102 protein-coding genes, 2 tRNA genes and 1 pseudogene (2 of these 105 cut by a window edge) are annotated in these 115343 nt (G+C 30.6%); 70 read left to right on the top strand and 35 right to left on the bottom strand.

What is annotated here, in order from left to right; translation table 11 throughout:
• Together Q0714_RS06610 and Q0714_RS06605 are read left to right on the top strand one after the other, a co-directional pair.
• Window positions 1–31 carry the 3' portion of a prephenate dehydrogenase gene (locus Q0714_RS06610; RefSeq protein WP_298263663.1) on the top strand. Its footprint begins 827 nt before the window's first position, so 31 of the gene's 858 nt are visible here — the last part of the coding sequence; the start codon falls outside the window, past its left edge; the stop codon is at window positions 29–31.
• A 17-nt stretch (window positions 32–48) separates the two neighbouring features.
• The gene (locus Q0714_RS06605; protein ID WP_298263662.1) at window positions 49–1125 is read left to right on the top strand and encodes a bifunctional 3-deoxy-7-phosphoheptulonate synthase/chorismate mutase type II; all 1077 of its coding nucleotides are present in this window, start codon (window positions 49–51) and stop codon (window positions 1123–1125) included.
• A 41-nt stretch (window positions 1126–1166) separates the two neighbouring features.
• Here Q0714_RS06605 and Q0714_RS06600 read toward each other — a convergent pair whose 3' ends face one another.
• Window positions 1167–1622 carry a hypothetical protein gene (locus Q0714_RS06600; RefSeq protein WP_298263660.1) on the bottom strand — a complete coding sequence of 152 codons (456 nt, stop codon included), beginning with the start codon at window positions 1620–1622 and terminating at the stop codon, window positions 1167–1169.
• A gap of 106 nt (window positions 1623–1728) precedes the next feature.
• Between Q0714_RS06600 and Q0714_RS06595 the strand changes: the two genes are divergently transcribed.
• On the top strand, window positions 1729–2706 hold the full coding sequence (locus tag Q0714_RS06595) for a polyprenyl synthetase family protein (protein ID WP_298263658.1): 978 nt from the start codon (window positions 1729–1731) through the stop codon (window positions 2704–2706).
• 5 nt (window positions 2707–2711) lie between these two features.
• On the opposite strand, the gene Q0714_RS06590 is transcribed toward Q0714_RS06595, so the two are convergent.
• Window positions 2712–4223, bottom strand: a complete 1512-nt coding sequence (locus Q0714_RS06590) for a GH3 auxin-responsive promoter family protein (RefSeq protein WP_298263656.1) — start codon at window positions 4221–4223, stop codon at window positions 2712–2714.
• 45 nt (window positions 4224–4268) lie between these two features.
• Here Q0714_RS06590 and Q0714_RS06585 point away from each other — a divergent pair, with 45 nt between their 5' ends.
• Window positions 4269–5066 (top strand): DUF2797 domain-containing protein, encoded by a 798-nt coding sequence (locus Q0714_RS06585; RefSeq protein ID WP_298263654.1) that lies wholly within the window; start codon window positions 4269–4271, stop codon window positions 5064–5066.
• On the opposite strand, the gene Q0714_RS06580 is transcribed toward Q0714_RS06585, so the two are convergent.
• Window positions 5067–5420 (bottom strand): hypothetical protein, encoded by a 354-nt coding sequence (locus Q0714_RS06580; RefSeq protein ID WP_298263653.1) that lies wholly within the window; start codon window positions 5418–5420, stop codon window positions 5067–5069. It abuts the gene before it with no gap.
• A 146-nt stretch (window positions 5421–5566) separates the two neighbouring features.
• Window positions 5567–6259 carry a queuosine precursor transporter gene (locus tag Q0714_RS06575; RefSeq protein WP_298263652.1) on the bottom strand — a complete coding sequence of 231 codons (693 nt, stop codon included), beginning with the start codon at window positions 6257–6259 and terminating at the stop codon, window positions 5567–5569.
• 71 nt (window positions 6260–6330) lie between these two features.
• Between Q0714_RS06575 and fabD the strand changes: the two genes are divergently transcribed.
• Complete coding sequence (fabD, locus tag Q0714_RS06570) at window positions 6331–7212, top strand: ACP S-malonyltransferase (RefSeq protein WP_298263651.1); 882 nt, start codon at window positions 6331–6333, stop codon at window positions 7210–7212.
• Between the two features lie 79 nt (window positions 7213–7291).
• Here fabD and galE read toward each other — a convergent pair whose 3' ends face one another.
• From galE to Q0714_RS06525, 9 genes are all read right to left on the bottom strand, one after another.
• Window positions 7292–8299, bottom strand: a complete 1008-nt coding sequence (gene galE / locus Q0714_RS06565) for a UDP-glucose 4-epimerase GalE (protein WP_298263649.1) — start codon at window positions 8297–8299, stop codon at window positions 7292–7294.
• Window positions 8296–9609 carry a UDP-glucose/GDP-mannose dehydrogenase family protein gene (locus Q0714_RS06560; RefSeq protein ID WP_298263648.1) on the bottom strand — a complete coding sequence of 438 codons (1314 nt, stop codon included), beginning with the start codon at window positions 9607–9609 and terminating at the stop codon, window positions 8296–8298. The genes galE and Q0714_RS06560 overlap by 4 nt, the downstream gene beginning before the upstream one ends.
• Window positions 9609–10742, bottom strand: a complete 1134-nt coding sequence (locus Q0714_RS06555; RefSeq protein ID WP_298263647.1) for a DegT/DnrJ/EryC1/StrS aminotransferase family protein — start codon at window positions 10740–10742, stop codon at window positions 9609–9611. Before Q0714_RS06555 ends, Q0714_RS06560 begins: the two co-directional genes overlap by 1 nt.
• An 82-nt stretch (window positions 10743–10824) precedes the next feature.
• Window positions 10825–11712 carry a cysteine synthase CysM gene (gene cysM, locus Q0714_RS06550; RefSeq protein WP_298263646.1) on the bottom strand — a complete coding sequence of 296 codons (888 nt, stop codon included), beginning with the start codon at window positions 11710–11712 and terminating at the stop codon, window positions 10825–10827.
• Window positions 11712–12500 carry a serine O-acetyltransferase EpsC gene (gene epsC, locus Q0714_RS06545; RefSeq protein WP_298263644.1) on the bottom strand — a complete coding sequence of 263 codons (789 nt, stop codon included), beginning with the start codon at window positions 12498–12500 and terminating at the stop codon, window positions 11712–11714. Before epsC ends, cysM begins: the two co-directional genes overlap by 1 nt.
• A gap of 193 nt (window positions 12501–12693) precedes the next feature.
• Window positions 12694–13809, bottom strand: coding sequence for a 3-isopropylmalate dehydrogenase (gene leuB / locus Q0714_RS06540; protein ID WP_298263642.1), 1116 nt, complete (start codon window positions 13807–13809; stop codon window positions 12694–12696).
• Window positions 13806–14399 carry a 3-isopropylmalate dehydratase small subunit gene (gene leuD, locus Q0714_RS06535; protein WP_298263641.1) on the bottom strand — a complete coding sequence of 198 codons (594 nt, stop codon included), beginning with the start codon at window positions 14397–14399 and terminating at the stop codon, window positions 13806–13808. The genes leuB and leuD overlap by 4 nt, the downstream gene beginning before the upstream one ends.
• 1 nt (window position 14400) lies before the next feature.
• Window positions 14401–15780, bottom strand: coding sequence for a 3-isopropylmalate dehydratase large subunit (leuC, locus tag Q0714_RS06530; protein WP_298263640.1), 1380 nt, complete (start codon window positions 15778–15780; stop codon window positions 14401–14403).
• A gap of 16 nt (window positions 15781–15796) precedes the next feature.
• A complete protein-coding gene (locus tag Q0714_RS06525; RefSeq protein WP_298263639.1) occupies window positions 15797–16972 on the bottom strand; it encodes a 2-isopropylmalate synthase in 1176 nt (391 codons plus the stop codon).
• 151 nt (window positions 16973–17123) lie between these two features.
• Between Q0714_RS06525 and Q0714_RS06520 the strand changes: the two genes are divergently transcribed.
• The 15 genes from Q0714_RS06520 (at window position 17124) to argH (ending at window position 35137) form a co-directional block, all read left to right on the top strand.
• Window positions 17124–18668, top strand: coding sequence for a hypothetical protein (locus tag Q0714_RS06520; protein WP_298263638.1), 1545 nt, complete (start codon window positions 17124–17126; stop codon window positions 18666–18668).
• 533 nt (window positions 18669–19201) lie between these two features.
• Window positions 19202–20884 (top strand): dihydroxy-acid dehydratase, encoded by a 1683-nt coding sequence (gene ilvD, locus Q0714_RS06515; RefSeq protein WP_298263637.1) that lies wholly within the window; start codon window positions 19202–19204, stop codon window positions 20882–20884.
• A gap of 4 nt (window positions 20885–20888) precedes the next feature.
• Window positions 20889–22622, top strand: coding sequence for a biosynthetic-type acetolactate synthase large subunit (gene ilvB, locus Q0714_RS06510; RefSeq protein ID WP_298263636.1), 1734 nt, complete (start codon window positions 20889–20891; stop codon window positions 22620–22622).
• A 2-nt stretch (window positions 22623–22624) separates the two neighbouring features.
• Window positions 22625–23146: an acetolactate synthase small subunit gene (ilvN, locus tag Q0714_RS06505; RefSeq protein ID WP_298263634.1), complete on the top strand. Its 522-nt coding sequence runs from the start codon at window positions 22625–22627 to the stop codon at window positions 23144–23146.
• A 21-nt stretch (window positions 23147–23167) separates the two neighbouring features.
• Window positions 23168–24640: a ketol-acid reductoisomerase gene (gene ilvC / locus Q0714_RS06500; RefSeq protein ID WP_298263633.1), complete on the top strand. Its 1473-nt coding sequence runs from the start codon at window positions 23168–23170 to the stop codon at window positions 24638–24640.
• A 22-nt stretch (window positions 24641–24662) separates the two neighbouring features.
• Window positions 24663–25925, top strand: a complete 1263-nt coding sequence (gene ilvA, locus Q0714_RS06495) for a threonine ammonia-lyase IlvA (RefSeq protein WP_298263632.1) — start codon at window positions 24663–24665, stop codon at window positions 25923–25925.
• 422 nt (window positions 25926–26347) lie between these two features.
• Window positions 26348–26965, top strand: a complete 618-nt coding sequence (locus Q0714_RS06490; RefSeq protein ID WP_298263630.1) for a GNAT family N-acetyltransferase — start codon at window positions 26348–26350, stop codon at window positions 26963–26965.
• A 1-nt stretch (window position 26966) separates the two neighbouring features.
• The gene (gene argG, locus Q0714_RS06485; protein ID WP_298263628.1) at window positions 26967–28154 is read left to right on the top strand and encodes an argininosuccinate synthase; all 1188 of its coding nucleotides are present in this window, start codon (window positions 26967–26969) and stop codon (window positions 28152–28154) included.
• Entirely contained in the window at window positions 28151–29128 is a 978-nt protein-coding gene (argC, locus tag Q0714_RS06480) for an N-acetyl-gamma-glutamyl-phosphate reductase (RefSeq protein WP_298263627.1), read from the top strand. The genes argG and argC overlap by 4 nt, the downstream gene beginning before the upstream one ends.
• Before the next feature lie 10 nt (window positions 29129–29138).
• Window positions 29139–29927, top strand: a complete 789-nt coding sequence (gene proC / locus Q0714_RS06475; protein ID WP_298263626.1) for a pyrroline-5-carboxylate reductase — start codon at window positions 29139–29141, stop codon at window positions 29925–29927.
• A 10-nt stretch (window positions 29928–29937) separates the two neighbouring features.
• Window positions 29938–31068 carry an aminotransferase class III-fold pyridoxal phosphate-dependent enzyme gene (locus tag Q0714_RS06470; protein ID WP_298263625.1) on the top strand — a complete coding sequence of 377 codons (1131 nt, stop codon included), beginning with the start codon at window positions 29938–29940 and terminating at the stop codon, window positions 31066–31068.
• Complete coding sequence (locus Q0714_RS06465; RefSeq protein ID WP_298263624.1) at window positions 31061–32002, top strand: N-acetylornithine carbamoyltransferase; 942 nt, start codon at window positions 31061–31063, stop codon at window positions 32000–32002. The genes Q0714_RS06470 and Q0714_RS06465 overlap by 8 nt, the downstream gene beginning before the upstream one ends.
• Window position 32003: 1 nt before the next feature.
• On the top strand, window positions 32004–32789 hold the full coding sequence (gene argB, locus Q0714_RS06460) for an acetylglutamate kinase (protein WP_298263623.1): 786 nt from the start codon (window positions 32004–32006) through the stop codon (window positions 32787–32789).
• The gene (locus Q0714_RS06455) at window positions 32789–33847 is read left to right on the top strand and encodes a M20 family metallo-hydrolase (protein ID WP_298263622.1); all 1059 of its coding nucleotides are present in this window, start codon (window positions 32789–32791) and stop codon (window positions 33845–33847) included. The genes argB and Q0714_RS06455 overlap by 1 nt, the downstream gene beginning before the upstream one ends.
• 12 nt (window positions 33848–33859) lie before the next feature.
• Window positions 33860–35137 carry an argininosuccinate lyase gene (argH, locus tag Q0714_RS06450; RefSeq protein ID WP_298263620.1) on the top strand — a complete coding sequence of 426 codons (1278 nt, stop codon included), beginning with the start codon at window positions 33860–33862 and terminating at the stop codon, window positions 35135–35137.
• Here the strand turns inward: argH and Q0714_RS06445 are convergent.
• Genes Q0714_RS06445 through Q0714_RS06435 form a run of 3 tightly spaced genes read right to left on the bottom strand, consistent with a single transcriptional unit; the run spans window position 35134 to window position 37200 of the window.
• Window positions 35134–35820, bottom strand: coding sequence for an RluA family pseudouridine synthase (locus Q0714_RS06445; protein ID WP_298263619.1), 687 nt, complete (start codon window positions 35818–35820; stop codon window positions 35134–35136). The two genes, argH and Q0714_RS06445, sit on opposite strands and share 4 nt — an antisense overlap.
• 1 nt (window position 35821) lies before the next feature.
• Window positions 35822–36433, bottom strand: coding sequence for a ribosome biogenesis GTP-binding protein YihA/YsxC (gene yihA / locus Q0714_RS06440; RefSeq protein WP_298263618.1), 612 nt, complete (start codon window positions 36431–36433; stop codon window positions 35822–35824).
• Between the two features lie 2 nt (window positions 36434–36435).
• Window positions 36436–37200 carry an alpha/beta hydrolase gene (locus Q0714_RS06435; RefSeq protein ID WP_298263617.1) on the bottom strand — a complete coding sequence of 255 codons (765 nt, stop codon included), beginning with the start codon at window positions 37198–37200 and terminating at the stop codon, window positions 36436–36438.
• Between the two features lie 208 nt (window positions 37201–37408).
• Here Q0714_RS06435 and Q0714_RS06430 point away from each other — a divergent pair, with 208 nt between their 5' ends.
• From Q0714_RS06430 to Q0714_RS06355, 16 genes are all read left to right on the top strand, one after another.
• Window positions 37409–37882, top strand: coding sequence for a division/cell wall cluster transcriptional repressor MraZ (locus Q0714_RS06430; RefSeq protein WP_298263616.1), 474 nt, complete (start codon window positions 37409–37411; stop codon window positions 37880–37882).
• A complete protein-coding gene (gene rsmH / locus Q0714_RS06425; RefSeq protein WP_298263614.1) occupies window positions 37869–38765 on the top strand; it encodes a 16S rRNA (cytosine(1402)-N(4))-methyltransferase RsmH in 897 nt (298 codons plus the stop codon). Before Q0714_RS06430 ends, rsmH begins: the two co-directional genes overlap by 14 nt.
• Entirely contained in the window at window positions 38765–39091 is a 327-nt protein-coding gene (locus Q0714_RS06420) for an FtsL-like putative cell division protein (protein WP_298263613.1), read from the top strand. Before rsmH ends, Q0714_RS06420 begins: the two co-directional genes overlap by 1 nt.
• A gap of 8 nt (window positions 39092–39099) precedes the next feature.
• Window positions 39100–41091: a penicillin-binding protein gene (locus tag Q0714_RS06415; protein WP_298263612.1), complete on the top strand. Its 1992-nt coding sequence runs from the start codon at window positions 39100–39102 to the stop codon at window positions 41089–41091.
• Window positions 41092–42555, top strand: coding sequence for a UDP-N-acetylmuramoyl-L-alanyl-D-glutamate--2,6-diaminopimelate ligase (locus Q0714_RS06410; RefSeq protein WP_298263611.1), 1464 nt, complete (start codon window positions 41092–41094; stop codon window positions 42553–42555).
• A gap of 4 nt (window positions 42556–42559) precedes the next feature.
• On the top strand, window positions 42560–43786 hold the full coding sequence (gene mraY / locus Q0714_RS06405) for a phospho-N-acetylmuramoyl-pentapeptide-transferase (protein ID WP_298263609.1): 1227 nt from the start codon (window positions 42560–42562) through the stop codon (window positions 43784–43786).
• Complete coding sequence (murD, locus tag Q0714_RS06400) at window positions 43787–45118, top strand: UDP-N-acetylmuramoyl-L-alanine--D-glutamate ligase (RefSeq protein WP_298263608.1); 1332 nt, start codon at window positions 43787–43789, stop codon at window positions 45116–45118.
• Window positions 45119–46309: an FtsW/RodA/SpoVE family cell cycle protein gene (locus Q0714_RS06395; protein WP_298263607.1), complete on the top strand. Its 1191-nt coding sequence runs from the start codon at window positions 45119–45121 to the stop codon at window positions 46307–46309.
• Window positions 46293–47381, top strand: a complete 1089-nt coding sequence (gene murG / locus Q0714_RS06390; RefSeq protein WP_298263606.1) for an undecaprenyldiphospho-muramoylpentapeptide beta-N-acetylglucosaminyltransferase — start codon at window positions 46293–46295, stop codon at window positions 47379–47381. The genes Q0714_RS06395 and murG overlap by 17 nt, the downstream gene beginning before the upstream one ends.
• Before the next feature lie 9 nt (window positions 47382–47390).
• On the top strand, window positions 47391–48737 hold the full coding sequence (gene murC, locus Q0714_RS06385) for a UDP-N-acetylmuramate--L-alanine ligase (protein WP_298263605.1): 1347 nt from the start codon (window positions 47391–47393) through the stop codon (window positions 48735–48737).
• On the top strand, window positions 48727–49449 hold the full coding sequence (locus tag Q0714_RS06380) for a cell division protein FtsQ (protein ID WP_298263604.1): 723 nt from the start codon (window positions 48727–48729) through the stop codon (window positions 49447–49449). The genes murC and Q0714_RS06380 overlap by 11 nt, the downstream gene beginning before the upstream one ends.
• A 3-nt stretch (window positions 49450–49452) precedes the next feature.
• Window positions 49453–50775 carry a cell division protein FtsA gene (ftsA, locus tag Q0714_RS06375; RefSeq protein WP_298263602.1) on the top strand — a complete coding sequence of 441 codons (1323 nt, stop codon included), beginning with the start codon at window positions 49453–49455 and terminating at the stop codon, window positions 50773–50775.
• Between the two features lie 45 nt (window positions 50776–50820).
• The gene (gene ftsZ / locus Q0714_RS06370) at window positions 50821–52758 is read left to right on the top strand and encodes a cell division protein FtsZ (RefSeq protein ID WP_298263601.1); all 1938 of its coding nucleotides are present in this window, start codon (window positions 50821–50823) and stop codon (window positions 52756–52758) included.
• A 123-nt stretch (window positions 52759–52881) separates the two neighbouring features.
• A complete protein-coding gene (locus tag Q0714_RS06365) occupies window positions 52882–53331 on the top strand; it encodes a GatB/YqeY domain-containing protein (RefSeq protein ID WP_298263599.1) in 450 nt (149 codons plus the stop codon).
• Window positions 53332–53337: 6 nt separating this feature from the next.
• Window positions 53338–53411 (top strand) — tRNA-Arg (locus Q0714_RS06360).
• Window positions 53412–53548: 137 nt separating this feature from the next.
• A complete protein-coding gene (locus Q0714_RS06355; protein ID WP_298263597.1) occupies window positions 53549–53986 on the top strand; it encodes a CBS domain-containing protein in 438 nt (145 codons plus the stop codon).
• Here the strand turns inward: Q0714_RS06355 and rpe are convergent.
• Window positions 53983–54645, bottom strand: a complete 663-nt coding sequence (gene rpe / locus Q0714_RS06350; protein WP_298263596.1) for a ribulose-phosphate 3-epimerase — start codon at window positions 54643–54645, stop codon at window positions 53983–53985. The genes Q0714_RS06355 and rpe overlap by 4 nt on opposite strands.
• Window positions 54646–54721: 76 nt before the next feature.
• Window positions 54722–55585 (bottom strand): sigma-70 family RNA polymerase sigma factor, encoded by an 864-nt coding sequence (locus Q0714_RS06345; protein ID WP_115877674.1) that lies wholly within the window; start codon window positions 55583–55585, stop codon window positions 54722–54724.
• A 296-nt stretch (window positions 55586–55881) separates the two neighbouring features.
• Here Q0714_RS06345 and Q0714_RS06340 point away from each other — a divergent pair.
• From Q0714_RS06340 to Q0714_RS06330, 3 genes and pseudogenes are all read left to right on the top strand, one after another.
• Window positions 55882–56301, top strand: a pseudogene (locus Q0714_RS06340) (RNA polymerase sigma factor); the annotation flags it as partial.
• The gene (locus Q0714_RS06335) at window positions 56301–56486 is read left to right on the top strand and encodes a hypothetical protein (protein ID WP_298263594.1); all 186 of its coding nucleotides are present in this window, start codon (window positions 56301–56303) and stop codon (window positions 56484–56486) included. The pseudogene Q0714_RS06340 and the gene Q0714_RS06335, both read left to right, overlap by 1 nt.
• Before the next feature lie 41 nt (window positions 56487–56527).
• Window positions 56528–57355, top strand: coding sequence for a mechanosensitive ion channel domain-containing protein (locus Q0714_RS06330; protein ID WP_298263592.1), 828 nt, complete (start codon window positions 56528–56530; stop codon window positions 57353–57355).
• Between the two features lie 293 nt (window positions 57356–57648).
• On the opposite strand, the gene Q0714_RS06325 is transcribed toward Q0714_RS06330, so the two are convergent.
• Window positions 57649–58095, bottom strand: coding sequence for an exosortase F system-associated protein (locus tag Q0714_RS06325; protein ID WP_298263590.1), 447 nt, complete (start codon window positions 58093–58095; stop codon window positions 57649–57651).
• The gene (gene xrtF / locus Q0714_RS06320) at window positions 58092–58628 is read right to left on the bottom strand and encodes an exosortase family protein XrtF (RefSeq protein ID WP_298263589.1); all 537 of its coding nucleotides are present in this window, start codon (window positions 58626–58628) and stop codon (window positions 58092–58094) included. Before xrtF ends, Q0714_RS06325 begins: the two co-directional genes overlap by 4 nt.
• 39 nt (window positions 58629–58667) lie before the next feature.
• Between xrtF and Q0714_RS06315 the strand changes: the two genes are divergently transcribed.
• The 7 genes from Q0714_RS06315 to rodA all read left to right on the top strand — a co-directional run bounded on the left by Q0714_RS06315 (window position 58668) and on the right by rodA (window position 66369).
• Window positions 58668–59120 carry a GAF domain-containing protein gene (locus tag Q0714_RS06315; protein WP_298263587.1) on the top strand — a complete coding sequence of 151 codons (453 nt, stop codon included), beginning with the start codon at window positions 58668–58670 and terminating at the stop codon, window positions 59118–59120.
• A gap of 166 nt (window positions 59121–59286) precedes the next feature.
• The gene (gene purH, locus Q0714_RS06310; protein ID WP_298263586.1) at window positions 59287–60813 is read left to right on the top strand and encodes a bifunctional phosphoribosylaminoimidazolecarboxamide formyltransferase/IMP cyclohydrolase; all 1527 of its coding nucleotides are present in this window, start codon (window positions 59287–59289) and stop codon (window positions 60811–60813) included.
• A gap of 54 nt (window positions 60814–60867) precedes the next feature.
• Entirely contained in the window at window positions 60868–61896 is a 1029-nt protein-coding gene (locus Q0714_RS06305; RefSeq protein WP_298263585.1) for a rod shape-determining protein, read from the top strand.
• 22 nt (window positions 61897–61918) lie between these two features.
• Entirely contained in the window at window positions 61919–62749 is an 831-nt protein-coding gene (gene mreC, locus Q0714_RS06300) for a rod shape-determining protein MreC (protein WP_298263583.1), read from the top strand.
• Window positions 62742–63248 carry a rod shape-determining protein MreD gene (gene mreD, locus Q0714_RS06295; RefSeq protein ID WP_298263582.1) on the top strand — a complete coding sequence of 169 codons (507 nt, stop codon included), beginning with the start codon at window positions 62742–62744 and terminating at the stop codon, window positions 63246–63248. Before mreC ends, mreD begins: the two co-directional genes overlap by 8 nt.
• The gene (gene mrdA, locus Q0714_RS06290; protein ID WP_298263580.1) at window positions 63249–65099 is read left to right on the top strand and encodes a penicillin-binding protein 2; all 1851 of its coding nucleotides are present in this window, start codon (window positions 63249–63251) and stop codon (window positions 65097–65099) included.
• Window positions 65089–66369 (top strand): rod shape-determining protein RodA, encoded by a 1281-nt coding sequence (gene rodA / locus Q0714_RS06285; protein WP_298263579.1) that lies wholly within the window; start codon window positions 65089–65091, stop codon window positions 66367–66369. The genes mrdA and rodA overlap by 11 nt, the downstream gene beginning before the upstream one ends.
• A gap of 96 nt (window positions 66370–66465) precedes the next feature.
• Here the strand turns inward: rodA and rpsT are convergent, their stop codons facing one another.
• The 3 genes from rpsT to proS all read right to left on the bottom strand — a co-directional run bounded on the left by rpsT (window position 66466) and on the right by proS (window position 68376).
• A complete protein-coding gene (gene rpsT, locus Q0714_RS06280; protein ID WP_298263578.1) occupies window positions 66466–66717 on the bottom strand; it encodes a 30S ribosomal protein S20 in 252 nt (83 codons plus the stop codon).
• A 24-nt stretch (window positions 66718–66741) separates the two neighbouring features.
• Window positions 66742–66813 (bottom strand) — tRNA-Glu (locus Q0714_RS06275).
• A gap of 87 nt (window positions 66814–66900) precedes the next feature.
• Window positions 66901–68376: a proline--tRNA ligase gene (gene proS, locus Q0714_RS06270; RefSeq protein WP_298263577.1), complete on the bottom strand. Its 1476-nt coding sequence runs from the start codon at window positions 68374–68376 to the stop codon at window positions 66901–66903.
• 105 nt (window positions 68377–68481) lie between these two features.
• Here proS and Q0714_RS06265 point away from each other — a divergent pair, with 105 nt between their 5' ends.
• From Q0714_RS06265 to Q0714_RS06245, 5 genes are all read left to right on the top strand, one after another.
• A complete protein-coding gene (locus Q0714_RS06265; protein ID WP_298263575.1) occupies window positions 68482–69624 on the top strand; it encodes a hypothetical protein in 1143 nt (380 codons plus the stop codon).
• Window positions 69625–69653: 29 nt separating this feature from the next.
• Window positions 69654–70997, top strand: coding sequence for an OmpP1/FadL family transporter (locus Q0714_RS06260; protein ID WP_298263574.1), 1344 nt, complete (start codon window positions 69654–69656; stop codon window positions 70995–70997).
• Window positions 70998–71101: 104 nt separating this feature from the next.
• Window positions 71102–72001 (top strand): NifU family protein, encoded by a 900-nt coding sequence (locus tag Q0714_RS06255; RefSeq protein WP_298263572.1) that lies wholly within the window; start codon window positions 71102–71104, stop codon window positions 71999–72001.
• 8 nt (window positions 72002–72009) lie between these two features.
• The gene (gene ubiE / locus Q0714_RS06250) at window positions 72010–72738 is read left to right on the top strand and encodes a bifunctional demethylmenaquinone methyltransferase/2-methoxy-6-polyprenyl-1,4-benzoquinol methylase UbiE (RefSeq protein ID WP_298263571.1); all 729 of its coding nucleotides are present in this window, start codon (window positions 72010–72012) and stop codon (window positions 72736–72738) included.
• A gap of 3 nt (window positions 72739–72741) precedes the next feature.
• The gene (locus Q0714_RS06245; protein WP_298263569.1) at window positions 72742–73440 is read left to right on the top strand and encodes a porin family protein; all 699 of its coding nucleotides are present in this window, start codon (window positions 72742–72744) and stop codon (window positions 73438–73440) included.
• On the opposite strand, the gene Q0714_RS06240 is transcribed toward Q0714_RS06245, so the two are convergent.
• Entirely contained in the window at window positions 73437–74165 is a 729-nt protein-coding gene (locus tag Q0714_RS06240) for an RNA methyltransferase (RefSeq protein ID WP_298263567.1), read from the bottom strand. The two genes, Q0714_RS06245 and Q0714_RS06240, sit on opposite strands and share 4 nt — an antisense overlap.
• Before the next feature lie 175 nt (window positions 74166–74340).
• On the opposite strand from Q0714_RS06240, the gene Q0714_RS06235 reads away from it, so the two are divergent.
• The 6 genes from Q0714_RS06235 to Q0714_RS06210 all read left to right on the top strand — a co-directional run bounded on the left by Q0714_RS06235 (window position 74341) and on the right by Q0714_RS06210 (window position 82220).
• Entirely contained in the window at window positions 74341–76713 is a 2373-nt protein-coding gene (locus Q0714_RS06235; protein ID WP_298263566.1) for a BamA/TamA family outer membrane protein, read from the top strand.
• Window positions 76714–76827: 114 nt separating this feature from the next.
• Complete coding sequence (gene fbaA / locus Q0714_RS06230) at window positions 76828–77895, top strand: class II fructose-bisphosphate aldolase (protein ID WP_298263564.1); 1068 nt, start codon at window positions 76828–76830, stop codon at window positions 77893–77895.
• Window positions 77896–78001: 106 nt separating this feature from the next.
• Window positions 78002–78862, top strand: coding sequence for an acetyl-CoA carboxylase, carboxyltransferase subunit beta (accD, locus tag Q0714_RS06225; RefSeq protein ID WP_298263563.1), 861 nt, complete (start codon window positions 78002–78004; stop codon window positions 78860–78862).
• A 186-nt stretch (window positions 78863–79048) separates the two neighbouring features.
• A complete protein-coding gene (gene rpsO, locus Q0714_RS06220; protein ID WP_298263562.1) occupies window positions 79049–79318 on the top strand; it encodes a 30S ribosomal protein S15 in 270 nt (89 codons plus the stop codon).
• Between the two features lie 135 nt (window positions 79319–79453).
• Complete coding sequence (locus Q0714_RS06215) at window positions 79454–81613, top strand: polyribonucleotide nucleotidyltransferase (protein ID WP_298263561.1); 2160 nt, start codon at window positions 79454–79456, stop codon at window positions 81611–81613.
• Window positions 81614–81815: 202 nt separating this feature from the next.
• Complete coding sequence (locus tag Q0714_RS06210) at window positions 81816–82220, top strand: heavy metal-binding domain-containing protein (protein ID WP_298263559.1); 405 nt, start codon at window positions 81816–81818, stop codon at window positions 82218–82220.
• 73 nt (window positions 82221–82293) lie between these two features.
• Here Q0714_RS06210 and groL read toward each other — a convergent pair whose 3' ends face one another.
• The 7 genes from groL to miaB all read right to left on the bottom strand — a co-directional run bounded on the left by groL (window position 82294) and on the right by miaB (window position 88757).
• Window positions 82294–83931: a chaperonin GroEL gene (gene groL / locus Q0714_RS06205; protein ID WP_298263558.1), complete on the bottom strand. Its 1638-nt coding sequence runs from the start codon at window positions 83929–83931 to the stop codon at window positions 82294–82296.
• A 26-nt stretch (window positions 83932–83957) separates the two neighbouring features.
• Window positions 83958–84236, bottom strand: a complete 279-nt coding sequence (gene groES, locus Q0714_RS06200; protein WP_298263557.1) for a co-chaperone GroES — start codon at window positions 84234–84236, stop codon at window positions 83958–83960.
• 160 nt (window positions 84237–84396) lie between these two features.
• The gene (gene secG, locus Q0714_RS06195) at window positions 84397–84738 is read right to left on the bottom strand and encodes a preprotein translocase subunit SecG (RefSeq protein ID WP_298263555.1); all 342 of its coding nucleotides are present in this window, start codon (window positions 84736–84738) and stop codon (window positions 84397–84399) included.
• Window positions 84735–85520, bottom strand: coding sequence for a tetratricopeptide repeat protein (locus Q0714_RS06190; RefSeq protein WP_298263554.1), 786 nt, complete (start codon window positions 85518–85520; stop codon window positions 84735–84737). Before Q0714_RS06190 ends, secG begins: the two co-directional genes overlap by 4 nt.
• Before the next feature lies 1 nt (window position 85521).
• Window positions 85522–86028 carry an LptE family protein gene (locus Q0714_RS06185; protein ID WP_298263553.1) on the bottom strand — a complete coding sequence of 169 codons (507 nt, stop codon included), beginning with the start codon at window positions 86026–86028 and terminating at the stop codon, window positions 85522–85524.
• A 51-nt stretch (window positions 86029–86079) separates the two neighbouring features.
• Window positions 86080–87321, bottom strand: coding sequence for a sigma-54-dependent Fis family transcriptional regulator (locus Q0714_RS06180; RefSeq protein ID WP_298263552.1), 1242 nt, complete (start codon window positions 87319–87321; stop codon window positions 86080–86082).
• A gap of 2 nt (window positions 87322–87323) precedes the next feature.
• The gene (gene miaB, locus Q0714_RS06175; RefSeq protein WP_298263550.1) at window positions 87324–88757 is read right to left on the bottom strand and encodes a tRNA (N6-isopentenyl adenosine(37)-C2)-methylthiotransferase MiaB; all 1434 of its coding nucleotides are present in this window, start codon (window positions 88755–88757) and stop codon (window positions 87324–87326) included.
• Between the two features lie 233 nt (window positions 88758–88990).
• Between miaB and Q0714_RS06170 the strand changes: the two genes are divergently transcribed.
• The 8 genes from Q0714_RS06170 (at window position 88991) to Q0714_RS06135 (ending at window position 99840) form a co-directional block, all read left to right on the top strand.
• Window positions 88991–90238 (top strand): hypothetical protein, encoded by a 1248-nt coding sequence (locus tag Q0714_RS06170; protein ID WP_298263549.1) that lies wholly within the window; start codon window positions 88991–88993, stop codon window positions 90236–90238.
• Between the two features lie 153 nt (window positions 90239–90391).
• Window positions 90392–92875: a type I DNA topoisomerase gene (gene topA / locus Q0714_RS06165; RefSeq protein ID WP_298263548.1), complete on the top strand. Its 2484-nt coding sequence runs from the start codon at window positions 90392–90394 to the stop codon at window positions 92873–92875.
• A gap of 53 nt (window positions 92876–92928) precedes the next feature.
• Window positions 92929–94092, top strand: coding sequence for a formimidoylglutamase (locus tag Q0714_RS06160; RefSeq protein WP_298263547.1), 1164 nt, complete (start codon window positions 92929–92931; stop codon window positions 94090–94092).
• An 84-nt stretch (window positions 94093–94176) separates the two neighbouring features.
• Window positions 94177–95532, top strand: coding sequence for a gliding motility lipoprotein GldK (gene gldK, locus Q0714_RS06155; RefSeq protein ID WP_298263546.1), 1356 nt, complete (start codon window positions 94177–94179; stop codon window positions 95530–95532).
• Between the two features lie 38 nt (window positions 95533–95570).
• Complete coding sequence (gldL, locus tag Q0714_RS06150; RefSeq protein WP_298263544.1) at window positions 95571–96218, top strand: gliding motility protein GldL; 648 nt, start codon at window positions 95571–95573, stop codon at window positions 96216–96218.
• Between the two features lie 44 nt (window positions 96219–96262).
• Window positions 96263–97804 carry a gliding motility protein GldM gene (gene gldM / locus Q0714_RS06145; RefSeq protein ID WP_298263543.1) on the top strand — a complete coding sequence of 514 codons (1542 nt, stop codon included), beginning with the start codon at window positions 96263–96265 and terminating at the stop codon, window positions 97802–97804.
• A gap of 17 nt (window positions 97805–97821) precedes the next feature.
• A complete protein-coding gene (gene gldN, locus Q0714_RS06140) occupies window positions 97822–98721 on the top strand; it encodes a gliding motility protein GldN (protein ID WP_298263786.1) in 900 nt (299 codons plus the stop codon).
• Between the two features lie 78 nt (window positions 98722–98799).
• Window positions 98800–99840: an FAD-binding oxidoreductase gene (locus Q0714_RS06135; RefSeq protein ID WP_298263541.1), complete on the top strand. Its 1041-nt coding sequence runs from the start codon at window positions 98800–98802 to the stop codon at window positions 99838–99840.
• On the opposite strand, the gene Q0714_RS06130 is transcribed toward Q0714_RS06135, so the two are convergent.
• On the bottom strand, window positions 99827–100225 hold the full coding sequence (locus tag Q0714_RS06130) for a DUF983 domain-containing protein (RefSeq protein WP_298263539.1): 399 nt from the start codon (window positions 100223–100225) through the stop codon (window positions 99827–99829). The genes Q0714_RS06135 and Q0714_RS06130 overlap by 14 nt on opposite strands.
• A gap of 66 nt (window positions 100226–100291) precedes the next feature.
• Here Q0714_RS06130 and Q0714_RS06125 point away from each other — a divergent pair, with 66 nt between their 5' ends.
• The 3 genes from Q0714_RS06125 (at window position 100292) to Q0714_RS06115 (ending at window position 104141) form a co-directional block, all read left to right on the top strand.
• Window positions 100292–102211 carry an ABC-F family ATP-binding cassette domain-containing protein gene (locus Q0714_RS06125; RefSeq protein ID WP_298263538.1) on the top strand — a complete coding sequence of 640 codons (1920 nt, stop codon included), beginning with the start codon at window positions 100292–100294 and terminating at the stop codon, window positions 102209–102211.
• Window positions 102202–103134, top strand: a complete 933-nt coding sequence (locus Q0714_RS06120; RefSeq protein WP_298263536.1) for a 1-aminocyclopropane-1-carboxylate deaminase/D-cysteine desulfhydrase — start codon at window positions 102202–102204, stop codon at window positions 103132–103134. Before Q0714_RS06125 ends, Q0714_RS06120 begins: the two co-directional genes overlap by 10 nt.
• Before the next feature lie 74 nt (window positions 103135–103208).
• A complete protein-coding gene (locus Q0714_RS06115) occupies window positions 103209–104141 on the top strand; it encodes a glucosaminidase domain-containing protein (RefSeq protein ID WP_367181321.1) in 933 nt (310 codons plus the stop codon).
• A 92-nt stretch (window positions 104142–104233) separates the two neighbouring features.
• Here the strand turns inward: Q0714_RS06115 and Q0714_RS06105 are convergent, their stop codons facing one another.
• Window positions 104234–104713, bottom strand: coding sequence for a hypothetical protein (locus Q0714_RS06105; RefSeq protein WP_298263534.1), 480 nt, complete (start codon window positions 104711–104713; stop codon window positions 104234–104236).
• A 157-nt stretch (window positions 104714–104870) separates the two neighbouring features.
• Here Q0714_RS06105 and Q0714_RS06100 point away from each other — a divergent pair, with 157 nt between their 5' ends.
• A complete protein-coding gene (locus tag Q0714_RS06100) occupies window positions 104871–106805 on the top strand; it encodes a YgiQ family radical SAM protein (protein WP_298263533.1) in 1935 nt (644 codons plus the stop codon).
• A gap of 24 nt (window positions 106806–106829) precedes the next feature.
• On the top strand, window positions 106830–108428 hold the full coding sequence (locus Q0714_RS06095; protein WP_298263531.1) for a mechanosensitive ion channel family protein: 1599 nt from the start codon (window positions 106830–106832) through the stop codon (window positions 108426–108428).
• Window positions 108429–108465: 37 nt separating this feature from the next.
• On the opposite strand, the gene Q0714_RS06090 is transcribed toward Q0714_RS06095, so the two are convergent.
• On the bottom strand, window positions 108466–109446 hold the full coding sequence (locus tag Q0714_RS06090) for a type IX secretion system membrane protein PorP/SprF (protein WP_298263529.1): 981 nt from the start codon (window positions 109444–109446) through the stop codon (window positions 108466–108468).
• Between the two features lie 12 nt (window positions 109447–109458).
• On the bottom strand, window positions 109459–115343 hold the 3' portion of the coding sequence (locus tag Q0714_RS06085; RefSeq protein ID WP_298263527.1) for a gliding motility-associated C-terminal domain-containing protein. Its footprint extends 1243 nt past the window's final position; only the last 5885 of its 7128 coding nucleotides appear in the window; the start codon falls outside the window, past its right edge; the stop codon is at window positions 109459–109461.

Below are 115343 nucleotides of genomic sequence, written 5' to 3'. Positions count from 1 at the left end.
AATTTTAAACGGAATAAAACAACCTAACTAATTAAGAAATTAAACATCATGGAAATAAAAAAAGAAAATAGAAGGTGGTTAGACGCTATGAACCTAGCGCATCCAATTGTAATAGCTGGGCCTTGTAGTGCTGAAACTGAAGAACAAGTACTAAAAACAGCTCATTTATTAAAAGATACTGATACAAATGTATTTAGAGCAGGAATATGGAAACCTAGAACTCGTCCAGGTGGTTTTGAAGGTGTAGGAGAAAAGGGATTGCCTTGGCTTCAAAAGGTAAAAGAAGAAACAGGAATGTTGGTAACTACTGAAGTAGGAAATACTGACCATGTTGAAAAGGCGCTAAAACATGATATAGATATTTTATGGATTGGAGCTAGAACCACGGTAAACCCTTTTGCAGTTCAAGAAATAGCTGATTCATTAAAAGGAGTTGATAAACCAGTTCTAGTTAAAAATCCTGTGAACCCAGACCTTCCACTATGGCTTGGAGGTGTTGAACGTTTACAGTCTGCTGGAATTTCTCAATTAGGAGTTATTCATAGAGGTTTTTCAGCATACAACACAATGCATTACAGAAATAAACCAAAATGGCATATAGCTATTGAATTGAAAAAAGAATTTCCAGACTTGCCATTAATTTTAGACCCTTCTCATATTTGTGGTAGAAGAGATACTATTTTAGATGTTTCTCAAACGGCATTAGATTTAAATTATGATGGATTTATGATTGAAACTCATATTGATCCTGATAATGCTTGGAGTGATGCAAAACAACAAATTACACCAGCACAATTAAATCAAATTACCCAAGATTTAAGAATTCGACAAAAGAATAGTACTGCAGAAGAATTCCAAAGAAAATTGAACATGCATCGTAAAGAATTAGACTTAATTGATAGCAATATTATTGATATTTTAAGTGATAGAATGGGGATTGCAAAGGCTATTGGAAAGCTAAAACATGATGAAAATGTAGCCATTTTACAAAGTGGACGATGGGCTGATATTTTAAATAAAATGGTTGAAGATGGTCAGTCTAAAGGTTTAAGTAAAGAATTTATTGAAGAAATTTTTAAAGCAATCCATGTGGAGTCTATAAATATTCAGCACAATGTAAAATAAATGTATCATAAAAAAAGGGAAGCATTAGCTTCCCTTTTTTATTACTCTTTAATTCTTTTAAAAATATAGCGCGTAATATAAATACCTTGTCCATCACCTTTTCCACCATCACTTTCAACGCCACTTACAACAAAAGCCAATTCCCAACCATTGTTAACCATAGTGTTAATTTTAGAACTAATTATAGCATCGTTGGAAGCAATATTTTTAAAGTTGATACCAGCAACACTAAAAAAGTTTAATAATTTAGTTTCTTCAAAATTGTCAATTTTAGCTTTTGAACGTTTAGCTTTGTTTTGTTTATTGTTTTCAGTTGTTCTTTCAGATGTTAAATCTTGGTAGTTCTGCTCTTCTTCAGAAGAAATAATTCTAGATCTACCTAAACCCATTGGAACAATAGACTCCACACTAGTAATTACTTTATACTCTAAATTTTGAGCTTTTAAATCAATAAAAGATACCAATAGCAAAAATGTTGCAAGTAAAATTTTTTTCATATGTATTAAATTATTTTTTAAAACTTCAAATGTATTAACTATAAATATGAATACGAAAAAAATAATTTAGATACATACAAAATATTCTGTTATTTTTGTGAAGCTTATGAAACCAGTAGAAATAATCAAACAGCCAATACTTAAAGAAATGGAACTTTTTGAAAGCAAGTTCAAAGAGTCCATGGCTACAAAAGTTCCATTATTAAATAGAATCACACAGTACATAGTTCGCAGAAAGGGAAAACAAATGAGGCCGATGTTTGTTTTTTTGGTTGCAAAAATGGTTTCAGGAGGTAAATTTGAAGAAAGAACCTATAGAGGAGCCTCTATTATTGAGTTAATACACACGGCAACTTTAGTTCACGATGATATTGTTGATGATAGTAATAGAAGAAGAGGTTTTTTCTCTATAAATGCGTTGTGGAAAAATAAAATAGCGGTATTGGTTGGTGATTTTTTATTATCCAAAGGGTTGTTACTTTCTATAGATAATGAAGATTTTGATATATTAAAGCTGATTTCTGTTGCAGTTCGTGAAATGAGTGAAGGAGAGCTGCTTCAAATTGAAAAAGCACGAAGATTAGATATTACAGAGGAGGTATATTTTGAAATTATTCGTCAGAAAACAGCAACATTAATAGCGGCTTGTTGTGGTATTGGAGCAGCTTCTGTTGGAAGTTCTAGTGAAGAAATTGAAAAAATGCGTTTGTTCGGAGAGTTAATAGGAATTGCTTTTCAAATTAAAGATGACTTGTTTGATTATACAGATGCTAAAATTGGAAAACCAACAGGGATAGATATTAAAGAACAGAAAATGACATTACCACTTATTTATGCTTTAAATAATTGTACAGAAACAGAGCGTAAATGGTTAATAAACTCTGTAAAAAAATACAATAAAAATAAAAAGAGAGTTAAAGAAGTTATAACATTTGTGAAAGAAAAAGGAGGTATTGAATATACTACTTCCAAAATGAAAGATTATCAAAATAGAGCCTTGACTATTTTGAATTCTTATCCTGATTCTCCTTACAAAGATTCTTTATTAACGATGGTTAGTTATGTAATTGAACGTAAGATTTAGCGGATTTAGGTTAGGCTTAAAAGTTCTTCTAAATGTTTTCTAGAATTAGAAAGTCGTGGAATTTTATGTTGCCCACCAAGTTTTCCTTTTTGTTTTAACCAATCATAAAATAAGCCCTCTCTTGCAATATTTATTTTGGGCATGGCTAGTGTCATATTATTATAACGTTTAGCCTCATAATCTGAGTTGATCGATTTTAGAGCATTGTCCAATAGTTCTTTAAAATAATTAATACATTCAGGATGTTTTCTAAATTCAATTAACCACTCATGTCCACCACTATCTTTTTCCTTCATAAAAACTGGAGCAACCGTATATTCTGAAACTTCAGCACCTGTTTTTAAACATGCTTGTTTTAATGCGCTTTCAACATTTTCAATAATTAATTCTTCACCAAAAACATTGATAAAGTGTTTAGTTCTCCCAGTAATTCGAATTCTATACGGGTTTAGTGAAGTAAATTTAACAGTGTCACCAATTAAATAACGCCATAAACCACCGTTGGTTGTAATTACCATAGCGTAATTTTTATGGAGTTTTACTTTAGAAAGTGGAATGGCAATTGAATTTTCTCCATCAAACTTATCCATAGGGATAAACTCATAAAAAATGCCATAGTCTAACATTAAAAGTAAATCGTATGAGTTATTTACATCTTGAATTGCAAAAAAACCTTCTGAAGCGTTGTAGGTTTCATAATATTTAAAATCCTTTTTAGGAATTAATTTTTTAAATTGTTCACGGTATGGGTTAAAGTTAACGCCTCCATGAAAATATACTTCTAAATTAGGCCATACTTCTAAAATATTAGTTTTTCCTGTTCGCTCTAATACATTATTTAATAGTACTAACATCCAAGAAGGGACACCAACTAAACTGGTGATATCTTCATCTATAGTTTCATCAACGATGGCTTTCATTTTAGTTTCCCATTCAGCCATTAGTGCAGTTTCCTGCTTTGGAGCACTGCTAAAATCTGCCCAAAAAGGCATATTTTCAATAATAATTGCTGATAAATCTCCGAAGTAGGAATTATTATCTTCATAAACGGCACTGCTGCCGCCTAATCTTAATCCTTTTCCAGTAAAAAGTTCAGCTTCAGGGTTGTTATTGAAAAATAAACAAAGCATGTCTTTTCCAGCTTTAAAATGACAATCTTCTAAAGCTTCCTCGCTAACAGGTATAAATTTGCTTTTTGCGTTGGTAGTACCACTAGATTTTGCAAACCATTTTATAGGTGTAGGCCAAAAAATATTTTGTTCTCCTTTTCTAGCTCTTTCAATTAAAGGCTCAATGGTTTCATATTGCTGAATTGGTACTTTTTGAGCAAATTCATTATAATTATTAATAGTTGAAAACTCGTATTTTAATCCAACCTCAGTGTCTTTTGCTTTTTGGAGTAATTTAAATAACAATTCATCTTGAACATAGATGGGATATTTTAAAAATAATTCCATTTGATGTTTTCGTTTTTTTAAAAACCATGAAATTATTGAATTAACTATTGGAAAAGGCATCTTTTATTAAGTATATTTAGCGTGTTAAATTTAATAAAAACTTTTATGCAATATCAAGTAGTATTAAAAAAAATGATAACAGAATTAGATGAGGAGGTTCAGTATTATTTAGATACAGAAAATAATTTTTTAAATTTAAATCAATTATTAGATAAAGAGCTGGAAATTAGTTTTGAAGGCTATCAATGTTTATGTTGCGGAAAAGAAAAAAAAATTTTTAGACAAGGTTTTTGTTATGAATGTTTTTATGAAAGTGCTCAGGTAGGTGATTGGATTATGAAGCCCGAATTAAGTACAGCACATAAAGGAATTGAAGATAGAGATTTAGCATATGAAAAAAAAGTTCAATTACAGCCACATGTAGTGTATCTAGCATTGTCTAGTAATGTAAAAGTTGGTGTCACACGAAAAACGCAAGTTCCAACACGTTGGATAGATCAAGGAGCTTCAAAAGCTATAGAAATTGTTGAAGTTCCAAACAGGTATCTAGCTGGGATAACCGAAGTTGCTTTAAAAGACTATGTTTCTGATAAAACCAGTTGGCAAAAAATGCTAAAAAATGAAATTGTTGATGCAGATTTGATAGAGGAACGTGAAAAATTAAAGACGTTTATTCCAGAAGAAGCTAAAAACTATTTTTTAGAAAATAATGGAAAAATAACAGAAATAACCTATCCGGTTTTAACTTTCCCCAAAAAAATCAAATCGTTTAATCTAGAAAAATCACATGTGTATTCAGGAAAGCTAAAAGGAATCAAAGGTCAGTATTTAATTTTTGAAGATGGTACGGTTTTTAATGTTAGAAATAGTGAGGGCTATAAAGTTTTTATCACTATTAAATAGCTAATCTCTTGTATCTTCCCAAACTAAAGTTTTTTGTATTTCAGTAGTAAATGAAGGGCAATTTCCATCTCCATTTCCTGAAATACCACCATCTGGAGCACATACAATTTCGCAATTGCTATTGTACAAATAGTTATATTGATCACAGCAATTACTTGTGATGTAATAATACGTTTTATCATCAACTTTCCACTTCCATATTTGCGTGGTAGGGTTGTTAACTTCATTAGCTAGTATTGAAACAATTTTAGTCTTAATACAATAAGGTAAATCCATTTCAATATCTGATGATCTGCAATTACTTAAAAATAATACTACACAAATTATGGCGGTTTGTATAAACTTATTTTTCATCCATTTTTTAAATTTAGGAGTAAATGTTTCTTTTTAGGGATGGTTGTTACCATTTACTTTATGTTTCATTTACACTTTTAGATCAATTTTATTTAAAATTGTTACCCTTTGTGAAATAAAATTCAAAAAGTATGCCAATTTTTTGTTTAATCTATTAGTTTAATTTCTTCGCCACTAGCTAATTTAAACCTCTTTTTAAATAAATAAACAATCAAATATAAAATTGGAGTATCTAATAAAGCAATAATAATTTTAAAAAGAAATCCACTAATTAAAAGAGTAGGGAATAAACTCCAAGGTAAAACTTTAAAAATACATAATAAAGAAACTACCGTAAATGTATCTATAAATTGAGAAGAAAAAGTCGAAAAGTTATTGCGTAACCATAAATGTTTACCTTTTGTTTTCCTTTTCCAAAAATGAAAAATCCTAATATCAATAAATTGAGCAAATAAGTAGGCTAACATTGATGCTAGTACAGCAATGGGTGATAAACCAAAAACTTTGGTGAAAGTTTCATTGTTTATTGGTGAGTTTTCAATAGCAGGTGTATAATTGGCAATAAGTATTATACTCATAGAAAACAAAGAAGCAAAAATACCAGCAATTACAATTTGATTGGCCTTTTTTTTACCATATATTTCAGAAATAATATCAGTAATTAAAAAAGTGATTGGATAAGGTAAAATACCCACAGAAAGTTCAAACCTAAACCATCCAAAAGGATTCCAATAAAAGAATTTTTGAAAAATTAAATTAGAAGCAACCAATGCCGCAATAAACATGGAGCCTAAAATTAAATAAATTGTAAAAGCTTCAGATTTTAGTTTTTGATTCATTTGTAGTGAGTTGTGACGAATATAGTAAAATATTGTTATTTTTGTGCTTTCAAATACATAAAGAACACAAAATGAAAGCATATATTTTTCCAGGTCAAGGAGCGCAATTTACAGGAATGGGGTTAGATTTATATGAAAATTCCCTTTTAGCTCAAGGTCTTTTCGAACAAGCTAATCAAATTTTAGGTTTTCCTATTACAGATATTATGTTTGAAGGAACTGCCGAACAATTAAAAGAAACAAAGGTAACTCAACCAGCTATTTTTTTACATTCAGTAATATTAGCCAAAACATTAGGAGCTAATTTTAAACCAGAAATGGTAGCAGGACATTCCTTAGGAGAATTTTCAGCATTGGTAGCTAATGGTGTACTATCTTTTGAAGATGGATTAAAGTTAGTTTCAAAAAGAGCCATGGCTATGCAAAAAGCTTGTGAAGCTCAAGAATCAACAATGGCTGCAGTTTTAGGGTTAGAAGATGTTGTAGTAGAAGAAATTTGTGAAAACATTGATGGGGTTGTGGTGGCTGCTAATTATAACTGCCCAGGTCAATTAGTGATTTCTGGTGAAACTTCAGCAATAGATAAAGCTTGTGAGGTATTAAAAGGAAAAGGTGCAAAAAGAGCATTAAAACTGCCAGTTGGAGGAGCTTTTCATTCACCTTTAATGGAGCCAGCACGTGAGGAGTTGGCAGCAGCAATTAACAATACAACTTTTAATGAACCAATATGTCCAGTGTACCAAAATGTTGTAGCTAAAGCTGTTGATAATGCTGATGAAATTAAAGAAAATTTAATAGCTCAATTAACTGCTCCAGTTAGATGGACACAAACAATTCAACAAATGATTGCTGATGGAGGAACCGAATTTATTGAAGTGGGGCCTGGTAAAGTTTTACAGGGGTTGATGAGAAAAATTGATAGAAATGTTGCTACAAGTGGAGTCGTAGTTTAATTTCAATTATACAATAAAAAGCACGTTTGTTTATGTATAAACGAACATGCTTTTTTTTATTGACTTATATTTTTTATTCTTATAAAGTTTCTTGCCATTTCCAAGCAGAAAGTAATGCGTCTTCGATATTTAATTGAGCTTTCCAACCTAATTCATCATTAGCAAAAGTTGTGTTGGCATATGCAGCGGTGATATCACCTTCTCTTCGTTCAACCAATTTATAATTCACTTTTTGACCTGTAACTTTTTCAAAAGCCTGAATGACTTCTAAAACAGAATTTCCTTTGCCAGTTCCTAAATTAAAAACTTCGAATTGTTTTTTATGATGGTTATTTAGAAGCCTTTTTAAAGCAATTATATGTGCTTTTGCTAAGTCAACTACATGAATATAATCTCTGACAGCTGTTCCGTCTGAAGTTGGGTAATCACTACCAAAAATAGACAATTCTTTGCGTATGCCAGCTGCGGTTTGAACCACAAAAGGAATTAAGTTTTGAGGAACACCAATAGGGAGTTCTCCTATTTTTGCAGATTCATGGGCACCAATAGGATTAAAATAACGGAGTGCTATGGCTTTAATCTCCGAGATTTTAGTAGTGTCTTTTATAATTTCTTCACCTATTTGCTTTGTATTTCCATAAGGAGATTCAGCAGGTTTTATAGGCGCATTTTCAGTAATAGGTAGTTCATCAGCTTGGCCGTAAACGGTACACGAAGAACTGAAAATAAAATTATCTACATTGTTAGCTTTCATTTCTTGTAGTAAATACACTAAAGAGCCTATATTATTCTCGTAATATTCCAACGGTTTTTCAACACTTTCTCCAACAGCTTTTGAAGCAGCAAAATGTATAACACCATCAACTTTATTAGTTGCAAAGAAGTTTTTTACTGCTGGTTTATTTTTTAAATCTATATTAAAGTATTTAGGTTTAATTTTAGTAATTGAGGTGATTTTATCTAATACTTCAATATTTGAATTAGATAAGTTATCTATAATTAAAACCTCGAAACCTTCATTTTGTAGTTCAACTACGGTATGAGATCCAATATATCCAAGACCTCCAGTTACAAGTATATTTTTCATTTGGTTACAATTTTTCGGCCAACAGATTCGTAGTGAAAGCCATTTATTTTCATTACTTCCATATCAAAAATATTCCTTCCATCAAAAATGACCGGTTGTTTCATTAATTTTTTCATTTTATCAAAATCAGGAGAATAAAATTCTCTCCATTCAGTGTTAATTAACAAGCAATCTACATCTTTTAAAACATCGTAAGCATTGTTGCAAAATGTTATTTTATCGCCATAAATACGTTTCATATTTGGCATAGCTTCTGGATCGTATGCTGTAATTTCAATTCCTTCTAATAATAATTCATTAATCACATCAATAGCAGGTGCTTCTCTAATGTCATCTGTATTTGGTTTAAAAGCCAAGCCCCAGATTCCAACTTTTTTAGATGAAATATGATTGTTAAAGTATTTTTTAAATTTAGGAATCAAAGATTTTTTTTGAGATTGATTGACATTTAAAACGGATTTCAGAATTTGAAAATTATACCCAGCAGTATCACTTGAATGTACTAAAGCATTTACATCTTTAGGAAAACAAGATCCTCCAAAACCTATACCTGGAAATAAAAATTTATTTCCAATACGAGAATCTGATCCAATACCTTTTCTAACATCATCAACATTTGCTCCAATAATTTCACACAAATTAGCAACTTCATTCATAAAAGTGATTTTGGTTGCTAAAAAAGTATTGGCAGCGTATTTTGTTAGTTCAGCAGATTTTTCATCCATCACAATAACAGGACGTTTAAGGGTAATAAAAGGACTGTATAATTTATTAAGGATATCGATTGCTTTCTTACTTTTAGTTCCTATAATAATCCGTTCTGGAGTCATAAAATCTTGAACCGCAAAACCTTCACGCAAAAATTCAGGATTTGAAATAACATCAAATGCTACGGAAGTTTTACGTTTAATTATGTTTTTTACAATTTCAGAAGTTCCAACAGGAACGGTGCTTTTATTTATAATTATTTTATAATCTGTAATTAAATCACCTAATTCATGCGCTACTGATTCAACATATTTTAAATCTGCTGAACCGTCTTCATCTTGTGGAGTAGGCAATGCTAAAAAAATGATTTGTGACTTGTTTAAAGCAGTTTTTAAATGCGTAGTAAAATGCAATCTATTAGCTTTGATATTTTTAAGAAAAAGCTCTTCTAAATTAGGTTCAAAAATAGGAACTTTTCCATTTTTCATTTGTGCAACTTTAGCTTCATCTATGTCAACACAAATTACATTATTCCCAACTTCAGCTAAGCATGTTCCTGTTACTAAACCTACATATCCGGTTCCTATTACTGCGATATTCATTATTTATTGATAAAATTTATGATTGTTTGTGTAATAAACTCAATTTGATTGTTTGAAAGTTCTGTATGCATTGGTAATGATAAAACTGTTTCAACAAGTTGGTTGGTTACTTTAAAATCATTTTCTTGATATCTTTTATCAGTATACGCTTTTTGGCTATGTAAAGGTACTGGATAATAAATAGCATTTGGAATCCCTTTTTCTAATAAGTGTTTGTGTAAATCATTTCTGTCCACATTTTTAACTTGTAACGTATATTGGTGAAATACATGGCAATCACAGTTTTCACAAATGGAAGGCGTAATGATATTTTCTTCATTAGAAAATGCAGCATTATATTTTATAGCTGCATTTAAGCGTACTGCGTTGTATTCATCTAAATGTTGAAGTTTGATACGAAGTATGGCTGCTTGAATACTATCTAATCTTGAATTTACTCCCACAACATCATGGTAATATCGTTCATACATACCATGGTTTACCATACCTCTTAATGTATGGGCTAATTCATCATCGTTGGTAAAAATAGCTCCACCATCTCCATAACACCCTAAATTTTTTGAAGGGAAAAAAGAAGTGGTTCCGACATTTCCAATAGTTCCAACTTTTTGTTTGCTACCATCTTTATAGGTGTAATTTGCTCCTATTGCTTGAGCGGTGTCTTCAATAACATACAAATTATGCTCTTTTGCAATTTCTAAAATAGCTTCCATGTTGGCTGCTTTACCAAAAAGATGAACTGGAACAATTGCCTTAGTTTTTGGTGTAATAGCTTTTTTTATGGCCTCAATTGAGATGTTAAAATTTATAGGATCAACATCTACTAATACGGGTGTTAGATGTAGTAAAGCAATGACTTCAACAGTAGCAGCAAAAGTAAAATCGGCCGTTATAACTTCATCTCCGGGTTGTAAGCCTAAACCCATCATTGCTACTTGTAAAGCATCTGTACCATTGGCACAAGGAATTACGTGTTTAACACCTAAATAGTCTTCTAATTCTTTTTGAAAGTTATGGACTTCAGGTCCATTAATATAAGCTGTTGATTTTACAACTTCTAGTATTTTTGAATCAATTTGATTTTGAATTTTATTGTATTGCCCTTTAAGGTCAACCATTTGAATTTTTTCCATGGTAAGTAATTAAGTATTGAAACAAAAGTACAATAAAAGCATTTCCAATCCAATGATAAATAAAGATATATGCTACAACGTTTTATTCAAATAAATCAGAAGATAAATAGCGGTCTCCACGGTCGCAAATTACAGAAACAATAAGCCCTTTTTCTATTGTTTCAGCAACTTTTAAAGCTGTTGCTACTGAACCGCCACTACTCATTCCTGCAAAAACACCTTCTTCTTTGGCTAAAAGTTTTGTTATTTTACGAGCTTCTTTTTCACTAACATCATAAATTGCATCAACCTTTTTTGGATTGAAGATTTTAGGTAAAAACTCGGGCGACCATTTTCTAATACCTGGAATTTTAGAGTTATCTGTTGGTTGTGCCCCGATAATTTGAATATTTTTATTTTTCTCTTTTAAAAAAGAAGAAGTTCCCATGATGGTTCCTGTGGTTCCCATGGCAGATACAAAGTGCGTAATTTTTCCATTAGTATCATTCCAAATTTCTGGTCCAGTAGTTTTATAATGTGCCATCCAATTGTCATCATTAGCAAATTGATTAAGCATAATATATCCTTTTTCTTGAACCATTTTATCAGCATAAGCTCTTGAGCCTTCAATTCCAATATCTGAAGGTGTTAACGTTACTTTTGCACCATAAGCTCTCATAGTTTGCACGCGTTCTTTGGTTGAATTTTCTGGCATAACAAGTTCTATTTGAATATTAAATTGTTTGGCTATCATTGCTAATGCGATTCCAGTATTTCCACTAGTAGCTTCAATTAAATAATCACCTTCTTTTATCTCTTTTCTTTTAAAGGCCTCATTTATCATGTTAAAAGCAGGTCTGTCTTTTACACTTCCCCCAGGATTATTTCCTTCTAATTTTAAATATAAAGATACACCTGGTTTGGTTAAAATTCGGTTAGCTTTTATGAGGGGAGTATTTCCAATAAAATCAATTAAAGTATTATTTAACATTATTTTTTGGTTTTTAATTTTGTTTCTGGATTATGATATACTAATGAGTTTTTAGGTATTGAAGTTGTAATCCATACATTTCCTCCAATTATTGAATTTTCACCAATAATGGTTTCTCCACCTAATATAGTAGCATTTGCATATATGGTAACATTATTTTCTACTGTTGGATGTCTTTTTTTTCCTTCTAAATCTTTAGAAACTTGTAGGGCTCCTAAAGTAACTCCTTGATATATTTTTACATAGTTTTTTATAATACAAGTTTCTCCAATAACGGTACCAGTTGCGTGGTCGATGAAAAAATGCTTCCCAATGGTAGCTCCTGGGTGAATATCTGTTCCTGTTTTGCTATGCGCATATTCACTCATTAATCTTGGAATTAAAGGGATTTTCAATAAATAAAGTTCATGACTGAAACGATAAATTGCAATTGCAAAAAAACCAGGGTAAGCTAAGTAAACCTCTTCTATATTGTTAGAAGCAGGATCGTTATTTACCAACTCTTGAGCATCTAAATTGAGGTCTTCTAAAATATCGGGTAATTTGGATAAGAATTTATCCCAAATTAAATTTCCAGAGCATTCTTTAGTTTTACAGGCAAGCTTATAAATTTCATCAAAATCAACTTTTAGTTGTTCTATGTTTTTTGCTACACAAGCATTGGCATCAAATAAGGTGTAAAATAAATTAGTAGTAAAAATTTCAGTTTTATATTTTAGAGTAAAATCTAAATGTGGTTTATTTTTACTAGAGGTAATTTTATGAATTATACTTTCTTTAGCGGTCATAACTTAGAAGCTTTTGTAGTTGGTCATTGTTTAATTTAATTAATTACCAACGTGTATTAAATATATTCTTCAATTTAAAAATGAAAACGGGTTATTTTTAAAAGTTTAGATTAAAATCTAAGATGTAAAATTACAAAAAAATACCTCCTGAATTTTAAGAAAATTAGGAGGTATTTTAATGGTTATAGTTGGTTTAAATAATGGTTGATTGCCCTAAATCTATATTGTTTTTATTGTAAAAAGTATTTTCATCATCTAATATAAAATCTCTTAAAAAGTTTCCAACATTGGTAGTTGAAAAGTGATTGGTTGAATTTAAATCTGGTGTAGAAATATTTAATTCTATAGATTTTTCTACTGCAGATCTTACATTTTCAGCTTCATCATACAATTCAAAATGATCTAATAACATAGCTGCTGATAATACGGCAGCTAATGGATTGGCAATGTTTTTTCCTTTAGCTTGTGGATAAGAACCATGAATAGGTTCAAACATGGCAGCATGCTTGCCAATAGAAGCCGATGCTAATAAACCTATGGATCCAGAAATAACACTTGCTTCATCAGATAAAATATCACCAAACATATTTTCAGTTAAAATAACATCAAATTGAGTTGGATTTAAGATGATTTGCATGGCAGCATTGTCTACAAATAAGAACTCTAATTTTACATCTGAATATTCTTTGGAGATTTCAGTGACTCTTTTCCTCCATAACCTTGAAGATTCTAATACATTTGCTTTGTCTACCAATGTTAGTTTTTTTCTTCTAACTTGAGCTGCTTTAAACGCTAAATGGGAAATTCTATCAATTTCTTCAGCAGTGTAGGTACATAAATCTGAAGCAATAGTACCATCTTCACTTAATTTTTTTTCTCCAAAATAAATACCGCTTGTAAGTTCACGATAAATAACAAAGTCTGTACCTTTTATAACCTCTTCTTTTAGGTTAGATTTATGAATTAAAGAATCATAGGTGTTTAAAGGTCTTATATTTGCAAAAAGACCTAAACTTTTTCTTAGTTTTAACAAGCCTTGTTCTGGGCGTACTTTAGCGCTTGGATTGTTATCATATTTTGGATCTCCAATAGCACCAAACAAAATTGCATTAGAATCTGCACAAATTTTTAAAGTTTCATCAGGTAACGGGTTTCCAGTTTCGTCGATTGCTATTGCTCCAACGACAGCTTTTTCATACTCAAAAGTATGGTTGTATTTATCAGCAATTGCATTTAATACTTTTATTGCTTGTTGTGTAACTTCAGGACCAATTCCATCACCTGAAAGTACCGCTATTTTTAATTTCATATAGTTGTTCTTTTTGCCTCGTAGGCTTCAATTTTGTCTTTTATGCTTACTAAATAATCAATATCATCATATCCGTTTTGCAAGCATAATTTTTTATAAGGATTGATGTCAAATTTTTCAAAATATTCTGTTTCTTCGACAGAAATAAGTTGATTTTCTAAATCAACTAAAATTAATGTTTTTGGATCATTTTTCACAGTTTTAAGCAATTTTTGTAAAAACTTTTCAGATACTTGTACTGGTAATATTCCATTATTAAGAGCATTTCCTTTAAAAATATCAGCAAAAAAACTAGAAACTACAATTTTAAAACCGTAGTCATGTATAGCCCAAGCTGCATGTTCTCTACTTGATCCACAACCAAAATTACTACCTGCAATTAAAATTTTTCCAAAATAGGCATCATTGTTTAAAATAAAATCATCATTAACTGAGCCGTCTTTATGAAAACGCCAGTCTCTAAAAAGATTTTTTCCAAATCCATCTCTATTAGTTGCTTTTAAAAAACGAGCTGGAATTATTTGATCTGTATCTATATTTTCAACAGACAATGGTACTGCTGTTGATATAATTTTATTAAATTTTGACATGCTAATTAGTTTTTGAAATATCAACAATTCTACCTTCCACCGCAACTGAAGCGGCAACTAATGGGCTTGCTAATAAAGTTCTTGATCCTTGTCCTTGGCGTCCTTCAAAGTTTCTATTTGAAGTTGAAACACAATATTCTCCTTCAGGAATTTTATCATCATTCATAGCTAAACAAGCTGAACAACCCGGCTGTCGTAATTCAAAACCAGCGTTTTCAAAAATATCTTGTAATCCTTCTTCTTTAATTTGTTTTGCAACAAGTTGTGAGCCTGGAACAATTAAGGCTTGTACGTTTTTTGCTTTTTGTTTGCCTTTTATATAGTTGGCGGCAACTCTAAAATCTTCAATTCTAGAATTGGTACAACTACCAATAAATACATAATTAATAGGTTTGTTAATTAGAGAATCTCCTTTTTCAAAGCCCATATATAACAACGATTTTTCAAAGGAATCATTTTTAGTTGAAGGAATAGTTTCGGTTATTTTAATTCCCATTCCAGGATTAGTCCCATAGGTAATCATTGGAGCTATATCTTCAGCATCAAAAGAGTATTCGGCATCAAAAACAGCATTTTTATCAGTTTTTAAACTTTCCCAGTATTGAATTTTGTTTTTAAGTTCTTCATCTTTTGGAGAAAATTTACGTCCTATAATATACTTGTAAGTAGTTTCGTCAGGAGCAATCATACCTCCACGAGCCCCCATTTCAATACTCATATTACAGACAGTCATTCTACCTTCCATAGTCATATTTTCAAATACATCGCCTGCGTATTCTATAAAATAACCTGTGCCTGAGTTGGTTCCTAATTTTGCAATAATATATAAAATAACATCTTTTGGTAATACTCCATTAGCTAAGCTTCCATTAACAGAAATACGCATGGTTTTAGGTTTTTCTGTAATTACACATTGGCTTGCAAAAACCTGTGCTACTTGACTTGTTCCTATCCCAAAAGCAATGGTGCCAAAAGCTCCATGGGTTGAGGTATGACTATCGCCACAAACCATTGTCATTCCAGGTTGAGTAATTCCTAATTCAGGAGCAATTACATGTACGATGCCATTATATTTATGACCCAAACCATAAAGTTCGATATTATTTTTTTTACAATTTTCAGACAATTGTTCTAATTGATTTTTAGATAGCAAATCTTTTACTGGTAAATGTTGATCTTTGGTTGGTGTATTATGATCTGCTGTAGCAACAATTTGTTTTGGTCTAAAAAGTGAAATATTTCTATTCTCTAATTCTTTAAATGCTTGAGGACTTGTTACCTCATGTATTAAGTGTTTATCTATATATAATACCTGAGGTCCGTTTTCAATAGTGGTTACAATGTGTTGATCCCAAACTTTGTCAAAAAGTGTTTTACCCATACTTTATTAGTTCAATTTAAATGTGGATACTTGTTTGTGAAATGTGGTTTAACTCCATTAAATGATGAATATCTTCATCATTAACTTCTTTATGGTGATCTGCAAATTTTAAAAATTGTGGATACACGTCATCTAGTTCAATTTTAGTTAAGTTATAACCTACATTTTTAGCGCGGTATGCTAATGCCGCTCTTCCACTTCTGGCTGTTAAAACTATAGAAGATTCAGTAACTCCAACATCAGCTGGGTCAATTATTTCATACGTTTCACGATTTTTAATTACACCATCTTGATGTATTCCAGAGCTGTGTGCAAAAGCATTTTCTCCAACAATAGCTTTATTTGGTTGAACAATCATTCCCATGCTATCTTGAACAAGTTTACTGGTATTGTACAGCAATTTGGTATTTATACTAGTATCTAAATTTAAGTATGGATGTTGTTTTAAAATCATTACAACTTCTTCTAAAGAAGTATTTCCAGCACGTTCTCCAATTCCATTAATAGTACATTCAATTTGCCTAGCTCCATTTTGTACACCAGCAATGGCGTTAGCTGTTGCCAAACCTAAATCGTTATGACAATGGCATGAAAGAATTACTTTGTCAATTCCTTTAACATTTTCTTTCAAGTATTTAATTTTAGCACCATATTCATCAGGTAAACAATAGCCTGTTGTATCAGGAATATTTAAAACAGTGGCACCAGCTTTAATTACTTGTTCTAAAACACGAGCTAAATACTCATTATCGGTTCTCCCAGCATCTTCAGCATAAAATTCAACATCTTCTACAAATTTTTTTGCATAGGCAACAGCTTCATAAGCACGTTCTATTATTTTTTCTTGTGTTGAATTGAATTTATGAATTATATGAGAATCAGAAGTTCCAATACCTGTATGAATTCTAGGTCTTCTGGCTAGTTTGAGCGCATCAGCAGCTACTTCAATATCTTTTTTGTTAGCACGTGTGAGGCCGCAAACAGTTGCATTTTTTATTAATTTTGAAATTTCTTCTACTGAATTAAAATCACCAGGACTTGAAATTGGAAACCCAGCTTCAATTACATCAACACCTAAAAGATCAAGTCTTTCCGCAATCACTAATTTTTGTTCAGTATTTAACTTACAACCAGGCACTTGTTCGCCATCTCTTAAGGTTGTATCAAAAATTTGAACCTTGTTTTTACTCATTTCTGATTTTTTTTTATCACATTTGGTACGTCAAAAATAGGAGTATATGCTGTTAGTAAATTTTTATTAAATTATGAGTTTACTATATTCAAACAAAAAATGAATTTTATAAATACTTAAAATTCAATAAGATAAAAATAAATTAGTTACAATGGCTATTGAGCAAAAAGATGCACTTTTTTCGTTGGTTAAGTCGCTTTCAAAATCTGAAAAAAGACAGTTTAAACTTTATGTGGGAAGATTAGGAGGGAATTCTGAAGCCAATTTTATGTCTTTATTTAATTTGTTAGATAAGGTTTTAACTTATGATGATGAATTAATTTTAAAAAAAACAAATATTAAAAAACAGCAAATTTCCAATACTAAAGCTCATTTGTATAAACAAATTTTAGTTAGCTTACGTTTTAACCCTGTACATCAAAATGTAAGATCTCAAATTAGAGAACAATTTGATTTTGCTGCGATATTATATAATAAAGGATTGTATAAGCAGAGTTTGAAAATTTTAGATAAAGCTAAGGAATTGGCTTTAAGTAATGATGAAAATAATTTAGCATATGAAATTGTGGAGTTTGAAAAGGTAATTGAGTCTCAATACATCACTAGAAGTATGAATAACAGAGCCGATGAACTTTCTGAACAAGCAAAAAGTCTTAGTTTAAAGAATGTTAGGTTAAGTAAACTTTCAAATTTATCACTTCAATTATACAGCTTATTGCTAAAAGAAGGGTATGTTAAAAGTGATGAAGATTCTACAGCAGTACATGCTTATTTTGAAAAAAGATTGCCAAAATTTAAACTTTCAGATTTAGGTTTTAAAGAAAAATTGTTTTTATATAAAGCTTATTTATGGCACAGTTTTATATTGCAAGACTTTTTGTTAAGCTATAAATACTCTCAAAAATGGGTTGATTTATTTATGGAGAAACCAGAAATGAAAATTCAAAATCCAGTTTTTTATTTAAAGGGAGTTAATTATTTATTAGAATCACTGTATTTAATAAAACACAGAACAAAATTTAATGAAGTACTTCAAAATTTAAATTACGATATTGAAAATCAGCTTATTTCATTAAATGAAAACACACAAACATTGGCTTTTTTGTACTTCAATCAAAATAAACTTAACTTATATTTTTTAGAAGGAAAATTTTCAGAAGGTTTAAGTTTCGTTTCAAACTTATTGGATAGCATTTCAGATTTTGAAACTAAAATTGATGCGCATCATATTATGGTATTTTATTATAAAATAGCGTGTATGTATTTTGGCGCAGGTAAAAATGAAGAGTGCATTTATTATTTAGAAAAAATTATAAATAACAGAGATTTGAAAATGCGAGAAGATTTATTATGTTTTTCTAGAGTATTAAATTTAGTAGCACATTACGATGCTGGAATGGATTACAATATTGAAAAGCTAATTGTATCAACCTATAAGTTTTTAATAAAAATGAATGATTTACACGAAGTACAACACAAAATGATATCGTTTTTAAAAAATTTAAGCAATACATATCCTCAAGATTTAAAAAAGGCATTTATAAATTTGCATAGTGAATTAAAGATGTTTGAAGAGCATCCTTATGAAAAAAGAGCTTTTTTATATTTAGACATATTGTCTTGGTTAGAGAGTAAAATTCAGCATAAAACCGTTGAAGAAATTATTCAAGAAAAAGCCCAAAAGCTATTGAAGTAAGAATTTATAAGAGAAAATATTTTTTTTATAAAATAAAAATTACATATTTGCATCAATAAAATGAAACAAGTCATTATCAATATCATTTCTATCTCAATTTCTGTGATTATTCCACAGAAACGTTAGGATTGTTATTGTAGTTAATAAAATTATAAAACCTTCCTAACTTTTTAGGAAGGTTTTTTTTTAAGTTTAGTTTATGAATAAAAAAGGAACAAGCATTATTATTTTAATTCAAGTCATTATTATTTGTTTAATAAGTTGATGCATGTTGTTAATAAATAAAATTAAAACCTGTATCACTAAACGATACAGGTTTTTTTATTCTATAATCATTGTAAAATAAATTACGTTAACTATCAGTAAAACAATAGGGTATGTGTAATTATGAGTAAATGACTATTGTAAATTTTTTAAAAGAAAAATGAATATAAAAATTACCTAAATTAAATTTGCTGCTTATTACAGAATAGATAGTAAAAATTAGGTTGTTTTTAGAATAATTTAATAAAATATAAAAAAGAATAAAATTAATGCAATTAAATAAGTACAGTAAAAGAGTTACACAAGATCCTACACAGCCAGCAGCACAAGCTATGCTGTATGGTGTTGGTTTGACTGATGCAGATATGAAAAAGCCTCAAATTGGAATTGCAAGTACTGGATATGATGGAAATCCTTGCAATATGCATTTGAATGGTTTGGCTAGTAAAATTAAGGAAGAGGTTAATAAAAATAATGAAGTTGGTCTAGTTTTTAATACGATAGGAGTAAGTGATGGAATTTCTATGGGTACCTCTGGAATGAATTATTCATTACCATCAAGAGATATTATAGCCGACTCTATAGAAGTAGTCATGAATGCACAAAGCTATGATGGTTTGGTAACTGTAGTAGGCTGTGATAAAAATATGCCAGGAGCTATTATGGCAATGCTTCGTTTAAACAGGCCATCATTAATGGTTTATGGTGGCACCATAGCTTCTGGAAATTATAAAGGAAAAAAGTTAAATATAGTTTCGGCATTTGAAGCTTTGGGTCAAAAAATAGCGGGAAATATTTCAGAAGAAGAATATAAAGAAATAATTAAAAATGCCATACCAGGGGCAGGAGCCTGTGGTGGAATGTATACAGCAAATACCATGGCTTCATCTATTGAGGCCTTAGGGTTTGCATTACCTTACAACTCATCAATTCCTGCTGAAAATCCCTATAAAGAAAATGAAAGTGCTCGTATAGCTACTGCCATTAAAAATTTATTAGAAAAAGATATCAAACCACTAGATATTATCACTAAAAAATCTTTAGAAAATGCTGTAGCGCTAGTAAATGCTTTAGGTGGATCAACCAATGCAGTACTACATTATTTAGCGATAGCTCATGCTGCTGGAATTGAGTTTACTTTAGAAGATTTTCAAAGAGTGAGTGATAGAACTCCTTTAATTGCTGACCTAAAACCTAGTGGAGAATATTTAATGGAAGATGTGCATGGGGTTGGCGGAACTCCAGCAGTTATGAAATATTTATTGGATCAAGGTTATTTGCATGGAGACTGTCTAACTGTTACAGGAAAAACTTTGGCCGAAAACTTAGCAGATGTTGAACCACTATCTTTTGAAGAAGATCAACAAGTAATTCATTCAACAGAAAATGCTCTTAAACCTTCAGGAAATTTGCAAATTTTATTTGGAAATCTAGCAATTGAAGGTGCCGTTGCAAAAATTAGCGGTAAAGAAGGTAATTTATTTGAAGGAAAAGCAGTTGTTTTTGATAGTGAGGATGAGGCTAATACTGGAATAGGGGCTGGAAAAGTTTCAAAAGGAGATGTTGTTGTAATTAGGTATGTAGGACCAAAAGGTGGACCTGGAATGCCTGAGATGTTAAAACCTACTTCTATGATTATGGGAGCAGGATTAGGTAAGTCTGTTGCCTTAATTACAGATGGACGATTTTCAGGAGGGACTCATGGGTTTGTAGTAGGGCATATTACTCCTGAAGCACAATCTGGTGGGAATATTGCATTGATTAAAGATGGAGATGTTATTGTAATTGATGCAACAAGTAAAACAATAAACGTAAAATTAACTGAAGCAGAATTAATAGAAAGAAAAGCTAATTGGAATGCTCCAGAATTAAAACATAAAAAAGGAATACTATATAAATATGCTAAAACCGTTTCTTCAGCTTCAGAAGGTTGTGTAACGGATAAATTTTAAACCTATGGAAACATTAAAAAAAGAAGTTCAAGAACAAAAAACTTCAAAATCAAAAAAAGTTACAGGAGCTGAAGCTGTTATTAAATGTTTGTTGGAAGAAGGAGTAGATTTAGTTTACGGTTATCCAGGAGGGGCAATTATGCCTGTTTATGATGAATTGTATAAATATCAAGATAAACTTCATCATGTATTAACTCGTCATGAACAAGGTGCAACGCATGCGGCACAAGGATTTGCTCGTGTTACAGGTAAACCAGGAATTGTGTTTGCAACCTCTGGACCTGGTGCAACTAATTTAGTAACTGGAATAGCAGATGCTCAAATAGACTCTACACCTATGGTTTGTATTACAGGACAGGTAGCTTCACATTTATTAGGTTCCGATGCTTTTCAAGAAACAGATATTGTAGGAATATCCACTCCAGTTACTAAATGGAATTACCAAATTACTAAAGCTAGTGAAATTCCTGAAATTATAGCAAAAGCATTTTACATAGCAAAATCAGGTAGACCAGGTCCAGTTTTAGTTGATATTACGAAAGATGCACAATTTGGAGAATTGGAATTTTCATATAAAAAATGTGAAAAAATAAGAAGTTACAAGGCCGTTCCATCTATGGAACTACCTAAAGTAAAAGAAGCTGCAGCATTAATTAATGCTGCAAAAAAACCATTTATAGTTTGGGGGCAAGGAGTTATTATTGGTGAAGCGGAACAAGAATTTAAAAATTTTATAGAAAAAACAGGAATCCCTTCAGCTTCTACAGTGTTAGGTCTTTCAGCTTTAGAAACAAAACATCCATTAAATGTTGGAATGGTTGGAATGCATGGAAATTATGCACCAAATGTGTTAACTAACGAATGTGATGTATTAATTGCTATTGGAATGCGTTTTGATGATCGTGTTACAGGTAATTTAAATACTTATGCAAAACAAGCAAAAGTGATACACTTTGAAATTGATCCAGCCGAAGTAGATAAAAATGTGAAAACAGATGTGGCTGTTTTAGGGAATGTGAAAGAGACTCTGTCTAAAATTATGGAATATGTAAATAGCTCTAGCCATACGGAGTGGCTTGGAGAATTTCATAAATTGTATCAAAAGGAATGCGAAGTAGTCATAAATGATCAGTTAACTCCAACTAAAGTAGGGTTAACTATGGGAGAAGTTTTAGGACAAATTAATAAAGAAACCAATGGTGATGCTGTCATTGTTTCTGATGTTGGACAACATCAAATGTTTGCTTGTCGTTATGCCGATTTTATTAAAACAAGAAGTAATGTAACTTCTGGAGGATTGGGAACTATGGGATTTGCATTACCAGCTGCAATTGGCGCAAAAATGGGTGTGCCAAATAGAGAAGTAATAGCAATAATTGGAGATGGAGGTTACCAAATGACCATTCAAGAATTAGGTACAATTCTTCAAACAGAAGCAGCAGTTAAAATAGTAGTTTTAAATAATAGTTTTTTAGGAATGGTTCGTCAATGGCAAGAGTTGTTTTTTGACAAACGTTACGCATCAACAGTAATGAAAAATCCAGACTTCGTGAAAATTGCTGAAGGTTACGGTATTGAAGCCAATAGAGTTTCTGATCGAAAAGAGTTGGCGGGAGCAATTGAAACCATGATTGCCTCAAAAAGCTCTTATTTTTTAGAAGTAGTAATTGAAAAGGAAGATAATGTTTTTCCAATGATACCAACAGGAGCAAGTGTTTCAGATATAAGATTAAGTTAATTATGGAAGAAAATCAAAAATTTACAGTTTCGGTATATACTGAAAACAATATAGGAATATTAAATAGGCTTTCGGCCATCTTTTTAAAACGTCATATCAATATTGAAAGTATGACAGTTTCAAGGTCAGAAATTGACCATGTACACAGATTTACGTTTGTTGTTATTGTTACAAAAGCACAAATAAGTAAAGTGGTTGGTCAGCTTGAAAAACAAATAGAAGTAATTAGGGCTTTTTATCATACAGAAGATGAAATTATTTATCATGAAATCGCCTTATTTAAAATTTCATCAGAACATTTATATAACGAAAAAATTCAAGATAAATTAAAATTTAGAAGAGCGCATATCATAGCAATTACAGAGCGTTATTTTGTAATTGAAGCCTCAGGGTTAAAAGAAGATATTGACAATATGTACGAAAAGCTACGACCTTTTGGCTTGTTACAATTTGTACGCTCGGGTCGAATAGCAATTACACGACCTAAAATGGCAATTTCAGAATTATTACAAGAAATTAATTAAAAGAATAAACAAAAATAAAAAATGGTAAATTATTTTAATACACTTTCATTAAGAGATAAATTAGATCAATTAGGAAGATGTAGATTTATGGAATCATCTGAGTTTAGTGAAGGTGTTACCGCTTTAAAAGGAAAAAAAATAGTAATTGTGGGATGCGGAGCACAAGGTTTAAACCAAGGTCTAAACATGAGAGATTCAGGTTTAGATATTTCATATGCACTACGATCGCAAGCAATTTCTGAAAAACGTCCTTCCTACCAAAATGCAACGCAAAATAACTTTAAGGTAGGAACGTATGAAGAGCTAATTCCAGCAGCAGATTTAGTATTGAATTTAACACCTGATAAACAACATACAAACGTTGTAAATACAGTAATGCCTTTAATGAAAAAAGGAGCTACTTTATCTTACTCGCACGGATTTAATATTGTTGAAGAAGGAATGCAAATTCGCAATGATATTACTGTAATTATGGTTGCTCCAAAATGCCCTGGCTCAGAAGTTAGAGAAGAGTATAAAAGAGGCTTTGGAGTACCAACGCTGATTGCTGTTCACCCTGAAAATGACCCTGAAGGGAAAGGTTGGGATTATGCAAAAGCTTATGCGGTAGCAACTGGAGGAGATAGAGCAGGTGTATTGGAATCTTCATTTGTGGCTGAGGTAAAATCAGATTTAATGGGAGAACAAACCATTTTATGTGGATTATTACAAACAGGTTCAATTCTTTGTTTTGATAAAATGTTGGATGAAGGTGTTGATGCGGGGTATGCTTCAAAATTAATTCAGTATGGTTGGGAAACAATTACTGAGGCTTTAAAACATGGTGGAATTACGAATATGATGGATAGATTGTCTAATCCAGCTAAAATTGCTGCGTTTAAAGTTTCAGAAGAGTTAAAAGAGATCATGCGTCCATTATTTCAAAAACATATGGATGATATTATGAGCGGTTACTTTTCAAAAACAATGATGGAAGACTGGGCAAATGATGATGTAAATTTACTGAAATGGAGAGCTGAAACAGGAGAAACTGCTTTTGAAAAAACGGTGGCTTCTGAAGTTGAAATTTCAGAGCAAGAATATTTTGATAATGGAGTTCTTATGGTTGCTATGGTTAAAGCAGGGGTAGAATTAGCTTTTGAATCAATGACTGAATCAGGAATTATTGAAGAATCTGCTTATTATGAATCGTTGCATGAAACACCATTAATTGCAAATACAATTGCTCGTAAAAAATTGTTTGAAATGAATAGAGTTATTTCAGATACAGCGGAATACGGATGTTATTTATTTGACCACGCTTGTAAGCCTTTAATTGCAGATTATGTTAAAAAGGTATCAAGTAATTTAATTGGAAAACCTTTTAACGAAGGTTCAAATGGTGTAGATAATAAAGAGTTAATTGAAGTGAATGATGCTATTAGAAATCACCCTGTAGAAGAAATAGGAGAGTATCTAAGAGCTTCTATGACTGCAATGACCAAAATTGTTTAATTCTTTAAAGATAAAGCTATTAATGAATACCTCTATAAAAAATAGCATTTCATTAGAAAAAATATACAAAGCACAACAAAATATCAAAGGAGTGGTTCAACATACTCCTTTGGTATTTATGAAAAATTTTTCTGAGCGTTACCAAGCCAATATTTATTTTAAAAGAGAAGACTTGCAAGTTGTACGTTCTTATAAAATTAGAGGTGCATATAATAAAATTCAAGGTTTATCTGAAAAAGAATTAAAAAATGGTATTGTATGCGCAAGTGCGGGAAACCATGCACAAGGAGTAGCATATGCTTGTCAAAAATTACAAGTTCACGGAACTATATTTATGCCAGTTACAACTCCTCATCAAAAAATTGATCAAGTAAAAATGTTTGGAGAATCTTTTGTAGATGTTCGTTTGTATGGTGATAGTTTTGATGATAGTCAAAAAGCAGCTTCGGAATTTTGTAAACAAAATTCGAGTACTTTTGTGCATCCTTTTGATGATTTAGATGTGATTGCAGGACAAGGGACAGTTGGATTAGAAATTTTAAATGATAGTAAAAATCCGATAGATTATGTGTTTATGCCTGTTGGAGGTGGTGGTTTAGCCTCAGGAGTATCTAATGTTTTTAAAGCATTAAGCCCATCTACTCAATTAATTGGAGTAGAACCAAAAGGAGCACCTTCATTAACAACATCAATCAAAAATGGAGTAAATACAACATTAGATGAAATTGATAAGTTTGTTGATGGGGCTGCCGTAAAAAGAATGGGAGACTTCACCTTTGGATTTTGTAAAGAACTGCTTACAGATACCTATACAATTTGTGAAGGACTTATTTGTTCTACCATATTAAAAGTGTACAATGAAAATGCTTTGGTGGTTGAACCTGCTGGAGCACTTTCCATAGCTGCTCTGGAAAACTATAAAGAACAAATTAAAGGGAAAACTGTAGTTTGTGTTGTTAGTGGAGGTAATAACGATATTACCAGAATGGAAGAAATGAAAGAACGAGCTTTATTTTATGAAGGATTAAAGCATTACTTTATTATAAAGTTTCCTCAAAGAGCAGGAGCTTTAAAAGAGTTTGTTGTGGAAGTTTTAGGTCCAAATGATGATATTGCCTATTTTGAATATACCAAAAAACATAATAGAGATAAAGGACCTGCAGTTGTTGGAATTGAATTGGATAAAAAAGAAGACTTTGAGCCTTTGGTAGCAAGAATGAGACAAAAAGGTTTTTTAGGAGAGTACTTAAATGAAAAGCCAGAACTTTTTCAATTTTTAATTTAATAAATAAAAACACTATTGAATTTTATTTTGTTAAAAATCGATAGTGTTTTAACGCTTTTTGTTAAAAATATAACAAAAAGCAATTTTGTAAGATATTTTTATGTAATATTGCCCCAATGAAAATGAACAATATAAATATAACTGTTACAATTCCCCGACGCTTACCGGGAATGTATCGCTGTGCGCGCTAATTCACTTCAATTAGATTATCAGTTTATTATTTTTCATTTATCACTATCATTTTGCAAACCACAATATACATACAAACAAACTTAAATCTGACAATAATTATTTTAGATATTATTGTTGTACGCTTTAGTTTAAGTCGCCGCCCCTTGTGGGCATAATTTCTTTTGAAAACGATGCGCTCGTTTTCCTTTTTTAAAGCATCAATAGTTAATTTTAATTTAAAATAGTAAACAATGAAAGTTGTTATAGCTGATCATTCGCATAGTAAATATGCTGAAATTATTTGTGAAACCATCAAAGAATCTGCCAAGGTTAGAGGTACTGGTATTGCAGAAAGAACACCCGAATATATTATCAAAAAGATAAATAATGGCAATGCAGTTATTGCAATTCATAATAATGAATTTGCAGGGTTTTGTTATATAGAAGTATGGGGTGATAACGAGTTTGTAGTAAACTCAGGTTTAATTGTACATCCAAATTTTAGAAATCAAGGTTTAGCCAAAAAAATAAAAACTAAAATTTTAGAATATTCTAAAGAAAAATTTCCTAAAGCAAAAATATTTGGAATAACCACAGGTTTAGCTGTAATGAAAATTAATTATGAGTTAGGTTATCAGCCTGTAACTTTTTCAGAACTCACTTCTGATGAAGCTTTTTGGAATGGTTGTAAAACTTGTAATAATTATGATGTTTTAATGCGAACTAATAAAAAAATGTGCTTGTGTACAGGAATGTTGTACGATCCAAATCATGAAAAAAATATCAAACATCACGAGTACAATTCTAAAGTATTAAACAGGTTAAAAAAAATTAAGCAATCATTATTGCTGAAAAAAAACAAGAAATAATATGGAAAAAGTAGTTGTAGCATACAGTGGAGGTTTAGACACTTCTTATTGCGTAAAATATTTACAACATGAACTAAATTTAGAAGTTCATAGCGTTTTAGTGAATACAGGAGGTTTTTCAGAAAACGAACTTAAGTTGGTTGAACAGAAAGCATATGATATGGGAGTAGCCTCTCATACTAATACCAATATTTTAGAAACTTACTATCAAAAAGCTATCAAGTATATGATTTTTGGTAATGTATTGAAAAACAACACCTATCCTTTATCAGTAAGTGCTGAAAGAGTTTTTCAAGCTATTGAAGTTGTAGAGTATGCTAAAAAAGTGGGGGCAAAATACATAGCGCATGGAAGTACTGGTGCTGGAAATGATCAGGTGCGTTTTGATATGATTTTTCAAACATTGGCTCCAGAAATTGAGATCATCACTCCAATTAGAGATTTAAAACTTTCAAGACAAGAAGAAATAGCGTACTTAAAAAAGCATGGAGTGGATTACCCTTGGTCTAAAGCAAAATATTCTATAAATAAAGGAATTTGGGGAACAAGTATTGGTGGTGTTGAAACCTTAACGTCTCATCAAGGTTTACCAGAAGAAGCGTATCCAAGTCAATTAGAAAAATCGAGTCCAACTAATATTAAACTACATTTTAAAAAAGGAGAATTAGTAGGGTTAAATGACGAACTAGATTCACCAGTGAACACCATTTTAAAATTAGAAGAAATTGCTTCAAAATATGCTATAGGAAGAGATATTCATGTGGGAGATACCATTGTAGGGATTAAAGGAAGAGTTGGCTTTGAAGCTGCAGCAGCAGTTGTAACAATTAAAGCACATCATTTATTAGAAAAGCATGTATTATCTAAATGGCAGCAAAATTTAAAGGAACAATTAGGAAGTTGGTATGGAATGTTGTTGCATGATGGACAGTATTTTGAGCCGGTGATGAGAAATATTGAAGCCTTTTTAGAAGATGCTCAAAAAACAGTAACAGGAGAAGTGTTTATCACGTTAAAACCCTATCATTTTAGTCTAAATGGTATTGAATCTAAACATGATTTAATGAAATCTAAATTTGGAGAATATGGTGAAACAAACAAAGCTTGGACCGCTGAAGAAGCCAAAGGTTTTATTAAAATATTAGGGACTTCAAATAAAATATATCACAGCGTAAATTCAGAATTATGATTAAAGTAGGAATTGTTGGAGGAGCAGGTTATACTGCAGGAGAATTAATTAGGTTGTTGGTAAATCACTCACAAGTTGAATTAGATTTTGTATTTAGTACTTCAAATGCAGGGAATTATATTTATGAAGTTCATCAAGATTTGTTAGGGGCTTTAGAATTAAAATTTACCCATAAAATTAATCCAGATGTTGATGTGCTGTTTTTGTGTTTGGGACATGGAAATTCAACCACTTTTTTAGAAAAAAATTCATTTTCTAAAAAGACTAAAATAATAGACTTAAGCAACGATTTTAGATTGAAAGAGGATTCCGCTTTTAAAGGATATAAATTTGTGTACGGATTACCTGAACTTCAAAAAAAAGTAATTCAAAAATCCAACTATATTGCAAATCCAGGTTGTTTTGCAACCGCAATTCAATTGGCTTTGCTACCTTTAGCGAAAGCTTCAAAAATAAATAGCTCAGTTCATATCAATGCAACAACTGGTTCAACTGGTGCTGGTGTTTCTCCAAGTAAAACAACACATTTTAGCTGGAGAGATAATAATTTCTCTGTTTATAAAGCATTTACACATCAACATTTAGGAGAAATTAATGAAACATTAAATTTGTTACAAAATAATTTTTCAGAAGACCTATTTTTTATTCCAAATAGAGGAAATTTTAGCAGAGGAATTTTTGCATCTGTTTATTTAACTTTTGAAGAAAGTATTGAACAGGCTTATGAATTATTTGAAACCTATTATAAAAATGAAGTTTTTACACATGTTTCAAAGCTTCCAATTCATTTAAAGCAAGTGGTCAATACCAATAATTGTTTTTTGCATTTAGAAAAACATGGAAATCAACTATTAATAACTTCTGTTATTGATAATTTATTAAAAGGAGCTTCGGGACAGGCAATTCAAAATATGAATTTAATGTTTGGCTTTCTAGAAGAGGAAGGGCTACAATTAAAGGCAACTTCATTTTAAATTAATATTTATGAAAATAGCTATTATAGGAGCAGGTAATTTAGGAATGTCAATTGCAAAAGGAATGCTAAATAGTGATTTAAAACTGGATTCTTTGTATTTGACAAAAAGAACTATTTCAGATTTAACAAATTGTAATTTTGGAACTAAGGTTAAAATTACTGCTAATAACAACAAGGCCATTCAAAATTCTGAAATTATAATTGTAGCGGTTCAACCAAAACAATTGAAACAAGTTTTGAGTGAGATAAAATGTGATTTACAATCAAAACACACTATTATTTCGGTTGTTACAGGTAGAAAAATTGAAGAAATTGAAAGCGTTTTAGGCAAAGAAATAGCTATTATTAGAAGTATGCCTAATACGGCAATTTCGGTTTCAGAATCTATGACATGTTTGTGCGCTAACCAAAAAGGTGAAGAAAAATTAACCAGTGCAACTACTATTTTTAATTCACTTGGTACTACCTTACAAATTGATGAAAAATTAATGCAAGCGGCCACTGTTATATGTGCAAGTGGTATTGCTTTTTGGATGCGTTTAATTAGAGCTACCACTCAAGGAGCAATACAGCTGGGTTTTGATGCAAAAGAAGCTCAAGAACTAGCCATGCAAACTTGCTTAGGAGCTTCAAGTTTATTGGTAAAATCTGGAAATCATCCAGAACAGGAAATAGATAAAGTTACTACACCAAGTGGCTGTACCATTGAAGGCTTAAATGAAATGGAGCATCAAGGTTTAAGCTCGTCTTTAATAAAAGGTTTAGTAACTTCTTTTGAAAAAATTAATCAAATTTAAACAATTTAAAATGAATTTATTTGAAGTATATCCATTATACAATGTTACTCCAATAAAAGCGAAAGGAGCAGTTGTTTGGGATGAAAATAATACACAATATTTAGATTTATATGGCGGACATGGAGTGATATCAATTGGTCATTCTCATCCAAATTATGTTGAAAAAATAACAACGCAACTGAATAATATTGGATTTTATTCCAATTCAATTCAAAATCCATTACAGGTAGAATTAGCTAAAAAGTTAGGTGTAATTTCTGGCTGTGAAAATTATAATTTGTTTTTGTGTAACTCAGGAGCTGAAGCTAATGAAAATGCTTTAAAAATGGCTTCTTTTATAACCAAAAAAAGCAGAATTATTTCCTTTAAAAATTCATTTCATGGAAGAACGTCGGCTGCGGTAGCTGTTACAGATAATTCAGCTATAAACGCACCAATAAATTTACAACAAAAAGTTACGTTTTTACCATTAAATGATGTTGAATTAGTTATTCATGAAATAGGTAAGAATGATGTGGCTGCTGTAATTATTGAAGGAATTCAAGGGGTTGGAGGTTTGGATGAAGGAACTACAGATTTTTTTCAGGAAGTTGAAAAAATATGTAATAAAAATGATGTAGTATTAATTCTAGATGAAGTACAGTCTGGCTATGGTAGAAGTGGAAAATTTTTCGCCTTTCAACATCATAAAATTAAGCCAGACATAATTACTATAGCCAAAGGCATGGGAAATGGCTTTCCAATAGGAGGGGTGTTAATTGCTGATAAATATAAAGCAACTTACGGAATGTTAGGAACTACTTTTGGAGGAAATCACTTGGCTTGTGCAGCTGGAATTTCAGTAGTAGATACTATAAAAAATGAACATTTAATGGAAAATGTAAATGAGATTTATAATTATTTTTTAGAACAAATCACTAAAATTCCTCAAGTTAAAAAAGTGAAAGGAAAGGGCTTAATGTTAGGTCTAGAATTTGATTTTGAAGTAGGCGAACTAAGAAAGCAATTAATTTTTAATAAACACATTTTTACCGGAGGTTCTAATAATAAAAAACTATTGAGAATTTTACCGCCATTATCTATTACTAAAACTCAAATTAATCAATTTATTAACGCCTTAAAAGAGTTGTTAAATGAATAATTTCACACATATAAGCGATATTGAAGACCTTCAAGTCGCCGTCAAAGAAGCTATTGATTTGAAACAGGATGAGTTGAAATTTAAGTCTCTTGGAAAAGGAAAAACAATTTGTTTGTTGTTTTTTAACAATAGTTTAAGAACACGCTTAAGTACTCAAAAAGCTGCTCAAAATTTAGGGTTAAATGTAATTGTTATGAATTTTGGAAGTGAAGGATGGCAATTAGAGTTTGAGGATGGAGTAGTGATGAATCAAGATAAATCTGAACATGTTAAAGAAGCTGCCAAAGTAATAGCTCAATATTGCAACATAATAGCTATTAGATCTTTTGCAAGCTTAATTAATAAAGAAAAGGATAAAGCTGAGCAGGTAATAAATAGTTTTAAAAAATACGCAGGAATTCCAGTGGTAAATATGGAAAGTGCTATAGGTCACCCTTTACAAGCATTGGCAGATGCCATTACAATGGAAGAATTTAAAACCAAACATAAACCAAAAGTGGTTCTTTCTTGGGCTCCGCATCCAAAGGCTTTACCACATGCTGTTGCAAATTCATTTATAGAGATGATGCAGTTAAAAGAAGCTGATTTTGTAATTACACACCCCATAGGGTATGAGTTAGATTCAGAAATTACAAAAAACTCTAAAATAGAATACAACCAAGAAAAAGCGTTTGAGAAAGCAGATTTTGTTTATGTAAAAAACTGGAGTTCATTTAAAAATTATGGTAAAGTTGATAATATAGATGCTAGTTGGATGATTACTTCTGAAAAAATGAAGTTAACTAACAACGCAAAATTTATGCATTGTTTACCAGTTAGAAGAAATGTGATTGTTGCAGATGAGGTAATTGATTCTAAAAACTCAATTGTAATTCAGCAAGCTAACAATAGAACTTATGCAGCGCAAATTGTGTTAAAGAAAATTTTAGAATAAAATGGAAAAACAAAAGTTACAAATTGTAAAAATTGGAGGGAATGTTATTAATGATGAACATGCTTTAAACTCTTTTTTAAAAAACTTTTCAACATTGAAAGAGCCTAAAATATTAGTCCATGGAGGTGGTAAAAGAGCTTCTGAAATTTCATCTGCAATGGGGCTAGTTTCAAAAATGGTGAATGGTAGAAGGGTTACTAACGCAGAAACTTTAGAAGTTGTAACAATGGTTTATGCAGGGTTATTAAATAAAAATATTACTGCAAAACTACAACAATTTAATTGTAATGCTATGGGTTTAACTGGGGCTGACGCTAATGTCATTATTGCTCATAAACGAGATATAAATGATGTTGATTATGGTTTTGTTGGAGATATTGATAAAATAAATCCAGAAATGATATCGCTATTGTTAGAAAATAAGATTACACCAGTTTTTTGTGCAATTACCCATAATAAAAAAGGTCAATTATTAAATACAAATGCAGATACCATAGCCGCTGAAATAGCAATTGGTATGAGTAAGTTATTTGAAACAGAAATAAATTATGTTTTTGAGTTGCAAGGTGTTTTAAAAAACATAGAAGATGAAAATTCAATAATTGAAAAAATAAATTTAAAAAAATATAAACAGTTAGTAGATGAAGGTATTATAGCAAATGGAATGTTGCCAAAGCTGCAAAATTGTTTTAATGCGTTAGAAAATGGAGTAGGAAAAGTAAAAATAGGAGACGCTTCATTAATAAATTCTACTACAACTAAATATACCACTTTAAGTTTAAAATAATGATACAACAACTAACAGATGGAGCAATAGAGTTGCTTCAAAAATTAATTTCTACCCAATCTTTTTCAGGTGAAGAAAATGAAACTGCATTATTAATTATGCAATATTTTTCGAATCATAATATTAAATTTGAAAGTGATAAACATAATGTTTGGGCAAAAAATAAATACTTTGATTTTTCTAAAAAAACCATTTTATTAAACTCACATCATGATACGGTAAAGCCTAATAAAGGTTATACTCGTAATCCTTTAAAAGCCGAAATAATAGATGGAAAATTATATGGTTTAGGAAGTAATGATGCTGGTGGTTGTTTAGTTTCATTGTTAGCTACGTTTACTTATTTTTATAATAAAACAGATTTGAAATATAATTTAGTGATAGTTGCATCTGCTGAAGAAGAAAATTCTGGACCAAATGGTTTAAATAGCATGCTTAGCATTATACCAGAAATTGACTTTGCAATTGTTGGAGAGCCAACTTTAATGAATTTGGCAATTGCAGAAAAAGGATTGATGGTTTTAAATTGCGAAGCAAAAGGAACGGCAGGCCATGCGGCTCATGGTATTGGTGATAATGCTATTTACAATGCTATAAATGATATTCATTGGTTTCAAAACTATGAATTTCCAAAAGAATCTGAAACTTTAGGTAAGGTTAAAATGACAGTTACTCAAATTGAAGCTGGTCATCAGCATAATGTAATCCCTGCAAGTTGTAAATATGTGGTGGATGTACGTGTAACAGATGTATATTCAAATCAGGAAGTATTTGATATCATTCAATCAAATGTAGCTTCAGAAGTTTGTCCTAGATCACTACGCTTAAATTCATCATCCATTCCTAAAAATCACCCTATTGTAAAAGCGGGGATTAAGCTTGGAAGACAAACTTATGGTTCACCAACATTGTCAGATCAAGCTGTGTTGAGTTGCCCTTCTTTAAAATTAGGGCCAGGGCAAAGTTTACGATCTCATACAGCAGATGAATTTATATACATAAATGAAATTGTTGAAGGGTTACAATTGTATATTAAAATATTAGAAGAAATAATTTAAAAAATATTAAGGATGAAACTTTGGGACAAAGGATTTTCTACAGATAAAAAAATAGATTTGTTTACTGTGGGTAACGATAGAGAATTAGATTTAATTTTAGCAAAATATGATGTAATAGGAAATTTGGCACATGCTAAAATGTTACATAAAATAGGGTTGCTATCTACTACCGAAATTAATGGTTTAGAAATAGCTCTAAATTCAATTTTAAAAACAATTGAAGAAGGTAATTTTATTATAGAAGAATCTTTTGAAGATGTACATTCTAAAATTGAGTTTTTATTAACTGAAAAATTAGGTGATACTGGGAAAAAAATTCATACCGCACGTTCAAGAAACGATCAAGTTTTAGTAGATGTGCATTTGTATTTAAAAGATGCTTTAACAGAAATAAATACAGAAGTTGATGAATTATTTAATTTGCTAATAGCTTTAGCAAAACAGTATGAAAATGTATTATTGCCAGGTTATACACATTTGCAAGTAGCTATGCCGTCTTCATTTGGAATGTGGTTTTCAGCGTATGCAGAAACATTGATAGATGATATTTATTTTCTAAAAGCAGCGTATAAAGTTGCTGATCAAAATCCGTTAGGCTCAGCAGCTGGTTATGGAAGTTCTTTCCCAATTGATAGAGATGAAACTACCAAATTATTGAATTTTAATACTTTAAAATTTAATTCAGTTGCTGCTCAAATGGGAAGAGGTAAATTAGAAAAATCAGTTTCCTTTGCATTAAGTTCTGTAGCGAGTACTTTGGCAAAAATGAGTATGGATATTTGCTTATATATGAGTCAAAATTTCAATTTTATTTCTTTTCCTGATGAATTAACAACAGGCTCTAGTATTATGCCTCATAAAAAAAATCCAGATGTTTTTGAATTGATTAGAGGAAAATGTAATAAGCTTCAAGCATTGCCTTATGAGTTTACGTTAATTACTAATAATTTGCCAAGCGGTTATCATAGAGACTTACAATTGTTGAAAGAAGGGTTGATACCTTCATTTTCAACCTTAAAATCTTGTTTGGAAATGTTAACCTATTCTTTGCAAAATATTGTGGTAAATACCACAATTGTTGATGATGAGAAATACTTGTATTTGTTTAGTGTTGAAGAGGTGAACAAATTGGTTCAAAATGGAGCCCCATTTAGAGATGCTTATAAAATTGTAGGAAAGAATATTAATGAAGGTAATTTTTATCCAGATAAAACAGTAAATCATACTCATAAAGGTAGTATTGGTAATTTATGTTTAGATGAAATTGTGGCTAAGAAAAATAAAGTTTAATTACAAGCGTCCCAAATTACATCTTTTGGAGTGGGGGCAACAATAGAAATATTTTCTTTTGATACAGGATGAATAAATTCAATTTTACGAGCATGTAAATGAATACTTGCATCTTTATTGCTTCTGTTAAAACCATATTTTAAATCACCTTTAATAGGACTTCCTATAGAGGCTAATTGACAGCGAATTTGATGATGTCTGCCTGTTTCTAAATCAACTTCTAGTAAGTGATAATTAGTAAGTGATTTTAATACCTTGTAATGAAGAATTGCTTTTTTACTTCCCTCTATTTCAGATGAATAAGAGGTTGATTTGTTGTTTTTGGGATTCTTTTTTAAGTAGCTTGTTAAAGAGTCTTTAGAATTTTTTGGTTTGTTTTTTACAACTGCCCAATAGGTTTTATGCACCTCTTTATTACGTAGCATTTTATTAAAACGTTCTAAAGCTTTTGAAGTTCTGGCAAAAACTACAACGCCAGTTGTGGGTCTGTCTAACCTGTGTACAACTCCTAAAAAGACATTTCCTGGTTTGTTGTAATTTTTTTTAATGTACTCTTTAATAATATCGCTTAAAGGTTGGTCTCCAGTTTTATCTCCTTGTACAATATCACCAGATTGTTTGTTTACAATAATTAAGTGGTTGTCCTCAAAAAGAATCTGTAAATTTTTTATGGTTGAACCCATTTTATAAACCTTCTTCTAATCCTTGATTAATATTATCAATAAAGTTAAGTAGTTCATCTTTTCCGTTTGATGAAGTTGCCGAAGTAACAAAATATTGAGGCATTTCTTCCCAAATGGTCGTGGTCATTTTTTTTGTATAAACTTGAATATTTCTATTCAATTCAGAAAGTTTAAGTTTGTCAGATTTTGTGAAAATGATACAAAAAGGAATTTCATTTTCGCCTAAAAACTCCATAAATTCCAAATCAATTTTTTGAGGCTCATGTCTGCAATCTACTAAAACAAATGTGCAGATAAGTTGTTCTCTTTGTAAAAAGTAATTTTTTATAAAACTTTGAAAGTTTTTTTTAATGCTTTTAGAAACTTTGGCATAACCATAGCCAGGCAAATCAACTAAAAACCAATTGTTGTTAATTTTAAAGTGATTGATTAATTGAGTTTTCCCGGGTCTTCCAGATGTTTTTGCTAGTTTATTTTGACCTGTTAGCATATTTATAAGCGATGATTTTCCTACGTTAGATCTTCCAATAAAAGCGTATTCTGGCAGTCTTTCTTTAGGGCATTTTGCAACATCACTATTGCTAATTACAAAATTAGCGGATTTAATTTTCATTGCTAAAGGTTTCTATCATTTAACCAATTTTCAAGAATTCTATTAAATTCTTCAGGATGTTCCATCATTGGTGCATGACCACATTTATCTATCCAAAATAGATTGGCGTCGGGTAATAATTTTTCAAAATCCTTTGCAACTTCAGGGGGAGTAACACTGTCATTTTTACCCCAAATTATACAAGTAGGAATATTCATTTTTGGAAGGTCTTTAGCCATATTATGTCTAATAGCACTTTTAGCAATAGCTAAAGTTCTTATAACCTTACTTCTATCGTTTACAGATTCAAAAATTTCATCTACAACTTCTTTGGTTGCAACTTTAGGGTCGTAAAATACTTCTTCGGTTTTTACTTTAATATATTCGTAATTGCCTCTCTTAGGGTAAGTATCTCCCATAGATTTCTCATATAATCCTGAGCTTCCTGTTAAAACGAGAGCCTTTACATTGTCAATATTTAATTTGGTAAAGTATAATGCAATATGACCGCCAAGAGAATTTCCAATTAAAATTGCTTCATCCAAATTTTTAAATTTCATAAAATCTTTTAAAAATTTAGATAAGTTTTTAACATTGGTTTTTAAAAGTGGTAATGTATAAATTGGTAATTCAGGGATGATTACTCGATATCCTTTTTTTGAAAAATAATTTAGCACTCCACTAAAATTACTCAAACCTCCCATAAGGCCATGAAGAATAATAAGGGGCTGTCCTTCCCCAGCTTCTACATAACTATATTTACCTTCTTTGATAAGATTTTTGCTCATTAAATTTTAAGTTTTAAGCTATGACAAAGGTAGCTTTTTTTTCGAAAATACACTTTTTTTAAATAAAGGAGTGAATAAAATATTAATTGACTGTATTTCAAAAAACTAAGTAAATATCTGTTAGATATGTTAAAAGTTATCAACAAAGTGGGTAAAAGTGGAAAAATGTGGGAAAAAATTTATATTTTTGAATTATATCTCAAACAAAATGGTGAATCTAATTGGAACATATGAAGCTAAGGCGGATGCTAAGGGAAGGTTATTGCTTTCTGTTGCATTAAAGAAGCAGTTGGCTCCAATTTTACAAGAGGGTTTTGTTTTGAAACGTTCAGTTTTTCAGCCTTGTTTGGAAATGTATCCTATGTCTGAGTGGAACTTGATGATGGCGAAAGTTAATAAGCTAAATAGGTTTGTAAAAAAGAATAATGATTTTATTAGAAGGTTTACTGCAGGTGTAAAAGTTGTTGAGTTGGATAGCTTAGGAAGACTTTTAATACCAAAAGATTTACAAGCTTTTGCTGGAATTGAAAAAAATGTGGTGTTGGCTTCATCTGTTAATATAATTGAAATTTGGGATAAAGAACACTATGAAAAAGCTATTGATGATGCAACAGTTGATTTTGCAGATTTAGCAGAAGAAGTTATGGGAAATGTAATAGATAGCGAAGATGAAGTATCATAATCCAGTTTTATTAAAAGAAAGCGTAGATGGTTTAAATATTAAGCCTAATGGGATATATGTAGATGTTACATTTGGTGGAGGAGGTCATTCAAAAGAGATTTTGAGTAGGTTAAGTGAGCGGGGTAAATTATTTGCTTTTGATCAAGATGAAGATGCGCAGCAAAATAGTATTAAGGATGATAGATTTACACTAATTCCTCAAAATTTTAGGTTTATAAAAAGGTATTTGAGGTTTTATGGAATAAAGAAAGTAGATGGAATTTTAGCTGATTTAGGAGTGTCTTCACATCAATTTGATGAAGCTCAAAGAGGTTTTTCTACGCGTTTTGATGCAGATTTGGATATGCGAATGAATCAAGGAGATGGTATTTCGGCATTTGAAGTTGTAAATAATTATGAGGAAGAAAAATTAAGTAATGTGCTTTTTCAATACGGAGAGTTACGAAATGCAAAAGCCATTGCTAAAAAAATTATTGAGGCACGTTCTGAAAAAAAGATTAAAACAAGTTTTGAGTTGAAAGAAGTTTTGAGTGAGTTTGTTCCCAAAAAAGTTGAACACAAGATTTTTGCTCAAATATTTCAAGGAATTAGAATCGAAGTAAATCAGGAAATAGAAGTTTTAAAAGAATTTTTAATGCAAGTGCCTGAATTGTTGAATGAAAATGGGCGTTTAAGTGTAATCTCATATCATTCATTGGAAGATAGATTGGTAAAGCGATTTATTAGAAATGGAATATTTGAAGGTGAGCCAGAAAAAGATTTTTTTGGAAATGTAAAAGTGCCATTAAAAAAAGTTGGTAAAATGATGGTTCCAACTCAGGCTGAAATTAAAGAAAATAATAGAGCTCGTAGTGCTAAATTAAGAATTGCAACACTTTTTTAATGTCGATAGTAAAAAATAAAATATACGGTTTGTTAAAAGGAAACTTCTTAATAAGTAAAGATTCCTTAAAAAATTGGCGATTTATTTTGTTTTTAGTTGGTTTAATGATGCTAATGATTGCAAGTGCACATAGTTCTGATAAAAAGGTAATGGAAATTGCTGAACTCAATAAAAAAATAAAAGAATTAAGAGCAGAATTTGTTGATACTCGTTCAATTTCAATGAAACTGAAGTTAGAATCGGCAATTAGAAATAAAGTATTGGATCAAGGTTTAAAACCAAGTGAAAATCCACCGCAAGTTATTAAGGTTGTTTCAAAAAAATAAAGTTAACATTGGCAGTTACCAAAAAAGGCATATTAAACAAATTATACATTGTATTTGTATTTGTTACTATTTTACTGGTAGCTGTTGTGGTGCGTTTAACAAACATACAATTTGCAGATGGAGATAAGTACAGGAGTTTATCTGAACAATTAACATTAAGAAACGATACAATTTTTGCCAATAGAGGAAATGTTTTTTCTGCAGATGGAAGTTTGTTGGCTACATCAATGCCGCAATATGAAATAAGAATGGATGCTTTTACAGTTAAGAGTGAAGATTTTGAAAAAAATATTAGAGCATTATCTGTGGAGCTATCTAAAATGTTGGGAGGAACAGCATCAAAATGGGAGACCCAAATTAGAAAGGCTAGAAAAAATAAAAATAGATACTTATTTATTGCTCGTAAATTAGGTTATACGGATTATATGAAGATTAAAAGTTTTCCAATTTTTAATTTAGGAATGTATAAAGGAGGTTTTATTGCTGAGCAATCTACAGTAAGGGCGCATCCATTAGGAAAAGTAGCAGAAAGAACCATAGGATACGATGATTATAGAGGGGGTCCAGGAATTGAAGGTGCATTTAGACGCTATTTAAAAGGAAGACATGGATGGAGAATGAAGCAAAAAATTGCTAAAGGACAATGGAAACCTATTAATGATAATAATGAAAAAGAACCAGTAGATGGTAAAGATATAGTAACTACCATAGATGTAAACATACAAGATATCGCTCATCACTCTTTATTGAAACAATTGGAGTATTACAGTGCAGATCACGGTTGTGTGGTAGTTATGGAAACTAAAACTGGGGAAATAAAAGCAATTTCAAATTTAGGAAGAAATTCAGAAGGGAAATACTATGAAAGATTAAATTATGCAGTTGGAGAATCTCATGAGCCTGGTTCAGCTTTTAAATTAATGGCAATGGTTGTTGCCTTAGAATCTGGTAAGATTGATACAAGTACAGTGGTTGATACAGGGAATGGAAGATATAAAATGTATGGAAGGTATATCAATGATTCTAAAAGAGGGGGGTATGGAAAAATATCTGCCGCTAGAGCTTTAGAAGTTTCTTCAAACATTGCCTTTGCAAGACTGATAGAGGAAAATTTTGGGAAGAAACCAGATGAATTCATCGATGCTTTAAAAGAGATAAATGTTGATAAGCGTTTAGGATTGCCGTTAGAAGGAGAAGGAGTTCCATTAATTCCTAGTCCTGGGCATAAGTTATGGAGTAAAAATGCTTTGCCGTCAATTGCGTACGGTTATAATTTAAAATTAACACCATTACAAACATTAACTTTTTACAATGCAATTGCAAATAATGGTGAGATGGTGAAGCCAAAATTTGTGAAAGAAATTCGTTCTTGGGATCAACATGTGGAGTCTTTCGGGAAAGAAATCATTAATCCAGCAGTATGCTCAAAAGAAACTGTTAAAAAAATTCAAGAAGTACTGAAAAATGTTGTGGAAAAAGGAACAGGTAGAAAACTATATGCTGAAAATTTTTCTATGGCAGGTAAAACAGGAACTGCAAGAACGGAATATGGAAATTATCAAGAGTGGGTAAAAGATAAAAAATACGTGTCTTCTTTTGCAGGATATTTTCCTGCTGAAGATCCCAAATATTCTTGCATTGTGGTAATTCATAAACCAAAAGTTCAAACTGGGTATTATGGAGCAGATGTGTCAGGACCTGTATTTAAAGATATCGCACAAAAAATTTATACATCAAACTATATTATTAATGAAGTTGATAAGAGAATGCCAAATTTTAAAAGTGTTCAAAATAGCTTTAACACCTATTATACTATTTCAAACAAGGAATATAATTCGATCCCAAATGTCAAAGGAATGGCGGGTATGGACGCCATTTCTTTGCTTGAAAATTTAGGATTGAAAGTTAACTTTTATGGAACAGGTAAAGTTGTTGAACAATCTATAAATGAAGGAGAAAAAATAATTAAAGGTGCAACCATTAAAATAAAATTAACTTAATTGAAGCTAATTAAAGACATATTATATAAAGTTACTATCACTGCTATACATGGAGCTACAAATAAAAACGTGGTAAGTATAGATTTTGATTCTAGAAAAGTAAAGCAAGGGAGTTTATTTGTTGCTCAAAAAGGGTTGGTTTTTGACGGTCATAAATTTATTGGTCAGGCAATAGAATCTGGAGCAATAGCAATTGTATGCCAACAATTACCAACTACGTTAGTTGAAGGAGTTACTTATGTGGAAGTTGAAGATTCAGATAGTGCTTTGGCTGTGATAGCTTCAAATTTTTATGAAAACCCTTCGGCAAAATTAAAACTCATTGGAATCACTGGAACTAATGGGAAAACTACAATAGCAACTTTACTGTACAAGTTATTTCAAAAAGCTGGTTTTAAGGCAGGTTTATTATCTACAGTTAAAATTTTAATTGATCAAAAAGAACATCAAGCAACTCATACAACTCCTAATTCGTTACTTATTAACAACTATTTAAATGAAATGGTTAATGCAGGTGTAGAGTATTGCTTTATGGAAGTTAGTTCTCATGGTATTCATCAAAAAAGAACCAAAGGTTTGCATTTTGAAGGGGGGGTATTTACCAACTTAACGCACGATCATTTAGATTATCATAAAACGTTTAAAGAATATAGAGATGTAAAAAAATCATTTTTTGATTCTTTACCAAAATCAGCTTTCGCACTTGTGAATAGCGATGATAAAAATGGACTGTTGATGCTTCAAAATACCAATGCTGAAAAATATACGTATGCCTTAAAAACTATGGCAGATTTTAAAGCTAAAATATTAGAAAATCAATTTACAGGTCTATTGCTAAATATAGATGGAGATGAAGTGTGGACAAGGCTAATTGGAAGTTTTAATGCCTACAATTTATTGGCAGTTTATGGAGTGGCAAAACTGTTAAAACTCCATAAAACAGAAGTGCTTACTTATTTAAGCGAATTAGAAAGTGTAACTGGGCGTTTTCAATATTTTATTTCCAAAGAGGGCATAACTGCAGTAGTTGATTATGCGCATACACCAGATGCTTTAAAAAATGTTCTAGAAACAATAAATGATATAAGAACAGGGAACGAACAAGTGATTACCGTTGTGGGATGCGGTGGAGACCGAGATAAAGCTAAACGCCCTATTATGGGGCGTCTAGCATCTCAATTAAGTACGCAGGTAATTTTTACATCAGACAATCCGAGGACAGAAAATCCGCAAATTATTATAAATGAAATTGAAACAGGTGTAGAACCTCAAAACTATAAAAAAACCATTTCAATTTTAGATAGAGAGCAGGCAATTAAAACGGCAACAAAATTAGCAAAAAGTGGAGACATCATTTTAATTGCTGGTAAAGGGCACGAAACGTATCAGGAAATTAATGGAGTTCGATCTCATTTTGACGATTTTGAGAAAATATCACAAATATTAAATGCCATAGAAAGTTAAAGAGATGTTATATTATTTATTCGATTATTTAGAAAAACATTACGATCTAGCTGGGGCAGGTTTGTTTCAGTACATTTCCTTTCGTTCAGCAATGGCATTTATAGCTTCATTACTGTTTTCAACAATTTATGGAAAACAAATTATTAATTACTTACAACGTAAACAAGTTGGAGAGTCTGTTCGTGATTTAGGGTTAGAAGGTCAAGTTGAAAAAGCAGGAACCCCAACAATGGGAGGTGTAATTATAATTTTAGCCACCTTAATTCCGGTAGTTCTTTTTGCGCAAATTGATAATGTTTATATAGTTATATTATTAGTGACAACTTTATGGATGGGTACTATTGGTTTTATTGATGACTATATTAAAATATTTAAAAAAGACAAAGCAGGTTTAAAGGGGAGATTTAAGGTTTTGGGGCAAGTTACCTTAGGAATATTTGTAGGAGCAATGCTTTATTTTCATCCTAGTGTAACTATGAAAGAGCAGCTTCCAAATAAATTTCAATACACCACTGAAGAAGGAACACCAGTTTTATTTGCAAATGCAAAAAAATCAACCAAAACTACCATTCCTTTTTTAAAAGACAATGAATTGGATTATGCAGCAGCATTAGATGTGTTTGGTGAAGGATTAAGAGATTATGCATGGTTAATTTTTATCCCTATTGTAATTTTTATCATAACAGCGGTTTCAAATGGAGCAAACTTAACAGATGGGATTGATGGTTTAGCGGCGGGATCCTCAGCAATAATTGTGTTAACCTTGGGTATTTTTGCTTGGGTATCTGGTAACATCATATTTGCAGATTATTTAGATGTTATGTATATCCCAAACTCTGGAGAAATGACCATTTTTATAGCTGCATTTGTGGGAGGTTTGGTAGGGTTTTTATGGTATAATACTTATCCAGCCCAAGTTTTTATGGGAGATACAGGAAGTTTAACCATTGGAGGAATTATTGCTGTTTTAGCAATAGCAGTAAGAAAAGAGTTATTAATTCCAATTTTAGCAGGCATATTTTTGGTTGAAAATTTATCCGTAATTCTTCAAGTAAGTTTCTTTAAATATACTAAAAAGAAATATGGAGAAGGAAGAAGAATTTTTAAAATGTCTCCATTACACCATCACTATCAAAAATCAGGATATCACGAAAGTAAAATTGTGACTCGTTTTTGGATTGTTGGAATTATGTTAGCGGTATTAACAATAGTAACATTAAAGTTGCGATAAATGAAATTAGTTGTACTTGGTGCTGGAGAAAGTGGAATAGGCGCAGCTATACTTGGGAAAAAAAAAGGCTTTGAAGTTTTTGTTTCTGATAAAGGAACAATAACTCAAAAGTATAAACAAGTTCTTTTAAATAATGAAATTCCTTTTGAAGAAGGAAACCATTCAGAAGATAAAATTTTTGAAGCTGATATAGTAATGAAAAGCCCTGGAATTCCAGATAAGGTTGCTATAATTCAAGAATTAATTGAAAGAAAAATTCCTGTGATTTCAGAAATTGAATTTGCTTCAAAATATACCAATGGAATTATTGTGGGTATCACTGGTTCAAACGGTAAAACTACCACAACCATGTTGGTAAACCATATTTTGAAAAAAGCAAAAATAAATGTAGGGATGGGAGGAAATATTGGAGAAAGTTTTGCTGCTCAAGTTGCTGAAAATGAATATGATGTTCATGTGTTGGAATTAAGTAGTTTTCAATTAGATGGCATTGTGAATTTTACACCTCATATAGCAATCATTACAAACATAACTCCTGATCATTTAGACAGGTATAATTATAAGTTTGAAAACTATGTGAACTCTAAATTTAGGATTACTGAAAATCAAACAGCACAAGATTTTTTGATTTTTGATGCAGATGATGAAGTAATACTAAACTGGATAAAGAATAATAAAGTAAAAGCTACTTTACTACCTTTTTCATTAAAAAAAGAATTAGAACAAGGAGCTTATTTAAAAGATGATAATATAATATTAAAATACATAAAAGAAGAAAAGATAATGAGTATATCAACCTTAGCATTAAAAGGAAAACACAACACAAAAAATGCAATGGCAGCGGCCATGACAGCTTCATTATTAAAGGTGAGAAAAAACACTATTAGAGAAAGTTTAGAAGATTTTGAAGGTGCTGAACATAGATTAGAATCTGTACTTAAAATTAATGGTGTTCAGTATGTTAATGATTCGAAAGCTACCAATGTGAATGCAACATTTTATGCTTTGGATAGTATGAAAACGCCTACAGTTTGGATAGTAGGAGGAGTTGATAAGGGAAATGATTATTTAGAACTCATGCCATTGGTAAGAGAAAAAGTAAAAGCTATTATTTGTTTAGGGATAGACAATCAAAAAATTGTACACACATTTAATAACGTAGTTGATTTAATAGTTGAAACAGCAGGTGCTGAAGAAGCGGTAAAAGTAGCTTATAAAATTGCAGAAAAAGGAGATACTGTTTTATTATCTCCTGCCTGCGCTAGTTTTGATTTGTTTGAAAGTTATGAAGATAGAGGGAATAAATTTAAACAAGCAGTTAGAGAATTGTAAATGAAAAACATTCTTAAAAATATTGAAGGTGATCGCGCTATTTGGGCATTGGTAGCAATTTTGGCATTATTGTCATTTTTACCAGTGTATAGTGCAAGTACCAATTTGGTTTATGTGGCCAATAATGGAACAACTACCTTTCATTTATTTAAGCATGCATTTTTACTTTCTTGTGGGTTTTTAATAATTTATGGTGTGCATAAAATCCCTTATCGTTATTTTAGTGGGGGTTCAGTTTTAATGCTTCCATTGGTTGTGGCATTACTTATTTTCACACTTACAAAAGGAACTACAATTGGAGGAGCTAATGCAAGTAGGTGGATTCAAATTCCAATAATTGGTGTAGGTTTCCAAACTTCAACATTAGCGGGATTAGTTTTAATGGTTTATGTTGCAAGATACTTAGCTAGAAACAAAGAAAAGGTAATCACTTTTAAAGAAAGTTTTATACAGTTGTGGTTGCCTATAGCAATTACATTAGTGTTCATTTTGCCTGCAAATTTTTCAACTACAGCAATTATTTTTTCAATGATATTAGTAGTAACCTTTATAGGAGGTTACCCAATTAAATATTTAGCATCTGTTGTGGGGATAGGTGTATTGGTGTTAACTCTATTTGTGCTTACTGCAAAAGCATTTCCAAATGCCATGCCAAATAGAGTTGATACTTGGATTAGCAGGATTGAAAATTTTTCCAATAAAAATGTTGAAGAAGGTTATCAAGTTGAAAAAGCTAAAATAGCAATAGCAAGTGGTGGGATAAAAGGAAGAGGTCCAGGAAAGAGTGTTCAAAAAAACTTTTTACCACAATCATCGTCAGATTTTATTTTTGCCATCATTGTAGAGGAGTTTGGTTTGGCTGGAGCATTAACGGTGATTCTGCTGTATTTTTCCCTATTAATTAGGTTTTTAGTGGCCGCTAAAAAAGCGAATACCATATTTGCAACGCTGTTAATTATTGGTGTTGGTTTACCAATAATTTTTCAGGCAATTATCAATATGGCAGTTGCAGTTAATTTATTTCCAGTTACAGGACAAACCTTGCCTTTAATTAGTAGTGGAGGAACTTCTATTTGGATGACATGTTTTGCAATAGGAATTATTTTAAGCGTTACAGCTGATAAAGAAAAAGAGAAGAGTATAGAAAGTGAAGAAAACCCTTTAGATATTTTACATGAAACAATCGGTTAATATCATACTAAGTGGAGGAGGTACAGGTGGACATATTTATCCAGCTGTTTCCATAGCAAATGAGCTAAGGAATACATATCCTGAAGCCAATTTTTTATTTGTTGGCGCTAAAAATAGAATGGAAATGGAAAAAGTTCCACAAGCAGGCTATGAAATAAAAGGGTTGTGGATTTCTGGGATCCAAAGAAGTTTATCACTTAAAAATTTAATGTTTCCATTTAAATTACTTAGTAGTTTGTGGAATGCGTATAAAATTATTAAAAAATTTAAGCCTTCTATTGTTATTGGTACAGGTGGTTTTGCGAGCGGACCAACATTGTATGTGGCTAATTTAATTGGGGTTAAAACATTAATACAAGAGCAAAACTCATATCCAGGAATTACCAATAAGTTGCTGAGTAAAAAAGTAGATAAAATTTGTGTTGCTTACGATGGTTTAAATAGGTTTTTTAATACAGATAAAATTATAAAAACAGGAAACCCTGTACGTCAGGATTTATTAAATATTGATGAAAAAAGAACGGAAGCTATTAACTATTTTAAATTAAATACTAAGAAAAAAACATTAGTTGTTTTAGGTGGTAGTTTAGGAGCTAGAGCGGTTAATAATTTAATTGAAAAGCATGTGAATTGGTTGGTGGCAAATAATGTACAGGTTATTTGGCAAACAGGGAAATTGTATTACGATGAATTTAAAAAGTATGATGATTTAGAAGGAGTTCAAGTACATGCTTTTTTAAATAAAATGGATTTAACCTATGCAGCGGCTGATATTTTAATTAGTAGAGCTGGAGCAGGTTCAATATCAGAATTATGTATTGTTGGAAAACCAGTGATTTTTATCCCTTCGCCTAACGTAGCTGAAGATCATCAAACTAAAAATGCCTTAGCTGTGGTTGATAAAAATGCAGCTTTACTGCTGAAAGAATCTGAAGCTGATTTTTTTCAAACAATGTTTAAAGAATTATTAAACGATACTGATTTACAGCAAAAATTAGGTCAAAATATTAAAAAATTAGCATTGCCAAATGCAACCAAAGATATTGTTAAAGAAATAGAAAAATTAATATAGTTAGTTCAGTTGAATTTAGAAAATATACATAACGTTTATTTTATTGGTATTGGAGGTATCGGTATGAGTGCTATTGCAAGGTATTTTTCTTGCAACGGAAAAATGGTTGCTGGATACGATAAAACTTCTACAGCTATTACCGATTCTTTAAAAGATTTGGGTATTCAAATTCATTTTGAAGATGCTGTAACAGCAATTCCAACCGAATTTAAGAGTTTGCAACATACTTGTGTGGTATATACCCCAGCGGTGCCTAAAAATCATAAAGAATTAACATATTTTATTGAAAACAATTATACCGTTTTAAAACGTTCAGAAATATTAGGTGAAATCACTAAAAATTCGTTTTGTTTAGCTGTGGCTGGTACCCACGGTAAAACAACAACTTCAACCATATTAGGACATGTTTTAAAAGAAGCCAAGGTTAATTCAACTTCATTTTTAGGAGGTATTTCTGAAAATTACAATTCAAATTTAATATTAGGGGGAAATGAAGTTTCAGTAGTCGAAGCAGATGAATTTGATAGGTCTTTTTTAAAGTTATCTCCAAATATTGCTTGTATCACATCAATGGATGCCGATCATTTAGATATTTATGGAGAGCCTATTGCGTTAGAAAAATCATTTGAAGAATTCGCAGCAAAAGTTACCGATACTTTATTGGTTAAAAAAGGGTTGTCAATTGCTGGAAAAACATTTGGAATAGAAGAAGAGGCAGACTACAATGCGCAAAATATAAGAATAGAAAATGGGTCTTATATTTTTGATGTTAAAACTCCTAATGAGTTGATAAAAAACCTACAAATAAATTTACCAGGAAAACATAATGTGCTAAATGCGGTGGCAGCTTTGGCAATGGCAAATAGTTATGGAATAGCTTTACCTGTCATTGCTGAAGCTTTACTTAGTTTTAAAGGGATAAAAAGACGTTTTTCTTATAAAATAAAAACAGAAAATTTAGTTTTAATCGATGATTATGCACATCATCCAACTGAAATAAATGCGGTAATTGATTCAGTTAAAGAGATGTATCCACTTAAAAAAGTTTTAGGAATTTTTCAACCTCATTTATATAGTAGAACAAGAGATTTTATTGATGATTTTGCCTTAAGTTTGTCGCGGTTTGACGCAGTTATCTTATTGGATATTTATCCAGCTAGAGAATTGTCAATTTTAGGGGTAACTTCAGAATGGTTGTTGAATAAAATATCATTAAAGGAAAAACAAATTTCATCAAAAGAAGATTTAGTGAGTAACGTATTAAATTCAAAAGCAGAAGTTATAGTTATGTTAGGTGCTGGAGACATTGGTGAATTAGTAGACACAGTAAAAAATAAATTAAAAATTGAAAATTAACTGGGATTACATAAAAGGATTTTTACTGCTCTTTTTAGTGGTGTTTTTGTACAGCTTTTCAAGCCAAAAAAACAGCATTAAAAAGGTTCAAGATATTGTGGTGGAGTTTGAAGAAGGAGATAATCTTTTTATGAATCATCAAATGGTTAATAAATTGTTAATACAAAATAGTACAACAATTAAAAATCAAGCAAAATCTGTTATAGATTTACACAAATTAGAGACAAATGTGCTATTGCATCCCATGGTTGAAGAAGCTGCTGTTTTTTTAACCATAAATGGAGTGCTTAAAACAAAAATTAAACAGCGAACTCCAATAGCAAGAATTGTAACAGAAACAGGTAGTTATTATATTGATAAACAGTCCAAAAAAATGCCTTTATCAACAAACCATTCTGCTAGAGTTTTGTTAGTTTCTGGAGATATTGTAGAACAGGATGTTCATGAAATTTATGATTTAGTGACAGCTATTTTGAAAGACGAATTTTTGAAAAAACAAATTATCGGTATTCAAAAAATGAAGAATCAAGAATATGTTTTGATAACTAGGATTGGAGATCAAGAAATATTTATTGGAAAAGCTAAAAATTTGAAGCAAAAATTTAAAAATTTAAATTCATTTTATAGCAAAGCGATGACCGATAAAACAATTGATAGTTATAGTGCAATTAATTTAAAATACAACAACCAAGTTGTGTGTACAAAAAAATAAAATATGGAACACAATGATATTTCAGTAGGTTTAGATATAGGAACAACTAAAATTGTTGCTATGATTGGACGTAGAAATGAATATGGGAAAATAGAGTTGTTAGGTACAGGAAAAGCTAAAAGCTTAGGTGTGCACCGAGGTGTTGTAAATAACATAACACAAACAATTCAGTCAATTCAAATGGCTGTAGATGAAGCTATTGCAGTTTCTGGAATTAAAATAACAGAGGCTGTGGTTGGCATTGCTGGTCAGCATATTAGAAGCCTGCAACATAGCGATTATATTACTCGTCCAAACTCTGAAGAGGTTATTGATGATGAAGATTTAGAAAAATTAGAGAAACAAGTACATAAACTGGTAATGTTGCCTGGTGAAGAAATTATACATGTATTACCACAAGAGTTTAAAGTAGATGGGCAAGCTGAAATTACACAACCAGTTGGGATGTATGGAGGAAGATTGGAAGCTAACTTTCATGTAGTTGTTGGTCAGGTTTCATCAATAAGAAATGTAGGACGTTGTATTAAAAGTGCCGGACTTAATTTGGCTGGAATTACTTTAGAACCATTGGCTTCTGCAGAAGCGGTATTAAGTAATGAAGAAAAGGAAGCAGGTGTAGCATTAATCGATATAGGAGGAGGAACTACAGATTTGGCAATTTTTAAGAATGGAATTATCCGTCATACTGCTGTTATTCCTTTTGGTGGAAATGTAATTACCGAAGATATTAAAGAAGGTTGTTCAATTATTGAAAAGCAGGCGGAGTTATTAAAAACGAAGTTTGGATCAGCATGGCCAGGTGAAAATAAGGACAATGAAATAGTTTCTATTCCAGGATTAAGAGGAAGAGATCCAAAAGAGATTACTTTAAAAAACCTCTCTAAAATTATTCATGCTCGTGTGGTTGAAATTATTGAACAAGTATTTTTAGAAATTAAAAATTACGGACATGAAGAGCCTAAGAAAAAATTAATTGCAGGGATAGTATTAACAGGAGGTGGAGCTCAATTAAAGCATTTAAAACAGTTAGTGGAATACATTACTGGAATGGATACTAGAATTGGTTACCCTAATGAAAATTTAGCTGGTGATTCAGATGAAAGTATTTCGAGTCCGCAATATGCTACAGCAGTTGGTTTATTAATGAACGGCTTAAAAAAGTTAGATAAAGAAAAAGCAAAAGTAGCACAGCAAAATATTTCAAAAGAAGTTGAAAGTAAAGATTTAGAAGAAGAAATAATACAACAAGAACCAAAAGAACCTAAAAAATCAATTTTTGAAAAATGGGGAGATAAGTTCCGAGATTTTTTAGATAATGCAGAATAAATTTATAGAAATAGAGAAAGAATATAATACCAATAAATACATACTATGAGCAATTCAGATTTCAACAACATTTCATTCGATTTACCTAAAAATCAGTCTAACGTTATAAAAGTCATTGGAGTAGGTGGAGGAGGTAGCAATGCAGTAAATCACATGTACTCTCAAGGAATTAACGGAGTTGATTTTGTAGTTTGTAATACCGATGCTCAGGCATTACAAAACAGTCCAATCCCAACAAAAATTCAATTAGGAGTTTCCCTTACGGAAGGGTTAGGTGCAGGTGCAAATCCTGATGTTGGTGAACAAGCAGCTATGGAAAGCATCCAAGAGCTTAAAGATATGCTCTCAACCAATTCTAAAATGGTATTTATCACTGTTGGTATGGGTGGTGGTACTGGAACTGGAGCGGCGCCTATTATTGCAAAAGTTGCTCGTGAGTTGGATTTATTAACTATTGGTATAGTAACTATTCCTTTTACATTTGAAGGGAAAATGCGTAATGATCAAGCTCAAAAAGGGATTGAAAAATTACGTGAGTATGTAGATTCATTGGTTGTTATAAATAATAATAAATTAAGAGAGGTTTATGGAAACCTAGGGTTTAAAGCTGGTTTTTCTAAAGCAGATGAAGTTTTATCTACAGCTGCACGTGGTATAGCTGAAGTAATAACACATCACTATACACAAAATATTGATTTAAAAGATGCGAAGACAGTACTCTCAAATAGTGGTACAGCAATTATGGGTTCTGCAACTGCTTCTGGAAACAATCGTTCAGAAATTGCAATATCTAAAGCGCTAGATTCGCCATTATTAAATGATAATAAAATTACTGGTGCCAAAAATGTATTATTGTTAATTGTTTCGGGAGCTGAGGAGATTACGATAGATGAAATAGGAGAAATTAACGATTATATCCAGTCTCAAGCTAAATCTAATGTAAACATTATTATGGGAGTTGGTGAAGATGAATCGTTAGGTGATGCCATCGCTGTAACTATAGTAGCAACGGGTTTTAATAAAGATCAACAACATGAAATTTCAAATACTGAAGCTAAAAAAATTATTCATACATTAGATGATGACCAAGAAGCTTCTTTTGATTTTTCTGAAAAAAGAATTCAAAATCCATCTATAAAAAATACGTCTAAACCAATTGTTGAGGATACACCAAAAGATGAAAAAATAGTTTACGATTTAGGTGAAGAAATTGAGGAAGAAGAGAAGGAAATTCGGTTAATACCAACATCAGACTTTATTAAAAACTTAGACGTTACTTATGATGAAATTTCTTCAAATACTGTTGAAGATGATTTTGTAATTACTTCTGTAAAAAGTGAAGAACCAGAAAAGCCTGTTGTTAATAAAGTAGAAGAGCAACAAATAACCTTTACATTCGATTTGCCAATTCCAGAAGCTAAAGCTAAAATTAAGCCAGAGCAAAAAGAGATTTCTGAGACTAAGAAAATTGATATTAACAATATTGATGTAGTAGAACACAAAGTAGTTGAGCCGATTAAAAAAGTTGAAGAAGATGTGTATTTTTCTTTAGAAGATTATACTGAACTTGAAGAAAACCTATCAAAAGCAAAAAAAAGTAAAATAACAAATATTGCAATTGATGATGTAGATGAAGAGTTAAATATATCTTTAAAATCTGAAACAAAAATTGATATTAACAACCATGAGGTTGTAGATTATACCGAAGTTTCGCCATTAGATTTGACCATTTCTGAACTGCAAAAAAGAGCAGCAGAACGTAGAGAAAAAATGAAAAATTTTAATTATAAGTTTATCAATAAAGTGACTAAAAATATTGATGAAATTGAAAAAGAACCTGCTTATAAAAGAATGGGAGTTGAGTTAAATGAAACAACGCATTCTTCTGAAATTAATCAATCTAGAACAACACTTGAGATTGATGAAAATGACGGAATTCAATTAAGATCTAACAATTCATTTTTACATGATAATGTAGACTAAATATATTGCCCAAAGACAGGAACCCTTAGATTGTATTTTCTAAGTTTTGGGTCCGGAAATCTTTAAATATTTAAAGATTTTCGGATTCTTTTTTTTTATCTTCGCAAAACAAAATAGTTAGTTATGAGTTTACAAGAAATGATAATGGTAAAATTAAAGGAAGCAATGAAAACTAAAAATACTGTTGCTTTGGAATCTTTAAGAGCTATTAAATCAGAAATATTATTGGCACAAACCAAAAGCGGTGCTTCCGAAAGTTTAAATGAAGAAGAAGAAATTAAATTGTTACAACGTTTGGTAAAACAGCGTAAAGATAGTGCAGCAGTTTATGAGGAGCAAGGAAGAGAGGATTTGGCTGCTCCAGAATTAGCACAAATTGAAATAATTTCTCAGTTTTTGCCTGAGCAAATGAATGAAGAAGATTTAAAAAACATTATTGCAGGTATTATAGAGAAAGTAGGAGCAACTTCTATGAAAGATATGGGAAAAGTTATGGGAATGGCCTCAAAAGAATTGGCAGGTAAAGCTGATGGTAAAGCTATTTCAACAGCTGTAAAACAATTATTGGCATAATACAATGGCCTCGTGGCGCAACTGAATAGCGCACTGGATTTCGGCTCCAGCGGTTGCAGGTTTGAATCCTGCCGGGGTCACTTTTTTACAAGATGAGTTAAAGCAAGCTTAAATTTTAGGCTTGTTTTTTAGTTAAAAATAGGGGCAACTGATTTTAATCATACAAAAAACAATTACATTTTTAGAACTTTATAATATAAATTAAAGAATGTAAATTATGAAACGTCTTGAACCTGTATCGAAAATAATGACGAAAAAGCTGGTAACATTGACAATCAATGACGATTTATATACAGCTGAAAAATTATTTAGAAAACACCATATTAGACATATTCCAATTGTTAATGGAGAACATATTATTGGAATGCTAAGTTTAACAGATTTAGAACGAATAAGTTTTTTAGACTCTTATGATAGATTACATGAAGAAAATGTTGATAATGTGATTTATCAAATGTTGAGTATTGAACAATTAATGGTTAAAAATCCAATTAAAGTAAATTCAAATATTACCATAAAATCTGTTGCCGAAATATTGTCTAAAAATGAATTTCATGCACTTCCAGTAGTAGAGAATGACATTTTAGTTGGAATAGTTACCACAACAGATTTATTACTTTATTTATTAAAACAATATGAGTTAGAGTCAGTTTAAACTTCTGAAACCAATCCTTTTAAATTTGCAATTGTTTTGGATGGGTTTTCGCTTTTAAACACAAAACTACCTGCCACAAAAGCATCGGTACCAGCTTCTAAAAGTTGTTCTATATTTTGGTCGGTTACTCCACCGTCAACTTCAATTAGTGCTTTAGAATCACTAAATTCAATTAAAGCTCTAAGTTGCTGTACTTTTTTATAGGTATTTTCAATAAAACTTTGTCCTCCAAAACCTGGATTAACACTCATAATTAATACCAAATCTAAATCGGCAATAATATCTTCCAAAACAGCTATTGGAGTATGCGGATTTAAAGAAACTCCTGCTTTCATGCCTTGTGCTTTTATGGCCTGAACCGTTCTGTGTAAATGATTACAAGCTTCATAATGAACGGTTAAAATATCTGCCCCCACTTTTTTAAAGTCTTCAATATACCTATCAGGATCAACAATCATCAAGTGTACATCCATTGTTTTTTTGGCATGTTTTTTTATAGCACTAATTACTGGCATCCCAAAAGAAATATTTGGAACAAACATACCATCCATTACGTCAATATGAAACCAGTCAGCTTTGCTGTTATTAATCATTTCAATATCGCGTTGTAAATTAGCAAAATCTGCAGCTAACATAGAAGGAGCAATAAATTTTTTCATTATAATAGTGTTGTTTTTTTGCAAAAGTATTATTTATAAAAGAAAAACGCTCGAAATTCCGAGCGTTTTTTTGTTGTTATCCTAAATAAGTTTTTAAGATTTTACTTCTTGAAGTATGTTTTAATCGTCTGATTGCTTTTTCTTTGATTTGACGAACGCGTTCACGAGTTAAGTCAAAAGTTTCTCCAATTTCTTCTAAAGTCATTGGGTGAGCATCACCTAAACCAAAGTATAATTGCACTACATCTGCTTCTCTTGGCGTTAAAGTTTCCAAAGCACGTTCAATTTCAACTTTTAAAGATTCATGTAAAAGTGATTTGTCTGGATTTGGAGACTCACCTGTATTTAATACATCGTATAAGTTGGAATCTTCACCTTCAATCAAAGGAGCATCCATAGATACGTGACGACCAGAATTTTTCATAGATTCTTTAACGTCATTTACAGTCATGTCTAATTTTTTTGCAATTTCTTCAGCTGATGGAGGTCTTTCATTTTCTTGTTCTAAAAACGCATACATTTTATTTATTTTGTTAATAGAACCAATTTTATTTAAAGGCAAACGTACAATACGAGATTGTTCTGCTAAAGCTTGTAGTATAGATTGACGAATCCACCAAACAGCGTAAGATATAAATTTAAAACCACGAGTTTCATCAAACCTTTTAGCTGCTTTAATTAATCCTAAGTTTCCTTCATTAATTAAATCAGGTAAGGTTAATCCTTGGTTTTGATATTGTTTTGCTACAGAAACAACGAAACGTAAATTTGCTTTTGTTAAACGTTCTAAAGCTACTTGATCACCGGCTTTAATTCTTTGTGCTAATTCTACTTCCATTTCGGCAGTAATTAAATCTACCTTTCCAATTTCCTGTAAATATTTGTCTAATGATGCGGTTTCTCTATTAGTAACCTGTTTTGTAATTTTAAGCTGTCTCATTTAAAAGCTAATATTTTTTTTAGTTATTAAGGGTTGTACTATATATACGTAGTATTTTTGATTATGTTACAAAATATATTTAAAAATTATAAATGTGACTTATTAGTATTTTTAGTGTCTAATATTTTAGATAACCCAATGAATTGTTTTTGAAGCCAGAGGATGATATAGCGCTGTTGAGAGATAAAGAATTGATTAAAAGGATTGTAGAGTTAAATGACACTCACTTTTTTACTGTTTTATATGATCGTTATGCATTTAAAATTTATAATAAATGTTAAGGGTTTGTAAAATCAAAAGAAGAAGCGCAAGACTTAACACATGATATCTTTATTAAATTATTTTTAAAATTAAGAACCTTTAAAGGCAACTCAAAATTTTCAACTTGGTTATACTCGTTTACGTATAATTTTTGTGTGAATTATGTGACGCGAAATATTCATAAAAAAAAATTAAAAGACGAAGAAATAGAATTATCAGCAACAAATGAAGAAGATTCAAGTGAAGAGGTTTTGTTTGAAATGAAAGCCGATAAATTAGCGAAAGCACTTGATTTAATTGAACCTAATGATAAAATGATTTTACTAATGAAATATCAAGATGATTTTTCTATTAAAGAAATTGAACAGGCTTTAGAAATTGGTAAAAGTGCAGTAAAAATGCGTTTAAAAAGAGCAAGAGAAAAAGTAATAAAAGTTTATAAAGACCTTAACTAATGGAAAATCCATTTAAGCAAATATTAAACAGTCAAGAAGTTCCAAAAATTCTTAAAGAAAGAGTAATTAATGATATTTCATTAATTAAACTTTCAATTGATATGGCTGATTTATTTATGGTAAAATACCCAAATACAGTTGAAGGTTTTTTAGCTACTAAAAAAAATATAACTAAGAAAAAATAATTTAATTACGGATAAAATAAACTAACCCAAAATAAAATAAGATGAAATTAATTAGTCAATTAAGCAGTTTTAAATTAACATTTTTAGAAGATATATGGAATCAAATTTTAGAGTTAATGCCAAAATTACTTTTAGGTTTAGGTTTTATAATTATAGCTTGGATAGTTATTAAAATAATAAACTTCATTTTAAAAAAGCTGCTAAAACTTTCTAAAATAGATGCTATTACAACGAAGTTAAATGAAGCAAAATTGTTTGGAAAAAGTGATTATAAGGTTGTTCCTTCTGAGATTATTTTAAAATTTGTAAAATATATAATGATTTTAATTTTTGTAGTCATTGCTTCTGAAATGTTAGGTTTAACAATCGTATCAGAGGGAATTGGGAAGTTTATAGCTTATTTACCAATATTAATTAGTGCTTTATTAATTTTTGTGATTGGTGTTTATATAGGCTCAATAATAAAAAACACCATTATAAATACATTTAAATCTTTAGAATTTTCAGGAGCAAATTTGGTAAGCAATATTGTCTTTTATGCAATTGTTATTGTTATTTCAATTACATCACTTAATCAAGCAGGTGTAAATACAGATATTATTACCAATAATCTAACATTAATTTTAGGAGCTATTCTAATTTTATTTACAATAGCCTTTGGTTTGGGATCTAGAGATGTTGTTTTAAGATTGCTTTTTGGTTTTTATTCACGTAAAAATTTTGAAATAGGTCAGCGCGTAAAAATGAAAAAAGTAGAAGGTGTAATTAAACAAATCGACAATCTTTGTATTACAATTGATACCAATGAAGGCATAGTTGTGATACCAATTAAAAAATTTGTTGATAGTGAGGTTCAAATAATAACATAAAATTATTGTTTTTGGTTTTTAAAAAGGGAAAGTTGTTTAAAGAAAAAGAAAAGCTTTGTATTAGTTACTTTTAAAGAACGATTAACAATAATTAAGTGATAGATATGAAGGGGGCTATGTTCATTTTTATCACAAAAGAAATCCAACTATTAAAAAAATAATTGGATTTCATAAAAACAATTATTAGAAATCTTTGGGGTTAGTATTTACTAATAATTGATAGTAACAGAATGAACAAAATGATTGGTAAGTTCTGTTGTTTAAAAAGGAAGCCTATATTCAAATAAATTTATTTATTTGAAGGGCTTCTTTTTATTTTTAATGTGTTCATAATAAAAAGCAGGTAGCAAAATAAATAAAAAAAGCGGGTGTATCAAAAATCTTCTAACATAAAAAAGGAAGATATAATTCTCTGTGAAATTAAATTTTAAAACTAAAAATAGGATAAAGGTTAAAATAAGAAAGGCTACTAAATAAAATTTGATTGAAAAAATTAGGTTTTTTAAATTTTTAAAAACTAAGTAAATAATTATTAAAGACAATAATGTATTTAAAAAATACCTTAAAAAAATATTGAATAAATATTTTGAAATATGTAATGAAGGAATACTTTTATGCAAATAATCATTTTTAAAATAAGTTATAAGCGGATCATAGAAGCAGGGTTCAACAATTACTCTTACACCTATCAACATGAAAGTTAAAACAACAATTAATAAAATACGAACTTCTTTTTTCATTTTTTTAATTTAGAAAAATACCGAACCCAAACAAACCACAGTAAAAATGTAACTCCATATATAATTGAAGGAAAAACTACATCATGTAGTAATTTTTCATATTCTGGGTATTTGTATAAAGCAATACTAATAATTGTCACTCTAATTATATTAGTTCCATAAATTATTAAACTCCCAAAAAGTACATATAATGCTGTTACTTTAAAAGTATTTGCAAAAGCAATTATGAAAGCAATAAATAAAATAATAATGCTTATGGAGTTGCATCCTTCAATAATACGAGCAATATAAGTATCATTGATAAATAGTTTCATTGAAACCTCTTCGGAATGTTGTTCAACTTTGGCATTGTAACCTAAAAAATTAAGTAGTTTACTTGTTTGAATAGCAACAGTTTTAGTAATTGGTGCACAAGCAAATATTTCTATTTTATTTTGTGTACTATTTAAATACCAAGAGTATATTAAAAATAATATCAAATAGGTGCCAAAAAATTTAATTAAAAAGAACACAACGGTTTTATTGTTTTGCACAAAAAAAGAGTTTTAATTTGTATAAAATTACAAATTAAAATGAATTTATCTCAATTAAAAAAATCGGTAACAGGCATTATTGAAAATAATACTTCAATTTCTTATAAATTACAAAGTATTTGTGATTTGTTAAAACAAGAAATTGAGTATTATGATTGGGTGGGCTTTTATTTTAAGAATGGAGATAAACAAGAACTAAAACTCGCAGAGTTTTCTGGAGAGCCTACGGAACATATTATTATTCCTTTTGGAAAAGGTATTTGTGGTCAAGTAGCCGTTAGCAATAAAAATTTTATAGTTCAAGATGTAACTTCTCAAGATAATTATATTTCTTGTGGTTGGAAAGTAAAAAGCGAGATTGTAATCCCAATTTTTGTGAATGGCGAAAATATTGGGCAAATTGATATAGATTCTCACACTGTAAATCCTTTTACTAGTGATGATGAGAACTTGTTGGAATTTGTATGTAAAAACGTAGCTAAAATTTTATAAAAAACTTCTCAAAACTATTTTTTGAAGTTTAAAGCATCAAAAAGAGATGTTTAAATTAACTTTAAGAATTAAAACTTAATGTTAAAAATAATTAAAATTAACCCATTATTTGTATTGTTTAAACAGCTGATAATTATTAGCTTTGCGGAAAATAACAACACAGCAAATGAACACTACTAAAAAAGCAAAATCAGCACTTATTTCGGTTTTTCATAAAGATGGATTAGCACCAATTGTTCAAAAATTAGATGAATTAGGGGTTAAAATTTATTCAACAGGTGGAACTGAAAGTTTTATTAAAGAATTAGGAATTAATGTAATACCAGTTGAAGATTTAACCTCATATCCTTCCATTTTAGGAGGTAGGGTTAAAACATTGCACCCAAAAGTTTTTGGAGGAATCTTGGCAAGAAGAGAAAACGAAAATGATTTATCTCAACTAACAGAATATGAAATTCCTGAATTAGATATTGTAATTGTTGATTTATATCCATTTGAAAAAACCGTTGCAAGTGGAGCTTCAGAACAAGATATAATAGAAAAAATTGATATTGGGGGAATTTCATTAATACGTGCAGCAGCTAAAAATTTTAAAGATGTAATTTGTGTTTCTTCAATGAAACAATACAATGAATTTTTACAAATTATGGATGATAGCAAAGGAGAAACAACTTTAGAGCAACGCAAACGTTTTGCTGCTAAATCTTTTGCTGTTTCAAGTCATTATGATACAGCAATTTTTAACTATCTTAACAAAAATGAAGTTGTTTTTAGAGAAAGTTTTGATGAAGTTTCAACATTGCGATATGGAGAAAACCCACACCAAAAAGGTTACTTTTTTGGTAATCTAGATGAATTATTTGAAAAATTACACGGAAAAGAGCTTTCATATAATAATTTATTAGATGTTGATGCTGCTGTAAATTTAATGGAAGAATTTAAAAATGATGCTCCTACTTTTGCAATTTTAAAACATAACAATGCCTGTGGTTTAGCGCAACGAGTATCTTTGAAAGAAGCATATTTAGATGCTTTAGCCGGAGATCCAACATCAGCTTTTGGAGGAGTTTTAATTTCTAACAAAGAAATTGATCAAGAAACGGCTGAAGAAATTCATAAATTATTTTGTGAAGTAGTCATTGCTCCAAGTTATACTTCAGAAGCTTTAGAGTTGTTAAAAGGGAAAAAAAATAGAATTATTTTAATTCAAAAAAACATTAAATTACCTCAAACTCAATATAGAACTGCACTAAACGGTGTTTTATGTCAAGATAAAGACAACAAAACAGATGATGGCAGCGTTATTAAAACTGCAACTTTAAAAGAACCTTCAGCAAGAGAGTTAGATGATTTATTTTTTGCTTCAAAAATTTGTAAACACACCAAATCAAATACAATAGTATTGGTAAAAAACAAACAACTTTGTGCGAGTGGTACAGGGCAAACTAGTAGAGTAGATGCATTAAACCAAGCTATTGCTAAAGCAACTCATTTTAATTTTGATTTAAAAGAAGCGGTAATGGCGAGTGATGCCTTTTTCCCTTTTCCTGATTGTGTAGAAATTGCAAATAAAGCAGGAATTAATGCTGTAATTCAACCAGGAGGCTCGATTAAAGATCAATTATCAGTTGATTATTGCAATGAACATAAAATGTCTATGATATTTACAGGAACTCGTCATTTTAAACACTAATTTTAGTAACTTTGTAAGGTTTCCATTTAAAAATTAAAAAATACAAGAAAAAATATGGGTTTTTTCGATTTTATGACCGAAGACATTGCCATTGATTTAGGTACTGCTAATACACTAATTATTCATGATGGCAAAGTGGTGGTTGATGCACCATCAATTGTAGCTAGAGATAGAAATTCAGGTAAAATTATTGCAACTGGAAAAAAAGCCAGTTTAATGCAAGGAAAAACTCACGAAAACATAAAAACCATTCGTCCATTAAAAGATGGTGTAATTGCAGATTTTGAAGCTTCGGAACAAATGATAAAAGAATTTATCAAGAATATTCCAAGTATAAAAAAGAGATTTTTTACACCTTCATTAAGGATGGTTATTTGTATTCCGTCAGGAATTACAGAGGTTGAAAAACGAGCTGTAATTGATTCTGCAGAACACATGAATGCAAAAGAAATTTACTTAATACATGAGCCTATGGCTGCTGCCATAGGTATTGGTATTGATATAATGCAACCAAAAGGAAACATGATTATTGATATAGGTGGAGGTACTACTGAAATTGCTGTAATAGCATTGGGTGGTATTGTTTGTGATAAATCGGTAAAAGTTGCAGGAGATGTTTTTACGTCAGATATTTCGTATTATATGAGAACACAACATAATTTATATGTTGGGGAACGTACTGCCGAAAAAATTAAAATACAGATTGGTGCAGCTACAGAAGATTTAGAAACCCCTCCTGAAGATATGTTAGTACAAGGTAGAGATTTATTGAGCGGTAAGCCTAAACAAGTTCAAGTGTCTTTTAGAGAAATATCAAAAGCATTAGATAAATCAATTTTAAGAATTGAAGATGCTGTAATGGAAACGCTTTCTAAAACACCTCCTGAATTGGCGGCAGACATATACAATACTGGAATTTATTTAGCTGGTGGAGGGTCTATGCTTAGAGGCTTGGATAAACGTTTGTCAAGGAAAACAGATTTGCCTGTTTATGTTGCTGAAGACCCTTTAAGAGCTGTAGTTAGAGGTACAGGCATTGCTTTAAAAGACCTTGAAAAATACAAAAATGTATTAATGAAATAATAGAAAACTCTTTAAATAATAAATGCAGCAAATAATTTACTTTATTAGAAAATTTAGATACTTTCTGCTGTTTATAATATTAGAGATTTTTGCTTTTTATTTTACAATTCAACATCACACTTATCATAAAAGTAAATTTGTAAATTCTGCTAATTTTATAACAGGTGGTATTTATAATAAAGTGAACTCTATTAATGAGTTTTTTCACTTGAAACATGAGAATCAACTTTTAATTGAAGAAAATACACGTTTAAAAAATTTATTAGAAAGAAAACTCAATTCACCAAACGATAAAATTTTTTTAATTGAAGATTCTACCAAATATTTCCAAAAATATAATTACATCCTAGGAAAGGTTATCAATAATAATTTTACTAAAAGAGACAATTATTTAACTTTAGATAAAGGAATTAAAAATGGCTTAAAAAACGACTTGGGTGTTGTTAATTCAAAAGGAGTAATAGGAGTTATAAAAAATGTATCTACTAATTATGCAACTGTACTATCAATTTTAAATAGCAATTCAAAAATTAATGTACGGTTAAAAAATAGCAATCATTTTGGTACATTGGTATGGAATGGCAAAGATTCTCAAATTTTACAAATAATTGATATACCAAGACAAGCGATACTTAAAAAAGGTGATACGATTATAACAGGAGGTAAATCTGCAATATTTCCTGAAGGAATTCTAGTAGGTGTAATTAAAGACTTTCATTTTGATAATAACCAATATCAACAAATTAATGTAAGTTTATTTAATGATATGACTTCATTAGGTTATATTCAAATAGTTAAAAACCTTCAAAAAGAAGAGCAATATCAACTTGAACAAACAACCATAAATGAATAAATTGATTTTGATAAATATTGTTCGGTTTATAAGCTTAGTTTTATTACAGGTTTTAGTATTAAATCAAATTAACTTTTTTGGGCATTTAAACCCTTTGGTGTATATAGTTTGGGTATTTTTATTTCCTATTAGAAAAAATAAAGCAACATTTTTAATACTTAGTTTTTTATTGGGTATTTCAATTGATTTTTTTTCAAACTCAGGAGGAATAAACGCTGCAGCAACTTTATTTATAGCATATTTTAGATTACCAATATTAAAACTTATATTAAGAAAATCGGATTTTGATTTTCTGTTATTTAATATAAGAGGAATTACATTTAGTAAAGCTTTCTTCTTTATCTTTATTTTAACTTTCATACATCACTTTATAGTATTTACATTAGAATATTTTAGTTTTAATGAATTTTCAGCTGTTTTTTATAACACAATTTTAACAAGTATCATTACAATTATTTTAAGTATTTTGGGTATTATACTATTCACAAAAAAGAAATAAATGAAACGCAAAGGGTTGTTGATTTTTTTAATTCTATTTATAGGGGTAATTTTTATATTTAGATTATTTTATTTACAAATATTAAGTTCAGAATATAGTATTCCTACATTAAACAATTCTGCTGTAAAAGTAACTTATGATTATCCTGAAAGAGGTTATATTTATGATAGAAATGGTGTGTTATTAGTTGCAAATCAGCTATCTTATGATATTATGATCATCCCCAGAGAGGTAAAACCATTGGATACCTTAGAGTTTTGTAATTTGCTTAAAATTTCAAAAGAGGATTTTATCAATAAATTTAATAGAGCAAAACGCTATTCAACAAGAATTCCCTCAACCTTTTTAGCACAACTATCTAAAACAGATTATGCATATTTACAAGAAAAGATGTATAAATTTAAAGGGTTTTATATTCAAAAAAGATTGTTGAGAGAATACCCTATAAGTTCTGCACCTAATGTTTTAGGTTATATTAGTGAAGTTAATGAAGGAATGATTAAAGAGAATCCCTACTATCAATTAGGTGAATTGATTGGTACTGCAGGAGTAGAAAAAACTTATGAAGAAACGTTAAGAGGTACAAAAGGGGTTAAATTTATTCAAAGAGATAGGTTTAATAAAGAAATTGGTCCTTATAAAAATGGAATCTATGATACACTTCCAATTCATGGGAAAGATATTACATTAACTATAGATACTAAACTCCAACAATATGGCGAAGCTTTAATGGTTAATAAAAGAGGAGGCATTGTAGTAATTGAACCTTCAAGTGGAGAAATTTTGGCATTGGTTTCTGCACCAACATATGATCCAAATTTGATGGTAGGGCGAGAACGTTCTAAAAATTTCACTAAATTCTATTTAGACACTATTAGTAATCCATTGCTTGATAGAGGTTTAAAGGGAGAATACCCTCCTGGATCTCCGTTTAAAGTAATAACAGCACTTACAGCCTTACAAGAAAATGTAGTTACACCATCAACCGTAATTCGTTGTGTCAATAACCAATATCATTACGGAAATAGAACAATGGCTTGCCATTGCAATACCTATGGAAGTCCCGTAGCTCTTAATAAAGCTATTTATAGATCTTGCAACAGTTATTTTGCAAATGCTTATAGAAAAATTATAGAAAAATACCCAACTTCCTATGAAGGAATGAATGTTTGGAGTAAACATGTAAAAAGTTTTGGGCTTGGAAATTATTTAAATAATGACCTTTCAGTTGGTCAAAAAGGATTAGTTCCTGATGGCGATTTTTATAATAAATGGTACCCTAATACACGTTGGACAGCAACTTATAGTATTTCAAATTCAATAGGGCAAGGAGAAGTGTTAACTACTCCAATTCAATTAGCAAATATGACAGCTACTGTTGCTAATAGAGGATTTTATTATACACCACATATTGTAAAAAAAATTGAAAATGAAAAATTAAATAAAAATTTTACAGTACCAAAATATACAACAATAAATAAAAAACATTTTGAACCTGTGATAGAAGGTTTATTCAATGTATTTGAAAATCCTAGAGGCACAGCCAGTTGGTCTAAGGTAAAAGGAATAGAAATTTGTGGTAAAACTGGAACAGCGGAAAACCCACATGGACAAGATCATTCAATTTTTATTGCATTTGCCCCTAAAGATAATCCTAAAATAGCTATTGCAGTTTTTGTAGAAAATGGATACTGGGGTTCACGATGGGCAGGTCCTATTGCAAGTTTAATGATAGAAAAATATTTAACAGGAGAAACAATTAGACCTTGGAAAGAAAAACAAATGTTTAATGGAAGTTTGCAAGAAGAATATGAAAAGCAATTAATAGAAACTACAAAAGTTGAGAAGTAAAAAAGCTAACATATTATATGGTATAGATTGGATATTAGTGCTATTCTATTTAGTATTAATTTTTTTAGGATGGATAAATATTTATTCAGCAACAGTTACCGAAACTGAACAAGAATTGATAAATTTTACAACTGAATATGGAAAACAGTTAGTATGGATTGGGTTAAGTTTTCCATTAATCTTTATAATTTTACTTTTTGAAGCTAAATTCTATGAAAAATATGCATCAATAATTTATATCATATCACTTATTTCTTTAGTAGGGCTTTTTGCTTTTGGTAAAAATATAAATGGTGCAACTTCTTGGTATGATATAGGAGGGGTTAGTAGTATTCAACCCTCAGAATTTGTGAAGGCAGCAGTTGCTTTAGCACTTTCAAAGTTAGTGAGTGATAAGTTATTTAACTTAAAAAAATTTAATACTCAAATTCAAGCGTTACTTATTTTATTTTTCCCTGCTTTTTTGATTACCCTTCAGCCAGATCCAGGTTCAGCATTGGTTTACACTGCTTTTATTTTTGTATTACATAGGGAAGGATTGCCATTTTATTTTATTACTATAGGTTTTATAGCTTTAATTCTATTTATTACAACTTTATATTTTGGATTTATAAATACTTTAGCAGGGTCATTAGTTTTATTTCTACTAATCATATTATATTTTAATTTTTATAGAAAGAAAGCTTTTAAAAGAGGTTGGTTAAAAATTATTGGAATTTATTTAGTGGCAGCTTTTTTTATTTTTAGTGTTGATTTTGTTTTTAATCATGTTTTTGAACAAAGACATAGAGATAGATTTAATATTTTACTGGGCAAAACTACTGATATTAAAAGTATAGGCTATAATACCAATCAATCTGTAACAACAATTGCGTCTGGAGGATTAACAGGAAAAGGATTTTTAGAAGGTGAACGTACTCAAGGTGACTTCGTTCCAGAGCAACAAACAGATTATATTTTTACAACTGTTAGTGAAGAATGGGGGTTTTTAGGAAGCTCTTTAGTAGTTATTTTATTCGTCTTTTTTTTATTAAGAATAATTCATGTAGCTGAAAGACAAAAAACAAAATTCAGCAGAGTTTATGGGTATAGTATAGCGGCAATCTTTTTTACTCATTTTACAATTAACATAGGGATGGTTTTAGGGATACTTCCAACCATAGGAATTCCTTTACCGTTTTTTAGTTACGGAGGCTCTGCTCTTTGGGGTTTTACGGTATTATTGTTTATTTTTATTAGGTTAGACGCTAATAGAAGTTATGAATGGTAATGGTGAAAAAGTTTAATTGAAGCAATAAGATTAAACTATTAAGCATAAAAAAAGCATCCAAAAAAGGATGCTTTAAAAACTTTTATTTAATAAAAATTATAACGCTGCAACGTGTTTCGTTAATTTAGATTTTAAATTGCTAGCTTTATTCTTATGAATAATGTTCTTTTTAGCTAATTTATCAATCATAGCAACCACTTTTGGAAATAATTCCTCAGCTTCTTTCTTTTCAGTTGCAGCACGTAAGTCTCTAACAGCATTACGAGTAGTTTTATGCTGATATTTGTTTCTTAATTGCTTAGCGCGATTACTTCTAATTCTTTTTAATGCTGACTTGTGATTTGCCATTGTTTAATTCTTATTAATTTTTTGTAGTCCGTAGGGGAATCGAACCCCTGTTACCAGGATGAAAACCTGGCGTCCTAACCCCTAGACGAACGGACCATTTTGTTTTTAACGATGACGTTATTTCGTCATTGCGGATGCAAAAATACAACTATTTTTTATTCCACAAAATTTTTTTTAAAAAAATTAATATGCTTTTGCAAATAATACTCTTTGAGTTGATTTTTTACCTGTTAAAACGCACTTTCCTTCTTCAATTTTATTATTTAAGGGAATACATCTAATAGTAGCTTTCGTTAATTCTTTAATTTTATCTTCTGTCTCGGCAGTGCCGTCCCAATGGGCAGATACAAAGCCTCCTTTGGTATTTAAAATATGTTTAAACTCTTCAAAAGTTTCTACTTCAATAATATGAGATTCTCTATAGTTATATGCTTTAGTGAATAAATTTTCTTGAATTTCTTTTAAGGTTTTTTCAACAAAATCAACCACATTTTCTTGAGAAATGCTTTGTTTTTCTAAAGTGTCTCTTCGTGCAATTTCTAATGTGCTGTTTTCTAAATCTCTTGGTCCCATTGCAATACGTAAAGGAACTCCTTTTAATTCATACTCAGCAAATTTCCAACCTGGTTTATGGGTTGTTCTATTGTCAAATTTTACAGAAATATTTTTACTGCGTAATTCTTTTACAATTTGATTTATTTTTTCTGAAATAGCATCTAATTGTTCGTCATTTCTATGTATTGGTATAATAACAACTTGAATTGGAGCTAAATTAGGAGGTAAAACCAAACCTAAATCATCAGAATGCGTCATAATTAAAGCTCCCATTAGTCTGGTAGAAACTCCCCAAGATGTTGCCCAAACGTGTTCTCGCTTTCCTTCTTTAGAAGTAAATTGTACATCAAAAGCTTTGGCAAAATTTTGACCTAAAAAGTGAGAGGTTCCGGCTTGAAGTGCTTTTCCATCTTGCATTAAACCTTCAATACAATAAGTTTCAATAGCACCAGCAAAACGTTCACTAGCTGTTTTTAATCCTTTAATTACTGGCATAGCCATAAATTTTTCAGCAAAATCGCCATAAATATCTAAAATTAATTCAGCTTCTTGGATGGCTTCTTTTTCTGTAGCATGTGCAGTATGACCTTCTTGCCATAAAAATTCTGCGGTTCTTAAAAATAAACGGGTACGCATTTCCCAACGAACTACATTAGCCCATTGATTTATTAATAAAGGTAGGTCTCTATAAGATTCAATCCATTTTCTATAAGTATCCCAAATAATTGTTTCAGATGTTGGTCTAACAATTAATTCTTCTTCTAGTTTGGCTTCAGGATCTACAACAACACCACTACCATCTTCTGCATTTTTTAATCTGTAGTGTGTAACTACAGCACACTCTTTAGCAAAGCCTTCTACATGGGCAGCTTCTTTACTTAAATATGATTTTGGTATAAATAGTGGGAAATAAGCGTTTTCATGTCCAGTTTCTTTGAACATTTTATCTAATTGTGCTTGCATTTTTTCCCAAATTGCAAACCCATAAGGTTTAATAACCATACAGCCTCTTACACCTGAGTTCTCAGCTAAATCAGCTTTTACAACAAGTTCGTTATACCATTTAGAATAGTCGGTTTCTCTCTTTGTTAAATTCTTGCTCATAATCAAAAGTTTGGCATAAATATTGCAACTTTTTTATATAAAAGTGCTAATTTGGGCAAAATTAGTTTTTTTTGAATAGTTCAACAATAAAAAAGTCAATTGATTATGGAAGTTTCAAAAATAGTTAACGGAAAATTTCTACGCTTAAGTATTTTCTCAATGCTTTTTCTAGGGTTATATTCTTGTGGCACCTACCAAAGCGTGTACAATAATGAAAATGATGGAATTTACGCTTCTTCAAATCAAAATGATGAAGAAATTGTTATTGTTGAGAAATCTGAATTTGATAAAAATTACTTTACTTATCAATTAGAAGAGCTTCAAGAATTGAGAGATGATGATGTTTTTACGAATATTGATGAATATTATGCAGAAGATAATCTCGAAGAATATGCTGAAGAAAACGCCCCTTGGGAATATACAACGGATGTTACCATAAATGTAAACTCAGGATATATAGGTTCAAGTTTTTATTGGTATAATCCTTTTTTCCATCCTTACCATAATTATTATCCTTATTATTCAAATTATTATTACAGACCTTGGAGATATAACTATTATCCTTACTATTATTCATATGGATATAATCCATATTATTATGGAGATTATAGTTATTATGGCTATTATAATTATCCATATTATAGAAGTTATCCTTACAATTATTACCATTCTAGCAATAGATATAATAGGTATGATAGTTATGGAAAAAGAACATCGTACTCTGCTAACAACAATAGGAGGTACAGTAATAATTCGTCTGTTATAAGTAGAAGAAATAGTAATATTAACCAATCTAACAGGAGAACCTATAATTCTAATATTAGAAGAACAGAAAATGGAACCATTAGAAGATCTATAAACAGAAATAATAATAATTTTAATAGAAATAATTCGATAAATAGACAATCTACTAGGTCTAACAGTACTATTCAAAGATCAAATAGTAATTCTAATAGAAGATCTTCAACTGTTCATAGGAGAAATTCAGCTTATAGAATTGAACCAACTACTTCAAGAAATGCTAATTGGAGAAATGCAACAAGAACTGTAAACAGAGTGGTTTCTAATAATAACACTTCTGTAAGAAATAATAATAGAAACACCTCTAGAAGTAATTATTCAAATAATTCTTCTGTAAATAGAAGTTCTTCTAACCGAAGTTCATCCAATAGAAGTAGCGTTTCTAACTCAAATTCATCCAATAGAAGTTCTTCAAGTGGAAGTAGATCAATTTCAAGAAGAAATTAAATATTCACAAAAAATAATTCTGTAGTATTATGAAAAAAATATACATAATGGCAGTTCTTTTATGTACTGCTTATATAGCTAGTGCTCAAACATTGGGATATAATGATGTTGGAGTGTTATTTTCAAAGGAAACTATTAATGGAACTGCCCGTTATAATGGGATGAGTGGTGCCTTTGGAGCCTTAGGAGGAGATTTGTCTGCTGTAGATGTAAATCCTGCCGGTGCTGCTGTTTTTTTGAATAGTGAGTTTGCACTTTCTTTGAATTTGAAAAATATAGAAACAAATGCTACGTATTATGGCAATAAGGAGTTTTCTGAAAATGATGTCACTAATTTATCTCAAGCAGGTGGCGTATTTGTTTTTAATAATTCATATAAAAATTCTGGTTGGGGAAAAATAGCACTGGGTTTTAATTATAGCATTGTTAACGATTTTGAAAACCAATGGATTGCAAAAGGGAATAATAATTATCCAACTTGGATTGATGATCCTAATGATAACAGCATTCAATATTTAAACAGCGATGGTCAATATTTTGAAAATTATACTGAAGGAAAAAATGATAAGTATACTTTTACAATAGCTTCAGAATACAATAATAACTTATATATTGGTGCTTCGTTTAGTACCTATGATATTGAAAGTTATCAGCGAATTTTATTAGAGGAATATAATTATGATGGATCAGGAAATAACTTAGAAGCTTCCCTAATACAAGAACTGTTAACTTACGGAGAAGGTTTTTCTTTCAATGTAGGCTTAATATCTAAGCCAAATGATAATATTCGCTTAGGTTTGGCATACCAATCACCAGTTTGGTACAATTTAGCTGAAGATTATTTGGATTATGATTTAGAAGTTTATGTTAGTAATACAAACGAGGTAATCTCTGATTATTCTGGAATTAATGCATTTGATTATAAGCTGAGAACCCCAAGTAAATTAACAGGAAGTTTTGCGTATATTTTTAATAAACAAGGTTTAATTAGTGTTGATTATATCCATAAAAATTATAGTAATATCAATTTAAGCGGTGGTAATTTTGTATCAGAAAATAATCAATTTGAAACCGACTTAAAAAGTGTTGGAGAATTTAAAATAGGAACAGAGTGGCGTTTTGATGCACTATCTTTAAGAGGAGGTTATCATTATGAAAAAAGTCCATATGAAGATGCTTTAGATTCAGATGCAATTGAAGGATATTCTTTAGGAGCTGGTTATAAATTTAGAGGAGGAAAATTAGATGTATCTTATCAAAATGATACAAATACATCAGCTTATAATTTTTATCCACAATATAATAATATCAATTCCTCAGAGTTAGATTTTAACACTTCAAAAGTTACAATAACATTAGTTTTAAATATTTAATTACCAATATTTGAGTTTTAAAAACGCCTCTAATTAGAGGCGTTTTTTATTTTTAACACAAATACCAAAATATGTTTTGTATTTTTGCACAAATATTAAAAAAAATGGAAGAAGTTACCTTAAAAATAGAAAAAACAACGAACGATGCTATTCTAAAGTTTACAGCAAATACTGTTTTAATTAGCGGAAGTTATCAGTTTAACAATATAGATGAAGCTAAAAATTCACCATTAGCACAACAATTATTTCATTTGCCTTTTGTAAAGCGTGTTTTAATTTCTGCTAATTTTATTGCTATTGAAAAATTTTCTATAGTTGAATGGAGTGATGTGGAACAAGAAGTGAAAGAACAAATGGAAGCCTATTTAAATAGTCCAGGAGGGGTATTGGTGTTAGAAGAGAAAGAAACAACTAAAAAAGTTCCTGTTGAAGTATATTCTGAAGTAACCCCAAATCCATCAGTTTTAAAATTTGTAGCCAATAAATTACTGGTTAAAAATGATTTAGAATATAAAAATATTGATGAAGCGAAAGATTCTCCTTTAGCAACAGGTTTGTTTAATTTTCCTTTTGTAAAAGAAGTTTTTATTTCAGAAAACTACATTTCTATCACCAAGTTTGATGTTGTTGAATGGGCTGAAATTACTAATGAAATTAGAGGTTTTATAAAGGAGTTTATAGCAGATGGTAAAACAATAGTTGAAAAAAATGCAGAAAAAAAAGAAACAACTTCAACTGAAAGTATTCAACTAGAAGATTTAGATGATGTTTCAAAACAAATTATAGCTATTTTAGATGAATACATTAAACCTGCGGTTGCTGCTGATGGAGGAAACATACTTTTTCAATCTTATGAAACCAAAACAAAAACAGTAAATGTTATTTTACAAGGAGCTTGTAGTGGTTGTCCGTCATCAACGGTTACTTTAAAAAATGGAATTGAAAATATGTTAAAACAATTAATTCCAGGGCAAATTGAACAAGTTGTAGCTTTAAACCAATAAAAATATAAATGTCAGAAAAAATAAAGCCTTATAAAGACTCTGAATTAGGTAAAAAAGAACAAGTCGCTAAAATGTTTGATACTATTTCAAAAGATTACGATGGCTTAAATCGTGTAATTTCTTTTGGAATTGATGTAAAATGGCGAAGAAAAGTAGTGAATATTGTTAAAAATACAAACCCTAATTTAGTATTGGATATTGCTACTGGAACAGGTGATTTAGCTATTAATTTAACCAAAACAAGTGCTTCTAAAATTATTGGATTAGATATTTCTGAAGGAATGTTAGAAGTAGGAAGGTATAAAATTGAAAAACTAAAACTAACCGATAAAATTGAAATGGTTTTAGGCGATTCTGAAATTATTCCTTTTGAAGAAAATACATTTGATGCTATTACAGTGGCTTTTGGAGTAAGAAATTTTGAGAACTTAGAAAAAGGGTTGTCAGAAATTTATAGAGTTTTAAAGCCCGGAGGAACTTTTGTTGTTTTAGAAACTTCAGTTCCAACTAAAACTCCTTTCAAACAAGGATATTATTTTTATTCAACAAAAATTTTACCAACCATTGGGAAATGGTTTTCCAAAGATAAAGTTGCATATAAATACTTATCCGATTCTGCAGCAACATTTCCTTATGGAAAAGCTTTTAACAATATTTTACAAAAAATTGGGTTTATAGATATTGAAAACAAACCACAAACTTTAGGTGTGGCATCAATATATATAGCTAAAAAGTAATTTATGAAAAAGCAATTTTTATTAATCCTTCTAGTAATTTTTTCTGTCACAGTAAATACTTATGCACAAAAAAAAGATAAAGTTATTTATAAGCAAACGTGGGACAATCAAAAAGTTTTTTGGGGATATTATTTAGGGGTAAATAAAAAAGACTATAAAATATCGTATTTAGTTGACCATGTTTTTGTAGATGTTAAAGCTTCTACAGGTTTTAATGTAGGACTTATTGGAGATTATAGGTTGCATAAAAATATTAGCTTAAGGCTTGAGCCTGGTCTTTCAAGCAATACTAAAGAATTGGCTTTTACACATATATATGGAGGCGCAAAAGATAGTATTAGAGAAGTAAATGCTACTTATTTAAGAATTCCATTACTCATAAAATTAAATGCGAACAGGTATTATAACTTTAGACCCTATCTTATAGGAGGAGTGTCATACGATTATAATTTTTCAAGTAATCAAGACAATCCAGATGATAACTATGAGGGTGAATTTAGAATGAAAAAAAATAATTTCACCTATGAAATAGGTGTTGGAGTAGATTTTTATTTACCATACTTTATTTTTTCTCCATCTATTAGAGGTGTTTTTGCTATTAATAATGAGTTGGTAAAAGACAATAACCCTAACAGTCCGTGGACAGGTCCTATAGATTATTTTGGAACCCGAGGGATATTTTTAAAGTTGGCTTTTCATTAAGTGGTTCTCTTAAATTCACTTAAAAGAATGGCTGTAGCCGTAGCAACATTTAAACTTTCGGTTTGTTGTAAATTTCCAAAACGTGGAATGGTTAAATGATGATTTACAAATTTTAAAAGTTCTTCATTTATACCGTTAGCTTCATTTCCCATAACAAGTACGGCATTTTTTGGAAGCTTACTTTTATAAACGTTCTTACCATTTAAAAGTGTAGCATATTTAGGTAAAGAAGTATTTTTTAAAAAGTTTTCTAGTGTAGTGTAAACAATAGATACTCTAGTTAAAGATCCCATAGATGCTTGAACAACTTTAGAATTATAACAATCTACAGTAGTAGTACTGCAAACAAGTTGAGCTATACCAAACCAATCGCATAACCTTATAATGGTTCCTAAATTTCCAGGGTCGTTAATTGTATCTAAAACAACAATAAGTCCTTTATTTAATAGGGGTTTTGTATTTGGAATTTTAAATAAAGCAACAACATTGTTGGGGGTTTTTAAAGAGCTTATTTTTTTTAATTCTAATTCATTTATAAGAGTTACTTTTTCATAGTTTTTATAAACTGAATTATCTAGGCAAAATAATTGTTCTAATTCAAAATTGGAGTTTAAAAACTCTTGTACAACTTTTGTTCCTTCAGCAATAAATAAATTATATTTAGCTCTGTACTTTTTTTGTTGTAAACTCGTTATTAATTTTAATTGATTTTTGCTTAAACTCATTAATAAAATTATAAATTTTGTGTAATTTGCTAATACCTTGAAATGTTTTACTTTTGAAACAAATTTAAACTCTTATTTATTGAAAAACAATTTTATAATATTATTAATTCTTCTGACTATAATTTTAAGTTTTTCAGCCTGTAATACGTTAAAGTATGTTTCCGAAAACGAAAAAATGTTGATAGATAATGCCATAATTGTTAATGGTAAAAAAAACGTTGATAATGAAATTAACGATTACATTGTGCAACGTCCAAATCAATTAGTGCTAGGAGTTCCTATACCGCTACATTTTTATAATTTAGGAAATAAAAACTATGAAACAAATTATGATAAGTGGAAGTTAGAAAATCCTAATTGGTACAAATTTACTTCTAGCGTATTTTCTGATAAACAAACACGTGGGCTTAGAAACTTCAAGTATAATATGCACCAATGGTACCTTAAAAATGGAGAAGCACCAGTAATTTTTGATTCAAAAAAAGCATTACAAACCGTTGGTAATTTAACGCAACATTATTATAATGAAGGATATTTTAAAGCGAAAGTGAGTTTTGAAGAGGTGGCTGTTAAAAATAAAAAGCTCAAGATAAATTATAAGATAGAAACCGATAAATTGTTTACCATAGATAGTATCTCCACAAACATAGAATCTAAGGTTTTAGATTCAATTTATATAGCAAACTCAAAGCATTCATTTATAAAAAAAGAAAGTCCTTTTAAATTGTCGTTATTTGTAAATGAACAAAATAGGCTTTCAGATTTATTTAGAAATTCTGGAGTGTATAGGTTTAATAAAAATGCGATTACTTTTGAAGCTGACTCTTCAAATTTTACTTCTGATGTTGCTCTTATTATTAACGATAGTATAGGAGGTGTACCATTTAAAATTCAGAAAATAAAAAGAATAAATGTTTTTACAGATTATAGTTATAATACAAAGGATAATCCTGTAAATGATACCGTTCAATATGAAGGTTATACATTCCTTTCACATAAAAAATTAAAATACAATCCAAAATATTTATTAAACACTATTTTTATTGAGCCAAATGAGGTTTACAAAGATATTACTCGAGAATTAACTAGAAAGCATTTAAGAGGATTAAACAACTTTAGGTCAGTTGATATAAAATATACAGAACTTGAAGACGATATGTTAGAGGCAAATATAAATTTGACCCCACTTGAAAAATACTCAGTTGGAATTAGTACAGAACTAACACACTCCAATATTAGGCAGTTGGGTATTTCAGGAAAATTATCTTTTAGTAATCGAAATGTATTTAAGGGAGCTGAAATTCTGAATTTTTCCATTCAGGGATCATTTTTAGACTCAAAAGATGCAGCTGATAATGAAACTTTATTGAACGCTTGGGAAGTAGGAGGGGATGTATCGCTAGAATTGCCTCGCTTTTTTTTACCTTTTAAATCAGACAAAATTGTACAAAAAAGTAATTCTCCAAAAACAACCTTTACCTTAGGAACAAGCTTGCAAAAAAACATAGGTTTAGATAAGCAAAGATTTACGGGAATTGTTGACTATACTTGGGAAACTTCTAAATATGAAAAACATAGTTTTCAGTTGTTAAACGCTCAATTTATTCAAAATTTAAATGTGGATTCTTATTTTGATATTTATAAATCAGAGTTTAATGAAATTCAAAATATAGCTTCAACATATTTCAACCAAGAAATTACAACTACCAATGTAATTCCATTTATTAATGATAATATAGATGCTAATTTTGAACAAACCAATCCTACTGAATTTAGAATTGCTCAAAATATAAAAAAACGTCACAATATAATTACTGAAGATGTTTTAGTTCCAGCAATAGCTTATACTTATACATTAAATAATAGTGAAAATTATAAGGATAAAGATTTTTCATTTTTTAGAGCCAGAATTGTTTCTTCAGGAAATTTAACAACATTATTGTCAAATGAAAAAGATGAAAACAATGTGAAAACTTTGCTAAAAACACCAATAGCTCAATATATTAGAACTGATTTGGAGTATAAAAGATTTTGGAACATATCTTTAGAAAATATTTTGGCATTTAGAAGTTTTTTAGGAATTGCAATTCCTTACAATAATTCCAAAACAATTCCTTTTAGTAGAAGTTATTTTATAGGGGGACCTAATGATTTAAGAGCTTGGAGAATTTATAATTTGGGTCCAGGTTCTTCTCAAAGTGGCTTGGAATATAATGTTGGAAATTTAAAATTTATAAGTAGTTTAGAATATCGGTTTAAAATATTAAACAGCATTAAAGGAGCTTTATTTGTGGATGCTGGAAATATTTGGGATATTACTAATTCATCAGTATCATTACCTGAAGAAAAATTTAATGGATTCAAATCATTACAAGATATAGCTATAGGATCAGGATTTGGTATTCGATACGATTTAAGTTTTATATTACTTCGTTTAGATTTAGGTTTTAAAACCTACGAACCCTATTTACCTAAAGGAGAAAAATGGTTTAATAATTATAACTTTAACCATACAGTATACAATTTTGGTATAAGTTATCCATTCTAATTGATGTACTTAACTATTTCGATTTCGTTTTTTTTTTAATTCATAATTTATAAAACGCTTAGAATTCATTAATTTTGCTTAAAAGAAGTTATCAATAATCACACATAAAATATTATGAGTCATACAATTAAACCAGGAGTTGCAACAGGAAGCAAAGTACAAGAGATTTTTAAATTAGCAAAAGCTAAAAATTTTGCGTTACCAGCTGTAAATGTTATAGGCTCAAATACAATTAATACCGTATTAGAAACAGCAAAAGAATTAAATTCACCTGTAATCATTCAATTTTCAAATGGTGGAGCTCAATTCAATGCAGGAAAAGGATTGTCTAATGAAGGTCAAAAAGCAGCCATAGCAGGAGGTATTGCAGGAGCAAAACACATACATACTTTAGCGAAAGCTTATGGAGTTCCAGTAATTTTACATACAGATCATTGTGCTAAAAAACTATTACCTTGGATTGATGGATTGTTAGATGCAGGGGAACAATTTTATAAAGAAAATGGAGTTCCTTTATTCAGTTCACATATGATTGATTTATCTGAAGAATCACTAGAGGAGAATCTTGAAATCTGTAAAACATATTTAGCTCGTATGAGTAAAATGGGAATGACTTTAGAAATTGAGTTAGGTATTACAGGAGGAGAAGAAGATGGAGTTGATAATTCTGATGTTGATGCATCTAAATTATATACACAACCAGAAGAGGTAGCTTATGCGTATGAAGAACTAAAAAAAGTAAGTGATAATTTTACAATTGCAGCATCATTTGGTAATGTTCACGGTGTGTACAAACCAGGAAACGTTAAATTAACACCAAAAATTTTAGATAATTCTCAAAAGTATATTGAAGAAAAATATGGCACAGAAAGCAATCCTGTAGATTTTGTATTCCACGGAGGTTCTGGATCTTCATTAGAAGAAATTAGAGAAGCAATTGGATATGGAGTAGTAAAAATGAATATTGATACAGATTTGCAATTTGCGTTTACTGAAGGGATTAGAGATTATATGAATGATAAAATTGATTACTTAAAAACTCAAATAGGGAATCCTGAAGGAGCAGATCAACCAAATAAAAAATATTATGATCCACGAGGATGGTTACGTAAAGGAGAAGAAACTTTTAAAGTTCGTTTAATTGAAGCATTTAAAGATTTAAACTGTGTAAATACACTTTAAACTTTACCGTAAATAATCAAAAAAATAAAGAGAACATATTTTTATACGTTCTCTTTATTTTTTTTAGTAATTTGCACCTCTATTTTCAACTTAAAATAACATATGTATGTCATCTTGGTTTAAAAGAAAAGATAAAGGGATTCAAACTCCCACAGAAAAGAAAAAAGATGTACCAAAAGGCTTATGGTATAAAACGCCTAGCGGTAAAATTGTAGATACAGAAGAATTAAAAGAAAATTTTTATGTAAGTCCAGAAGACGGTTACCATGTACGAATTGGAAGTGCTGAATACTTTGAAATTCTTTTTGATGATAATAAATTTAAAGAATTAGATAAAGATATGGTATCTAAAGATCCTTTAAAATTTACAGATAGTAAAAAGTACACTGAAAGATTAAAGGATGCCTATGAAAAAACTAAATTAAAAGACGCCGTAAGAACTGCTGTTGGTAAATCTTATGGGAAAGATTTGGTAGTAGCGGCAATGGATTTTGCTTTTATTGGTGGTTCTATGGGAAGTGTGGTTGGTGAAAAAATTGCTCGTGCTATAGATTATTCTATTAAAAATAAAATTCCTTTTTTAATGATTTCTAAGTCTGGAGGGGCTAGAATGATGGAAGCTTCATATTCTTTAATGCAATTGGTAAAAACATCTGCTAAATTAGCACAATTAGCAGAGGAAGGAGTTCCTTACATTTCATTATGTACAGATCCAACTACTGGAGGAACTACAGCATCATACGCTATGTTGGGAGATGTAAATTTTGCTGAACCAAATGCCTTAGTTGCATTTGCCGGTCCTAGGGTTGTGAAAGATACAACAGGAAAAGAATTACCTCCTGGGTTTCAACGCTCAGAGTTTGTACTGGAACATGGGTTTTTAGATAAAATAATTGAACGTAAAAATTTAAAAAAACAAATCAACTTATATATAGATTTAATTCAAAATTTACCTATAAGAAAATAAAAATGAGCGAGTTTTAACTCGCTTTTTTTAGTGTAATTAATTTCAATTAAATAACTATTGTAATTAATTAATTAAATAAGTTGCGTTTATATTTGATTGTTAATCAAAATAATAATAGTATATTTGCGGCCTGTTAAACATAAAGTTTAGCACTACATAAAAATTATTAATAAAATTAATGTTAGCATGTATTTAACAAAAGAGAAAAAAGCAGAAATTTTTGCAAAACACAATGAATCAGCAACCAACACTGGTTCATCAGAAGGTCAAATTGCCTTATTTACTTTTAGAATTAACCATTTAACTGAACACTTAAAAAGAAATCGTAAAGATTACAATACTGAGCGTGCTTTGGTTAAACTAGTAGGTAAAAGAAGAAATTTATTGGATTATTTAATTAAAACTGATATTGTTAGATATCGTAAGATAATTCAAGAATTAGGAATAAGAAAATAATTTCAAAATTAAGAGGCTACTATTGCCTCTTTTTTTTATTTTATTCTACTTAAAAAAGCATAGATTAAACTTTTCATTGGTAAACACACAACACAACAACAACCAATTGTTTAATTAAATTTTAAAAAATTATTTATGATACCTAAGGTACATACACAAATTATTGAATTAGGAGATGGAAGAACTATCTCACTTGAAACTGGAAAATTAGCAAAACAAGCGCATGGTTCGGTTGTTGTTAGAATGGGAGATGCCATGTTACTATGTACAGTTGTATCTAATTACACTGCAAGTCCAGGTGTTGATTTTTTACCCTTAACAGTAGATTATAGAGAAAAATTTGCTGCTGCTGGTCGTTATCCAGGAGGTTTCTTTAAAAGAGAAGCAAGACCAAGCGATGGAGAAGTGTTAACAATGCGTTTAGTGGATAGAGTATTACGTCCACTTTTTCCAAAAGATTACCATGCTGAAACACAAGTAATGATTCAGTTAATGTCTTCAGATGATGAAGTAATGCCAGACGCTTTAGCTGGGTTAGCAGCATCAGCTGCAATACAATTAAGCGATATTCCTTTTGAGACACCAATTTCAGAAGTTAGAGTAGCAAGAGTTAATGGAGAATTTATCATTAACCCAAGTAGAAAAGTATTAGAGCAAGCCGATATTGATATGATGGTTGGTGCTTCTTCTGATTCTGTGATGATGGTTGAAGGTGAAATGGATGAATGTAGTGAAGAAGAAATGGCAGAGGCAATTAAATTTGCACATGAAGCTATTAAAAGCCAATGTAAGGCTCAATTAGCTTTAGCAGAGGCTTTTGGAAAAAAAGAAACTCGTGAGTACGAATTAGAAGTAAATGATGAAGCGTTAGAAAAAAGAGTTCATGAATTAACGTATCAAAAAGTTTATGATGTAGCTAAAGTAGGAAGTTCTAAAAAAGAACGTAGTGAAGCTTTTGCAGCCATAAAAGAAGAAGTAAAATTAACTTTTACGGAAGAAGAGCTAGAAGAAAAAGGAGATTTAATTTCTAAATATTATTCAAAAGCTGAAAAGAGTGCTGTAAGAGATTTAACACTAAACGAAGGTTTGCGTTTAGATGGTAGAAAAACTACTGAAATTAGACCAATTTGGTGTGAAGTAAATTATTTACCTTCTACTCATGGTTCCTCAATTTTTACTAGAGGAGAAACACAAGCATTAGCTACAGTAACTTTAGGAACTTCAAGAGAAGCTAACCAAGTAGATATGCCAACTTACCAAGGAGAGGAAACATTTTACTTACATTATAATTTTCCACCATTTTCAACAGGAGAAGCTCGTCCTTTAAGAGGAACCTCTCGTAGAGAAGTTGGACATGGAAATTTAGCGCAAAGAGCTTTAAAAGGAATGATTCCAACGGATTGTCCTTATACAGTTAGAGTTGTTTCTGAAATATTAGAATCTAATGGTTCTTCATCTATGGCAACAGTATGTGCAGGAACTATGGCGTTAATGGATGCAGGTATTCAAATGAAAAAACCAGTTTCAGGAATTGCAATGGGGTTAATTTCCGATGGTGATAGATATGCCGTTTTAAGTGATATTTTAGGTGATGAAGATCATTTAGGAGATATGGATTTTAAAGTTACTGGAACAGCAGACGGAATTACTGCTTGCCAAATGGATATTAAAATTAAAGGTCTTTCTTATGAAATTTTAGTAAATGCATTAAAACAAGCTAGAGAAGGACGATTACATATACTTGGAAAGTTAACAGAAACTATTAACCAACCTGCTACAACTGTAAAAGCACATGCTCCAAAAATGGTAACAAGAACCATTCCAGGTGAATATATTGGAGCCTTAATTGGTCCAGGAGGAAAAGTAATACAAGAACTACAAAAAGAAACAGAAACTACCATTGTAATTAATGAAGACCCTGTTACTGAAGATGGACTTGTAGAAATTTTAGGAACTAACCAAGAAGGTATTGATGCCGTATTAGCTAAAATTAAAGCCATTACTTTTAAACCTCAAGTAGGTAGTGTTTATGAAGTAAAAGTTATAAAAATGCTAGATTTTGGTGCGGTGGTTGAATATGTAGAGGCTCCTGGAAATGAAGTACTTTTACATATTTCCGAACTAGCTTGGGAAAGAACCAATAATGTATCAGATGTTGTAAGCTTGGGAGATGTAATTGATGTGAAATACTTTGGTATGGATCCAAAAACTAGAAAACCTAAAGTCTCAAGAAAAGCATTATTACCAAGACCTCCAAGAGAGGAAAAGAGAAAAGAAAAAAGAGAAGAAAAATAAATTTTATTTCTTACTAATTAAAACTCCTCAATATTGAGGAGTTTTTTATTCAACTAATTCAAATTTAAAAGTATTTTTAAATTAAGCTTATTTAAAAGTCTAATTTTGTTATTTTAGACCTTTGTAATTTTATTTAAACTTTACTTTAAGCTTAAATTTTATTTACTAATAATTATAATTAATCATTAAAAATCAAAGAAACATGAAAAAATCAATTTTAGCTGTAGTGGCAATTTTTTCTTTTATGGTAGTATTTACATCTTGTAAAGAAACTAAAAAAAGTGAAGTAAAAGAAGAAACACATATGGAAAACCATGAACACAAAGATGGTGAAGAACATAAAATGTCTTCTAATGATGTTTTCCAATGTCCAATGGATTGTGAAAAAGGGAAAACTTATGATGAAAAAGGATCTTGTCCAGTATGTAAAATGGATTTAAAAATAAAATCAGGAGATACCGATATGGAACACGCTGAAGGGTGTAAATGTAAAGAAGGCGGAGAGTGTAAATGTGAAGAAGGAAAATGTGAATGTAAAACAGAAGTTGCTTCTAAAGAGATGGATTGTACCAAGTGTGAAGAAGGAAAATGTGAGTGCAAAGCATAACAAATTATTTCTGTAAACTAAAAAAGCTTCATAAATTTATGAAGCTTTTTTAGTTAATTTTGTAAATTGATTTTTACATCATTCCAGGCATTCCACCACCCATTGGAGGCATTCCACCGCCAGCTGGGGCATCTTCTTTAATATCAACCAAAGTACAAGCCGTTGTTAAAATCATACCTGCAACAGAGGCAGCATTTTCTAATGCAATACGAGTTACTTTAGTAGGATCAATAATACCAGCTTTTAACATTTTAGTGTATTCATCAGTTTTAGCATTATATCCAAAGTCTCCTTTGCCTTCCATTACTTTTGCTACAACCACAGAGCCTTCTCCACCAGCGTTTTCAATAATTTGACGTAATGGCTCTTCAATTGCTCTATCAAGAATTTTGATACCTGTTACTTCGTCTAAACTATCAGTTGTAATAGATTTTAAGACTTCTTTGGTTCTAACTAAAGCAACACCTCCACCAGCAACAATGCCTTCTTCTACAGCAGCTCTTGTTGCGTGTAATGCATCGTCAACTCTATCTTTTTTCTCCTTCATTTCAATTTCACTAGCAGCACCAACATATAATACAGCTACACCTCCAGCTAATTTAGCTAAACGTTCTTGTAGTTTTTCTTTATCATAATCTGATGTGGTAGTTTCAATTTGAGCTTTAATTTGATTCACTCTAGCTTTAATATCTTCTGCACCACCAGCCCCATTAACAATTGTAGTATTGTCTTTATCAATAGTTACTCTTTCAGCAGTTCCTAACATTTCTAAAGTAGTGTTTTCAAGAGTTAAACCTCTTTCTTCTGAAATAACAGTACCACCTGTTAAAATAGCAATATCTTCTAACATTGATTTTCTTCTATCACCAAAACCAGGAGCTTTTACAGCAGCAATTTTTAGAGCACCTCTTAATTTGTTCATTACTAAAGTAGCTAAAGCTTCGCCTTCAACATCTTCAGCAATAATTAATAACGGTTTACCACTTTGAGCTACAGGTTCTAAAATTGGTAGTAAATCTTTAAGGTTTGTTATTTTCTTTTCAAATAATAAAATGTAAGGGTTTTCTAAATCGGTTAACATTTTATCTGCATTGGTAACAAAATAAGGAGATAGGTAACCTCTGTCAAATTGCATACCTTCAACAATATCAACATAGGTTGTGGTACCTTTAGCTTCTTCAACAGTAATAACACCTTCTTTTCCTACTTTTTCAAAGGCTTGTGCAATTAAATCGCCAATGGCTTCATCATTATTTGCTGAAATAGATGCGACTTGTTTTATTTTTTCAGATTTATTTCCTACTTCTTGAGATTGCTCTCTTAAATTTTCTACAATAGCAGCCACAGCTTTATCAATTCCACGTTTTAAATCTAACGGATTTGCTCCAGCAGCTACATTTTTTAAGCCTTCTTTTACAATAGCTTGTGCTAAAACTGTAGCAGTTGTAGTGCCATCACCAGCTAAGTCATTGGTTTTGGAAGCTACTTCTTTTACCATTTGTGCACCCATATTTTCAAGTGCATCTTCTAATTCAATTTCTTTAGCAACGGTTACACCATCTTTAGTAATTGCTGGTCCACCAAAGGCTTTACCAATTACTACATTTCTACCTTTTGGACCTAATGTTACTTTAACAGCGTTTGCTAAAGCATCTACTCCACGTTTAAGTCCGTCACGTGCTTCTATATCAAAAATTATATCTTTTGCCATTTTTTATATTTTTTAATTTTTATGAATTAAACAATTGCTAAAATGTCGCTTTCTCTCATTATTAAATATTCTTTACCTTCTAAAACAAGTTCTGTTCCAGCGTATTTACCATATAAAACAGTGTCACCAACATTAACAGTCATAGGCTCATCTTTAGTACCTTTTCCAACTGCTAAAACAGTTCCTTTTTGTTGTTTTTCTTTGGCTGAATCTGGGATGATTAATCCTGATGCTGTAGTAGTTTCAGCTGGAAGAGGTTCAACTAAAACTCTATCTGCTAATGGTTTAATATTAATTTTACTCATTTTGTAATTAGTTTAAAAATTATTAATTCTGTGAATTAAAGTTTCCAAAAGTGTGCCATTTTATTAAAACTGACAAATGTGCTTTTTAATGGATTTACTTATAAAAAAAATGCCAACGTGTCATTTACATTGGCATTTTTATATTTTATTTTATCAAAATTTATTGAACTGAATCTGGCAACGTAGTTGTTGCAGGTTGTGGAGCATCTTGTACTTCACGATTTTCAAGGGTATTTTCAATTTCTGAACTAGTATCAACTGCGTTTACTTTAGGGGCTGCAAAGTTAGAAACTAATATTAGTGCTAATAAAATTATTGAAAGAGTCCAAGTACTTTTGTCTAAAAAACTGGTTGTGTTTTGGACACCTCCTAAAGATTGTGTTCCACCACCTCCAAATGAAGAAGATAATCCACCACCTTTTGGGTTTTGTACCATTATAATTAATATTAGCAAGAATGCTACTATCATAATCAGAACTAAAAATATTGTATACGTTGTCATGATTTATTTTTTTGTAAAATTTTAATTGCTTTAATTCGGTCTGCAAAGAAACCACTTTTTTCTGGATATTTCAAAATTAAAATGCGGTAAGCTTTAATTGCATTTTCATATTTTTTTTGTTCAAGATAAACTTTAGCTAAAGTTTCAGTCATTAAGCTTTTATCTTCTGATAAACTTTCTAATGAAATGTCCTTATTAGGAATATTCTTATCAATAGGTTTTATCTTTGGGTTTGTTTCAATAAATTGATCAATGAGTTTAAATTTAGGATGATCATTTGGTGAATTTTCAGGTTTGCTTTTCTCTCTTAAAATAGGGTTTTTAGAAATTAATTGCATCCATTCATTAAAAGAATGAGGTTCACTACTTTTAAACGAAATAGGTTTTCCTATTTCTAAAATTTTAGTTGCTTTAGTTTCTTCGGTTGTTTTTTTAGTAGTAAAACTGAATTTATCAACTAATTTTTTATGAAGTACTTCAACAGTTTTTGGTTCAATAACTTCAATTTCTTCTAAAACTTGGTAGTTTTTTGAAGAAATATTATTAAATGAAAATGATGTTATAAAATCAAAAAGTACTTTTCTATCAACAGTATATGCAGCTGTTATTTTTAAGGCTTTATTATATTTGAAATCGTTATTTTTATGAAATCCTTTTAATTGAATAGTTCTTGCAGCTTGAAAATAGGGAAATTCATTTAAAATTTCAGTTAACATAGTTGTTTGTTGATTATCAATACTTTCAGGATTTTGTAATAAATATGTAAAATCTGAATTATTCATCTTACCACTTAGCTACCGATGCGTTAAAAATATCTTGTGTAATACGTTCAATAATTTCATTAAAAGCATCATCTAAAAGTCCTCCAATTAATTGTGCATTTGCATCATAATCATAATAATGTGAAAAAGAACGTTCAAAATTATCTTCTTCTTTTTTATTGTTATAAAAACGAACATTTACAGTAATGGTTAGCCTGTTTTGTGCTGCTGTTTGTTGTGCAGTAGCAGTCATTGGGTTTATTTTGTATCCAGTAATTTCACCTTCAAATTGAAGGTCTCCACCAGAATTTACCGATGTTAAATTAGTTTGAGTATCAAATAAGTCTCTAAATTTTTGAGTAAATGTTTGACTTAAACTTGGCTCTACTAAAATAGCATTATTTGGAAAATAATCTATTTGAACAGTTTTTTCTCCAGAACTTAGGCTAATACTGTTAAATGAATAAAACCCACAGCTTTGCGTGGTTAATAAAACAAGAAATGAAATGATAATACTTAATTTTTTCATTAAAATATTTTTATTTTTTTTATAAAATAAATTCAAAGTTACTTATTTAAACTATAAATCGTATTGTTTTATTTTTCTATATAGAGTTCTTTCAGAAATACCTAACTCTTTGGCAGCTAATTTACGTTTGCCATTATTGCGTTCTAATGACTTTTTTATCAATTCAATTTCTTTTTCTTGAATAGATAAGCTTTCATCAGCATCAATAGTTTCCGCAAATTCATAATCGTTTTCTTTGTCAAATGAGTCATTAATTCTTACAACTTCTACGTTGTTTTCCTGTTCTAAATCTAAAATATTTTTATCTTCTTTATAAATTTTTTCAATAAGATTTTTATTATCTTCCTGTACTTTAACGCTGTTACCACTTCGCATTAAATCGAGCGTTAATTTTTTTAAATCATTGATATCGTTACGCATATCAAACAAAATTTTATACATAATTTCTCTTTCTGAACCAAAATCACTGTTTGATTTTTTATGGTCAATAACCGAAGGTAAATTGGTGCCTTTACTAGGTAAGTACATCAGTAGTCTTTCGGCAGAAATTTCTCTGTTTTCTTCTACCACAGAAATTTGTTCAGCAATATTGCGTAATTGACGAATATTTCCAGGGAAGCCATAGTTTTCTAGTACTTTGATAGCTTTGTCTGAAAGTCTAATTGTAGGCATTTTATATTTTTGAGCAAAATCTGAAGCAAATTTTCTAAATAGTAAATGAATATCTCCTAATCGTTCTCTTAAAGGAGGTAAATTTATTTCAATTGTACTTAATCTATAATACAAGTCTTCTCTAAATTTTCCTTTACTAATAGCACTTTGCATGTTAATATTGGTTGCAGCAACTATACGAACATTGGTTTTTTGCACTTGTGATGACCCAACTTTTATAAATTCACCATTTTCTAAAACTCTAAGCAATCTAACCTGAGTTGTTAAAGGAAGTTCTCCAACTTCATCTAAAAAAATAGTTCCGCCATCGGCAACTTCAAAATAACCTTTTCTAGTTTGTGTAGCTCCTGTAAAAGAACCTTTTTCATGTCCAAAAAGTTCACTGTCTATAGTTCCTTCAGGTATAGCGCCACAATTAACAGCAATATATTTAGAGTGTTTTCTGTGTGATAAATTATGAATTATTTTAGGAATACTTTCTTTACCAACGCCACTTTCTCCAGTTACCAATACAGAAATATCTGTTGGTGCTACTCTAATCGCTTTTTCTAGTGCACGATTTAGATGTAGGTCATTTCCAATAATTCCAAAACGTTGTTTTACTATTTGTAACGATTCCATTTTTAAACTTTTTTACCTATAAGTGTAGCTGAGGTGCAATTTTCAATATAAACTTGTACAAAATCTCCAACTTTTTCAGTCCCTTTTGGGAATACAACTACTGCATTTTGAGAGTTTCTTCCTTTCCAGTGTGCGTCAGATTTTTTAGAAGAACCCTCAATTAAAACTTCAACAGTTTTGCCTATAAATTGTTCCATACGGTACAACCCATGTTGTTGTTGCAGCTGAATAATTTCGTTAAGTCTTCTTTTCTTTACATCGTTTGGTACATCATCTGGCATTTTTTTTGCGGCTGGTGTTCCTGGTCTTTCAGAGTAAGCAAACATAAAACCAAAGTCGTATTTAACATACTCCATTAAACTTAAGGTGTCTTTATGTTCTTCTTCTGTTTCGCCACAAAATCCTGCAATCATATCTTGTGATAAAGCACAATCAGGTAAAATTCTTCTGATATTGTCTATTAATTCTATATATTCTTCACGAGTATGTTGACGATTCATTCTTTGTAAAACTGTGGTGCTTCCTGATTGGACAGGTAGGTGAATGTACTTACAAATATTAGGGTGTTTAGACATAGTGTGAATTACATCTAAACTCATATCTTGAGGGTTAGAGGTAGAAAAACGAAAACGGATTTTTGGAAATTTTGTTGCAGCTAAATCTAATAGTTGTGCAAAATCAACGGCAGTTGCTTTTGCAATATCAGAGGCATTTTTAAAATCTTTTTTTAAGCCACCACCGTACCATAAATAACTATCTACATTTTGACCTAAAAGTGTAATTTCTTTATAGTTTTTTGAAACTAGTTCATTTATTTCTTCCAAAATGCTTTTTGGATCACGGCTTCTTTCACGTCCTCGTGTAAAAGGAACAACACAAAATGTACACATATTGTCGCAGCCCCTAGTAATAGATACAAAAGCAGATACACCATTACTGTTAAGCCTTACTGGAGATACATCGGCATAGGTTTCTTCTTTAGATAAAATAACATTTACAGCATCTCTACCTGCATTAACTTCTTCTAATAAATTAGGTAAATCTCTATAAGCATCTGGACCAACTACCAAATCTACAATTTTTTCTTCTTCTAAAAATTTTGCTTTTAAGCGTTCAGCCATACACCCCAAAACTCCAACTTTCATCGTAGGGTTAATTTTTTTTACAGCATTGTATTTTTCCAGCCTTTTTCTAACGGTTTGTTCTGCTTTTTCTCTAATAGAACAGGTATTAACTAACACTAAATCTGCTTCTTCCATAACATGAGTGGTATTAAAACCCTCTTTTGAAAGTATTGAAGCAACAATTTCACTATCATTTAAATTCATTTGACAACCATAACTTTCTATATAAAGTTTTTTTGAATTGCCATCAATTTGTTCTGTTAAAAGTGCTTGCCCTTGCTTTTTTTCTTCTATAACTTTTTCGCTACCCATTATCTTTAAATATTAAAGCGCAAAGATATAACCAATATTTTAAAAATGTGACAAATTGGCAGAAATTTAACAAGTCGTTAAAAAGGTTTCTATCTCTAAATTGATTATAGTGATTTTAAATTTTATTAATTGTTTAAGAATTAAATAATATAAAGTACTGTAGCGTTTTAATAAGTTTTAACGTATTAGTAATATATACTATAAAAATAAAAACCATAAACACACAAACTTATATGAAAACTAAAATTCTTTTTTTATTTGCTGTTATATTTACTTTTATGATTTCCTGTAATAATAATGATGAGTTTGAAACTGTAAATGTTGCAAAAGCCGAATTTATGTCTCTCCAAGCATTTAGAGCATCGGTAGAGATTGTTGCACCAGTTCCAATTATTGAATCTGGTAAAATTTACGCATACAATAATTTAGTGTTGGTGAATGATATTGACAAAGGAATTCATATTATTGATAATTCGAATCCTGTATCTCCAGTTAAAATTGCTTTTATAAAAATAAAGGCAACAAAAGATATGGAGATTAAAGGCAATTATTTATACGCAGATAGTTTAATGGATTTGTTGGTTTTTGATATTTCAGACATTAATAATATTAAAGAAGTTGCACGTTTAAAAGATGTATTTCCTAGTTATATTCCAATGCCATTTATAGAGAACCTAGTTGTTGATTATGGAGAAAATGGAAATCAGGCTGGCGACATAATCGTTGGCTGGAAAATCACTCAAGAGCAACGAAGAATAGACGATGAAAGAAATTATAACACTGGAGGTGTTGTTTTTAATGATTTTATGACTCTTGCTTCTGCAGAATCTACTGGGCAAGGAGGTTCTTTAGCACGCTTTAAAATTGTTAATGATTATTTATACGCAGTAGACAGCCATAATATTAATATTTTTGATATTACTAATTTAGTAGCACCTAGAGAGTTGCAAGAAGTGCATGCTGGGTTTGATATTGAAACCATTTTTAATAAAGATAATTTACTTTTTTTAGGTAGTATGAGTGGTATGTATATTTACGATATTGAAACTCCTGAGAACCCAATATTTATTTCAGAATTTCAACACGGAACAGCTTGTGATCCAGTTGTAGTAGATGATAATTTTGCTTACATAACTTTAAGAGCGGGTAATTTTTGTGGTGCTTTTGAAAGTAGTTTAGAAATAGTTGATATTTCCGATGTGTACAATTTAGAACTTGTAAAATCGTATCCAATGGATAACCCTTATGGTTTGGGAATTAAAAATAATTTGCTTTTTATTTGTGATGGAACTTCTGGTTTAAAAGTATATAATAAAACAAAAATTGAAGATTTAGAATTACTAAACACTTTTAAAAATATTACTGCTTTTGATGTAATTCCAATGCAAAATAAGTTACTGTTAATAGGTAATAATACATTGTTTCAATATAATTATTCAGATAATGGACTTAATTTATTGAGTGAATATCATTTAAATTAAAAATAGTTTTTTCAGTAAAAACAGGCTTTAAAGCCTGTTTTTTTTATTTTTAGCAAATAGTTTTTGATAAGTATTAAAAATCTTATATACATTTGCAAACCAAAAGCACCGAAATATATATAAGGTGTTTTGTATGAAAAAAAGGAATGATTTATGGCGAAAAATTTAGTAATAGTAGAGTCACCAGCAAAAGCAAAAACAATTGAGAAATTTTTAGGGAAGGATTTTCAAGTTGAATCAAGTTTTGGGCATATTGCTGATCTACCCTCTAAAGAATTAGGAATTGATGTTGAAGGTGATTTTATGCCGAAGTACTCAGTGTCTTCAGATAAAAAACCAGTTGTTAAAAAATTAAAAAGTTTAGCAAAAAAAGCCGATACGGTTTGGTTAGCATCGGATGAGGATCGTGAAGGAGAGGCAATTGCGTGGCATTTATTTGAACAACTAAAATTGAAGGAAGAAAATACGAAGCGTATTGTTTTTCATGAAATTACTAAAAAAGCAATATTAAAAGCTGTTGAAACACCGCGTAATATTGATTATAATTTAGTAAATGCCCAGCAAGCTCGTAGGGTTTTAGACCGCTTGGTTGGTTACGAGTTATCTCCAGTTTTATGGCGAAAGGTTAAAGGTGGCCTATCAGCAGGACGAGTTCAATCGGTAGCGGTGCGTTTAATTGTTGAGCGTGAGCGTGAAATAATGAGTTTTAAGCCTGAAGCATCTTATAAAGTTGTTGCACAATTTATTACTTCTGAAGGTAAGAAGTTTAAAGCCAATTTGCCAAAAAATTTCGAAACTAAAGAAAAGGCAGCAGCATTTTTAGAATCATGTATTGGAGCAGATTTTAAAGTGGATGACTTGCAAAAGAAGCCTGCTAAAAAATCTCCAGCGCCTCCATTTACAACTTCTACTTTACAGCAAGAAGCTTCGAGAAAATTATATTTTCCGGTTGCAAAAACAATGATGATTGCACAACGTTTGTATGAAGCAGGGTTAATTACCTATATGAGAACAGATAGTGTAAACTTATCTAATGACGCAAAGAATGATGCTCAGCAAGAAATTATTTCTTCTTATGGAGAGGCGTATAGTAAACCAAGAAATTTTAGTACAAAATCTAAAGGAGCACAAGAAGCCCATGAGGCAATTAGACCTACAGATATGAGTTTGAGTTCAATATCTGTTGACTATGATCAAGATAGATTGTACGATTTAATTTGGAAAAGGACGATAGCCTCTCAAATGAGTGAAGCGCAATTAGAAAGAACTAATGTTAAAATTGCCAATAACCACAATAAAAAAGTATTGACGGCTAATGGAGAAATGATCAAATTTGAAGGGTTTTTAAAAGTATATTTAGAAGGTACTGATAATGAAGATGAAGAGCAAGCAGGAATGCTTCCAACGTTGGTAAAAGGTGAACTTTTATCAAATAAAAATATAACAGCAACAGAACGTTACACGAAAGCACCATATCGTTTTACAGAAGCCTCATTAGTGAAAAGATTAGAAGAACTAGGTATTGGGCGCCCTTCTACATACGCACCAACAATTTCTACAATTCAAAAAAGAGAGTACATAGCAAAAGGTACTGTAGAAGGTGAAGATAGAAATTATACTCAATTAAAATTAAAAGGGAATGAAATAGCTACTAAAATTTTAACCGAAAAAGTAGGTTCTGATAAAGGAAAATTGATTCCTACAGATATTGGTAATATTGTAAATGACTTTTTAGTAGAAAATTTTTCAAATATTTTAGACTTTGGTTTTACCGCAAAAGTAGAATCTGAATTTGATGATATTGCTGAAGGGAAGGAAGATTGGATTGCTATGATTAAAGAGTTTTATAAAAAATTCCACCCTACGGTTGAAGATGTTGCTGAAAATGCGGATAGAGCCAAAGGAGAACGTTTGTTAGGAGTTGACCCCGAAAGTGGTAAAAATGTATATGCTCGCTTAGGAAGGTTTGGAGCAATGGTACAAATAGGAGAAGTTACCGATGAAGAAAAACCTAGATTTGCAAGTTTACAAGGTGACCAAACATTAACATCTATAACGTATGAAGAAGCAATGGATCTATTTAAACTTCCTAAAAAAATTGGTGGATTTGAAGGTGAAGACGTTATTGTTGCTAATGGTCGATTTGGACCTTATATTAAATTTCATAAAATGTATGTCTCAATCCCAAGAGGTGAAAATCCAATGTCGGTTGATATCAACAGAGCCATTGAATTGATAAAAGAGAAACAAAAAGCAGATGCCCCTATTGCTGAATATGAAAATTTACCAGTACAAAAAGGTGTGGGTCGTTTTGGTCCATTTATTAAATGGAATAATATTTTTATCAATGTAAATAAAAAATACGATTTTGATAATTTATCACAAGCAGATATTGTTGAATTAATTGAAGATAAAAAGCAAAAAGAAATAGATAAAATTATTCATAACTGGGAAGATGAAGGAATTAGAGTTGAAAAAGCACGCTGGGGAAGATCTAATATTATCAAAGGAAAAACTAAAATTGAACTAGCAAAAACGGTTGATGCTTCTAAATTAACTTTAAACGAGGTAAAAGAGATTATTGAAAAAAATGCCCCTAAAAAGAAAACAACTAAACGTAAAGTGACTAAAAAATAAAAAATTTATTATATTGCGCTTAAAATTCTAAAAAGCCAACCAAACCCCTAATAATGAATTTTGACTTTCTAAAACCTTTAGATGATAGTTTGTTAGTACATGCTAAATTGCAGGCTAACTCTTCTCTTGGTCAGTGTATTGAAGTTTACACTGCTAAAGGTAATTTCCCTGATTTATCAAATAAGAAAATGGCACTTGTTGGTGTTGAGGAAGGACGTGCTGCCGCAGGAAATTATGATACAGGGTTTAAATTAGATGAAATTAGAAAAGAATTGTACAAATTGTACCCTGGAAATTGGCCAGTCGATATTGCAGATTTAGGGAATATATCAAAAGGAAATACAATTGAAGATACTTACTTTGCACTTAATGAAATAATCTCATATTTATTAAAAAATAAAATAATACCTATTATAATAGGCGGTGGACAGGATTTAACATATGCAAATTATAGGGCTTATGATAAGCTAGAACAAACGGTAAATATTGTAGCTGTAGATAGTAAATTTGATCTAGGTTTAATAGAAGAAGATTTAAATTCACAAACTTTTTTAAGTAAAATTGTGATGAATCAGCCAAATAATTTATTCAACTACTGCAATATAGGTTATCAAACCTATTTTAATTCACAAGAAGAAATAGACTTAATTGATAATTTATTTTTTGAAACATATAGGTTAGGAGAAGTTGTAAACTCAATACAAATTGTTGAACCAGCAATGAGAGATGCCGATATTGTTAGTATTGATTTATCTGCGGTTAGAAATTCTGATGCACCTGGAAATAATAACGCTTCACCAAATGGCTTTACAGGAGCTGAAATTTGTACAATAGCACGTTATGCAGGTATTAGTGATAAGGTTTCTTCTTTTGGAATTTATGAATTTAATTCTAAATTAGACGTCAAAAATCAAACAGCTCAATTAATTGCTCAAATGATTTGGTATTTTATTGAAGGAGTTAACTATAGAGCCAACGATTATCCTTTTGGACTCAAAGATAATTATCAAAAATATATAGTTCCTATTGAAAATGAAGTTTTAAATTTTCATAAAAGTAATAAAAGTGGGCGTTGGTGGATGGAAATTAGTTTAAATGATAATAATAAATTTAAAAGACATTCGTTAATACCATGTACTTATCAAGATTATGTTTGTGCAAGCAATCAAGAAATACCTGATAGGTGGTATAAAACATTGAAAAAAATGGTGCAATAAAATGTGTCAAATTATGAAAAATACATTTTTTGCTTTTTAAGATAATTAGTAATAGGTTTGTCTTTGTTGATTAAGAAAATAAATATGAAGAAAATATCATTGTATATTTTACTAGCATTAATAGTTTATAGTTGTAGATCAAATGATCAAGGTGAGTTAGTAGGCGTAAAGTCTAAAAGTAAATGGCAATCTGAAAAACCATTAGGTATGACTTTAATACCTGGAGGTTCTTTTACAATGGGTAAACAAAGTGAAGATATTGCTGGTTCATTAAATTCGCCGACTCGTACTGTAACTGTTAGACCATTTTATATGGACGAAACAGAAATTACTAATAGTGAATACAAAGAATTTGTTTTTTGGGTTAGAGATTCTATAGTTAGAACGGAATTAGCTTTATATGCCGAATTATTAGGAGAAGAAGGTTTAGAAGATTATAAATTTTTAAACGTTGAAGAAACTGATATGACTCCTTACCAACAATATATGATGGAAGCCTATGGAAGTATTGATGGAGATCCTAATTCACCAACACAGGGGAAGATGTTAAATTGGGAAGAAGAGATTATTTGGGATAAAAATCAATTTCCAAGTATTCAATATGCTGAAGTAATGGTTGATTCAATTTTTATACCTATTGAAGATAGCTTTGAAGGAAGAAGAATGGTGAATGTGGATAAATTGAAGTTTAAATATTATTATTTAGATCAAGAGGCTGCTGCAAAGAACGAAGGACAGAGAAGAGATTTTATTAAACAAGAAACTGTAAGAGTATACCCAGATACTACTGTTTGGGTGAGAGACTTTAATTATTCTTATAACGATCCAATGCATCAAGACTACTTTTATCACGAAGCCTATAACGATTACCCAGTTGTGGGTATTTCTTGGATTCAAGCAAAGGCTTTTTGTAGGTGGAGAACCAAAAAGAAAAATGATTTTCTGAATACCAAAAGAAAATCAACAACAGTCCCTCAATTTAGATTAGCATCCGAAGCAGAATGGGAATATGCCGCTAGAGGCGGACTCGAAAATGCAACATACCCTTGGGGAGGCCCTTATACTACAAGTGATAGAGGCTGCTTTTTAGCAAACTTCAAACCAACGAGAGGTAATTATGCCGTAGATGGAGCGTTATATACAATGGAAGCAAAATCATATTTTCCTAATGATTTTGGATTGTATAATATGGCAGGAAATGTGTCCGAATGGACAAATACTGCTTACAATGAAGAAACCTATTATTTGAGTTCAACAATGAATCCAAATGTATTGGACTCAAAAAATCATAGAAAAATAATTAGAGGAGGTTCTTGGAAAGATGTAGCTTATTTTTTAGAAGTAAGCACGCGTGACTATGAATATTCAGATTCTGCTCGAAGTTATATAGGATTTAGAACGGTACAAGACTATTTGGGTACCGACATCAAAGGAAACTAAAAATCAACCTTAAATACTAAAATTTTAAAACTTTAATTATGGCACAATCAAAATCAACTAAAAAAATCTTTAACATGGCCTATGGCCTTGGAGCTTCAATTGTTATTATTGGAGCACTTTTTAAACTTACCCACTATAGCATTGGTCCTTTAACAGGTGGTGTAATGTTAGCTATTGGATTAATTACAGAAGCAATAATTTTTGCAATTTCAGCTTTTGAACCAGTTGAAGAAGATTTAGATTGGTCGTTAGTGTATCCTGAGTTAGCAAATGGAAATAGAAGAGATAGAGATGCTGCAGAGGCTAAAGAAACTCAAAGCCTATTATCACAAAAATTAGATGATATGTTAAGAGATGCTAAGTTAGATGCAAACCTTATGAAAAGCTTAGGAGAAAGTATTCAAAACTTTAAAGGTGCAGCAGAGAATATTGCACCAGCAGTTGATTCAATTGCAGCAACTAATAAGTATAGCGAACAATTATCATTAGCTGCGGCTCAAATGGAATCTTTAAACAGTTTATACAAAGTACAGTTAGAAAGTACAAGCAAACAAGCTGAAATTAATGAACAAGTGGCAGAAAATGCAGGGAAATTGAAGGAGCAAATGGAATCGCTTGCAACCAATTTATCTTCATTAAATGGAGTTTATGGAGGAATGTTATCTGCAATGTCAGTTAAAAACTAATTAGTTATTTGTAACTAAATTATTAACCAAAAAAACTAATTAGAATGGCTTCAGGTAAATTATCACCAAGGCAGAAAATGATTAACTTAATGTACTTAGTTTTCATTGCTATGTTAGCAATGAACATGTCAAAGGAAGTATTATCTGCATTTGGTTTTATGAATGAAAAGCTAGTTGAAAATAATTCAACAGCAACAGAAAAAAATAAACAAACACTAAGCAATTTAGCAACAAAGGCACAAGAACAGCCAGAAAAATATGCAAATTTATATTCAACTGCAAGTAACGTAGATCAACTATCCAAAGATTTTACAGCATATTTAGAAGCAAAAAAAGAATTTTTTTTAACAGAACAAGAAGATCCAAAGGATTATGAAGCGATGGATCAATCAAATCTAGTTGACGAACACTTTTTTGCAAATGATAAACTTACCCAAGAAGGGCAGGAATTTGTAGATAAAATTTCAAACTATAAAACTGAAATTGTAAACCTTATAAAAGAACTTTTAGGAGAAGATCATCCACTAATTGCAGTAATTAATAAACGATTTGATACTTCAGATCAAAAAAAAGGAGTTGGTACACAGCCTTGGTTAAATAATAGATATGAAGGCTTTCCTTTAATATCAACTATTACCAATTTAACATCAATGCAAATGGATATTAAAACAACTCAATCTGAAATTTATGGAACTCTTTTAGGAGGTCAGTTAGAAAGCGATGTTTCTATGTCTAACTACAAAACAATTTTAATTCCAGAAAAATCTGCATTTTTTCAAGGTGAAAACTTTAAAGGCAAAGTTGTTTTAGGTAGATATGATTCTTCTTTAAAACCATCGGAAGTAGTTGTTAACGGACAAAATATTACAAAAATTGAAGATGGAGGAGCAATTTTAGATTTCCCTGCTGGCTCGGTGGGAGAAAGAGAAGTAAAAGGAAAATTCGTTTTTATGGAAAATGGTGAGCCTGTAGAAATTGAAATTAATAGTTCCTACGCGGTGATTCCTAAACCAAATAGCGCAGTTATTTCAGCGGATAAAATGAATGTAGTTTATAGGGGCGTGCCAAACCCTATGACTATTTCCATTCCTGGAATTCCTGACAATTTAGTAACTGCTACAGGAACAGGTTTAAACAGAGCTAGTGGATCTGGAAAATATGTTATGACTCCTAGTTCAGGGAGAGAAGTAACCATTAGAGTATCTGGAAAATTGCCAAATGGTCAAACCGTGAGTTCTTCTCAAAACTTTAGAATTAAAGATATTCCTTCTCCAGTTGGAACGATTAGAAAACAAGAAGGTTATGTAAAAATGCCAAAAACAAGTTTAGAAAATGCTACAGTAGGAGCAGCTTTGCCTGATTTTGATTTTGATTTAACTTTAAATACAACAGGTTTTACTATTAAAGTTCCAGGGCAATCAGCCGTTGTGGTTAGTGGTAGTAGAATGAATTCTCAAGCAAAAAAGGCTATTGCAAAAGCTAAAAGAGGTGAAGTTGTTATAATATTTGATATCAAATCATCGTTAGTAGGTAACAGTTCATATAAAATTAAAAATGCTTCTGCAGTTAGTATTGAGATTCAATAAATGGAAAATTAATTATGATGAATAAAAGAAATATTGGAATTTTAATTTTAGGATTTATGCTGGTAAACAACATGTTTGCTCAGTCAAATTTATTGAATGCTAAAAAACCTTCTGATATTGGTAAAAAAACTGCGGAACAATTAGCTACTGATAATGATAAACCATTAGAATATGGTTATGTTGATGATAGAGATATTCTTTGGTCTAAAGTAGTTTGGGAATATATTGATTTAAATGAGCGTATTAATTTACCAATGTATTACCCAGTAGATACTACAAACGTTTCTAAAGATAGACGTTCCTTATTCGATACTTTATTGCGTGGTATTAAAAATGATGAAATAACAGAAGTTTACGATGATTCATATTTTACAGCAAAAATGACCAAAGCTGAAATAAACAGTAAACTTTTTAGAATAGATACCACCGATGCTGGGTTTGACGAATTAAATGCAGGAAGCACAAATATTGATGAATATATAGATAAGGTTAATTTGACTTCTCAAGATATTGAAGGGTTTAAAATTAAAGGCTTGTGGTATTTTGATAAGCGTCAAGGAGAATTAAAATTTCGTTTATTAGCCATAGCTCCAGTTGCTCCAGATGTTCAAATTATGGGGAGAGAAGATATCGATATTTCTGAACAGCTTGCATTATTTTGGGTTTGGTTCCCAGATGCACGAAATGTTCTTCATAAAATGAAAGTGTTTAACCAAAAAAATTCAGCTTATCCTATTTCTTTTGATCATATACTTAATGCAAGAAGGTTTAGTTCTATTATCTATAAAGAAGAAAATATTTATGGCGATAGAGAAGTTTCTAATTATGTAAAAGGAAACGCACTTTTCCAAGTGCTAGAATCTAATAAAATTAAAGATGAAATTAGAAATAAAGAATTGGATATGTGGAACTATTAACTTTTAAAAGCAATAAATAACGAAAAACTCTTGTAACAACAACTACAAGAGTTTTTTGTTTTATACTAATTTTGTGATATGCAAGTAGATTATTTAATTGTTGGTTTAGGTTTAGCTGGTTTAGCTTTTACGAAAAAGTTAGAAGAAGAAAATAAATCTTTTATAGTTTTTGAAGATGATTCTCAAAATTCATCTAAAGTAGCTGGTGGCATGTACAATCCAGTAATTTTAAAAAGATTTACACCCGTTTGGGAAGCCGAAGATCAACTAAAAATAGCGTTACCTTTTTATAATGAGCTCGAAATCAAATTTCAAAAAAAATATGATTATAAAGTTGATATTTACAGAATATTTAAATCTATTGAAGAGCAAAATAATTGGTTTATAGCCGCCGATAAACCTTCTTTATCTAATTATATGAGCTCTAAAATTATTCATAAAAAGTTTAAAGGAGTGCTTTCAAATGCTGGTTTTGGTAAATTGACCAATACAGGTAGGATAGATACAAAAGAATTATTAAAAGACTATAGAACTTATTTAAACAATCAAAATAAACTTAAAGGTGAAAGCTTTATTTATTCTAATCTTGAGATAGCAAATAATGAAGTAGTATATAAAGAGATAAAAGCTTCAAAAATAGTTTTTTGTGAAGGTTTTGGACTCCAAAAAAATCCTTTTTTTAATTATTTGCCAATGCAAGAAGCTAAAGGAGAATTAATAATTATACATGCGCCTGAGTTAACAATAGATTTTTTAATTAAAGCAGCAGTTTTTGTAATGCCTTTAGGAAATAACTACTATAAAGTAGGAGCGACATTTAATTGGAAGGATAAAACAAAAAATCCAACGGAGGAAGGCAAACAAGAATTGATAACTAAATTAGATTCTTTTATAACCGTTCCTTATCAAATTGTTGAGCATATTGCAGGGATTAGGCCAACGATAAAAGACAGAAGACCTTTGGTAGGAAAACATCCAAAATATAAAAATTTAGCTATTCTAAATGGGTTAGGAACAAGAGGAGTTATGATTGCTCCAATTACCGCCAAAGCACTTTATAATTATTTAGAATATGATATTAAGTTGTCTACAGAAATTGATATTTCTAGGTTTCACTAGTGTTTAGTTTGGTAGAATTTGGTTTGTATTTTACAAATATATTTATCCAAATAATTCTAGATAATCTAATTGTAATTGGTATCGTTAAAATTAAAACAACAACTATAGGGAAGAAACTTTCTAACATTGTCATATCAAAAAACAAAGTAGCAATAACAAATGTAATAATTGCAAGTCCTACCGTTAAAGCATAATTTACATACATTGCGCCATAAAAAAATGAAGGTTCCATCATATATTTTAAACCACAATGAGCACATTTTTCATTCATTTTAAATGCTTTATGAAGTTTGAACATATTTTTTTCATTCATAAAATCTCCTTCGTGACATTGAGGACATTTATTAAATAAAATACTGTAAAGTTTACTTCCTTTTTTAATCATAACATTAATTAAAATTATAATAGATTTGCAAAGTTAAAATATTTTAATTCTTATAAGTAATAAATTATGTTAAACGCACACAACGTATCAATTTCATTTGGAGGCACAGAATTATTTTCAGAAATTACATTTAAGCTAGTTTCAGGAAATAGAGTTGGACTTATTGGAAAAAATGGTGCTGGAAAATCTACGTTGCTTAAAATAATTGCTCGTGAATTAGAATGTGATACGGGTACTATGGCGTTTGAAAAAAACACAAGTATTGGCTTTTTAAAACAGGATATAGATTTTACGTTTGGCAATACCATTTTAGAGGAAGCATATACAGCTTTTGTTGAAATAAAAAGTGTTGAAAAACAGTTAGAAGAAATAAATGTGCAACTTGCAGAGAGAACGGACTACGAATCTGAGTCTTACCATAATTTGTTACACGATTTAGATGATTTAACTCATAGGTATGAATTGCTAGGAGGATACAATTACCAAGGTGAAACTGAAAAGATTTTACAAGGATTAGGTTTTAAAAGAGAAGATTTTGGAAAACTTACCGAAACCTTTTCTGGAGGTTGGAGAATGAGAATTGAGTTGGCGAAGTTACTACTTCAAAAAAACGATATATTATTATTAGACGAACCAACAAACCATTTAGATATCGAATCGATAATTTGGTTAGAAAACTTTTTAAAATCTTACGCAAGAGCGGTGGTTTTAGTTTCGCATGATAAAATGTTTTTAGATAACGTAACCAATAGAACTATTGAAATTTCATTAGGTAAAATTTACGACTATAATAAACCTTATACTCAGTTTTTAGAATTGAGAAAAGATATAAAAGAGAAACAACTACAAGCACAGAAAAATCAGGAAAAAGAAATAAAACATACAGAACAACTCATTGAAAAATTCAGGTACAAAGCGTCTAAAGCTGCATTTGCACAATCCTTAATAAAAAAGTTGGAAAAAGTTGATCGAATAGAAGTTGATGGAGATGACCATGCAACATTAAATATTCGTTTCCCAATTTCAGTTCAACCAGGTAAAATTATTATTGAGGCAAAAGATTTAGCTAAAAACTATGGAAGTAATCAGGTGCTAGAAAATGTAGATTTGTTAATAGAACGTAATAGTAAAATTGCATTTGTTGGGCAAAACGGACAAGGAAAATCTACGTTGGCTAAAATGATTGTTGGGGAAATAGATTTTGATGGAGATATGAAGTTGGGTCACAATGTTCAAATCGGTTATTTTGCTCAAAATCAAGCTGAGTATTTGAATGGTGAAAAAACAGTTTTGGAAATCATGGAAGATGCATCATCAGATGCTAACAGAACTAAAGTTAGAGATATGCTAGGTTCCTTTTTGTTTAGTGGAGAAGATGTAGATAAAAAAGTTAAAGTTCTTTCGGGTGGTGAAAGAAATAGATTGGCTTTATGTAAAATGCTTTTAAATCCATTTAATGTATTGGTTATGGATGAACCAACCAATCATTTAGATATTGCATCAAAAAATGTTCTTAAGCAGGCGCTCAATAATTTTGAAGGCACCTTAATTTTAGTTTCACACGATCGTGATTTTTTACAAGGGTTAAGTAATAAAGTATATGAATTTAAAGACAAAGTAATAAAAGAGTATTTAGGAGATATTGATTATTATTTAGAACAATACAATTTAGAAGATTTTAGAGAAATTGAGAAAAGAACCGTTGAAAAGTCAGAAACTATTTCTAAAGGGAAGGATGCATATTTAGAGAATAAGCAAAGAGAAAAGGAGGCTAAACAATTAAAAAATAGATTAGCAAAAGTGGAAAAAAATATTGCAATTTTAGAAACTGATATTTTAAACTTAGATGCAGAAATTTTTGAAAATTCTGAACAAGTTACTTCTAATCCTGATTTTTTTAAGAATTATCAAGCTAAAAAAGATCAATTAGATGTATTAATGGAAGAGTGGGAAGATCTACAAATGAAGATTGAAGAATGCTCTTAGGAACTAAAAATAGTAGAATTCAACAAGTTCATTTTTCAGAAATAGCTGATAAAAAAGTGTCACTTTTTATAAAAAGGGAAGATGAATTGCATCCTTTTATTTCAGGGAATAAATATCGGAAACTTAAATACAATATTGAAGAAGCTCTAAAACAAAATAAAACTACTTTATTAACCTTTGGAGGTGCATATTCTAATCATATAGCCGCCACTGCTGCTGCAGGTTTTGAATATAAATTTAAAACTATTGGAATTATAAGAGGAGATGAACTAGCTCATAATTTAAATGAAATTCTTCAAAATAACCCAACGTTAAAGTTTGCATCAGAGCATCGAATGCAATTACATTTTGTATCTAGAAGCAGCTATAGAAATAAAACATCTAAAGTTTTTATTGATTCTTTAAAAAAAATGTTTGGTAATTTTTATTTAGTTCCTGAAGGAGGAACCAATAAATTTGCAGTCAGAGGTTGTGAAGAAATATTAAATGAAGAAGATACCAAATTTGATGTTATTTGTTCTGCTGTAGGTACTGGAGGAACAATTTCAGGTTTGATAAATTCTACTAAAAAATATCAAAAAGTAATCGGTTTTCCAGCTTTGAAAGGTGATTTTCTTCAAAATGAAATTAAAAAATATGTACTAAGAAATGATAATTGGAGTTTAAATACTAACTATCATTTTGGTGGTTATGCTAAAGTTTCAGTAGAATTAATTAATTTTATCAATAAATTTAAAGCAGAAACTGACATAGCATTGGATCCAGTTTATACTGGAAAAATGATTTTTGGACTAGTGGAAGAAATAAAAAAGGACTGTTTTCCAAATGGAACCAAAATTTTAGCAATACATACTGGTGGTTTGCAAGGAATTGATGGAATGAATATTTTTTTAAATAAAAAGAAAATGCCCCAAATACAATAATTATGAGATTTAAACATGTATTTTTTTGTTTGTTAACAATCTGTTTACTTGCAAGTTGTAAGTCTAAAAAAAGAATGGCTAAAGCTTCTAAAGTAAAGCAAAAAGAAGTTATCATTGAACAAAAGACGAGTAATCCAATTTCTAAAAGATCTCAAATTCAACCGACAATTAAGGATGCTACACTAGCTTATATTGAAAAATATAAACAAACCGCGATGGATGAAATGAAAATTTATAAAATACCAGCAAGTATTACCCTAGCACAAGGTATTTTAGAATCTTCAAGTGGGAAAAGTGAATTAACTAGAAAGTCTAACAATCATTTTGGTATAAAATGCCATAGAGGTTGGGAAGGCGACAAAACCTATCATGATGATGATGCTAAAGGAGAATGCTTTAGAGTATATAAAGATCCTAGTAAATCATTTAGAGATCATTCGTTATTTTTAAAACATAGATCTAGATATTCTAAATTATTTAAATACAATCAAGGAGATTATGTAGCCTGGGCAAAAGGGTTAAGTGAAGCTGGTTATGCAACAGATAGAAGGTACCCTGCAAAATTAATTGCACTAATTGAAAAATACGATCTACATAAATACGATACTCAAGTTTTGGGAACTGCTTTTAAAATTGATGAAGAAGTAAAAGAACGAATTGTTTTCAAAGAATCAAATAAAGAAATAGAAAATTTGGCAGAAGGGTTTCATAGAGTTAAAACTAAAGAAACATTATTTTCAATTTCAAAAAAATATGGACTTACCGTTAAAGAGCTTAAAAAACTTAATAAACTGAGGTCTAATAATTTATATGTTGGGCAAAAATTGCAAGTAGTAGATAATAAAACAATTGTAAACAAAAAACCTACTACCCATAATGTTAAGGAGGGAGATACCTTATATTCAATATCTAAAAAATATAATTTAACGATTCAAGAATTAAAAATATTAAACGGTTTAAATTCAAATAATATAAGTGTTGGTCAAACTTTATTAATAACAAAATAATTGCTTTTCTATTAAAATAATACATTATTTTAAAAAAACGAGTTGTTTTAACAACTCGTTTTTTCATTCTAACAATTAAGATTTAAAACTAACTAAAATCTATTTTTATGTTTTCTAAAGGAAGTCGTTTTTTTGTTTGATCTATTAGCTTTATTATTGAATTTTTTTGCAGTTCTAAATCTTTGAGTTTTACTAAATTTTTCCCATTTGCTAAATTGCTCTTTGTTTAAAATTTTTTTCATTTCAGCTTTAGTAGCTATCTGTCTATCTAATCTGTCTTGTTTATTTCTGAAACGTTCATCTGATGAAATTTTTGTTCCATTTTGTTTTTGAGCTCTAAATTCGGCTCTTTTTTGTTCTAACTCTTTAGCCTGTTTTAATTTTAATTCTAAAATAGCTTTTTGTTGACTTTCATTTAAATCTAAATTTAAAGCCATTCTTTTAACTTGTAATTCAGCTTTTTGTTCAGCGCTATAATTAGTTCTTTGCTGAGCTCTTTGGTTATAACCTTGTGCGTTAATATGAACTGAGAAAAGTAATGTTAGTGTAAGAAATCCTATTATTTTTTTCATGATAAATTATTTTTTTGTTATTTATGTCTTTTTGACTACATTAAATTTAAAAGGTTTAATTTGTTAACAATCATTAACATTAGTTAACAAAAGCTTTAGAAACTAGGTAATTTAAAGTTGTAGTAGAATCATTTTATTTAATGTACTTTTGCAAAATATGAAGATGAACAAACTTTCAGATTGGTTACCTACTACTAGCAAAGAGGTGAAGTTAAGAGGTTGGGAAGAATTAGATGTAATTCTTTTTAGCGGAGATGCCTATGTAGATCATCCGGCATTTGGCCATGCGGTAGTTGGTAGAATATTGGAAAGTTATGGTTTAAAAGTAGCGATTATTCCTCAACCAAGTGTACACGATAATTTGCAAGATTTTACAAAGTTAGGTAAGCCTAAGATGTTTTTTGCTGTTACAGGAGGTTGTATGGATCCTATGGTAAGTAATTATACAGCAAGTAAAAGAAGGAGAGATAAAGATGCTTACACACCAAATGGAGATAAAGGCTTTAGACCAGATTACGCTACCACAGTTTATACAAAAATTTTAAAGCAAAAGTTTCCAGATGTCCCTGTTTTAATTGGAGGGATTGAGGCTTCATTAAGAAGAGTTACACATTATGATTATTGGAGTGATACTTTAAAACCTACAATTTTAGAAGACTCTAAGGCAGATTTATTAGTGTATGGTATGGGTGAACAACCTTTACGAGAGATAGTTACTTTGCTTCAAAAAGGCGTGCCATTTTCAAGTTTAACCACAATTAAACAAACAGCTTTTCTATTAAATATAGGCGAAAATATTCCTAAAAACAAAAATTGGAATGATGTAACAATTCATTCTCACGAAGTTTGTTTAAAAGATAAAAAATTGTTCGCGTCTAATTTTAAGGTTATTGAACAAGAGTCAAATAAATTATTTGCTGATAGAATTTTTCAAGGGGTAGGAGATAAAACATTAGTTATAAATCCACCTTTTGAAACTATGACAGAAGCAGAAATAGATGCTTCGTTTGATTTGCCATTTACCCGTTTACCACATCCAAAATATAATAAAAGAGGAGCAATTCCTGCTTTTGAAATGATCAAATTTTCAATAAATATACATAGAGGTTGTTTTGGAGGATGTAGTTTTTGTACTATTTCTGCTCATCAAGGAAAATTTATTGCAAGTAGAAGTCAGGAATCTATTTTAAAAGAAGTTGATCAAGTAGCAAATATGCCAGATTTTAAAGGGTATTTGTCTGATATTGGAGGGCCTTCGGCAAATATGTATAAAATGAAAGGAAAAGTACAAGAAATTTGTGATAAATGTGTTTCACCATCTTGTATATCTCCTGTTATTTGTCATAATTTAGATACTTCACACAAACCTTTAACAGAATTGTATCAGGCTGTAGACAAGCATCCTAAAATAAAAAAATCGTTTATTGGTAGTGGAATAAGACATGATATGTTGGTTCCTGAATTTAATAAAAAAGCCGATCCAAAAGAGTTAGATGCTTATACAGAAGAAGTTATGACCAAGCATGTTTCAGGTAGGTTAAAAGTTGCACCAGAACACACTTCTGATCCTGTTTTAAAGTTAATGAGAAAACCATCATTTAGTTATTTTCATAAATTTAAAGAGCGCTTTGACAAAATAAATATTCGTAAAAAGCTTAATCTACAATTAATACCTTACTTTATATCTAACCACCCAGCTTGTGAAGTTGAAGATATGGCTAATTTGGCCGCTGAAACTAAAGATATGGGGTTTCAATTAGAGCAAGTTCAAGGGTTTACACCAACTCCAATGACGGTTGCAACTGTGATTTATTATAGTGGGTATCATCCATACACGTTAAAACCAACGAGAACACCAAAATCTAAAAAAGAAAAAGACGATCAACATCGATTTTTCTTTTGGTATAAAAAGGAAAATCAACAATGGATAAGAAACACCTTAACCAAAGTTGGCAGAACAGATTTATTAAATAAATTAATTCCTTCTACAGTATCTTGGAAAAAAAATAAGGAAGTTAAAGATACTTTTAATGATGCAGTACCTTTTACAAGTAGAAAAAAGAAGAAGTTTAATAAAAAAAGAAAAAGATAACGATAACTTAAAGAGTATTAGAAAATGAAAAAAATAACATTATTTTTTTTATTACTTTCAGCTACACTTATAGCACAAAAAAAAGTGAAAGTTGATTTAAGTAATCCAAATGCAACAATTTATACGCATTTGTATTTTTTACAACCAGATTCTTATCATCCTGAAAAAGCAGCAGCTGTTATTTATGATAAAGAAGGTGAAGATGCACAGAAAATTGCAATAAAATTAAAAAAAATATTGGATGGCAAAGGGTTAAAAGTTGACTTCTCCAAAGTTCCAACATCCAATACTTTTTCAGATACTACAGGTTTTAAACCAGGAAATAGATATGTGTTATTTCCTTATCAAATGCCAGAAATTTTTCTTGAAAAAATTGAGGGAAGTTGGTATTATTCACCTAATACAGTTGAGAAAGTTGATTTGCTTTATAAAAGTGTTTATCCTTGGTTTACTGAAACAATACAGCAAATTATTCCTGAATTTGGTCATAAAAAATTTTTAAAAATTGAATTATGGCAATATTTAGGAATTATCATTTTAGCATTGCTTTGTACAGCGTTGTTTTATGTATTGAAAAAAGTAGTTTATTTTACTTTGAGGAAAATTCAATATTGGATAGTTCATAAATCAAATGAAAAAATTAATGCTTCGTTAAAGAAATTAACCAGACCAATAGTATTGTTAATATTGAGCTGGTTTATTAAAGCACTATTGCCATCATTGCAACTTGATTTAGACATAAACACAGTTATATTTTTGGTTTTAAATATAATGGTTACTGTTTTTTGGATTTATGTTTTTTTAAAATTAGTCCAAGTAGTAATGAGTGTTTACGCAGATTATGCAGAATCAACGCATTATAAATTAGATGATCAATTGGCACCAATTTTAGATAATTTTTTGTCTGGAATAGTGGTTTTTATTGGAATATTAAAGTTATTAACTTTATTTGGAGTAGAACCATTTACAGTTATTGCAGGAGCTTCTATTGGAGGCTTAGCGGTTGCTTTGGCTTCACAAGACACTGTAAAAAATTTGATTGGAACGGTTATGATTTTTGTTGATAAACCTTTCCATATTGGTGATTGGATTGAAGCAGGCGAAGTAGTTGGCACTGTTGAAACCGTTGGTTTCAGATCTACTAGAGTTAGAGCTGCAGATACTTCAATTTATCAAATACCAAATAGTAGACTTTCTGAAATGGTAGTAAATAACAAAGGTTTAAGAGCATTTAGAAGATATACAACAAATTTAGGATTGCGTTATGATACTCCACCTGAATTAATCGAAGCTTTTGTAAAAGGTGTGCGTAAAATTATAGATCTTCATCCAGCAACCAGAAACGATGCGTTTAATGTTGAATTTACAGGATTTGGAGACTCAGCATTATTAATTCTTTTAAATGTATATTTTGTTGAATTAGATTGGAATAAAGAACAAGAATCAAAACATAGCTTACACATTAAAATTTTAAAATTAGCAAGTGAATTAGGGGTTGATTTTGCTTTTCCATCAACTACTGTTATGATAGAACAATTTCCAGAAAAAAAAGGATTGAATACTACATACAATCTTGAAAATGATAGAATTAATAGAGTGATAGATGATTTAGGTGAAAAATAAAAAAAAGAGCTTCTTATAAGAAGCTCTTTTTTTATGATTAATTTTCATTTTCCTCACTTTCAATATTTTCCAAAGTTTGATTTGTAGAGTTTGAATTTTTCATCCAATAGAAAGGTGGTTTTCTTTGGTTGTTATCATTTCCGAAGTTGAGTATGATAGAGAATTCGTGCGCCCCAGTATTGTAGTTGGATAGCTTAGAAGTAGTGGCATCATACGTATATCCAATTTTTAGATTATCGGTAAGTCTAATTTGAAAGAGCCCAGAGATGGATTCATCTATTCTATGCGAGATTCCAAACTCTAGTTTGTTTTCCCATAAAATAGAGGCAGATATATCAGTAGAAAGAGGGCTACCATTTACGGCTCTCATCATAAAAGAAGGTCTTAATTTAAAAGCATCGTTTAGATTAAAGACATAGCCAGAAGAGAGGTAAAAAATCATTTTTTCTGAAGCACTTGTTACGATAGCATTATTTTTATCATAATGTTTAGATTGAAGAATATTCACAGTAGATACACTGGCATACCATTTATCGGTATAATAAAAAACACCGGCTCCAATATTAGGATTAAATTCGTGGATATTTTCAGTAAATAATGGATCATTTTCCATCCCAAGCTTTAGCAAGTCTACATCTAAAAAACTTCCGCCTGCTTTTAACCCAAAAGCTAAAGTTGAGGATTCGGTAGGGTAAATAGCATATGAGAAATCAGCATACAGATGAGTTTCACTCAATACATACACTTTATCATTTACAATAGAGAGCCCAAGGCCTACATTTTTACCAGAAGGCCCGTGTAAAGAGAGGGATTGAGTTTCAGGACTTCCGGCTTCACCTGCCCATTGACTACGGATGTTAGCTGTAGCAGTAAACAATCCGTGACTACCAGAGTAGGCAGGATTGATTAAGCTAAAGTTATTGTAGTACTGGGTATATAAAGGATCTTGCTGAGCATTACTTTTTAGAAGTACTAAAAAAGCACTTACCATTACGAGTTTTTTTATTATATTTTTCATTTGATTTTTTTCTTAATAATTGATGTATATCCAACCTTTTACAACTTTACTACCTCCATTAATGCTCAATACATAAAAGTAAGGAGCCGCTGGTAATTTTTTCTTTTTGCCAGAAGCAATACCGTCCCAATAATTTTGATAGTTTTTAGATTCATAGACCAGATTCCCCCATCGGTTAAAAATTTGGATACTGTTATTAGGATATTTATGAAGCCCCGTAATGATAAACTCATCGTTGACTCCATCACCATTAGGAGAGAATCCTTGAGGAATTTCCAATTCGCTAGTATCACAAACATCTCCAATGCCATTTCTATCTATATCGGCCTGATTTGCATTAGAAGTCGTAGGACAATTATCAACAGTATTTTCCACACCATCTCCATCTATATCGTCATCGCAACTATCAGCAATAGCATCATTATCTAAATCATTAGCAGTAAAAGTAACCATTGCTATTTCTGAAGCAGTATTTCCATTAGTATCAACCACCGTTAAGGTAACAGTATAGTCAGTTAAAGTAGGACAAGAGAAAGAAGTTTGATCTAAACTTAAAGAAGCAATCCCACAAGCATCAAAACTACCATCGTTTATTTCTTCAGCAGAAATGGTTGCATTTCCATTATCATCTAGTTCAACAGAAATATTTTGAGTGATTACTATTGGGGCAGTTACATCAATAATGGTAACTACAGTAGTACAAGAGGAACTATTACCAGCAGCATCAGTTACCGTAAGAGTTACATTATTTTGACCAATATTAGAACAATCAAAAGAAGTAGTATCTATGGTTAAACTTTCAATGGCACAATTATCAGAAGAACCATTATCAATGTCCTCTACAGCAATAGAAGCATTTCCGGTCTCATCCAATTCAACAGTAAAAGGTGTTTTACAAACAGCGATAGGAACTACAGTATCTACAACAGTTACGGTAGCCGAACCATTGGTACTGTTTCCATTAGTATCAACCACGGTTAAAGTCACGGAGTTTTCACCAACAGAAGTACAATCAAAAGAAGTAGTATCTATGGTTAAACTTTCAATAGCACAATTATCAGAAGAACCATTATTTATCTGTTCAGCAACAATAGAAGCGGTTCCATTTTCGTCTAGTTCTACAGTAATATTTTGAGTAATTACAGTTGGAGCAGTAATGTCAACCACAGTTATCACAGCTTCAGCAGAAGCAGTGTTTCCATTTACATCTGTAGCAGTTAAGGTTACGGTATTTTCACCAACAGAAGTACAATTAAAAGTAGTAGTATCTAAAGTTAAACTTTCAATAGCACAATTATCAAAAGAGCCATTATCTATCTGTTTAGCAACAATAGAAGCGGTTCCATTTTCGTCTAGTTCTACAGTAATATTTTGAGTAATTACAGTTGGAGCAGTAATGTCAACCACAGTTATCACAGCTTCAGCAGAAGCAGTGTTTCCATTTACATCTGTAGCAGTTAAGGTTACGGTGTTTTCACCAACAGAAGTACAATCAAAAGAAGTAGTATCTATGGTTAAACTTTCAATAGCACAATTATCAGAAGAACCATTATCTATCTGTTCAGCAACAATAGAAGCTGTTCCATTTTCGTCTAGTTCTACAGTAATATTTTGAGTAATTACAGTTGGAGCAGTAATGTCAACCACAGTTATCACAGCTTCAGCAGAAGCAGTGTTTCCATTTACATCTGTAGCAGTTAAGGTTACGGTGTTTTCACCAACAGAAGTACAATCAAAAGTAGTAGTATCTATAGTTAAACTTTCAATAGCACAATTATCAAAAGAACCATTATCTATCTGTTCAGCAACAATAGAAGCTGTTCCATTTTCGTCTAGTTCTACAGTAATATTTTGAGTAATTACAGTTGGAGCAGTGGTGTCAACTACAGTTACGGTAGCATATGCAGCAGTTACGTTATCACTATGATCAACTACCAAAAGTTTAACTTCATTTTCTCCAATATTGGAACAATCGAATGATTGATTAGTAGGAAACAAGCTTAATAGTTTAATGCCACATGCATCATATGAACCATTATCAATAGCTTCTGCTGAAATAGAAGCGGTTCCGTTTTCATCCAATTGTATAGTAATGTCTTTAGTAAGTGCTATTGGTGCTTCAGTATCATTAACAGTAATATTAAAACTGCAAAAGGCAGTATTTCCAGAGCTGTCTGTTGCTTTAAAAGTATTTGTAGTAGTTCCAATAGGAAATTTACTACCACTTGGTAATCCAGCTGTTTGCTGAACAGCAATAGCTTCAGGGGGTGTTAATGAATATTTAAAATTAACTCTACTTATTGAACCTCCATTTTCAGTCCAAAATGTTCCTTGCGGAGCTGGACTATTACTGATTGGGTTTTGAGTACCAAATCTTTTTATCTCAACGGAATTCCCATCAATATTAATGTCTGAGTAATTTGAAGCATATGAGTTAATATTAGAATTACCACGTGTACCTAAGACACCAATAATATCACCTGCATTGATAGCGATGTTGACATTTATAAAATCGTTTCCAGTAATGTTATTAGACCAATGTAATAATTCACTATAGCTACTTGTTGATGACCAGGTAGAAGGTGGTTGTGAGAACCTCATTACCTGAATATTTTGATTGTCATTTGAAGCAGTATTTGGAACATTTAAAGCTGTTATATAAAAATCTACTGGAGCAATAAACCAATAACCTCTAGCATTACCAGAAAAACTTGATGTTTGAGGAGGGGACTCAGCTAAACTTTCATTTAAGAAGTAACAATTATCTGTGGCGGTAGGCATTTCAAAATTTACTATTGAGCTACACTCTCCAGTATCGTTTGTTACAACTATGTTAGTAGGACAATTTATTTTTGGAGGCTCATTATCATTAACAGTAATAATTGTGGTACAAGTTGCTGTTTGTCCGTTTCCGTCGTCAGCAGTCCAAGTGATTGTTGTATCTCCTTTTAGTAATACTTCTCCAGCTATGGTTGCTGTTCCGTTTAAATCATTAGTAATACTTCCATTTGTACAATTGTCTGTAAATGTAGCATCTAGTTCAGTTCCAACAATAGTGTAACTACAAGTATTAGGATCAATATTTCGTGTACTATTAGGAATACAAGTAATTACAGGATCTATATTATCTTCAATACTAACATTATCTGAAGCAGAATTAGTGCATCCATTTGTGTTAGTATACGTATATGTAATTGTTATTGGTATTGTACCATTTGTTGCAGGAGCAACAAAACTATAAGTTAACCCATTTCCATCATCTGTTACTCCAGTCCCACTATAAACTCCTCCAGTAGGGAGTCCACCACCAAGACCAGTTTGTGAAGAGCTAGGGCAGAAAGGACTTGAAGGAGCCGTAAAAGTAACTGTTGGTAAAGCGAAAACTTCTATATCATCAGAGGAGCTTACAGTACAACCGTTTGAGTTTGTATAGGTGTATGTTAAAGTATGTGTACCTACGCCAGCAATATTTGGGTTAAAACTATAAGTTGATCCATTTCCATCATCTGTCACTCCAGTTCCCGAATATATTCCACCACTTGGGCTTCCACCACCTAGTCCAGTTTGAGTTCCAACATTGATACATACATCGGAAGGAGCGGTAAAAGTCACTGTTGGTAAAGCAAAGATTTCTATATCATCAGAAGTGCTTACAGAACATCCGTTAGCATTTGTATATGTATAGGTTAATAAATTTATTCCAACACCAGCAATAGCAGGATTAAAGCTATAAGTTAATCCATTTCCATCATCGGTTACTCCAACACCTGAATATACTCCGCCACTTGGGCTTCCACCACCTAATCCTGTTTGTGTTACAACATTGGCACACAGGTCTCCTGGGGCTGTAAAAGTAACGGTTGGAAGGGCAAAAACTTCGATATTATCTGAAGCTGCATAACTACAATTATTTGCATTGGTATAAGTATAAGTTATTGAGTGTGTTCCAACACCAGCAGCATTAGGATTGAAACTGTATGTTAATCCATTTCCATCATCGGTTACTCCAGGACCTGAATAGATGCCACCTACAGGGTTTCCACCGCCTAATCCAGTTTGTATATTTGTATTTAAGCATAAATCTGTTGGAGCTGTATAGGTAACGCTTGCAGCTAAATTATCTTCAATAGTTACTTGAGCAATACAAGTATCACTATTTCCGGCAGCGTCCGTTACAGTTAATGTAACGTTAATTGGAGTTGCACTAACATCAGAACAAGTAAAAGTATTAGGACTAACACTCATTGATGCTATTCCAATATTATCAGATGAACCGTCGTTTACATCTGAAGCAGTAATTGTTACTGTTCCTGAAGTTCCTATTTGAGCTGTAAATGCTTTACAAACAGCAGTAGGAGGAGTGGTATCTACAATATTTAAAATAGTAAATGGTACTGTTGATAAATCCTGATTGGTTTGTGCATAAATCCAGTTTGTAATGTCTTCAAAGTTAGCTTGATCTACAAGTATATTTCTTTTTGTAGGGTCAAACTCTGTTCTGTTTGGTTGTGTAGTAGGAAATCCATCAATTACTAATGCACTTAAATAAATTCCAGAAGGATCTTCTAAACTTGGTATTGTTCCTCCTGAACTCCCAGAGCTTCCATTTCCTGTATAAATAACTGCATAAATATCAATTACACCATTAGTGGGGTCATTGTCATTATCTTCATATGCATAAAATGTTTCTCCAGATGTTGCGGGTGAAAAATTTCCAGATATTAAAGAAATACTTCCACAAGCAGCTCCTGAATTTCCATCACAATTAATTGAAAATGTATCAGGAGAAGTTTCTTTAATTACAATTACATCACCTTTAGGAATTACTGTAGAAGGAGATGTATAAGATAAAACAGCATCTCCAGAATCAAACAATAATGTGTTTTTGTTAAATGAGTTTTCAGTAAAATAAATTGTTGTGTTAGCTGGAATATCTTTAGCGGCAACAAAAGAAAATCCATCAGGATCTGTATGATTAATTCCAGTTATGGCAACAAGAGGATTTGAATTACTAGTGTCGTCGTTATTAATATATCCTATAGCTTCATTTGGAGAGCCTCCGTCGTAACCTGTACCTGAAGTTATTGTTAATTTTACAGTCTCTTGGATTTCAACATCAGTATCTGTTACAGGTGTAATTGTTATAGCTACTGAATTGGTTCCGTTTGCAATTGTTGCTGTTCCATTAGTTGCGTTAAATGTTGTAGCGCCTGCAACTGTATAATCTGAAGTTAAGGTAGCCGTACCTGTAACATCAAAATTGATAACGATATCACTTGTTGCATTAGCACTTAGAGAAAATGTATAAACCATTCCAGTTCCTAAATCTTCAATTACTGTTGAAGGGGAATTAGTTAAAGTTAGTACTGGGTTAGGAGAACCTGTTGAAATAATAATATTATTAAAAGGTACAGTTGAAAGATCTTGATTGGTTTGGGCATGCAACCAGTTTGAAGTATTTTGAAAATTAGCATGATCAACAGTTATGTTCCTTTTGGACGGATCATATTCTGTTCTATTTGGGGCTACAGGTGCAAATCCATCAACTAAAACTGAGCCAACATAAACACTAGTGGGGTCTTCAATAGAAGGAATAGTACCTCCTGAAGTACTAGTATTTCCTGTATATAAAACAGCTTGTATGTTTGTTATTTCATTGGTGGGATCATTATCCGTATCCGTATAAGCACTTAACGTTTCTCCATTAGTGGCTAAAGAAAAGCTGCCTGCCTGTAATATTACAGAGCCGCAATTTCCACTATTACAATAGGTTGTGAATGAATTTGTACTGGTTTCTTTTACAACAATAACTTCTCCTCTTAAAACACCTCCGGCTGGTGCTGTCCAAGAAGCTACAAATTCGCCAGAGTTAAAAGTAAGAGTTGAATTACTGAACT

The sequence above is a fragment of the uncultured Lutibacter sp. genome, assembly GCF_947493565.1.
In the GTDB taxonomy this organism is placed as follows: domain Bacteria; phylum Bacteroidota; class Bacteroidia; order Flavobacteriales; family Flavobacteriaceae; genus Lutibacter; species Lutibacter aestuarii.
Note: the sequence above shows the minus strand (reverse complement) of the source record. Positions and strands in the feature narration are given on the sequence as shown.

What these genes read in the sequence shown, in the direction of transcription:
- rsmH (WP_298263614.1), top strand. Translation starts at nt 37,869, where the DNA reads ATGAAGTATCATAATCCAGTTTTATTAAAAGAAAGCGTAGATGGTTTA.
- Q0714_RS06585 (WP_298263654.1), top strand. Translation starts at nt 4,269, where the DNA reads ATGCAATATCAAGTAGTATTAAAAAAAATGATAACAGAATTAGATGAG.
- Q0714_RS06235 (WP_298263566.1), top strand. Translation starts at nt 74,341, where the DNA reads ATGTTGATAGATAATGCCATAATTGTTAATGGTAAAAAAAACGTTGAT.
- Q0714_RS06575 (WP_298263652.1), bottom strand. Translation starts at nt 6,259, where the DNA reads ATGAATCAAAAACTAAAATCTGAAGCTTTTACAATTTATTTAATTTTA.
- Q0714_RS06315 (WP_298263587.1), top strand. Translation starts at nt 58,668, where the DNA reads ATGAATTTATCTCAATTAAAAAAATCGGTAACAGGCATTATTGAAAAT.
- mreC (WP_298263583.1), top strand. Translation starts at nt 61,919, where the DNA reads ATGCAGCAAATAATTTACTTTATTAGAAAATTTAGATACTTTCTGCTG.
- groL (WP_298263558.1), bottom strand. Translation starts at nt 83,931, where the DNA reads ATGGCAAAAGATATAATTTTTGATATAGAAGCACGTGACGGACTTAAA.
- Q0714_RS06525 (WP_298263639.1), bottom strand. Translation starts at nt 16,972, where the DNA reads ATGAGTAAAAACAAGGTTCAAATTTTTGATACAACCTTAAGAGATGGC.
- ilvD (WP_298263637.1), top strand. Translation starts at nt 19,202, where the DNA reads ATGCAATTAAATAAGTACAGTAAAAGAGTTACACAAGATCCTACACAG.
- Q0714_RS06240 (WP_298263567.1), bottom strand. Translation starts at nt 74,165, where the DNA reads ATGAGTTTAAGCAAAAATCAATTAAAATTAATAACGAGTTTACAACAA.
- argG (WP_298263628.1), top strand. Translation starts at nt 26,967, where the DNA reads ATGGAAAAAGTAGTTGTAGCATACAGTGGAGGTTTAGACACTTCTTAT.
- accD (WP_298263563.1), top strand. Translation starts at nt 78,002, where the DNA reads ATGTCATCTTGGTTTAAAAGAAAAGATAAAGGGATTCAAACTCCCACA.
- Q0714_RS06095 (WP_298263531.1), top strand. Translation starts at nt 106,830, where the DNA reads ATGAAAAAAATAACATTATTTTTTTTATTACTTTCAGCTACACTTATA.
- argC (WP_298263627.1), top strand. Translation starts at nt 28,151, where the DNA reads ATGATTAAAGTAGGAATTGTTGGAGGAGCAGGTTATACTGCAGGAGAA.
- Q0714_RS06100 (WP_298263533.1), top strand. Translation starts at nt 104,871, where the DNA reads ATGAAGATGAACAAACTTTCAGATTGGTTACCTACTACTAGCAAAGAG.
- mrdA (WP_298263580.1), top strand. Translation starts at nt 63,249, where the DNA reads ATGAAACGCAAAGGGTTGTTGATTTTTTTAATTCTATTTATAGGGGTA.
- ilvB (WP_298263636.1), top strand. Translation starts at nt 20,889, where the DNA reads ATGGAAACATTAAAAAAAGAAGTTCAAGAACAAAAAACTTCAAAATCA.
- proS (WP_298263577.1), bottom strand. Translation starts at nt 68,376, where the DNA reads ATGAGCAAGAATTTAACAAAGAGAGAAACCGACTATTCTAAATGGTAT.
- ilvC (WP_298263633.1), top strand. Translation starts at nt 23,168, where the DNA reads ATGGTAAATTATTTTAATACACTTTCATTAAGAGATAAATTAGATCAA.
- Q0714_RS06125 (WP_298263538.1), top strand. Translation starts at nt 100,292, where the DNA reads ATGTTAAACGCACACAACGTATCAATTTCATTTGGAGGCACAGAATTA.
- Q0714_RS06345 (WP_115877674.1), bottom strand. Translation starts at nt 55,585, where the DNA reads ATGAGACAGCTTAAAATTACAAAACAGGTTACTAATAGAGAAACCGCA.
- Q0714_RS06520 (WP_298263638.1), top strand. Translation starts at nt 17,124, where the DNA reads ATGGCTATTGAGCAAAAAGATGCACTTTTTTCGTTGGTTAAGTCGCTT.
- proC (WP_298263626.1), top strand. Translation starts at nt 29,139, where the DNA reads ATGAAAATAGCTATTATAGGAGCAGGTAATTTAGGAATGTCAATTGCA.
- Q0714_RS06395 (WP_298263607.1), top strand. Translation starts at nt 45,119, where the DNA reads ATGAAAAACATTCTTAAAAATATTGAAGGTGATCGCGCTATTTGGGCA.
- Q0714_RS06470 (WP_298263625.1), top strand. Translation starts at nt 29,938, where the DNA reads ATGAATTTATTTGAAGTATATCCATTATACAATGTTACTCCAATAAAA.
- ubiE (WP_298263571.1), top strand. Translation starts at nt 72,010, where the DNA reads ATGTCAGAAAAAATAAAGCCTTATAAAGACTCTGAATTAGGTAAAAAA.
- Q0714_RS06435 (WP_298263617.1), bottom strand. Translation starts at nt 37,200, where the DNA reads ATGAGCAAAAATCTTATCAAAGAAGGTAAATATAGTTATGTAGAAGCT.
- Q0714_RS06490 (WP_298263630.1), top strand. Translation starts at nt 26,348, where the DNA reads ATGAAAGTTGTTATAGCTGATCATTCGCATAGTAAATATGCTGAAATT.
- Q0714_RS06605 (WP_298263662.1), top strand. Translation starts at nt 49, where the DNA reads ATGGAAATAAAAAAAGAAAATAGAAGGTGGTTAGACGCTATGAACCTA.
- Q0714_RS06555 (WP_298263647.1), bottom strand. Translation starts at nt 10,742, where the DNA reads ATGGAAAAAATTCAAATGGTTGACCTTAAAGGGCAATACAATAAAATT.
- murD (WP_298263608.1), top strand. Translation starts at nt 43,787, where the DNA reads ATGAAATTAGTTGTACTTGGTGCTGGAGAAAGTGGAATAGGCGCAGCT.
- Q0714_RS06445 (WP_298263619.1), bottom strand. Translation starts at nt 35,820, where the DNA reads ATGGGTTCAACCATAAAAAATTTACAGATTCTTTTTGAGGACAACCAC.
- Q0714_RS06245 (WP_298263569.1), top strand. Translation starts at nt 72,742, where the DNA reads ATGAAAAAGCAATTTTTATTAATCCTTCTAGTAATTTTTTCTGTCACA.
- rpsT (WP_298263578.1), bottom strand. Translation starts at nt 66,717, where the DNA reads ATGGCAAATCACAAGTCAGCATTAAAAAGAATTAGAAGTAATCGCGCT.
- mraY (WP_298263609.1), top strand. Translation starts at nt 42,560, where the DNA reads ATGTTATATTATTTATTCGATTATTTAGAAAAACATTACGATCTAGCT.
- Q0714_RS06365 (WP_298263599.1), top strand. Translation starts at nt 52,882, where the DNA reads ATGAGTTTACAAGAAATGATAATGGTAAAATTAAAGGAAGCAATGAAA.
- purH (WP_298263586.1), top strand. Translation starts at nt 59,287, where the DNA reads ATGAACACTACTAAAAAAGCAAAATCAGCACTTATTTCGGTTTTTCAT.
- Q0714_RS06160 (WP_298263547.1), top strand. Translation starts at nt 92,929, where the DNA reads ATGAATTTTGACTTTCTAAAACCTTTAGATGATAGTTTGTTAGTACAT.
- Q0714_RS06600 (WP_298263660.1), bottom strand. Translation starts at nt 1,622, where the DNA reads ATGAAAAAAATTTTACTTGCAACATTTTTGCTATTGGTATCTTTTATT.
- Q0714_RS06190 (WP_298263554.1), bottom strand. Translation starts at nt 85,520, where the DNA reads ATGAATAATTCAGATTTTACATATTTATTACAAAATCCTGAAAGTATT.
- Q0714_RS06255 (WP_298263572.1), top strand. Translation starts at nt 71,102, where the DNA reads ATGGAAGAAGTTACCTTAAAAATAGAAAAAACAACGAACGATGCTATT.
- murG (WP_298263606.1), top strand. Translation starts at nt 46,293, where the DNA reads ATGAAACAATCGGTTAATATCATACTAAGTGGAGGAGGTACAGGTGGA.
- Q0714_RS06580 (WP_298263653.1), bottom strand. Translation starts at nt 5,420, where the DNA reads ATGAAAAATAAGTTTATACAAACCGCCATAATTTGTGTAGTATTATTT.
- Q0714_RS06420 (WP_298263613.1), top strand. Translation starts at nt 38,765, where the DNA reads ATGTCGATAGTAAAAAATAAAATATACGGTTTGTTAAAAGGAAACTTC.
- Q0714_RS06130 (WP_298263539.1), bottom strand. Translation starts at nt 100,225, where the DNA reads ATGATTAAAAAAGGAAGTAAACTTTACAGTATTTTATTTAATAAATGT.
- Q0714_RS06330 (WP_298263592.1), top strand. Translation starts at nt 56,528, where the DNA reads ATGAAATTAATTAGTCAATTAAGCAGTTTTAAATTAACATTTTTAGAA.
- argB (WP_298263623.1), top strand. Translation starts at nt 32,004, where the DNA reads ATGGAAAAACAAAAGTTACAAATTGTAAAAATTGGAGGGAATGTTATT.
- Q0714_RS06265 (WP_298263575.1), top strand. Translation starts at nt 68,482, where the DNA reads ATGGAAGTTTCAAAAATAGTTAACGGAAAATTTCTACGCTTAAGTATT.
- gldM (WP_298263543.1), top strand. Translation starts at nt 96,263, where the DNA reads ATGGCTTCAGGTAAATTATCACCAAGGCAGAAAATGATTAACTTAATG.
- gldN (WP_298263786.1), top strand. Translation starts at nt 97,822, where the DNA reads ATGAATAAAAGAAATATTGGAATTTTAATTTTAGGATTTATGCTGGTA.
- argH (WP_298263620.1), top strand. Translation starts at nt 33,860, where the DNA reads ATGAAACTTTGGGACAAAGGATTTTCTACAGATAAAAAAATAGATTTG.
- mreD (WP_298263582.1), top strand. Translation starts at nt 62,742, where the DNA reads ATGAATAAATTGATTTTGATAAATATTGTTCGGTTTATAAGCTTAGTT.
- ilvA (WP_298263632.1), top strand. Translation starts at nt 24,663, where the DNA reads ATGAATACCTCTATAAAAAATAGCATTTCATTAGAAAAAATATACAAA.
- Q0714_RS06185 (WP_298263553.1), bottom strand. Translation starts at nt 86,028, where the DNA reads ATGAAAAAATTAAGTATTATCATTTCATTTCTTGTTTTATTAACCACG.
- Q0714_RS06260 (WP_298263574.1), top strand. Translation starts at nt 69,654, where the DNA reads ATGAAAAAAATATACATAATGGCAGTTCTTTTATGTACTGCTTATATA.
- miaB (WP_298263550.1), bottom strand. Translation starts at nt 88,757, where the DNA reads ATGGGTAGCGAAAAAGTTATAGAAGAAAAAAAGCAAGGGCAAGCACTT.
- rpsO (WP_298263562.1), top strand. Translation starts at nt 79,049, where the DNA reads ATGTATTTAACAAAAGAGAAAAAAGCAGAAATTTTTGCAAAACACAAT.
- fabD (WP_298263651.1), top strand. Translation starts at nt 6,331, where the DNA reads ATGAAAGCATATATTTTTCCAGGTCAAGGAGCGCAATTTACAGGAATG.
- ftsZ (WP_298263601.1), top strand. Translation starts at nt 50,821, where the DNA reads ATGAGCAATTCAGATTTCAACAACATTTCATTCGATTTACCTAAAAAT.
- Q0714_RS06335 (WP_298263594.1), top strand. Translation starts at nt 56,301, where the DNA reads ATGGAAAATCCATTTAAGCAAATATTAAACAGTCAAGAAGTTCCAAAA.
- galE (WP_298263649.1), bottom strand. Translation starts at nt 8,299, where the DNA reads ATGAAAAATATACTTGTAACTGGAGGTCTTGGATATATTGGATCTCAT.
- Q0714_RS06465 (WP_298263624.1), top strand. Translation starts at nt 31,061, where the DNA reads ATGAATAATTTCACACATATAAGCGATATTGAAGACCTTCAAGTCGCC.
- Q0714_RS06430 (WP_298263616.1), top strand. Translation starts at nt 37,409, where the DNA reads ATGGTGAATCTAATTGGAACATATGAAGCTAAGGCGGATGCTAAGGGA.
- cysM (WP_298263646.1), bottom strand. Translation starts at nt 11,712, where the DNA reads ATGTTAAATAATACTTTAATTGATTTTATTGGAAATACTCCCCTCATA.
- fbaA (WP_298263564.1), top strand. Translation starts at nt 76,828, where the DNA reads ATGAGTCATACAATTAAACCAGGAGTTGCAACAGGAAGCAAAGTACAA.
- groES (WP_298263557.1), bottom strand. Translation starts at nt 84,236, where the DNA reads ATGAGTAAAATTAATATTAAACCATTAGCAGATAGAGTTTTAGTTGAA.
- Q0714_RS06325 (WP_298263590.1), bottom strand. Translation starts at nt 58,095, where the DNA reads ATGAAAAAAGAAGTTCGTATTTTATTAATTGTTGTTTTAACTTTCATG.
- Q0714_RS06115 (WP_367181321.1), top strand. Translation starts at nt 103,209, where the DNA reads ATGGCTAAAGCTTCTAAAGTAAAGCAAAAAGAAGTTATCATTGAACAA.
- Q0714_RS06180 (WP_298263552.1), bottom strand. Translation starts at nt 87,321, where the DNA reads ATGGAATCGTTACAAATAGTAAAACAACGTTTTGGAATTATTGGAAAT.
- Q0714_RS06135 (WP_298263541.1), top strand. Translation starts at nt 98,800, where the DNA reads ATGCAAGTAGATTATTTAATTGTTGGTTTAGGTTTAGCTGGTTTAGCT.
- rpe (WP_298263596.1), bottom strand. Translation starts at nt 54,645, where the DNA reads ATGAAAAAATTTATTGCTCCTTCTATGTTAGCTGCAGATTTTGCTAAT.
- Q0714_RS06355 (WP_298263597.1), top strand. Translation starts at nt 53,549, where the DNA reads ATGAAACGTCTTGAACCTGTATCGAAAATAATGACGAAAAAGCTGGTA.
- Q0714_RS06590 (WP_298263656.1), bottom strand. Translation starts at nt 4,223, where the DNA reads ATGCCTTTTCCAATAGTTAATTCAATAATTTCATGGTTTTTAAAAAAA.
- leuB (WP_298263642.1), bottom strand. Translation starts at nt 13,809, where the DNA reads ATGAAATTAAAAATAGCGGTACTTTCAGGTGATGGAATTGGTCCTGAA.
- Q0714_RS06210 (WP_298263559.1), top strand. Translation starts at nt 81,816, where the DNA reads ATGAAAAAATCAATTTTAGCTGTAGTGGCAATTTTTTCTTTTATGGTA.
- Q0714_RS06170 (WP_298263549.1), top strand. Translation starts at nt 88,991, where the DNA reads ATGAAAACTAAAATTCTTTTTTTATTTGCTGTTATATTTACTTTTATG.
- secG (WP_298263555.1), bottom strand. Translation starts at nt 84,738, where the DNA reads ATGACAACGTATACAATATTTTTAGTTCTGATTATGATAGTAGCATTC.
- Q0714_RS06305 (WP_298263585.1), top strand. Translation starts at nt 60,868, where the DNA reads ATGGGTTTTTTCGATTTTATGACCGAAGACATTGCCATTGATTTAGGT.
- ftsA (WP_298263602.1), top strand. Translation starts at nt 49,453, where the DNA reads ATGGAACACAATGATATTTCAGTAGGTTTAGATATAGGAACAACTAAA.
- Q0714_RS06120 (WP_298263536.1), top strand. Translation starts at nt 102,202, where the DNA reads ATGCTCTTAGGAACTAAAAATAGTAGAATTCAACAAGTTCATTTTTCA.
- ilvN (WP_298263634.1), top strand. Translation starts at nt 22,625, where the DNA reads ATGGAAGAAAATCAAAAATTTACAGTTTCGGTATATACTGAAAACAAT.
- epsC (WP_298263644.1), bottom strand. Translation starts at nt 12,500, where the DNA reads ATGACCGCTAAAGAAAGTATAATTCATAAAATTACCTCTAGTAAAAAT.
- gldK (WP_298263546.1), top strand. Translation starts at nt 94,177, where the DNA reads ATGAAGAAAATATCATTGTATATTTTACTAGCATTAATAGTTTATAGT.
- yihA (WP_298263618.1), bottom strand. Translation starts at nt 36,433, where the DNA reads ATGAAAATTAAATCCGCTAATTTTGTAATTAGCAATAGTGATGTTGCA.
- leuD (WP_298263641.1), bottom strand. Translation starts at nt 14,399, where the DNA reads ATGTCAAAATTTAATAAAATTATATCAACAGCAGTACCATTGTCTGTT.
- Q0714_RS06090 (WP_298263529.1), bottom strand. Translation starts at nt 109,446, where the DNA reads ATGAAAAATATAATAAAAAAACTCGTAATGGTAAGTGCTTTTTTAGTA.
- gldL (WP_298263544.1), top strand. Translation starts at nt 95,571, where the DNA reads ATGGCACAATCAAAATCAACTAAAAAAATCTTTAACATGGCCTATGGC.
- topA (WP_298263548.1), top strand. Translation starts at nt 90,392, where the DNA reads ATGGCGAAAAATTTAGTAATAGTAGAGTCACCAGCAAAAGCAAAAACA.
- Q0714_RS06105 (WP_298263534.1), bottom strand. Translation starts at nt 104,713, where the DNA reads ATGAAAAAAATAATAGGATTTCTTACACTAACATTACTTTTCTCAGTT.
- Q0714_RS06215 (WP_298263561.1), top strand. Translation starts at nt 79,454, where the DNA reads ATGATACCTAAGGTACATACACAAATTATTGAATTAGGAGATGGAAGA.
- Q0714_RS06595 (WP_298263658.1), top strand. Translation starts at nt 1,729, where the DNA reads ATGAAACCAGTAGAAATAATCAAACAGCCAATACTTAAAGAAATGGAA.
- leuC (WP_298263640.1), bottom strand. Translation starts at nt 15,780, where the DNA reads ATGGGTAAAACACTTTTTGACAAAGTTTGGGATCAACACATTGTAACC.
- Q0714_RS06560 (WP_298263648.1), bottom strand. Translation starts at nt 9,609, where the DNA reads ATGAATATCGCAGTAATAGGAACCGGATATGTAGGTTTAGTAACAGGA.
- Q0714_RS06455 (WP_298263622.1), top strand. Translation starts at nt 32,789, where the DNA reads ATGATACAACAACTAACAGATGGAGCAATAGAGTTGCTTCAAAAATTA.